This window comes from Streptomyces griseomycini, from assembly GCF_014203535.1.
Lineage (GTDB): Bacteria > Actinomycetota > Actinomycetes > Streptomycetales > Streptomycetaceae > Streptomyces > Streptomyces griseomycini.
In genome coordinates this window covers 57,672-140,055 of sequence record NZ_JACHJI010000016.1, presented here as the reverse complement: position 1 = coordinate 140,055, position 82,384 = coordinate 57,672, and the positions used below count along the sequence as shown (strand labels likewise).

The following is an 82,384-nucleotide window of genomic DNA, read 5'->3' as shown; positions in this document are numbered from 1 at the left end:
ATGTTCGGCCGTGCCAGCCTCGATCTCCTTCGCAAACGCGTTTTGCTCGCACGGTGACACCCTCCGCACCGGATCACAAGATCGTCGACAGAACCAAGATCCGCGACGGTGCGGTCACCGGCCGGCCGACCTGTGCGGCCCTGGCCGTCACCACCGAGGGCCGGCGCGAGATCCTCGAACTGTGGACCGGCGACGGCGGCGGGGTCGTCGAGCACCGGCTGCACGTCCTCGACCTGGACCGAGGAGCGCGGCGTGAACGTCGTGCTCGTGCTGGTCTGCGACGGGCTCGAGGGCCTGCCCGGGGCGGGGGAGACGGTCTGGCCCCGCACCATCGTGCAGACCTGCGTGGTGCACCCGCTGCGGAACTCCTTCCGCCGTGCCGCCCGCCAGGACCGGGACAAGATCGCCCGCCTCCTCGAGCCCGTCTGCACCGCACCGACCGAGGAGGACGCCCCGGAACGGTTCGCCGAGTTCGCCGACGCCTGGGGCCGGAAGCATCCGGCGGTCCTGAAACCGTGGGAGAACGCCTGGGGGAACTCACCCCGTTCCTCCGCTTCGACGCCGGGATCCGCCGGATCGTCTGCACGACGAACGCGATCGAGTCGGTGAACGCGCGGATCCGGCGGGCGGCCAAGGCCCGCGGACACTTTCCCGACGAGCAGGCCGCGTTGAGGTACGCCTGCATGGCGGTCATGCCGCTCGACCCCACCGGCAAGGGCCAGGGCCGCTGGACCATGTGCTGAAGACCGCCTTGAACGCCTTCGACGTCACCTTCGACGGCCGCTTCTCCCGCCGGCCCGCTGCCGTTGCCAGGAGCGCTGGGTGAAGGGCTTCCCGCGGTTTCCTCCTGCGCGGCGGCGGGGTCGTCCCGACTGACGGCACCGGACGAGGTCTTCGCAGCTGTGACCAATGGTTTCGTACGGGCTTGTCGACTCCGCCGGTGGGATCGGTGCCCGGGCCGACGGCGGTGTCGGCCGCAAGGGCTCCACCGGCCGCTTGCCCGGACTCCGGGCGTACGGACGGCGCCCTCCGGCCCGTTGGGGTAGCCCGGCCTCTCACGGGTACGCGTGTCCGGAATCCCGTCGGCGACGAGCGCCTGTACGGACACCTCTTCGAAGCAGTGGGAGATGGAATGAGGCTCCGCGAGTCGGCTTCGGCACTGACCGCCCGGTGTTACGCCGAAGTGCTGGCCGGACGGTACCGTCTGGACGCACTCATCGGCTCGGGCGGTGCCGCCGACGTCCACCGCGGCTTCGACCTGCGTCTGAGGCGACCGGTGGCTGTCAAGGTCTTCCGGCCCGGAGCCGACACCGACATGGAGGAACGTTTCCGGAGCGAAGCGGTCATTCTGGCTAGACTGCAGCACCCCGGGCTGGTCACCGCCTACGACGCCGGACGGCACAACGGCCGCGCCTACCTGGTCATGCAACTGGTCGAAGGCCCCACGCTGAAGGGCCGCATCGCCGGAGGTCCTCTGTCCTCCGAGGAGACGGCCGCACTCGGCACCGATCTCGCCGAGGCCTTGGCCCACGCGCATGAAGCGGGGATCGTCCACCGCGATGTGAAGCCGTCCAACATCATCCTGGACGCATCCGGGCACCCCCACCTGACCGACTTCGGTATCTCCCGACTGCTCGACGCCACCACCCGTACCGCCACCGGCACACTCATCGGCACCGCCGCCTACCTGTCCCCCGAGCAAGTGCTCGGCCGGTCCGTCAGCCTGCCCGCCGACATCTACGCCCTCGGTCTCGTACTCCTCGAGTGCCTCACGGGCAGGCTCGAATACGGCGGAGGCCCCCTCGAGGCCGCGATCGCACGACTCCATCGCCGGCCCGCACTGCCCGACTCCCTGCCGGAGGACTTCGCGACCCTGCTGCGGAACATGACCGCCCTGGACGAGCGGGAACGACCTACGGCACACGAGTGCGCCCGGACACTGACCGCCCTCGCCCGCACGGCGGATTCCGTACCCGTTCCCTCCGCGCCCCGCGCCACGAGCGTCGCGCCGGGTCGGGGACCGGTGCGGGACGCCGAGCCCACGCACCCGAGCCCGTTGCCCGCCGGCAGCGCGACCGGGCCGAAAGCCGCCGCCGCACGGCGCCGCACCCTCATCGCCGGTGGCACTGCCGCGCTCGCTGCCGTGCTGACCACTGTCCTCGCCCTCCCCGACGGTCCCTCAGACCGAGGAAGCGGCGAGAAGGAGACACGGGCTGCCGGCCGCACCTCCGCACCGGCCGACCCGCCGCACACCGCGGCCGAAGGGAATGGCGCGACATCCGTGGCTCCGTCGTCATCCATCCCCGACGCCTTGGCCGAGCCGCCCCGTGACGCCTCCTCGGAGCGAAGCCCTCGATCCGCTCCGGCTGACCCGATCCGGAATCCAGCCGCCGACACCGCCCCCCACGGCACCGAAGCCTCAACGCCCCACTCCCACCCGGACGGTGCTCGGGAAGGCCTGACCACGAACCCCTCCGTTACGGAGAAGGGGAACAGGGCGAAGACCCCCGGCGAACGACCCGGCAGGCCCGAAACGGCTGAGAGGGGCCGGGAAGGAGCGCAGAAGGAGGCGCAGAAGGAAGAAAGGAAGGCGCAGAAGGGCAAGGGAAAGACGGCCGAGTCGGACTGAGGCCCCGCCACTGGGACGGAGGCCCGGCGAACGGGACCGGCCGCTTGGCGGCCGTCCGGGAGGGCCGGGCAGCGGCTGAAGCGTGTCGCACGCCTTGCCGGTGGGCGCCGTCCGGCGGGCTGGGCCGGTGAACGACGGGGGAGCGGTCAGGGGACGAGGCTTGGCGGGGGTGGGGCGGCAGTCGACGAGGCCGTCGACACCGGTGTGCCGTAGGAACCGTAGGACGGAGCCGGTGGGGCCGGCCAGGCACAGTCGGCCGTCGGCCGCGGTGACGGCCCGGTGGGCGGTGACGAGGACGTCGATGCCGCTGGAGTCCATGAAGGCGACGCCGCGCATGTCCGCCACGACGCGCGGGCGGGGGTGCCGGAGGCGTCCGGGGTCTGCCTGGCCGATCACCGGTGTGGTGGTCGATCTCCCCGGCCAGGGTCAGCACACGGATGCCGTCAGCGGTGGCGGCCGCCACGGCAGGAGCCGGGGCGGGTACGGGGTGCGGGGGTGGACGCGATGGATCCGGTGGCCGCGGGCGGGGACGGCACCCTGCCGTACGAGCGGGCCGTACGGGCAACGGTGGCTCCGGACGGCGGCGGCGCGGACGTCGCCCGGCTGTCGCTTCCCCACCCGCGGGCAGGCCGAGTACGGCCTGCCCGTCTCGCAGCGCGCCCCGGACGTGACGCAGCCGGTGGTCGGTGAGCTGGTCACCAACGCCCGCAAGTACGCGTCCGGACCGGCACCGTCGGACCCGCGCCTCGTCGGCGACGCGGTCGAGGTGGCGGTGGGGGACTCCGAACCGGTGCTGCCGGCCGTCAGGGCCGCGGACGTCGGGCGGGTGGGACGGCACGGGCTGGAGATCGTCAGGGCCGTCGCCCAAGACTTCGAGGTACGGCTGGAGCCGGTCGGCAGACGCGGCACCGCCCCCATCGCCCTGACGGACGATCAGGGCCGCCGCATCGCCGGACGGGACCCGTGCAGGCGGAGGGCGGCGAAGGCTCTTGCGAACCGAACCGACCCGGCACGCCCCGTACTGCCTGACCGGGGACTGCTGCCGCAGGCGTGACACCCGTGCGCCTGCGCACCGCGCGGGAGACAGGTCTGCCCCAGGCTCCGCGATGCCCGCTCTCGCTCTTCGCCCGCACCCCGGAAGGCGTCGCCCCCGACCTCGGGGCTGCACGGCAGCGAGCGGCCGGCGAACGGACGCGGCAGCAGGCGTGCGAGCCCCCGTCTCGCCCCTCCCACGCAGGTCACTCGGGCGGGTCGACCCGCGTTCGGAACTGCTGCCAGCAGTGGTGGACGTGCTGTTCAGCCTCTCGCACGGCGCGGGAGGCGGCGTCCGGGAGCGCGGCCGCGGATGATGCGGCCTCGTCGGTGCACGGTGCGGTGTGACCGCGCACCGGGTGTGCTTCACGGGCGACACGCCTCCGGTCGCCCTGGCGGAGGACGACCGCCCGGGCGACCAGGATCGCGGCGATGACTGCTGCAGCGGTCAGCGCGGCAGCCGCATGCTGATCGGACATGACTCGAAGGGTCCTTCGTGGGAGTGCTGGTCGGAAGACGGGAGGGCCGGCCGGTATGCGTGTTCTGCCGGCCCTCCCGCCTCCTCGTGCCCGTCAGCCGGGCGGGTTCGGATCAGGCGGTGCCGCGGACGCGGTCGACGGCCGCTTCGACCCCGGTGAGGGGCGCGCCCCGGAGTGCGACGGCGAGGAGGGCCCCGCGCCAGGAGGGGTCTTCGCCGGTGGTGTTCGGGATGTCCTCGTCGCGGCCGGACGTCCACCACGTCCGTCGGGACAGCGCTTCCGGGGCGGTGCCGCTGACGGCACCGAGCACCGGACCGACCGGCTTGTGGGCGGTCCTCGACGCCCTCACCCGGCTCACCCCTTCCGACGGCGGCAAGCCAGCCACACCACGACCGCCGCGCCCGCTGCCGTCAGCAGCGCCTTGCGGTTGTCACGCGCCAGTTGCGCCCCTCGGGCGGTCTTCTGCCGCACCGGCTCGGGTGCCTTGTCCTGCCACATCCGACCGGCCTGGGCCGCCTTCGCCCGGGCCTGCTCGGCGGCCCGGACGGCCTTGTCCTTGACCGGATCGGGCAGCCTTTCCTGCGTCTGACGAGCCAGGTCGGCGGCCTTCTCCTTCAGCTCTCCGCCCTTGAGCGCGGCTTGCCCCCTCAACTCGCCGGCCTTCGCCGCAGCCTGTTCCCTGACCTCGGCGGCCTTCTCCTGGGCGCGAGCCCTGATGTCGGTCTTCGCCGCGAGCACCTCGACTGTCTTCCCGAGCTCGGTGCGGGTCCGCTCGACCTGCTCGCGCAGTTCCTGAGGGCTGGAGGCGGTGGGCTCGTCGTGGGGCGGCTGGGTCATCGGTGCGCACTCTCCTTGATCTCGGCCACATCGGCCTTCACGTTCTCGACCGTCTGCTCGGGCGTGAGCGGCGAGGCCCGGTCGACCTGCTTCTTCCCACTCATGACCATCACCGCGGCGATCACACCCAGCACCGCTGTGACGATCAGACCAGCTGCCCACACCGGCAGCGCCACCGCCAGTGCGGCGATCACGCTGGCGACCAGTGCCTGCGCCATGAGGAAACCGACGACGCCGGCGCCACCGAACAGGCCACCGCCCTTGCCGTAGCGCTTGCCCTTTTGCTTCATCTCCGCCTGGGCCAGGCGCAGTTCGCCGCGCACCAGCTCGGTCAGCTGTTGCGAGGCCCGCTGCACCAGCTCGCTCACCGGCTCCTGGCCGGAGCGGCCGGTGTCCGGGACGGATCCGGCACGGTGTGACTGCATGCTCGACACGGAGGTCACCTCCCATCTCTCCGAGTTCCCGCAGGACCGGGCCCAGTCATGTGCCCGGTCCTGTCCGATGACGGCACGAGTACCCCGAACAGGCGAGTTCAGGGCGGGTGACGTGACCGAGGGGCCCACTGGCTTCCGCCGATCGCATCCAGCACCCCGCCGTGCCCGGCCTCCCGGGCCGCCGCCTCGACACGGGTGAACAGGTGCTGCTGCAGGGTTACGTCGCCTGTTGCCGAGATGCGGTCCAACGGCGCGGAGCAGGACGCGGGTAGGCCGGGGCGTCGTCCGTGCCGTACCCGGCCGAGTCGCCCGGGCGCCGGGCGCGGGCCCGGCCAGAGGGGCGCGGGGCGTAGGTACAGGTGGGCGCGGAGTGCGCGCACCCGGCGTGCGGGGGCACAGGGCCGTCGCCAGGCGCGTCGCTGTGCCAGCATGCACCTGTGCCGTGGGACAACGACCACACCCAGGAGTGGACACGCCTGGCCACCCGTACGGATCAGGTGGTCGAGGCGGGTCTTCTCTGGCTGCGCACCCAGCGGCTCACGGACTTCCACGCGTACGCCGATGCCGCGATCCCGCTGATCGAGGAAGCCCTGCCCGCCCACCTGGAGCGGTGGGACGAGCGGTCGCCGGGGCCCGGCCCCGCCCCGGCGCCCGTGCCCGTCGTGAAGATCGCGGTGCCGTTGGTGCAGCAGCACCACGTCGCCGCCGACCACCATGCCGTCGCCGGTCAGGTGCGCGAGGCACGGGCGCTGCGGGTGCGTGGCGAGGCGCTGGCCGGGCGTCACCTGTCCGACGTGGAGCGGGCGGAGCACTGGGCGAGCGGGCACGCCGAGCACCTTTTCGCCGAGGGGCACATCGCACGGGCCATGGACCTGCTCGTCCGCGCCGACGGCCTGCTGTGCGCCCGGGGCCGGCGCCTCGCGGCCGTGGGCGTGCGGCTCACGCACGCGAGGCTGCTCAGGGAACTGGGGGACCACGACAAGGCGCTGCTCCTGCTGGAGGGGTTCGAGGAGTGGCTGGGGACACAGCGGCCGGGCGAGGGGAGGGTGCGTCTGGAGGGCGGCCTTGAGCGGCCGGTACGTGACCTTGCGCGGGCCGTGGAGGCGGAGCAGCGGTTCCATTTCTTCCAGCGGCTGCTCGACCTGAAGGCAGGGCTGCTCGGCGACACGTGGCAGTACGCGGAGGCCGAGCGCCTCTACCGCGAACTGCGGCGGGAAACGGGGCCGTTCGCGGATCTCCAGCTCGCCTCGCTGGCCTGGAGGCAGGGGGACGCGGGGACGGCGGGGAAGCTGTTGGACGCCCTCGCGCCGGTCTTCGACGACTCCGGGACCTCCGGGGTTTCCGGGCCCTCCGAGGGACCGGCCGAGCTGCCGCCCGGATATCCCGAGGGCGCCCTCGCCTTCCGCCGCACCGCGTACTGCCTGTTACGTGCCCGCGTCACCGACGACTCCGAGAAGGCCCTGGCGTGGTGCGCCTCCGGCCTCTCCGTGGCCGCCGGCCTGCCGCAGCCGGAGCTGGAATGGAAGCTGCACGCCGAGCGGGCGCGGCTGCTGCGGTCGGCCGAACGGTTCGCGTCGGCGCAGGCGGCGTACGGCGAGGCCGTGCGGATCGTCGACCGGCGCCGCCGCGTCTCCACCGGGCTGCGCTGGGACAACTCGTACCTCGTCGAGCGCTTGCCCGTCCTGCACGAGGCCCTGGACCTCGCCGTCGAACGGCGGGACGCACCCGCCGCGCTCGGGCTCGTCGACATGCTCAAGGCCCGCTCCTTCGCCGCCCGCCTCGCGCTGCTCCCGGTGCCCGGAGCGGACGCGCCCACCGCCGACGAGTGCGAACTGGCCGAGGTGACGGCGGAGCTCAACGCTTTGGAGTACGGCGACGTGAAGGGCGGGCCCGGGCCGGACGCCGCCGCGCGCGCCGCCGGTGCCCGGGAACTGCGCACGCGGCGCAGGCGGCTCGTGGAGCGCATCCGCCGTGACGACCCGCGCTGGCGAGCTGTGACCGAGGGCGCGCCGGTGGACCTGGAGGAGGCGGTGGGGGTGGTGGCGGAGCGCGTGTGGCGCTTTCCCGGCGGTCCCGGCGTTCCTGGCGGGCGCGGTCGGCGGGCCGCGCTGTCCCTGTACCGCAGGCAGGGGCGAGTCGTGGCCGTCGTCGTCAGTCCTGACGGGATCGAGGTCGGCGCCCAGGTGCTGTCCGGCGTGGTGGTGCGGGCCCTCGAGGCGTACGGGAAGGTGCTGCGGAAGAACGCGGGTGCCGACGTCGACCGCACGCCGCTCGACTTCTCCCTCGCCTTCGGAGTGGCCCTCGAGGACCTGGTGCCCCGGCGGCTCGTGGAGGCCGCCCTCGACGCCGACACGCTCCTCGTGGTGCCGCACGCCGACCTGCACGGGTTGCCCTGGCAACTGCTCACCGCCCTGGGCCGGCCGCTCGTCCGGCACACGGCCGTCGGCGTCCTGCCCAACCTGACCAGCCTGCCGGCGCTGGACCGGCCCCCGGCCCGCTCGGTGCGCGCCTCCCTCTTCGGCGTCCCCGACCGGCCGAAGCACCCGGGACTCGGCCCACTGGAAGAAATCGACGGCGAGTTGCGCGACCTGGAGCGCCTGTACGGGAGCGGGCGGCTACTGTCGCGTACCGCCACCGGGGCGCGGGCGGACGTACGGACCTTGCTCGGCCTGCTGGACCGCCAGGGCGGCCCCGGCACCGTCCTGCACCTGTCGTGCCACGCCACCGCGGCCGGTGACGACCCGTACGACGCGAGCCTCCACCTGGCCGACGGCAGATTAGCCGTGGCACAGCTCGCCGTGCGGCGCGTGCGGTACGACGAAGTCGTCCTCTCGGTGTGTTCCGGCGCGCTGCGGCCCGGCGGCACGGTACGGGCCGAGGGCCGGGTCCGGGTCGTCGGCGACGACGCGATCACGCTCGCGCACGTCTTCCAGGAGGCCGGGGCCGCGTTCGTCCTGGGCAGCCCGGCGCCGGTCGGGGACCGGTCCGCCCGCGCCTTCGGCCTCGCCTGGCACCGGCACCGCCTGGGCGGCGCGAGCCCTCTGCGGGCAGCGCGCGCGGCGGCCTGCGACCTGCTCGACGACGGACGTCCGGCACGGCACAACTGGGCCGGGCTGACGGGGTTCGGCTGCCGGTAGGCCCGGCAGCCGGGGAGGGGAGAGAGATGGGGGACACCCGTGATGACGATGGTGTGCAGCGTGTCGTACGGGGGGAAGGGGAAGAGCCGGAGGAGTGGACCGGGTCGGGGGCGCCTGATCAGGACGAGACGACCCGTGGTCACGATCTGTCCAGGTGGTCCGAGGGAGACGAGGAGCTGCAGTCCGAGGGCGATGAGGAGTTGGAACTGCCGGAGCCGTTCTCCTCGCCCCTGTGAGCCGCCGCGTGTCCCCGTGCCGTCCGGGCATGTCTCGTGCTCCTTCCACGGACGTGGCCCGTGCCCGGCACGCTGGTAGGTCTGCTCGCGGTGCTGCTCGCCGCCACCCCCGGCTACCTGTACCTCTTCGGCTACGAACGGCGTACACCGCGAGAGGCGCTCAGCCCCGGGCGTGAGGTAGCCGAGATGGTGGCCGTGGGGGCGTCCAGCACGCTCGCCGCCGCGCTCGGCGTGTTCGCGCTGGCCGAGGTGTGGAGCGCGCTGCTGTCCTTGGAGCAGTTGGTGACGGGGCGGCGCGCGCTCGTCGCGCACCCGTGGGCCGCGCTGGCCACGGGGGCACTGGTGCTCGGACTCAGCGCGGCGCTGTGCGCGGGGCTCGGACACGTCCTGGGAGGCCGCACCGCGTACGCGACGAAGAACCGGGCACGGCCGGGAACGGTGTGGCACGGGGTGCTCACGTCCCCGTGCCACGGGAAGGACGAGCACGGGGCGCGGGTGGAGACGCGGCGGTTCGTCGCCGTGCACCTCCAGGACGGGCTGCGGGTCGAGGGCTACTTCGAACGGGTCTCCCGTGACGCCGACACCGGGATGCGGGACATCGCGCTGAGCAGGCCCATCGCCCTGACGCCGAAGGGCGGTGAGCGGCGGGCCTCGGCGGCGGCGACGGTCATCGTGCCCGGCGCGCTCGTACGGCTGATCGAGACAGGGCCGCCACCGACGGCGGGGCCGGGGTGAGCGGAGGGAAGCGCCGATGCGCAAGTTCATACTTTTCGTGGAGTTCCTCGCGGCGGTCGTCTTCCTGCTGTCACTGCCGAGTACGTGCGCCCCGTCGGGGCCGCCGGCACGGCAGCAGGTGCCGTGCTGCAACGAGGTCACCTGTTGGTGTTGACACTCCGGCCGGACTTCCGCGTCCCCCCGGTCGACGGCCTGGTGGTGGGGACGCAGCGGGGGTTCGGCACGGGTGAGGTCCACGAGGCCGGGTACGTCGCCCTGGGCATCCCTTTTCCGCGCTCCTGCGCGGCCGTCACCGCGAGGAAGGCGTGGGCGGACACGGCGCGTGTGCTGTGCCGGTACCAGCCCACGCAGCGGCGGACCCCGTACTGGTCCAGGCCGCACTCGTTCTTCGCGCTCCGGAAGCACTCCTCGGTCTTCCAGCGGCATCCGGTGACGCGGACCAGGTCGGTGGCGGCGGCGTCCAGCGGGGCGCGGACGACGAGCCGACGTGCTCTTCACCACGGCTCCACGACGGCACCCTCCACGGCCCACAACCCACCCCCCACGGGGTGACGAGACCCATGGGGGTGCCACCGAGGGGTGAGCACGCGGTCCGTCTCCCCGATCTCACGTACTCGGATGGATCTGAGTACGCGTGCGCTGTCCGACGGCGGCGTGCGGCGGGACGCTCGAGGCATGCATCAAGGACTCGTGAAACTGCTTCCCCGGTTGACGTCGACCCTCGTGCCGGCCGTGACGGCGTCGGTGATGTGGGCCGTGTGGCTGGGCTGGGACCAACACCGTGACGTGCACCCCGACGGCTCGTCGACCGGTCCGTACGAGGCGTGGCAGGTGATCGGGCTGGTGTTGACCCTGCTGGCGCCGGTGTGCTGGGCGGTGTTCCGGAACCACGCCGCGGGCGCGGTGGCCGGCACCACGACCGGCCTGACCGCTGCTGCCTTCCTGGACTGGTCGGACGACGGCAGCGGCCTCTTCGTGGTCGGCGTGGGGATGGTCATGATCGGCAGCCTCGCCGTGACCGCCGTTGTTTCCTCCGTGACGACCTTGGTGACACGGCACGGGCGACCGGTCCAGGCGGATTGACCCGAAGCGTCGTCGACGCGGCTGACGGGTGGCCGGCCGCCGAGTGCGGTGCGGCAGCGGCGGTGGTCGTAGGCGTGCGGGAAGTCCGCTCCTGACTGAGTCAGAGGCCGGCGCGGCTCCTTCCGGCCGGGATCCGGCTCATCGGCGTGGACCGGCCCGCCCCCGGCGCCTCCGCCCCGTCCCCCGGCGGGACCCTGGCCGACCGGGCCGCCGACTCGACACCCGGCACCTCGCCCAAGAGCGGGTCCACCGCACGCGCCCGGGGTTCACCGGAGGTGTGAACGGCGGCCGTTCACACTGCGCCGGTGACGCGGAACACCGGCCAGCCGATCTCCGTCCGCCAGTGGGCCGCAACGGGGGTGTCGCGCGGGCCGACGAGGTAGCTCTCGTACACCGGACCGGCCACGGCGAGAGCGTGGTCGGCCACCCACCTGCCGAGCTCGCCGTAGGTCACGTCGATCGTGTCATGGGCACCCGTATGAACCGAGACCGCGAGTTCCGCCTCCGGCAGCTCGGTGCTGCGGACCCGCCCCACGGCCGGTACGGGCGCGGCGATCGGGACGTGCACGAGGACGTTCCCCCGCCCTTGGGTGAACAGCGCGTTGTCGTAGAGCCCGCCGGCAGGCCCCACCGGCTCTCGGACGACCGTGTCGAGCTCGGCCATCGCGCCCGCGTACCAGGCGAGCACGTCCGCGTGGGCGACGGTGGCCTCCACCGCGGCCACGAGCCGTGCGGGCACCTGCCGCAGCTCGACGGCGGCATCGGCCGGCTCCGGACGCAGCAGCCGCTGCAGGGAGGCGACGGCCGCCCGGGTGCGCGCCAGCTGCTCCTCCAGCCGTTGGAGGTGTTCGGCCACGAGCACTGCGCGTGCGGCCGGGTCCTGTGTGAGGAGGATCTGCCGGACGTCCGCGAGCGGCACATCGAGCTCCCGCAGCCTGGAGATCACCTGCGCGGTGGGGATCTGGGCGGCGTCGTAGTACCGGTAGCCGCTCGACGGGTCGACGTGGGCCGGCTCCAGCAGCCCCGCCTCGTGGTAGCGGCGCAGAGTCCGGACGCTCAGGTGGGTCATCTGTGCGAATTCGCCGATCGTCAGCACGCGTCCTACTGTGCACCCTCCCTCAGGGGGAGGGTCAAAGAACTTGCCCCTCCCCCTGAGGGAGGGTGCACGCTCACGTGCATGACCAGCACGGCACCCCCTTCCCCCGATTCCGAGGGGCGTCTCGCCCTCGTCACCGGCGCAGGCAGAGGCACCGGCGCCGCGATCGCGGCACGTCTTCGCGCGGCCGGTGCCACAGTGCTCGCCACGGCGCGCACAGCGCCTGCGGACGCCGCCCCCGGACACTCCTTCGTCGCTGCCGACTTGACGTCGCCCGAGGGCATCGACACGGTCGTCACCGCCGTTCGCGAGCAGTTCGGGACCCTCGACGTCCTCGTGCACACCCTCGGCGGATCCCACTCGCCCGCTGGAGGGTTCGCCGCCCTCACCGAAGAGCACTGGCAGGACGAACTCGCCCTCAACCTGCTGGCTGCGGTCCGCCTGGACCGCGCGCTGCTGCCGGCGATGCGCCGGGCCGGCCACGGCGCCGTCATCCACGTGTCGTCCATCCAGCGTCGGCTGCCGCTCTTCGACGCCACGCTCGGCTACGCTGCCGCCAAGGCGGCGCTGACCACCTACAGCAAGGGGCTCGCCCGTGAGCTGGCCCCTCACGGAGTGCGCGTCAACGTCGTCTCTCCGGGCGCGATCGAGACCGAAGCGGCTACGGCCCTCGTCGCCCGCATCGCCCGATCCCGGGCCATGGACCACGCAGCAGCCTGGAAGCAGGTGCTGGCGGACCTCGGCGGAATACCCCTCGGCCGCCCCGCGCGCCCCGAGGAGGTGGCCGAGCTCGTCGCCTTCCTCGTCTCCGACCGGGCCAGTGCCATCACCGGCGCCGAGTACACGATCGACGGCGGCACCGTCCCCACCATCTAGGCCCGCCCACACCGGCGGCGACCCCACAGTGACGAGGAGAGAGATGGCTGTGCCCCCGCCCGACCCCGGACGCCTGCCAGGTGTCGTCCAGGCCTACCTCGACGCGCATGCCCGGGGCGACGTTCCGGCAGCGGCCGAGTGCTTCACCCCGGCCGCGGTGGTCGTGGACGACGGCAGCACGTACCGCGGCCGCGAGGAAATCCGCGGCTGGCTCAGCCGCTCCTCGGCCGAGTACACCTACACGACCACTCCCACCGCCGCCGTCCGGCGCAGCAGGGAGCACTGGAATGTGACCCAGCGCCTCGAGGGAGACTTCCCCGGCGGCGTCGCTGACCTCAAGTACGGCTTCACGATCGACGACGCGCGCATCACCACACTCGTCATCAGCCCCGCACAGCCGTCTCCCGGGTGACCCGGAGACCCCTCTCGTCCGCCGGCGGGACGCGTCCCGCCGGCGGACGACGGCTGCCCGCTCCCTCTGCCGGGAGTCCGGAGCCGCAGCCCCTGCCGTGATGCCGGCTGTGCGTGGCACACCCCTGCCCCGCCGCCGTCGGACGGTCAGGTGTCTGCCGGCGCTCCAGGTGGTCCGGCATGGGCTCGACGGAGCGTGTGCCGGCGTCCGGCCGCAACGACAGCGCGAGCCGCTCCGCGACGTCCTCGACCAGCACCACGTCCGGGTCGGTCCGGCTCAGGAACCGCCCGCCGATCGCCTGGTCGACCAGGTCCTGCGCGGTGTCGGGTGCGATTCCCCGGCGGCCGAGGAACCACATGAGCACCTGGCGGCGATGCCCGTGCCAGCCGTTGCCGCAGCCAGTACGGTCGGTCACCCGCAGGGTCGGATTCCGGGCGGCGCGCTCCCACGGGGTCCGCTGGTCCCGAGGTCGGCCGGCTCCAGCGGGTGCGACTCGAACCACCCGGTGAGGCTCTCCAGCCATCCGCGCCACTCGCACAGGGCGGCGACGCGGGCGAGCGTCTCCTCCGGGGTGGTGAGCGAGTCCCGCGGGCAGCGCCGGTTCCCCGCCGGCCCTCCGTCGAAGTGCCCTTCGTCGTGGGCCCAGCGCCGGCCCACCGTCCGACGCCCGTAGTGCTGGACAAGGGCGTGCGCCATGGCGTCGGCCCACAGTTCGGCCTCGCCGTGGCTCCAGGCGCTCGTCGCCGGGTCGGCGAAGGGACATCCGGGCGGCGAGGCACACACCTGGCCGGTCCGAGCGAGTGAACCACCTGTACCGCCGACGCGCCGTGGGGTCCACCCCGTCCCAGCTCAGGAAGCGAGGAGCCGGTTCAGTGGTCACCGCGCAGGCGTGCGCCGCTGCCGGTCCGGCTCACCACCCTGCGCAGCTACGACACCGTGACCGGTGCCCTGGAGGCGTCGGCCCTCCGCCCTTGAGACACCCCAACGCCGAAGTCGCCTGATCCGGGACGGCACTTCGGTGCGTGCGGTTTCGCCCCCGAGGCCGGAACCCGGCGCGGAGAGAGGCTCGTGTGAACGATGTGCCCACCGACCCGAGGCGGCGCAGCTCATCGACCCGCTGGTGGCCTCCGAGGGAGGCCGCGTCTCCCGCAGTCTCGGCGCACCCCTCGGGCAGTGGTGCTGCGACGACCTCGTGCGACGGTGAGACGGTGCACCGGGAGGGGGGGCGGGACCGCCCAGCCCTGCCTTCGGTCGGGACCGGGCCGAGTGGCCAAGCCCTGTCGTGTCCGGATCAGGACATGTGCGGTGCGCCGGACAGCAACGGGCGAGGGGAGCGCCTCATTGCTCCGGCTGATCGACTTGTCAGGGGTAGGTGGCACACGAGGAACGCACCGGCAGATGTGCGGTGGCGACATTCGCGTAGGAGCTCTGCAAACCTTTCATCTCAGAAACAGCCATGTGAACGGCCCATATTCTTGACTGTTCCACTATGTCTGAAAACTCTTTCATTCACTTGCGCAAGGCATGCGGAGATCATAAGGATGGCGTTCGTCAGGGCCCTGGCAGACCGTCCCCTCGTCCCATGGAAGGACGTTCCTCATGAACCGCAGCCGTCCGCAAGATCGCCTGCGCCTGGGGCTGGCAGCCGTGTGCGCCCTGCTCCTCGGGTTGCTCGCGGCCCCGCAGGCATCGGCCGTACCGTCCGCACGAGTGGCTGGGAACTCCGTCGTGGCGACGTTCAACGTCACCACGTACACCCAGTGGGGCCAGCAGGTCTACGTCACCGGCGACCGGCCGGAACTCGGCTCGTGGGACCCGGACAAGGCGGTGCCGCTCTCCTCGGCCGCCTACCCGACCTGGTCGGCCACCGTCGTCCTCCCGGCGAACACCCCTGTGGAGTACAAGTACATCATCAAGGGCAACAACGCCCCCGTCGTCTGGGAGAGCGGCCTCAACCGCAGCACGGTCACCCCGCCGACCGGCACCTACATTACTCACGAGAACTTCCGCAACTGATCGTCTGACGACGAGGGGCCGGGCGGTCGGACCGCCCGGCCCCTCGTGGGACACGATGCGGCCGCCCGCGTCCGGCCCTCGCCGGCCGAGACCGCCACCGTCCTGCATCACGAGACCACCGCGCCGGGCAACCGTCCGCCGAGGAGGCGCGCCTTGCTCAGCGCGCCGCCCCGCCCGGCTGCCGATGACACATGCCGACGCCCGGTCCGACCGCGAGCGGCGCACCGACATCAGCGAGAGCGTCGTCCCGTGACCGATGGGCATGCCCCTGAGCCGCCGTCCGGTACCAGCCTGCTGCGGTGCGGGCACAGCGAACCCGCCCGGCTCCTCCACCGGCAGCTTCTCCCCAGGCCCGCACGGCCTCACGCCGGGAATTCACCGCGCTGCCCCGGCCCGGCACCACCGCTGCCCGCCGGGCGCGGAGCCCTTCGCGTCCGGCCTCCACGGCGGTGGCTGTCAGTGCTCCAGCCGCAGTCCGCCGTGATGGTCGTGCAGGGTGTACGGCCCGACGTCCGGTCGGCGGAACCGGAAGAGGCACTTGCCCGGGGACGGACGGTCACCGCACGGTCCGCGCATCCGATGGGACGTTCGGACCGTGCGGGTGACGTCAGACGCCGGACGTGCCGGCCATCTCCGCCAGGACGGTGCGCCAGTCCTCGCCCGGTCGCTCCCGCAGGGACGGAGCCAGCCGATCGGCCCGGTACCGCCAGTGGTGGTCGAGGTCCGGATGCACGTCGTCCGTCTCAAGGACCGCCCCGACGACACCGTCCCCGGTTCCCGCACCGCCGGGGTGCAGCAGCTCGACCAGCCGTGCAGTGAGGTCGTGCCAGGACACATGGCCGCCGACGGCGTTCGCCACCCCGTGCACGGGCGCGTCGAGGCACGAGGTCACGGCCCGCGCCAGGGCGGCCGCGTGCACCCAGGGCGCTCCGTACCAGGCGTGGCCGCGGGCCCCCGGCCCCGGCAGACCGACCGGCCGTCCCTGCCGCACGGCTTGGTAGAGCACACCGGTCGCCCCCCAGCGCAGCTGGTCGCGCAGCCGCTGGTGCGGGCCCCACACCAAAGGGGAGCGTACGGCGCTCGCGCCGCCCCGGCCCCCGGTGCCGGCCGCTTCCAGCAGTATCCGCTCGCAGTCCAGCTTGGCCCGGCCGTACGGGCTCAGCGGCTGCCGTGACGGTGCCCCCTCCGCCACCAGGTCCTCGGCGGGATGCCCGTAGGCGTCGACGCTGCTGACGAAGACGAACGGACCGCGCCGCCAGGCTTCCACCATCGCCCTCATGGCCGCCACGTCCACCTCGGGACGGACGAAGGTGCACGCGGCGTGGATCACCGCGTCGGCGCTCGCGACCGCCGCGCGCAGACCGTCCAGGTCGGCGAGGTCGCCTTCGACGACGTCCACCCCCTCCCCGTCTACCAGGTGCGCGGACTCGGGCCGGGCCAGGGCGAGCACGGGACGTCCCCGCGCGGCCAGTTCCCGCAGGACGAAGGCGCCGACGCCACCGGTCGCGCCGGTGACCAGGACCGTCCCCTCACACACGCCCCGGGAACGCGCCGGGCGGGTGGGCGCGGCCGCTGTGGCCCGCTGCGCGGCCCGTTCCTGCAGCAGGGCGGCCAGAGCCCGGGGTGTACGGGCCTGGAGGATGTCCAGCCCCGTCAGCGGAAGCTTCAGCGCGGCCCGCAGCCGCTCGGCGAGCCGGACCGCGGTCAGCGAGTGGCCGCCGAGGTCGAAGAAGTCGTCGTCGGGCCCCGGCACCGGGCAGTCCAGCAACGCCGCGAACGCCTCCGTCACGGCCTCCCCGAGCGGACCCGCCGGGGCGGGGACGGGCGGCAGGCCCGGCAGCCGCGACGTGTCGGTGGCGCCCCGGGCCGTACGCGGCATGGCGTCCAGCAGGGTCACGGCCACGGGCACCGACTCCGGGGGGAGCGACGCCCGCAGGGCCGACCGCAGGTCGGCGCGCGAAGGGCCCGCGACACCGCGCAGTACGGCGTACGCCAGGAGCGGTCCGCCGTCCGGTTCGACGACGACGGCCTCCGCCACCCGCGGGTGCGCGAGCAGCAGCGTCTCCGCCGGATGCCCGCCCCTGACGGGTGCGTGGTCCCCCCCGGCCGGCCGGCCCGCACCCCGCGCCGGGGTGGGGGACTGGGCGTGGGCCCGGACGGGGAGCCGGGACAGGCGCGCCCCGGGGTCGGAAGCGACCGTGGTGAGGAGTTCGGCGAAGCCGTCGGCCAGCGAGGCGGCCGTCGCCTCGTCCAGCACGGCGCGGCCGTACTGGACGAGTGCGGCGGGACCGCCCGTGTCGAGCAGGCCGAACGACAGGTCGAACTTGGCCTCGCCGACACCGACGTCCACGTGCTCGCCCCGGGTGCCGGGCAGCCGCAGCACCGTGGGCTCCGCCACGACGTCGCTGGTCACCCGGACCAGTGCCGTCCCGTCGGCGGCACGGGCGGCGCCGCCGAGGCGCTCCACGACGAGGTCGAACGGCACGTCACGGTGGCGCTGGGCCTCCAGCAGCGCGTCCCGCACCCGCTCCACCAGGACGGTGAAGGCCGGGTCGCCGGACGTGTCGACGCGCACCGGGAGGGTGTTGACGCACAGGCCGACCAGGCCGCGCATGTCCGCCCCCCTGCGGTGGGTGCTCGCCACACCGATGAGCAGGTCGTCCTCGCCGGTGAAGCGGTGCAGGGCGGCGAAGGCCGCGGCGAGGACCGTGGTGAACAGGGTGGCCCGGCACGACGCGCCGAGCGCCCGCAGGTCCTCCGGCACCCGGGACCCGAGCGGCACGGTACGGACGCCGGCGGACCGGACGCCGACGTCGGCGGGCGGGCGCACGGGGCGGGGCAGCGGGGGCGGCGCGGCCCCCTCGAGGCGGCCGGTCCAGTGGCGCAGCCCCTCCTCGAACCGGTCGGCCGCCGCGTGTTCACGGCGCGCGAAGTCCGCGTAGCGGAGGGGCCGCGTGACCGGTTGCGGATGCGCGGCGCCGGTGGCGCCCGTGGGACGGCCGGCGGCGGTCGCGTAGAGTCCGGCCACCTCCCGGGCGATGATCTCCAGTGAGGCGCCGTCGACCGCGATGTGGTGGAACGTCAGCAGGACCGTGTGGTCCTCCGCGCCGTGCCGCAGCACCAGGACCCGCGGCAGGGGCCCGGCGGACAGGTCGAACGGCCGGTGGGCCTCCTCGACCAGCAGGCCGTGGGCGTGCTCCGGGTCCGTCTCCACGACACGCGCGTCGAGCGTTCGTGGCGCCGGGAGAACCTCCTGGAAGGGTTCCCCGTCCCGCTGCCCGTACCGCGTGCGCAGGATCTCGTGGCGGTGCACGAGGGCGGTCAGCGCGGTCCGCAGCGCGTCGAGGTCCAGTGGACCGCGCAGCCGGGTGGCGAAGGGCACGCTGTAGGAGGCCCCGCCGTGACCGAGCCGGTCCATGAGCCACATGCGGCGCTGGGCGTGGGACAGCGGTGCGGGACCCCGGTGGGCGTCTCCGGGGGCGCCGGCGTCTCCGGAGGACCCACCGGGACGGCTCGCGGCACGTTCGCGGGCCCGGCGCAGCAGTTCCCGCTGAAGGGCCACGGCCGTGGCCCCCGGGGTCTCAGCGGCCATCGCGGTGCTCCTCGGTGCCGGGGCGCAGATCGTCGTGGGCGGCGAGCAGGGCCTGCTCGACCAGGGCGGCCTGGGCGGCCACCGTGGGGGCGGCGAAGAAGTCGGCGAGCGCCATGTCGACACCGAGTTCCTCCCGCAGGTCGTCGGTGACGACCAGGGCGAGCAGCGAGTGCCCGCCCTGGTCGAGGAAGTCGGCGTCGGGCCGGGTGATCCCGCGGCCCAGGGCACGGCTCCATATCCCGGCGACCGCCTGCTCCAGGGGCGTCAGGGGAGCGGCCGGAGCGACCGCTCCCTCCTGCCCGCCGAGGTCGGCGAGGGCGCGGCGGTCGATCTTTCCGGACGGGGTCAGCGGAAGGCTGCCGACGACCGTCACCTCGTCGGGGACGAGGTGGGCGGGCAGGACCGCGGCGAGGCGGTCGCGCAGCGCGCCGGGCGGGGGCACGGGACCGGGCGCCGCCACCACGAACGCGACGAGGCGGGCGTCGTCCGGGCCGGGCCGGTGCACGGTGACGGCCGCGTCGTCCACGTCGGGCTGCCGGCGCAGGACGTGCTCGACCTCCCCCGGTTCGACGCGGAAGCCGCGCACCTTCACCTGGTCGTCGGTCCGCCCGTGGAAGTCCAGGACGCCGTCCGGGCGGACGGAGACGAGGTCGCCGGTGCGGTACAGGCGTCCCAGCTCCGGATGGTCGACGAAGCGCTCGGCGGTCAGGTCGGGACGCCCGGCGTACCCGTGCGCCAATCGGCTGCCGCCGATCCACAGCTCACCTCGCGCACCGTCCGCGACGGGCCTGCCGCCGTCGTCCAGGACGTGTGCGGTCGCACCCGCGATGGGCCGGCCGATCGGCACCGGGCCCTCGCGGTCCGCGCCGCTGACCCGGTGCGCCGTGGCGAACGTGGTGGTCTCCGTGGGTCCGTACCCGTTGACCAGCTCCAGCCACGGGAACGCCTCCAGCACCTGACCGGCGTGCTGTGCGGACAGTGCCTCCCCGCCCACCACGACCGCGCGGAGCACCGCGAACACGCGGGACCGCCGGGCGGCGAGCCGGTGGAAGAGCGCCGTCGTGAGGAACGCGACGGTGACGCCGTGGCGCTCCACGTGCCGGGCCAGGTCCTCGAGCGAGGGCCGGTCGACGGTGCAGACCACCACGGCGGCCCCGTTGGCGAGGGCCCCCCACACCTCGAACGTCGACGCGTCGAAGGTCATGGGGGAGTGGAAGAGCACCCGGTCACGGGCGGTGAGGGTGACGTAGGCGGGCTCGGACACCAGCTCGGCCACGGCCCGGTGCGGCACCGACACGCCCTTGGGACGCCCGGTCGAGCCGGAGGTGAACATGATGAACGCCGCGGCGTCGGGACCGGGTTCGGGCACGGGTGCGAAGGAGTCCGGCAGCGGTGCCTCCTCCGGCAGCGCGAGGACCGGACCGGTGAGGGCCGCCGCTTCGAGGAGCTTGCGCTCGCCGACGGTCAGCGTGGCTCCCGCGTCGGCGGTCATCGCCTCGGAGCGGGGGCGCGGGTGCGCCGGGTCGAGCGGTACGCAGGTGGCGCCGGCCCACCACAGGGCGAGCTGGGCGACGACGGTGCGCGCCGAGCGCGGCATCAGCAGCGCCACGCGGTCGCCCGGCCGGACACCGTGCGCGCGCAGGTGGGCGGCGAGGGCCCGGGCCGAGGAGACGAGCCGGGCGTAGGTGAGGGTGGTGTCACCGTCGACCACGGCGAGGGCGTCCGGCGTTCGTCCGGCGTGCCACGCCACGAGGGCGGGCAGCCCGGAGGCGGGTGCCGGCCTGGGGCCGCCGGAGGCGGCCCGCACGTGTCGGGAGGGCATGGGTCCTTCTCCAAGAGCGGTGTGGGTGCGGGTGGTCATCTCAGGCTCCCGGCCCTCGCGCGGCCCCGCGGCGGCGGTCGACGAGAGCGGCGACGGCGCGCAGGTCCGGCTGGCGCAGGAGTTCCGGCGCACGCAGGCGGACGCCGCTTCGCTGCTCGATGACGGTCAGCAGCCGGGCGGCGACGATCGACGTGCCGCCGATCATCGTGAAGTCGTCGGTCAGCACCGTCGCGGGCCTGGCGAGGAGATCGCGCACGGCGTCCAGGACGACCCGCTCGCCCGGTGTGGCGCCGTCCGGCACGTCGGCGCGGCCACCGGCGTCCGGGGCGGCCGCCTCGCGCGTCAGCCCGGCCCGGTCGACCTTGCCGTTGGCGTCCAGCGGGAAGGCGTCGACGATCCGCACGGCCGAGGGCACGGCCTGTTCGGGAAGCCACGCCCGCGCCCCCGCCAGCAGCGCCTGCCCGGAGGCGGAGGCACCGGGCGCGAGGCGGACGTACGCCACCAGGCGGACGGTGCCGTCGGGGCCGCGGGGTGCGGTGACCACGGCGCCGAGTACGGCCGGGTCCTTCTCCAGCGCGGCCTCGACCTCGGCGGGCTCGATCCGTACACCGCTGATCTTCACCTGGTCGTCGAGACGGCCGAGGAACTCCAGCGTCCCGTCCCGCCGCATCCGTACCCGGTCGCCGGTTCTGTAGAGCCGGTCCACTCCCGGGAGGGCCACACCGGGTGCGGGGACGGTGAAGCGGCGCGCGGTCAGCTCGGGGTCCACGTACCCGAGCGCCAGGCCGCTGCCGCCGATGCGGAGTTCGCCCTCCTCGCCCCGCGCCACGGGGCGGCCGTCGGGGCCGGTGACGACGACCGTCACGCCGGGCACGGGGCCGCCGATCGGCGGCGCCCCGGGACCTTCCGCCCCGGCGTCCGCGGCGCGCATGGCGTACGTGGTGGTGACGACGGTGGCTTCCGCGGGGCCGTAGGCGTTGTGGACGGTCGCGGTCACGTCGGCGCCCGGGCGGCGGCGCATCCGGTCGCCGCCGACGACGAGATGGCGCAGCACCAGGCCGTGCGGCCAGGGCTGCTCCAGCAGCGGCTCGACCATGGGGGTGGCGGCCACCGCCACGGACACGGCGGCCTCGCGCCACCAGGAGGTGAGCGCCCCGGTGTCCCAGCGGACGTCGTCGGGCGCGGGCACGAGCGCCGCGCCCGACGTCAGTCCCGCCCACAGCTCCAGCAGGTGCGGGTCGAACGCGACGCCGATGAGCAGGGACTGCCGGTCACCGGGCGCGAGACCGGTCTCGGCGCGGTACCAGCCGAGCAGGGTGCCGAGGGCCGGCTCGGCGACGACGACGGCCTTGGGACGGCCGGTGGAGCCGGACGTCAGCACCGCGTAGAACGCCTCGTGAGGCGCGCGGAGCGCACCGGGACGGGACGGGGCGAACGCCGCCACCACCGCTCCGGCCGCGTTGGCCCCGCCGTCCGGCAGGACCAGGGGGATGTGCTCGGCCGCCCGGTGCCGGGCGGGGAGCACGGCGGGGGCACCGATCAGGCAGGTGACGTCCAGGTCCTCGGTGACGGCGTCGACGCGCCGTTCGCCGGGGCGGGGCCCCAGCGGCAGGTACACCGCGCCCAGCCTGGCGACCGCCACGGCCGTCACGACGAGCGCGGCGGAACGGTCCAGGCAGACACCGACGAGGTCGCCCGCCCCGACCCGGTCGCGCAGCGCGGCCACGGCCTCGTCGGCGGCGGCGTCGATCTGCCGGTACGTCCAGGTGCGGCCGCCGTCGATCACGGCGGGGGCGTCCGGGGTGCGGCGTGCCCAGTCCTCGAACAGGGCGAGCGTCCCGGCCGTGGCGCCCTCGCGGGGCGCGGGACCGCGCGCGACGCTGAGCGCGTCGTCGCCCGGGGAGGCGGGGGTGGGGACGGCAGGCACCGTCGGCCGGGTGCCGGGGGAGGCGGTCGGGCGGGTCATCAGGACTCCCTGGAGGGGACGGTGGCGGCGGAAGGGGCGGCGGCGAGCGCGCCGGCCTGGTCGGCGAGCACCGGGTGGCGGAAGAACAGCCGCATCGGCGGACGGTGGCCGAGCCGGGGCTCCAGCCAGGCCGCCAGTTGCGCGGCGCGCAGCGAGTGGCCTCCGGCCCGGAAGAAGTCGGTGCGCTCGTCGAAGTCGTCGTGGCCCAGCACCGCGCGCCAGCCGTCGGTGAGCAGCGCGGTCACCGGGTCGGCCGGAACCGTCCCGGTGCGGCCCCCGCCGCCCCGCGGGGCCTCGCCCCGGGAACGCGCCGCACCGCCCGGACCGGGGCCGTCCGTGGTCCGCACCGCACCGCCCGGACCGGCCTCGCCGGCCGTGCCGAGCTCCGCGGCCTCCCGGGCGAGCGCCGTACGGTCCGGCTTGCCGCCGGCCAGCACGGGCATCGTGTCCAGGCGCACCCACCGCTCCGGTACCAGGGCGGCCGGCAGCCGCAGCCCGAGCCGCGCGCGCAGCGCCCGCTCGTCCCACGCGCCGCCCTCGCCGGGGCACTCCACGAAGCCGACCAGCCGGGGCCCGCCGACGGCCTCGCGGTCCAGCACGACGGCACAGGGCCGGCCGCCCAGCGCGGCCGAGGCGGCCGCCTCGATCTCCTCCAGTTCGATCCGGTACCCGCGCAGCTTGACCTGGTTGTCCCGGCGGCCGAGGAAGTAGAGCGACCCGTCCAGACCCCGGTAGCCCAGGTCACCGGTCAGGTAGACCCGCTCACCGCCGAGCGCGTCGAGACGCGTGAACCGGGTGGCCGTGGTCTCCGGGTCGCCCACGTACCCCTCGGCGAGCCCGGCCCCGGCGATCGCCAGCTCACCCACCGCACCGTCCGGCAGGGGACGGCGGTGCTCGTCCAGGACGTGGACGCGTTCGCCGGGCAGCTCGGTCCCGAGCGGGACCTCCGCCCCGTCGGCCGGGGCTTCCGGCGCGATGCGGTGGACGGTGGTGGTGACGGCCGCTTCGGTGACGCCGTAGGCGTTGAGCACCGTCGCGTCGGTGTCCGCCAGGAAGGCGCGCAGCGCCTCGGCCGGAAGGCGTTCGCCGCCGAGCACGAGCAGGCGCGGCGTCCAGCGGCCGTCGCGCAGGACGGGCCGCAGCTCCTCCCGCACGGCGAGGAAGTAGCTGGTGGGCAGGTTGGCCACGGTGACGCGCGCGTCGGCCAGCAGCTCGGCCAGCTCGGTGCCGGTCGGCACCTCGTGCCCGGGGACGACGAGGCACGCCCCCGCGTACAGGGAGGGCAGGATCTCCTCCAGGGCCACGTCGAACACCGGCTGGGCGAACAGCAGGACCCGGTCGTCGCGCCGCAGCCCGAACCGCCCGGCCACCCCGGTCAGATGGTTCTCGAGTGCCGCGCGCCCGACGGCGACGGCCTTGGGGACGCCGGTCGACCCGGAGGTGTGGATGACGTACGCGGCGCCCGGCACCACGGGCGCCGCGTGCGCCTTCGGCAGCTCCGGCGCGTCCACCGCGGCGGTCGGCAGACCGCCGGGCACCGTGACGGGGTGGTCGGCCGAGGTGAGGACGAGGGCCGGGGTCAGACGGCTCAGCAGCAGTTCCAGGCGGGCGGGCGGGTCCGACGGCGACAGCGGGCAGTGGACCGCCCCGGTGCGCAGGCAGGCCAGCAGCACCACGACCGCGTCGGCGCCGCGCGGCAGCACGGACGCCACCGGCTGGCCGGCCCGCACCCCGGCGGCCAGCAGGCGTTCCGCGAGGGCGGTGACCCGGGCGTCGAGGTCGCCGTAGGTCAGGCGGCGGGCGCCGATGAGCAGGGCGGGCGCAGAGGCGTCGTGGGCGGCGACGGGATCGAGCGGGTCCGCGCCCGGGTCCGGGGCGGTGTCGCCCCCGGACCCAGCCTGCCCGTGGGCGGCCGCGGCGGGGGCCCGCCCGTCGGCGGGCCCGGGCGGCGCCAGGTCCGCCAGGGCGGTGCCCGGGGCGTCGAGGTAGGCCCGCAGCAGGTCCAGGAACCGGCCGGCCAGCAGCTCGACCACGTCCTCGCCGAACATGTCGGCGTCGTAGTCCCAGACCAGGGTCATTCCGGCGCCGCCGTGCCGGGGACCGACCCCGCGCCGGTCGTCCGGCAGCAGCACCACGTCCAGGTCGAACCTGGTGGTGCCCGTGTTGAACCCCTCGAACAGCGTGATGTCCAGACCGGGCGCTTCGACCTCGGGCAGTTCGGCGTCGTGGGCGCTGAACATCACGTCGAACAGCGGGTTGTCCGCGCCCGAGGTGTGCAGGCCGAGCGCGTGGGTCAGTTCCTGGACCGGTACGTCCTGGTGCGGCAGCGCGCGGATGAGGACGTCGGTCACCTCGTCCATCGTCTCCTCGGCCGGGGCGGCCGGGTCCAGCCGCAGCGGCAGGGGGATGGTGTTGACGAACATGCCGACGGTCTCCTCGTGCCCGCGGGGCCGGTTGCCCACCGCGGTGCCGACGACCAGGTGCGAGCGGCCGCTGTGGCGCCGCAGCAGTTCGGCGAACAGGCCGAGCAGGGTGGAGAACGGGGTCAGGCCGCGCAGCCGCGCGTGGCCGCGCAGGCGCTCCGCCAGGTCCGCGCCGATCGACTGCCTCAGCTGACCACCGTGGTGGCGGCGCCGGGCACCGGGACGGGAGAGGCCCGGCAGCGGCACGTCGTAGGGAAGTCCGCGCAGTTCGGCGGTCCAGAAGTCCAGCCCGGCGCGGCACGCCCCGGTCTCCCGGCTGCGGGCCCGCTCCTCGACGTGGTCGGCGTAGGAGGGCGCGGGCGGCAGGACGACCGGCTCACCCAGGACGTGGCCCCGGTAGACGGTGAACACGTCGTCGAGCAGGATCGCGAACGAGTGTCCGTCGTGGATCAGGTGGTGCTCCACGTGGATGAGCCGGTGGTGCTCGTCCCCGAGCCGCACCAGCGTCCAGCGCAGCAGCGGCGCCTCGTAGGTGTCGAGCGGGGTCTCCGCCTCGGTGCGCAGCAGTTCCCGGAAGGCTGCCTCCGGGTCGGTGTGCGTGCTCAGGTCGACCGTCCGCAGCCGGGGCGCGCACGCCCGGGCGACCCGCTGGCCGGGTACGGCGCCGGTGACGGCGACCAGTTCCAGGCGGAGGCCCGCGTGCCGGTCGAGCGTGGCGGCGAGGCCGTGGCGGAGGGCGTCCGCGTGGAGCGGCCCCCACAGGTCGAGTGCCGCGGTGAAGTTGTAGGCGCGGCTGCCCGGCTGCACCTGTTCGTGCAGCCAGACGATCTCCTGCGAGGAGGAGAGCGGAAGCATGGGCGATCCCTGGGGTTGTCGGGTCGGGTGAGGGCCGACCGGGCACGGTCGTACCCGGGTGGTGCGGGAGCCGGCCGCGGATCGCGCGGACGGGCCCCGTCGAGAGGGGGAGGCGGAAGGCGGTGCGAGTGGGGGTCAGCCGGCGGCCGGTGCCGTCGGAGTCTTTGCGCGGAGGGCTTCGGTGAGCGCGTCGAAGGCGTCGAGGGCGGTGCGATCGGCCGTCACGGCGCGGTCCCAGACCATGCGCAGGTGCAGTTCGCGCCCGTGGGTGACGGAGACGGCGAACGGTCCGCGTACGGGTCTGCCGTCGACGTGGACCTCCCGGCCCTCGACGCCGGCCAGGCGGAGCGAGGGGCGCTGTGCGACGTCGTCGACGGTCAGCAGCCCGTCGAGACGGCCGGACCAGCCGGACCCGGCCTCCCGGGCAGCGCGCACGACCGCGTCGAAGGGCACGTCGGCCCGGTCCAGGTCCTCCCACCAGGCTTCGGCGGTGGCTTCGGCGCCGGTCGGGTCCGCCCCCGTCACGGCCGGGAAGACCACCGTGTTGAGGAAGCAGCCGAGCACCCCCTCCGCGCCGGGCGGACGGCCGCCCCACGGATAGCCGAGCGGTACCGTGTGGCCCGGACCGTACAGGGCGCGCACGGCGGGGCGGCAGGCGTTCAGCAGGTCGGGGAAGGGCGTCCCGGCGGTGGGCGCGGGCAGCAGCGCCGAAGCCGAACCGGTCGGCAGTGCTCCGGCCGGGGGGAGGCCGTGCCGTGCGGCGGGTGCACGGTCGCGGACGGCCCGCAGCCGTTCGCCCCAGTAGGCCAGTGCCTCGGGCGACTCCGCACGCTCCTCGGCGTCCAGCTGGAGCAGTACGGCCTCGCGGTAGGCGGCCAGTTCGGCGGCGACCTCGCCGGGCGCCGGCGGCTGCGCCCGCGGCCCTTCGGCGTAGGCGGCGCCGAGTTCCCCGACGATCCGGGCCAGCGTCCGCCCGTCGCACGCCGTGTGGTCGAGGACGACCGCGAGCACCTCCGACGGCCCGCCGCCGTACGGGGAGGACGCGTGGTCCCGCTCACCGTCCGGCGTGTCGTCGGTGAGGAACAACCGCATGGGCGGGCCGTCGGGTGCCCACGCGCCCAGCGCCCGGCGCAGAGCCGTGCCGGCGTCCTCACCGGACGCCCGGGGCGCGCGTACGACCGGAACTTCCGGATCCGCCATGCGCAGCACGGGGGTGCCGCGTACCACGGCGGGACGGCCACGGAGCACGGGATGCAGGGAGGCGAGACGTTTCGCCGCGGCGGCGAGGCGCGGCGGATCCACCGTGCCGCGCGGGAAGGCGAAGAACATCGGGACGAGGTCCGGTCGCCCGGTGGGGTCCAGCGCGCGCACCAGTGCGAAGCGGCGCTGGGCTCCGGTCAGGGGCAGCAGGGCGGGGGCCCCGGCACCTGCGGTGAGTCCCCGATGGCGAGCCAGGTACTGGCCCGTGATGCTGGGCACGTGATCCTCTCCGTCGTCGGTCACGGTGTTGTCCGCGGCGTCCCGGAAGGCCGGGTCAGCCGAGTGGTGTCGTCCTGTCGCGCCTGTCGCGCCTGTCGCTCCCGGCCTCGGTCCCGGTGACGGTGGCATCGTCGGTGCCGGTGTCCGGGGCGGTGGGGTGCACGGCATCGGGCCCGGTGGGCAGATCGCGCATCCCGCGCAGCGCGGAGAGCAGCAGCGGCAGCGGTACGGCGAGGAAACCGACCGCGCAGCACAGCAGGGCGGCCCGGGCACCGAAGCCGTCGGCGAGCGCCCCGCCGGCCAGCGCCCCGAGCGGCAGCGTTCCCCACATCAGGAAGCGCAGGGTGGCGTTCATCCGGCCCAGCAGGTGAGGCGGGCACAGGACTTGGCGGAAGCTCACCTGGGCGACGTTGTAGACCACGGCGCCGAAGAAGACGACGCCCGAACCGAGCGCGAACAGAGCGGCACCCCCCATCCGCTCCGACAGTGGCCACAGCAGTGCGAACGGCCCTGTGACCAGGGGGGAGAGCCAGATGATCCGGGCTTGTCCGCACCGGGCGGCGAGCACGCCCGCGGTCGGCGCGCCCACCAGCCCGCCGACGGCCGCGGCGGACAGCACGAGACCGACCGCTCCGGGTTCGAGGCCCAGGACGCGGACCAGGAAAACCGTCTGGGTGGCCATCAGCAGCGCGGTGAAGAAGTTGCCGAGTCCGGTGGCGGCGGCGATCACCCGCAGCAGCGGCCGGCCCAGCACGAAGCGCAGCCCCTCACCGATGTCCGCGCGCAGCGACGTGCCGGGAACGGGTTCGGGACGGGGCTCCGACTGCCTGATCCGCCCCAGGCAGAGCGCGGAGAGGGCGTAGCCGACGGCATCGGCGACGACGGCCAGGTGGGCGCCGAGGAGCTGGACCAGGCCGCCGCCGAGTCCCGGGCCCGTCACCTGCGCGGACGACCGTACGGTCTCCAGCGCCCCGTTGCCCTTGACCAGTTGGTCCCGCGGCAGGAGGTGGGGCAGGAAACTCTGGTGGGCGACGTCGAAGAAGACGGTGGCGGCACCGGTGACGAGTGCGACGGCGTACAGCTGGGCCATCGTCAGGACGCCGGCCACGCCCGCCATGGGGACGCTCCCCATGGCCACGGCCCGTACGACATCCGCCCGGATCATCAACGGCACCTTGCGCATGCGGTCGACCCAGGCCCCGGCGGGCAACCCGATCACCAGGAACGCGGCGGTTTCGGCGGCCGTGAGCAGCCCGACCTGGAAGGCGGACGCGTCGAGTTCGAGCACGGCCACGAGCGGCAGGGCCACCAGGGTGACGTGAGCGCCGAACTGCGCGGCTGCCGCTCCGGCGAGCAGCAGTCTGAAGTCGCGCGTGCGCAGGGGGCCGTTGACCGCGGCACGGGATGTGACGGACATGTGAACGACCTTCGGTGAACGGTCGATCAAGAGTCAAAAGGAGATGGGTGCTTCTGGTCATTTCTTCTGGCATTACCGCTCGGTGTCGGAAAAATTTTCAGCGGATCGCGGTGTCCTCCGGATGAATCGCCGATGGCATGTCAAGTCCGCGACGACGGACGGCTCCGATCCGGCGGGTGGCGGCACCGGCCGGTGCGCGCCCGGCGGCTCGAGTGACCGTCATGTCCGAAAGTGATCACCTGCTTGGGGCGTGCGGTCGGAATTGATCACTCCGCCTGATATGGCGTCGACTGCGCGGACACGGAGCCGCGACCGCATGGGAGGGGCGGAGGACGAACAGGCCGTGGCCGGTGTGGTGGCGGAAGGACGTGTCGGAGCCGACGGAACCGGAGAAGCCGGACCGGGCGGCGGCCGGGGCGGCCCACCGGTCGCCGCGGGCCGGCGGGCGTTCGCCCCCGAGTCCCGCGTGCCGGTCGGCGGGCTCCTCGGCACCCGCTTCTTCGCCTGTGACGACAAGGGCGGCCCGAAGACGGCCGGCCCGCCGCCCTGACGGGCAGGGTGAGGCACACCTGCGACACCCGCGACCGCGTGAGGGAGGTCTCCTCGACCGACGCGACGGTCGTCTGTGACCACGACGGCGGCGCGCTGTCCACGGACAGCCCCCTGGCCCGGCGGGACGACGCGCCGGCGGGCGATCGGCGGGGGCGCGCGGCCGGCCGCGGTCGCCACGCCCCCGCAGGGTCGGCGTCCGCCGTACCGGCGGCCGGGGCGGCGGTCCCGGTCGTGAAGCCGCGTCATGTCCACAGCGCCGCCGGGCGGACGCGGCCATGCCGGCCCCTCGGTCCGGGCCGTGCACCTGCCCGCCCCGGCCGGGACCGCCGGGCAGCTTCTACCAGAGGGCTCGCCACCGGGCGAACCGTACCCGCGACTTCGGCCTGATTTCGTCTGCAATGGAGCGATCCGGTCAACATCGCATGGGTTTCGACCTCCCCGACAACCGGGCATCCGGTCCGTCCCTCTTACGGCGCGGGCACGACAAGGGTCTGTCAGCCCGCCCGCGCGGCGGCTTCCCGGCTCGGCCGACAAGCCGGGCCGCGGACCGCCCGCTTCCTTTCCACAGCATCCGAAGAACGAGGGACCGATGACCAGAACGCGCACCATCCGGCTGCGGCGCCCGTTGCTCGCCGGCACCACGGCCGTCGCAGCCTTGGCCGTGACGGCGGGGCTCGTGGCCGCCACCGCGGAGCCGGCGAAAGCAGCGGCAGGGCCCAAGCTGAGCCTCATCGCCGCGACCACTTCGATCACGCTCACCTCCTGGAAGGAGGAGCCGGGCGTCTACCTCGACCTCGGCACCTACCTCACCGCCGAGGGGACGCCGCTGGAGCTGAAGGTGACCCGGAAGTCCTACAAGGACCCGGTGACCATCACCCAGACCGTGTACGAGGGGGGCAAAGCCAAGGTCAAGGTCCTGCCCAAAGGCACGGTGAAGGACTTCTCCGGACTGCAGGACTTCACGGAGATCACGATCACGGACGAGGCGGGCAAGAAGGTCCTCAGCCGGAGCGAGGACTTCTGCCCGAACAACGCCAGCGGCCGGGTGCGACCCGACGCGCCCGCCACCTCGAAGTATCCGGAGAGCTGCCCCACCAACCCGTTCACCCTCGGTTCGGTATGGGGGGTCGAGAAGGGCTGGGCGGCCAACACCTACGCCGGTTCCTACACCGAGCCGGTCGCGCTGGCGGCCGGCACCTACACCGCCGAGGTCGGGGTCGCCAAGAAGTACCGTGACCTGTTCGGCATCGCCGACAAGCCGGCCACGGTCAAGGTGACCGTGCAGGAGCGGAGCTACGAGGACGAGCAGGACGCCACCGGGCCGGCGTCCCGGTCCTCCGCCTCGGGCGAACACGCCGGTCACGGAGCCGCCCACCGGGCGCCGACCGCGCACACGGGACACGGGCCGGGACACGCCCCGACACCCGCCCAGGCCGCCGCTCCGGTCACGAGCGGCGCGGGCCCCTCGTACAACGTGGGCCACGGGCCGCTGAAGGCGGCGCCACCCGCCCTGCCGTGGGCGCTGAAGAAGCAGCAGGCCGCGCGCTCGATGCGCGTGGGCGACACGGGCGGCCAGACCGACGGCTCGCGCAAGGCGCCGGCGCTTCAGCCGCTGTCGAAGCGGCCCGCCGGCAAGCCCTCCGTCCCGGCCGTCCCCAAGCCCGACCTGCGCTCGCTGCCGGCCTACGGCATCGTCGTCAGCGACGGCGAGAAGGACATCCCCGGCAAGGACTACCTGGCCTTCAGCGCCAACGTGTGGAACGCCGGCCCTGCGCAACTGGTGGTGGACGGCTTCCGGTCGCCCGGCAAGGCCGAGATGGACGCCTACCAGTACTTCTACGACGCCGACGGAAAGCAGGTCGGCTACACCCCGACCGGCACCATGGAATGGGACCCCCGCCCGGGCCACATGCACTGGCACTTCACGGACTTCGCCAGCTACCGGCTGCTGAAGGCGGACAAGAAGGAGGCCGTGCGCAGCGGCAAGGAGGCCTTCTGCCTCGCGAACACCGACGCGATCGACTACACGGTGGAGAACGCCAACTGGCACCCGTTCAACACCGACCTGTCCACCGCCTGCGGCGAGGAGAACTCGATCTCCGTCCGGGAGGTGCTGGACGTCGGCTCCGGTGACACGTACTCACAGGACCTGCCGGGCCAGTCCTTCGACATCACGGATGTGCCCAACGGCACGTACTACATCCAGGTGCTGGCCAACCCGGAGAACCGGCTGAAGGAAACCAGCGTCGACAACAACAGCGCTCTGCGGAAGATCGTGCTCGGTGGCAAGCCGGGCGAACGGACGGTGACCGTACCGGCACACGACCTGGTCAATGCGAACTGACGGGACGCCAGGAAATCACTGACGCGGGTCAGGGGGGGGGCGACGGCCACGTGCGGTGGCCGTCGCCCCCGTGCCGCACGGCTGCGGTTCCGGTCCGTCCGCTGAGGGCGGGCTGCTGCAGCGGCCGGCCAGGCAGGTGCTGGAGTCCGCTTCGAGGGGCGAGGCCACCGACGAAGCCTCCCCCTGATCGTGCACACCTGGTGGGAACGCGTCGGGTCTTCAGGCTGGGCCCGTTCCCGGGCATGTTGGGCGGGTGGACGGACGCACACGAAGTGGACGGAGTCCGGGTGAAGTTGACGTTGTGCGCGGCTGACGCGTCCGCGTCGGTGCCGTGCAGGGACCAGCGGGCCGGAGGGCGGCTGCTGCCGGCGGGGGTTGGTGCCGGACGGCCGCTGCGAGTCGATCCAGGTCGTGGCCGCTCGCCTGCCGGACGGCGGCGAACGGAACCTGCGGCAGTTCGCGAACCGGTCCACCTGCGAGCCGGCCCGGCCCGGCGGGGAAGCGACTACGCGCCGGCCGTCCGCGGACGTGAGTGCCCACCCGTTCGACGTCCAGCCCGTGGCTCCGGACCGCAGGGCCCCTCGGCTGCCGGCCCCGGCCCCGCACCGCCGGCCCGCATCCTCGGGCGGCAGTCCTTGCCGGCGATCTCGGGCGGGGAGCGTCGACCTCCCTCATCCGGTGGCGTGGCTCGCGCGGCGCGTTGCGTTCCCGCTTCGCCGCCGTGCGTGTCCGCCTGGCCGGCAAGACCGTCGGGCGCCCGGTCCGGGCCGCCGCCTCGGCGGGACGGGGCCGGTGGGGCGGCACCCGGGAGTTCCTGTCCGCCGTGTTCCCGGGACCACTGCTTCATCGGGGAGCGTCATGGCCAGGATGGCTCTGGTCCTGCCGGTGATGCTCCTGCTCGTGCCGTCCGGGCCGGACGCCTTCGAGAACTTCTTGCTCCCCCCTCCTCCGGCGTCCCCTCCGGGAAAAACAGCCCTTGCTCGTCTCGGACCGGCACCATGGGCGAACAGCGAGTTCCCCACCGCCCCGGCCGGGAACGGCAGTGCCGACCCGGCGTGCCGATCCGCAGCGCCCGCCACCACGAGGGCTCCACCCGCACCTTCGGGACGGGCTCCAGCGGAACCCTCGGCGTCCGACGGCGGGGAGCCGGGGCCAGGCCCCACGGCAGGCGGACGAGGAACCGGCCACCGTCAGCCCGCGCCTGTACCGGTACGACAACGACTTCCCTGATTGAGTCTCCTGCTGTCAAGGAACTCTGCCGCTGGTTGTCACATTACTTGCTTTTTTGTATATGTATGAGAAGTGTCGGTGGTGGGGCATCCCGGCTGCCGGCGCCGCGCCCTTCGGCTGCGGGCCGGGGCCTCTCCCGCTCATCCGCCGACACCTTTTGGCGCCCGCGGGTCGCGCCGCGCGAGCTCGTTTCCCGAGATCCCGCATCCGGACAGGGGAGGGGAGGATGTGGAGATGGGCGCTCCGGTGCGGTTGCTCCTGCCGCCGCCGACCGGGACCGGCAGCAGCGAGTGGTCCCGGTTCGCCGGTCGGCGCAATCCCCGTCCGGCCCGCCTCGATGCCTGGCAGGGCCGGAACCGGTCCGGCGCGCTCGACGCCCCTGCGGCCGCGACGTGCCGTCCGAGGCCGGCGGTCCCGCGCTGACGCGGAGCCGGTCCGGCCGAACCGTCCGACACCACGATCCGGGAAGGACGAACTGCCGTGACATCCGCTGTCGTGGTCCCCTTGATACTGCTCGTCGTCGCCCTCGCACCCGGCCTGTACGAGGACTGGAAGGCATACCGCCGGCAAACCCGTCTGCCCCTGCCACCGGTCCGAAGCAGTCTGGTCGGGCTGCTCGGCGCCGCGGCGGCCCGGCCGCGACGCCGTTCAACGCGCTGGACCGGCTCCAGCGGTGTGCGGAGCCACCGTTCGGGCGCTCGTCTTCCGCGCGCCGAGCCCGGCGTACGCCGGGACACTCCGCCGGCGCCTGCCCTTCGTTCCCGAGGTGGACAGGCCGCCCCGGTCGCCCGCAACGGCCACGTGGGAGACGCCGCCCCCGTCCTGTGCCCGGACCGGTACGGTCCCCGGCCCGGAGGCCGCAGCACGGCCACCGGCCCCTGACCTGGCCGCGCAACCCGATCGCACGAACTGCGGCGCCAGGGGCAGCGGTGCGTCCGCGGGAGTGAGCGGAGAGGTTCACCCCCACGTGCGCCCGGACCGAAGAGGGGCCACAGTGGGGGGAGGTTTAGACGGTCCCGGTCGTGGGACTTGCCCCCTACCCGAACCGGCGTTTCCGGAGGGTTTCCGGATGACGCATACATCGTTCTCCCGTGAAGCATTCCGAGGGAACACAGGGAAGCCTGCGCAAGAAGGACGTGTTCATGTCCGAGGAAAAGAACGAGACCGGGATGCCTCCGCATGAGGCACTGCCGCTGCCGGACTATGACCATCTACCGTTGAGCAGCCTCCAGCACCGCATCCGCACGCTCGACGAGAAGAGCCTGCGCGAGGTGCTCGCCTACGAGGAAGCGCACGGGAACCGGCTCCCCGTCATGGAGACGCTGCGCCACCGGCTCCGTGAGCTGAGCGAGGGAGCGGAGCCGTCAGGGGGCTCGCCTCTCGATCCTGCTCCCGAGCACGCTCCTCCGGCGGATTCCGGGTCGCCGGTCTCCCCCGTCACATCCGGCCCGCCGATCAATCCTCCCTCCCACGGTGCGCCGGAGAACCCGGCACAGCCCCGCTCCACGGGCTGACACGTGGCCCGGTCGACGGGCCGGCCCGTCCCGGGCCGGCCCCGGCACGGTCCGGTGATCTTCCCCGACCGGCCGCTCCGTGCCTACGGTGCATCGGGCGGGTCGCGCAGGACGGCCGAAGCGATGTCCGACGGCGACCTGCCGGTGCGGAACGCCTCGGCGCGCATCAGAGCCAGCGCGTCCTCGGCCGTGACTCCCTGCCGGGCCACCAGCGTTCCGATGGCACGCGTGGTGTCGAACCAGTGGGCGCGGACGACCTTCTCCGGCTCCCAGGCCGGTGCCTGCGTCCCGGTGAGCAGCATGTCGCGGGTCGTCATGAGAGCGGCCGCAACCGCTTCGGCCACCTGGGACGCCTGGTTCAGGGTCTCGTCGCCGAGAGCGTGGGACCGAAGCGCCAGCAGGTCGATCGTTCCGAGGACGTAGTCGCCGAAGAAGACGGGGAGGGCGTACACGGATTCCAGCTGCGGCAGTTGCTGGCGCACGGTCGCCCCGAACAGCGGCCAGGGTGTCAGTTCGTGACGCAGGTCGTGCACCGCCACTGGTTCACCCGTCCGCGCGGAGGCGATGCAGGGACCTTCCAGCACCGTGAACTGGATCTCTTCCAACCGCAAGGCGGCATCGCTCGACGCGGCGAGCAACTGGCGGGAAGGGGTGTCGGTGAGCAGCGACAACGTGGCGCCGTCCACGCCCAGCCCTTCGGCCACCGCCCCGCACACCCGCTGCGGAAGCTCCTCGGCGGGCGCGTTCGCCGCGGTCTCCGCGACCAGTCGCGCAGCCTTCACGGGGTCGGCCGTCATCCGGCCCTCCGGTGCCCCGGCACCTGCGAGAGGAAGGACTGGTGAGGTGGCTTCGCCGCGTGCTGGTGACGGATCATACGAGCCATGTACCCGGCTCGGCCGGGGAAACGCCGACGGACCCGGTCGGCCCCCGTGCGGTGAACGCCGTGTGCAGCGACGCGGCCGGACCGTGTGGGGTCACGCGGGAACCCGCGGGGGAAGGAGTGTCATGCAGCAGCCCGACGAAGACCCACTGGACTTCGACACCAGTGCTCTCGAGGACTGGGACGAGGGACGCGCGCGGAGGGCGCTCAGCGGCAGACACGCCACGCTGTACCGCAATCACCTGGACATCGCCGCGAAACTGGACCAGTGGGCACTGACCGAAGGCCGACGCACCGACATCGACGCACGCCACAGGGCCGGCTACGTACAGGCGCTCGGCGATGTGGCTGCCTTCTTGAGGCAGACGTACTACCTCCCCGAAGGTCCGGACTGAGTGGCCGGAAGCCAGTACCAGCGGGGTCTGGCGGCCCGCGGTGAGGAGTCGACGCCGGCGCGTCCTGGCTCCGGACGCCGCGCGGCCAGCAGGCGGGCCAGGACGATCCGGCAGCGCAGCGCCCACGCCTGCGGCACGGAACGGCGCCGCACGACCCCGACGGGCTTGCGGAACCGGCGACCGTTCAGTCCGGCGAACAGGTCCCCCCACTGCGGCTCAGCCGCCGGCACCGCAACCCTCACACCGAGATCATCACGTCAGGGTCGGGCCCGGGTGCTGAGCTGGGGTGTTGCCAGGCGGGTGGCCTGGTCGATCTCGGGTGGTCCGGCGAAGGACCGGCCGACGAGGGCGGTCTTGCGGAAGATGCGCCACCAGCCCTCCTGGAGGTTGAGCCGGCAGGCGCCGGGCGAGCGTGAGGAGGGCGCCCTCCCGCGCCGCGCCGCCGGCCGCGCGTCCGGCTCCCGCATGAGCGCGCGCCACCGCGGGGCGGAACAGAGCGGAGCACTGCCCGCGAAGGGCTGAGACGGGCGAGCTGCGGCTGGTGTGCTGCAACGGTGCTCGAGGCGGCCGGTCCGGTGCAGCGCTCGGCCCCCTTCCGGCAGGCCCCGGCGGCATCCGTCCCAGTAGCGGTCACCCGTACCACCGCATCATCCGACCGTCGAATGCCTGTACGCGCATCGGTACGCCGGTGTACGGTCTCGGGCCGAAAGGTCTTGGGAGCGCTCCCATCGCATTGTCTCCGCTTCGGACAAGGAGGAACGCTTTGAAACGCTTTTCAGCCTTACTGGCGACTTGCGCGATGGTTCTGGGACTCACGGCACTGTTCAGCCCCCAAGCGGTGGCCGCCACCGGCTGCAGGGTCGACTACACGGTCACCAGCCAGTGGCAGGGAGGCTTCCAGGCCGGAGTGAAAATCACCAACCTGGGCGACCCCGTCACCGGATGGACGCTCGAGTTCTCCATGCCGGACGCGGGGCAGAAGGTCGTCCAGGGCTGGAACGCCGCATGGTCGCAGTCCTCCGACTCCACGGTCACAGCCGTCGGCGTCGACTGGAACCGCACCCTGGCCACCGGCGCATCCACCGACGTGGGGTTCGTGGGCTCCTTCACGGGCGCCAACCCGAAGCCCACGACGTTCACGCTCAATGGCGTCGCCTGCACGGGCTCCGTCGACGGCGGCGGGGAGGAGTCCCCGCCCGACCCGGGCACCGGCACCCCCGTGAGCATCAACGGACAGCTGCACGTCTGCGGCGTGAACCTGTGCAACCAGCACAACCGCCCCATCCAGTTGCGAGGCATGAGCACGCACGGCATCCAGTGGTTCGGCAGGTGCTACAACAGCGCATCCCTGGACGCGCTGGCCGAGGACTGGAAGTCGGACCTGTTCCGGGTCGCCATGTACGTGCAGGAGGAGGGCTACGAGACCGACCCGGCCGGCTTCACCAGCCGGGTGAACAGCCTGGTCGACATGGCCGAGGCCCGCGGCATGTACGCGGTGATCGACTTCCACACGTTGACGCCGGGCGATCCGAACTACAACCTCGACCGCGCCAAGACGTTCTTCGCGTCCGTCGCCGCCCGCAACGCGAACAAGGAGAACGTCATCTACGAGATCGCCAACGAGCCCAACGGCGTGAGTTGGACGGCTGTCAAGAACTACGCCGAGCAGGTCATCCCGGTGATCCGGGCTGCCGACCCTGACGCCGTCGTCATCGTCGGCACCCGCGGCTGGTCCTCGCTCGGCGTCTCGGACGGATCCGACGAAAGCGAGATCGTCAACAACCCCGTGAACGCGACCAACATCATGTATGCGTTCCACTTCTACGCCGCGAGTCACAAGGACAACTACCGCACCGCGGTGAGTCGGGCGGCCTCACAGCTGCCGCTTTTCGTATCCGAGTTCGGTACGGTGAGCGCCACCGGCGGTGGAGCGGTGGACCGGTCGAGCAGCACCGCCTGGCTGGACCTGCTCGACCGGCTGAAGATCAGCTATGCCAACTGGACCTACTCCGACGCCAATGAGGGCAGCGCGGCGTTCAAGCCCGGGACCTGCAACGGCAGCGATTACAGCAGCAGCGGTGTGCTGACCGAGTCAGGGGCTCTGATCAAGAGCCGGATCAGCACCGCCGACGACTTCCCCACCAGCTGACCCCCGGCGGGGCTCCGGCCCGCCCGGGGCCCCGCCCCGACGATGGAGAGCGCTCCAAGTTCCCCCCGCAACGCCCTGTGCTCCCCGTAGTCCCTCGGATTGGCTTCCTTGGCCGTGAGCCGGGGTCTGTCAGGCGGCCGGTCTGCCCGGCGGTACTCGTTGGCCAGGTCGGCGACGGCTTGCCGGCGCCCGATCCGAACTGCCGGCCAGGGGCCCTTCGGCTCCGTCCTTCCTCCCCGCACCGTGGCGCGCGGTCCGCGTCGGTCCCCGGTGCAGGGGCGGGAGGCGGGGCGGAGTCCTCGCGGCCCATCCGGTGTGATCGGTCAGCACGTCTTGTGGGCGAGCAGCTCCGCCACTGTCGAGAGCGGGTTCCACTCGGGGTCGAGGCCGGTCAGCCGTTCGGCGACCCGGTGCCAGGCCGCAGGGTCGGTGCCGAGTCCGGTGCGCACGAGATCCGTGAGGAGGGCGCGGGCTTCGGCGGCCTTGGGCGGGGCGTCCGTGCGGCGTGCGGCGGCGCCGAGGTAGGCGAGCAGCCGCGCGGCCGGGGTCGCATGGTGGACCAGGTCCGCGGCGTCGAGGAGGCCGGCCGTGAGCAGCCCGTCCAGCTGGGTGGTCGGCGCGCAGTGGAACCGGCCGCCGAGACCGTGCCGGGCCCGCTCCCTGGTGAGCCGCGCGCTGCCGGGTAGGCCGTCGGGGCCCGGTTCGGGGAGCAGTGCCGCATGTCGCAGTCGTACGTCCTCGGGGACGCCGTCCAGGCGGACGATGTCCCGCCAGTAGGGGAGGGGTTCCTGGGCGTGGGCGGCTTCGAGAGCGGCCCAGTCCACGCTTTCGCCCGGCGGGAGGGACTCGACGAGGTGACGTGCGTGCGGGGCGTGCCGGGCGCGCCGCAGCTTCCGGATGAGTCTCTCCGGCGCCAGTTCGCGGTCGAGCCGGGCGCGCAGGACGGCGGCGGGGTCGGCGGACGCCAGGGCCTTCGCGCATACGGTGGTGGCGGAGCGCCCCAGCACGTCCCGCCCCGCGAGCCGCGCCAGCCGGTCGGCACCGCCGTGCTCGAACAGCCGCAGGCAACCTGTCAGTTGGTGCCCGAGGCCAAGCCGCGAGCCCTCTCTCACCAGCAGCTCCTCCACAAGGTCGGGTTCGGCGGAGCACAGCCACATCAAACCGCCGGCCGGTCGTGCGGTGCCCCCGGTGCGCCAGTCGGCCAGCACCCGGGCGCCCAGGGACGGCCGTCCGGTGCCGGGCCGGGACCGGGTCACGATCCGGTGGACGGCGGGCGCGGGGGTCCAGTGCCGCAGCAGGGCGAGGTCGACCTCGGGGTCGTCGAGGTCGACGAGACGCTCCACCGCGCCGCTGCGCTCCATCCAGCGGGACTGGGCGGCCAGGACGCGCAGCGCGTCGTGGTCGCGGTCCGCGAGCAGCCGGTCGAGGACGGCGCGCGGTGTGCGGTCGTGGCGCAGCAGGTACGCGGCGAGCAGCCAGGGCCCGTCGGGGCCCAGCCGCGGCAGTACGGCGTCGACCACCTCGGCGTCGGCGAGGCAGAGCAGGGTGCCCTCCGGCCAGGCCCACAGATGGTCACCGTGCTCCAGGAGCTTGATCGCCTCGTCGGGGGTGCCCGGTCTGGTCCTGCCGATGGACGTTCCCGCGCTCGCCGCCGGGCCCGCACCGGACTGCGCGCGCTCCACCAACTCCGCCCAGGTCAGTCCCTCCGAGGAGGCTTCGGACGCCGTCACGGTCGCGGCCAGGCGGAGCCAGGCATCGGGGTCGGTGCCGAGTTCGGCGCGCAGCCGGCGGGCGAGCGCGGCCCGCCACGCGTCGGCGAACGCGAGCCGCCGCCAGTCGTAGGGCAGGAGGAGCAGGCGCCGGGCGGGCAGCAGGGTGAGCAGCTCGTCGGCGGGCAACACGCCCTGTACGTAGGCGCGTTCGGTGTGCTGCGCGCCGGATCCGTATGTTTCGGGGAGTTGCGCACGCACCTGCGCGAGGCTGGGCGCCTCATGCGCGAAGCCGTTCTTGGACGCGGGGATGCCGTGGGCGGCGCAGGCCGCGGCGAACCAACGGGGGGTGGCGAGGGCGGGCGCGGTCGCCGGTTCGTACTCGGTCAGTGCGCGCAGCACCTCGGGGTCCTTCGGCCGGGGCGCACCGTCCGGGGCGAGGGAGTACAGCAGGTCGAGCGCGGCCAGGGCGTGCGCACGCTCGGGCCGGTGGAGCATCGGCCGGGACGGGGGTGCCGAGGCCGGCGGCTCGGGCTCGGTGATGACCTCGGCGGCAGTCCCGTGCGGGGCCTTGCCCGCCTCGGCGATCAGCTCCGCGACGGTTCCCTCGTGTTCGGGCAGCAGGGCGTCGAGCGCCGTCCAGGCTCGCGTCCGCTCTCCCAGATGCGTCTGCGACAATGCGCGCAGGTCGGCGACTGCCGCCGTGCCCAGCAGATCCCGTTCGGCGAGGCGGACGAGTGCGGCCAGGGCGTGGGCGGCGGGGTGCGCGGTGCCGATCAGCTCGATCGGATCGAGGAGTCCCGCCGCCACCATGCCCTCCGCCCAGACGGCGGCGTTCTCGTCGAGCTTCTCCTGTGCGAGGCGCTGCGCGGGCGAGGTGGTGTTTCCTGCGCGGCGGCCTGCGGCCCGCCACGGCTCGTTGAGGACGCTCAGCCGGAACGCCTGGCGCTGTGCATCGCTCGCCGCCTCGTGGCGGGCCAGTTCCTCACAGGCCTTGGGCATGAACGGGGTCGCGGCATGGGCTGCGGCGAGGGCGTCGAGATCGTGGGCGTATGGCTCGGACAGCAGGTCGCGCAGGGAGCTGGTGCCCCGGGCGGTGGCGAGCAGCGCGGGCAGCCGGGCGGGGTCCTCGTACGGCTCGCCCTGCGCGCGCAGTCGGCGCGGCCCGTCGCCGTCCGGGGCGGCCAGGGCCTCGGTGACCGTGTCCACGACGGCCCGGCTCAGCCAGGCGGCTGCGGCGGGGTCGTCGAGCAGGGTGCGCACGGCGTCCGGGCCGGTCCGCTCCCAGATTCTCAACAGGGCGTACTGCTGGGCGACTTGACGCACGCCCCGCCGCAGTGCCGGAACCACGAGCTGCGGGTCGCCCGAGCCGAGCAGCGGGTCGAGCCAGGTGCGCGGGACCTGGCTGTGCGGCGCCGTCAGCTCGGCGCGCAGCGCGTCGTCGAGCGGAACGGCGTCGAGCCGCTCCACAACGGTGCGGCGCAGGGACTGGGTGGTGCGCGGGTTGCGGTAGACGGCCGCGGCGACCTGGGCGTCGCCGACCGCGACCAGCCGGGCCAGGAACCGGGTGTCGAGCCGGGGGTGGCGGGCCAGGGCTGCCCGGGTGCGGGTGTCCCCGTGGTCGATGACGGCGGCGACGAGGGTGGGCGCCGGCAGCGTCCCGCCGGCCAGCAGTTCTGTCGTCACCCGCTCGGGCAGGGCGGCGAACGCGGCCGCGGCGTGCCGCGGCTCCGTGTGCTCGAGGAGCAGGCCGAGCGTGCGGTGGACGCTGCGGGGCGCGGGCGGACGGAGCGCGTCGCCGGACACCGCAGGCACCGGCGACGCGGCGAGCAGCTCGGGCAGACTGCCACGGTGCCCGGCCAGCGCGTCATGCAGCCCGCACCAGCGGGCCGCGTCCCCACCGAGGTGACGTCCTGCCAGTTCCCTGAGGTACGCGGCGGTGTCGTCGTCGGCTCCACCCGCAGCGGCGACCTTGGCCGCCGCCGAGCGCGCGGGCCGCGCCCGCTCCACCGCCCGCAGCGCGGCACCACCGCACAGGCCCGTGCTCTCCGCGTCCCGACCGGCCCGGACCGTCTCGCGCAGCAGCCGCTCTGCCGCACCCACCTGCGTCTTCGTCACGGTTGCCATGCTAGACACGGCCCCGGCCGTCCCGGTCGGCACCGGCACCGGCCTCGTCCGCCCCGCCGGGTGCGAGCGCGCGTGAGCCTGCTGAAGGAGCACAGCCTGGCGGGCGGTCTTCCGGCGTTTCGGCCGCCGACGCAGCCAGACGCTCCCGGAGGCGGTCGGCAACCCCTCGCCGTGAAGCCCACGATGCCCGGATGCGGGAGTACAAGGAGCCGCCGCGCTGCGCAGCCGAAATCAGCCGCCGCGACGCCACCTCGCAGTGGGCACGAGACGGTCTTTGGATGTCAGACCCGCCTGAGAAGATCACGCCATGCTGCAGGTCTGTCTGAACGGTGCCAGAAGCCGTGCCGAATGCGCCCACCTCCCCGTGACCCCGCAAGAGCTGGCAGCGGCAGCCCGCACGGCCGTCGCCGCCGGCGCCCGGGACATCCACCTTCACCCCAAGAACCCCGACGGCGAGGACACGCTGGACCCCGCCACCGTCGCCGCGGCCCTCACAGCCGTACGGACCGCCGTCCCAGGCACCACTGTCGGCGTCACCACCGGTGCCTGGACAACACCGGACCCCGAAGCGCGAGCCGCCCAGGTCCGAGCCTGGGCTGTGCTGCCGGATCACGCCTCCGTGAACTGGCACGAGGACGGCGCCGCCGAAGTCGCCATCGCCCTGCTGGACCGGGGCGTCGGCATCGAAGCCGGCATCTACTCCGGGACTCCCGCAGCACGGCGCTTCCTCGACTGGTCAGAGTCCCACCGCGTCCTGCGGGTCCTGGCCGAGATCACCGACACCGACCCGCGGACCGCGGTTCATGCCGCGGCCGGTCTACTGGACGAACTCCGTCCGGCCACGACCTCGCCGATCCTCCTGCACGGCGAAGACGAAGCCGCCTGGCCCCTCCTCCGCTTGGCCGCCGCCCATCGGTTGGACACACGGATCGGCCTGGAGGACGTGCTCCATCTGCCCGACGGCACACCGGCCGGGGCGAACGCCGACCTCGTCCACGCGGCACGAGAGATCATCCAGCAGGCGTTCAGGGAGTTCTGATGTCCGACTCCACCATTGGTACTGCGATGGTGTTCGTGCTGGTTGCTGACCAGTTTCAGGGGCTGTGTCCGCGTCGTTTGCAGTGACTGGGGCGGGGGCCTGGTGCTGCCGTCGTCGGCGCCGGTGTGACCAGTGCAGGGTGACCGGTGCAGGATGTGGTCGACGGGTGCGGGCCGGCGGCCGGTGAGGCGGGTGATCAGGCGCCTGGTCCCGGCAGGGCGAGGTGGACGGGCGGGGAGGATCCGTTCCTGCTTTCCCGGTGTCCGGTTCTCGTGCGCGCAGGACGGTCAGGCAGGCGGGGCGCAGCGGTTTCCGTCCGCGTTCAGCGGCATCTCGCCCCACTTTCGGCCCCGCCGCCACCTGATGAGCGCGCACGGCTGCCGAGCCGGGACGGCCATCCGCTTCGCCACCTGGGGCCAGATCACCGGCACCGTCGGCCGACCCGCCACGGCCCGGGCACAAGACCGGACCGCAAGCCCACCCCACCCCAGCACGCCGACAGCCACCGGCCCACCCGACAACGTGACAACGCCGACCAGCCCCGTCTCGGGCGACGGTGGCGGGAGCGGAAGTGACGGGGGCGGAGGGGGCGGGGGGCGACTGACGGGGCCGGGCACGCCGCGGTCAGGAGCCCGGACGCAGTACCCACCCCGTGGCGCTGCGGTCCAGGCCCAGCAGGCCGTCGGGGTACGGGTGGAGGGAGGGGGCCGGGCCGGGGGAGTCCTCGATGTGGAGGCGGTCGGGGACGTCGGTCCGCCACAGCGGGCGGCCCCCGGCGGTGAGGTCGTACGCGTACAGCGTCGCCTGCTCGCCGTCCGGCACCCACGGCAGGACGTAGGCGACGGTGTCGGTGAGCGCCGCCTGGACGTGCGCGGCGGGCAGCGGGATCCGCAGCGGGGCGTCGGCCAGTGCCGGTGTGTCGCCCCAGACCGTGAGGACGCGGTCGGAGCGGTCGCCTGCCCCCACCGCCGCGGCCATGACGCCGTCGGCGGTACGGACGACGTGTTCGAGCTTCTGGCGTGCCCCGTCCGCGGGCGCCGGAACCGGCTGGGTCCGTTCGATGCCGCGCGGGCCGGTGAACGCGAGCCCGCCCCGGTAGTGGACGAGTGCCCGGTCCTCGCCCAGCGGGTGGACCGACTGCACCCGGCCGGGCAGGCCGCCCCGCCAGAGCCGTTCGCCGGTGGCCGTGTCCAGCGCCGTCACGGTGGCGTCCGCCGCCGCCTGGACGAGCAACAGCTCCCCGGCCGGGAACACCGGCTCGGACACGGCCCCGCGGGGGTCTCCCAGACGGGCGCCGGTGTCCGTGCGCCACGCCTCCCGGCCGCCGGCCGCCTCGTACGCGAAGACCTCCGAGCCCAGCCGCCCGTAGACGCGGGTGCCGTCCTGCGCGTAGTCGGTGGTACGGGCACGGACCAGCAGCTCCCCGGTGGCCGTGGAGTGGATCTCCACATGACGGTCCGCCACGGTCGACGAGCCGTTCACCCGCGGCTTCTTCGTGGTGCGCGTGGCGACGAGCACCTTGCCGTCCGGCGACAGCTCCACGTGCTCGGCGAAGTCGTAAGGGCGCCAGGTGCAGCGCAGCAGATCCTCGCCCGCCCCCGACAGCAGCCGGAACTCCGAGCGGCGGTCCTCCCCGTGCCGGCGATGGGCGGCCACCACCAGCGGCCCGCCGTCGCCCGCCGGGGCGGAGAGCGTGACGAGCGCATCCGCGGGACGGAACGCCTCCCCCAGCGGGGTGCGCCAGTGCCGCGCGACGCCGTCGCCCTCCAGCCGGCCGGACACGAGGTCGCCCTCGGGGTCCACCCGGTACACGACCGGCGCCCCGCCATCGGCGGCCGGGAGCACCAGGGACGGCCCGCCGGGCAGCGTCGCGACCGAACGGGGCCGCTCCCGCAGTCCCGGCGCCGCCGGTGCGGGCAGCCCGGCGCGGACGGCGGGTACGTCCACCGCGGCGGCACCGCCGCAGTCGAGTGCCGCCGCGGGCGGTTTCTGAGTCGTACACCCCGTCAGGGCGACCAGCAGACCGGCCGAAGCCGTCGCCGCCCGCCGAAGGCGGCCCCCGCGCACCCGTGCCTCCACGGCATCCCCCGTTTCCACGAAACCCCCCGGCGTCCTTCACGGCATCGCGCGGCCGGCTCGTCCCGACCCGGCCATGGCGGACCCCGCCCTCACAGCATGGCCGAGGACGCCGACGGTGAGCTGGGAGCGGGGGTCCCAGCCGGTTCCCAGGCGATCTCCAGCCACCGGTGGGACGGTCGGTGCGAAGGCGGCCGGTGCCGCACGGGACTGACGCCCCGTCACCCCGCGTGGCGGGCCTCTCCGAGCACCGCCGCCCACGCATCGATCCGACCGGCGGCGGACCGCCGGTCCTCGGGGGGAGTCCTTTTCCATGCGCGTTCAGCGTTCCCTTGTCCTGACGGCGGCCGTACTCGGCCTCGTTCTTCTGAGCGGGTGCCGGACCGACGACGTCGAGGGCGTTCCCGTCGCCCCGTCCGGCTCCGCGTCCGGCGCGGAGCCGACCGCGAGCGCCGAGCCGACCGCCGACGCGGCCGGGCGGCGCGTGGTCGACGCGGCGACGGCGGGCGGCCTGTCCAGGGTGACCGGCGACGGTGCGCCGAGCGATGTGGTCGTCGACCCGGGCGAGATGCGCGACGGCATGAACCTGGTGATGAACAACTACGCGCTCGCGGGCGGGGACCCCGTCCTCGTCGTCGCGGTCGACAACGTGCCGGAGGAGACCACCGAGCGCCGCGAACACCTCTGGCGAGGCATGCTCGAGCACGTCAAGTGGGACTACGGACTGGGTCAGCCCGAGGCCCAGCCGGTCGAGGACGCCGGCCCGCTGGGCGGCTCCGTCGAGTGCATGCTGGCCTCGCTCGCAGAGGACGGCGACGTCATCTGCGGCTGGGCCGACGACACCACCGCCGGCGTGGCCCACTTCCCGAACAGCACGTTGCCCGAGGCCGCCGAACTGTTCGTCGCCATGCGGGCCGACCTGGAGAAGTGAGCCGGCGCTTCCCGGCACCCCCCGCGTGGAACCCGGAAGCCCGCTGAGACAGCGGCGCCGCGCCCCGAGCCTCCCCCTGGGGCTCGAGGTGCGGCGCCGCGTGCCGTGCCCCGAGGGCGCGGGCCGGCTCCGGGAGAACGCTGGGAGACTGCGCCGCAAACGGAGGGTCACCTTCCCGGCAGGTTCCCGGTGATCCCCCGGCCGCGCCTCCCACCGGCCCCCGGGACCGCCACCGGCCGCCGCCGACCCGCGGTTGCCGCCCGCCCCGTCCCCTCGCCCTACGCGGGCCTGGGGGAGGGGGAACCACCCTCACACCTCCGTGCGTGTCCGGATAGCGACGCCGTTTCCGGCGCATACGACTGGTCTGGCACGCTTGCCTGCCATGAGAGGGGGTGGGGCATGTCAGAAGGGCTCCGCATCGGTGTTCTGGGTCCCATGACGGCCACGGTGGACGGACGGGAAGTGGCACTCGGCGGACCGCGGCAGCGTGCGGTGCTCGCCGTGCTGGTGGCCGCGCGGGGCCGACTGGTGACCCAGGAGTCGCTGATCGCCCAGGCCTGGGACGAGCGGCGCCCCCCTTCCCCGGCCACCCTCCACTCGTACGTCGCCGCGCTGCGCAGGGCCCTGGAGCCCGGCCGCGAGGCCGGCCGGACCGCGGGCGTCCTGGTTCGCGAGCACATCGGCTACGCCCTGCGGACCAGCCGGCACGCCCTGGACGCGGAGCGCTTCACCGTGCTGGCGGCGCGCGGCGAGGAACTGCTGCGCGGCGGTGACCCCGAGCGGGCCGCCACCGTGCTGGGCGAGGCCCTGTCCCTGTGGCGGGGACCGGCGTACGCCGAGTTCGAGGGGCACGCCTTCGCCGCGCCCGAGACCGCCCGACTGCACGGCCTGCGCCTGTCCGCCCAGGAGGACCTGTTCGCCGCGGAACTCGCCCGCGGACGGCACGCCGCGGTGATCGGCGACCTGGAGAAGCACACCGCCGAGGAGCCCTTGAGCGAGCGCGGCTGGGAACTGCTCACCCTGGCCCTGTACCGGTCGGGCCGCCAGGCCGACGCGCTGGCGGCCCTGCGCACCGCCCGCCGCATGCTCGCCGAGGAACTGGGCATCGACCCCGGCCCCTCGCTGCGCCGGCTGGAGGCGGCGGTGCTGGCCCAGGACGAGACCGCCGCGCCGCCCGCCCCCGCTCCGGGCGGCGACCTCGCGTACGGCGCCGCGACCGGGGCCCCGCGGGGCCGGAACCTGCCGTTCGCGCTGACCGGACTCGTCGGGCGCGAGGAGGAACGCGAGCGCGTCGCCCTGCTGCTCCAGGAACACCGGCTGGTGACGCTGACCGGCCCGGGCGGCATCGGCAAGACCCGGCTGATGCTGGAGGTGGCGCACGCCCGCACCGACGAGGACGGGCCCTGGCTGGTGGAGCTGGCGGACCTCGAGGAGCCCGATCCGCAGCTGGTGGCCGTGAGTGTCGCGGACGCGCTCGGCATCCGCGACGGGGCGAGCGCGGCCCGCCTGGCGGAGGTGCTGGGCGGGCGCAGGACGCTGCTGGTCCTGGACAACTGCGAGCACCTGCTCCAGGCCGCGGCCGGGACCGTCGCGCAGCTGCTGTCCCGCTGCGGCGGGCTGCGCGTGCTCGTCACCAGCCGCGAGCCGCTGGGCATCACCGGAGAGGCGGTCTACGAGGTGCCGCCGCTGAGCGCGGAGGCGGGCGGCGAGCTCTTCCTCGCCAGGGCCCGCGCCGCCACGCCCGGCTGGGTCCCCCAGGAGAGCGACGCGGAGGTGGCCGAGCGGATCTGCCAGGAGCTGGACGGCCTGCCGCTGGCCATCGAACTGGCCGCCGCGCAGTGCCGCGTGCTGTCGGTCGAGCAGATATCCACGGCCCTGAACGACCGGTTCTCCGTGCTGGTCGGCGGGCCGGGGACCGGACCGGCGCGGCACCGGGCGCTGCGGGCCGCGATGGAGTGGAGCTACCGGATGCTGGAGCGTCCGGAGCGGGAGACGTTCCACCGCCTCAGCGTGTTCGCGGGCTCCTTCGACCTGGACGCCGCCACCGCGATCTGCGGCAGGCCGGTCCTCGCGGAACTGGCCGCCCTGGTCCGCAAGTCGCTGGTCACCGCCGAGACCGGCACCACCCCGCGCCGCTACCGCATGCTGGAGACGCTCAAGGAGTACGGCCGCAAGCAGGCCGAACCCGCCGAACTCGCCGCCGCCCAGGCCGCGCACCGGTCCTGGGTGCTGGCCCGCGCTGCCGCCGCCGCACGCTGGATGGAGGGCCCGCACGCCGCCCGTGCCACCGAGCAGACCACGCGCGACCAGCCGGAGGTCCGGGTGGCGTTCACCTCGGCGCTGCTGGCCCGCGACGGTGCCTACGCGCTCCAGCTCGGCGGCGCGCTGATGCGGTTCTGGTACCGCAGCGGCCATGTCGCCGAGGGCCTGGGCTGGCTGAGCGCCGCCCTCGAACTCACCCCGGAGGGCATGCCGGGCCCGCGGGCGCGCGCTCTGATCGCGACGAGCGCGCTCAACTACCTCAAGGGCGACTTCGCCACGGCCGCGCGGGCCGCCGCGGACGCCGCCCGTCACGCCCGCGACGCGGGCGACACGGTGATCGAGGCCCAGGGCCTGTCGTACCGGGCGCTGTTCGAGGGGATGGGCGGCACGCCGGGCACCGCGCGGCGGGCCGAGGCGGCGGTGGAGCTGGCCCGGATCTCGGGGGAGCCCTGGCTGGAGGCCGAGGCCCTCATGGTGCTCGGGATGCTGCTGCGCATCGACGGGGAGGGCGAGCGCGCCCGCGAGGTGCTGACCCACTCCGTCACCCTGGCCGTCGCGTGCGGGCACCGCTTCGTGCAGGCCTCGTCGTCCTGGCTGGTCATGAAGAGCGACCTCGACCTGGGCCGGGCCGAGCAGGCGCTCACGACGGGCCTCGCGACCCTGCGGGACCTGGAGGAGGACCAGGACGTCACCGGCTGGCTGGTGATCGCCCACACGACCGCCGCCGCCCTGGCGCTGGCCGGGCACGCCGAGGAAGGGGCCGTGCTCCTGGGGGTCGTGGAGGAGCGCGGTGCGCGCGTGGGCTTCTCGCCGATGCTCATGGACCCGGTCGACGGCGCCCGGCAGAGCACCCAGGTCCACGAGGCGCTGGAGCCGCGCGACCTGGCCCGCTGTCTGGACAGGGGAGGACGGATGTCGCCGGCCGAGGTGACCGGGATGCTCACCCGGTCGGCGGCCGGCCGGGGGGAGTACGACGCCGCGGGCGCGGACCGCTGGCCCTGCCGGGACAGCTCCTCGCCCGCCGACCTGTAGCGCTGCGCCGCCGTCGGCCGGCGGCGGCCACACGGTGGCCCGCAGGAACGGGCCGCGGACATGGGGGAAACCAATGGAGTCGATCACGCATCGTCGGGGTGAGGGCGAGGGCGACGGTGAGGGCGGCGCCGGGTCGCCGCCCCTGCCGCACGGCACGGGCACGGCGTTCGCGCACCCGCCGACCCGTCGCGCCTGGGCCCGCTCACGGTCCCTGCACTACGCGCGTCACCTCGGCTGGTACGCGCTGCTGGCGGTGGTCCTGACGCTGTTGCAGGTGACGACCGGCCTCTGGCCGCTGACGCTGGGACTGGCCGTCTCCACGGTGCTCATCGTGGTGCCCGGTCACTGGTGGAACTGCCGCCACGCGTCCGCCAACGCCCGCCGCGCGCGGCTGGTCCTGGAGCACTACCCGTGGCAGCCCTGCGCCGTGGAGGCCCTGCCCGAGCGGGACGGGGCCGCCGAGGGGGACGGGCGGCCCTCCTTCCGACTGACGGACCCGGCGGTCCCCGGGCGGACCTGGCGGCACAGCGTGCCCGGCCCGGGCCGGGAGGGCTCGTCGATCCGGGCGCTGGTCCATCCGCGGGTACTGGTCGCCGCGGTCGGCTCCGCCGGGCCCGTCCCCGCGTGGTTCGCGGGGGACCCGCGCTTCGGGGGTGTGCTGTCTCCCCCCGGCGGGGGACAGCCGGTCCTGCTGCGGGCGCGGGGCGGGCGCGGTCTGAAGGGGGAGGGCCGGCAGGCGCCGCCGGAGCGTGACCTGCTGGCGATCCGTGCCGGTCTGCTTCAGTACCGCGATCTGCCCAAGAGGCACCCGGTGCGCCGGGAGTGGGAGGCGCAAGAGGCGGTCGCCGTCATGCGCGGTACGCCGCAGGCGGCCCCGCCCGGACCTTCGACGCCGCCCACGGCGACGGCACTCCAACGCCGTTCCGGGCTCAGGAACGCGGTGCGTGCCCTCCTCGGCGCGGCGGGCGCCGTGTGCCTGCCGCTGGGGGTGGGGCTGCTGGTCTGGGCGGTGCTCCCGGACAGCGGAGGGGTCGGCATGCGGCTGGTGCTCGCCGGGTCCGCCCTGGTGGCGCTGGCCGTGGCGCTCCTCTGCCTGGTGGGGGCGCACGTCGCGGGCTCCGTGAGCCGGAGGGCGCGGTGGGCCTGGGCCTGGCCCGTGAGCACCGTGCTGTTCACGGTCGGCGTGCTGGTCCTGTGGCTGGGCGGTCTGCTGGATTGACCGCCCCGGGGCCCGGCACCCGCGGATACGGCAGGACGCGCCCGGCGGCCTCGGCCGCGGCCTGCGGCTCCGGACGTTCCCTGGTGACATGCCGAACGGTGACGTCGGGATGGTCCGGAATGCGGCCGGCGGGGTCCGTGGGTGCAGTCGTCTTCCCGGGGCTGCGGATGGGGTCAGGTGCGCAGGTGGGACGCGCCGTTGAGGTCGACGATGGTTCCCGAGGCCCATGCCGCGGCCGGGGACGCGAGGAAATGCACAGTGGCGGCGATCTCTTCCGGGGTGCCGACCCGCCCGAACGGACTCTCCGCGCGCAGGCGCTCGCCTTCCGGTCCGGACAGCTTCGCCGTCTGCCGTTCGGTGGCCACGAATCCGGGCGCGACGGAGGTGACCGCGATGCCGTGCGGGGCCAGCGCCACGGCCAGCGACTGGCCGAGGGCGTGCAGCGCCGCCTTGGTCGCCCCGTAGGCGGGGAAATCCGGTTCACCCCGGAACGCGCCGCGCGAGCCGATGTTCACGATCGCACCGCCGGCGCCCCGGCCGATGAGGTGGCGGGCCGTGGCCCAGCTCAGGTCGGCCGCGCCGAGGAGGTTGACGTCCACCATCCGCCGCCAGACCTGCTGCCAGTGGGCCAAAGAGGTCTGTGCGATCGGATGCCGGGCGTCTTCCGTGGGTGCCACGGCCGCGTTGTTCACCAGTACGTCCACTGTGCCGAGTGCGGCCACCGCCTCGGCCACTGCTCGCTCGGCCGCGCCGGGTTCGCCCAGATCGGCTCGGAGCAGGGTGTGTCCGGTGCCCGGCAGTTGCCGCAGGGTCTGTTCGGCGTCCGCACGGTGGCCGGCGTACTGCACTGCGACGCGGTCACCACCGGCGGCGAAGGCCATCGCGACGGCGCGGCCGATGCCGCGCGATCCGCCGGTGACCAGTACGCCCCTCACCGGGCGAACACCATCGACTCGTCACGGAAGGACTTGAACTCCAGAGCGTTGCCCGCGGGGTCACGGAAGAACATGGTCCACTGCTCACCGGGCTCACCGGGAAAGCGGAGATGCGGCTCGATGTCGAAGCGCACCCCGGCGGTCCGCAGCCGCTCGGTGAACCGGTGGAAGCGCTGTTCGTCCACCAGCAGACCGAAGTGCGGGATCGGCACCGGGTGATCTCCCACCAGGCTGGTGCCGGTTGGCTGCGGTGCGGCCGGCACCAGGTGGGTCACCAGCTGGTGGCCTTCGAGGTTCCAGTCCACCCAGTGGTCGGTGCTGCGCCCCTCGGGCAGGCCCAGTACCTGCCCGTAGAAGCTGCGGGCGGCGACCAGGTCGTCGACCGGGATGGCCAGATGGACAGCGGGTCGGTAAGACATCAGGGTCCACCTCCGGTGGGCTCGGTGACCGCAGCAGCCTGACCGAGGCGATGTCTTGATGTCAACATTAGGACAATGCTCGTAGCGAATCCCGCGAACCGCGGACCCGGGCTGGCGCCGGCGATTGTCCGGATGTCAACATCGGTTGCATGTCATCTGCACTGCCGAGGGCGGCCCGGCGCGGCCTGGCTGACGAAGCCGCCGACCTGGTGCGCGCGGCCATCTTCTCCGGCCACTTCCCGCCCGGCGCCGCACTGCGCGAAGTAGAGCTGGCCGAACGCCTCGGGGTCAGCCGTGGCTCGGTCCGGGAAGGGCTGGCCCGGCTGACGCAGGAGGGACTGGTACGCGGCGGCTGGCACCGCGGTACCACCGTCATCGAGGTGACGGCCGAAGACGTACAGGAGGTGTACGCGCTGCGGGCCGCACTGGACCGTCTGGCCGCAACCACCGCGCGACGGGCCGCGACCGCGGAGCACCTCTCCCGGCTGGATCAGCTGGTGGCCGAGATGGCGACCGAGATCGCCGCGGGCAGCGACGCTCACCGGCTGGTGGCGCTGGACATCGCCTTCCACGACCAGATCTACGCCGCCGCCGGAAACGGCAGGCTCACCACCGCCTGGCGCACGATCCGCTCCCAGTTGCACCTGTTCCACCTGCGACGCGTCGACGCAGCCTACGACCACTACCGCGCGCGCGTGGTCGACGAGCACCGCGAACTCGCCGCTCTCCTGCGCTCCGGCGACAGCCGAACACTGGCCCGCCGGGCCGAAGAGCATGTGGACTCCGCACGACGCAGCCTGCTGGCCGGCCTGCCGGCCTGCGCCGGGACGAAGAGTGCCGAGGCGTCCGGCCACCACTGAGCGTGCCCTGTACGCGCACAACCGCCGGCGCCGGCAGGCACCCCGCGCGCCCGGCCGCCCGCGACGCAGTCGGGGGCACTCCCGGCGACTGGGCTCATGAGCCCGGGCGTGACCGCGGTCCGAAGCTGCTCCGGCGCGCGTCGGCCGACCGGCCCAGTGGCGAAACCGACTTCGCACGGACCGGACCGCGGTTGTCCAGGGTGCGCTGCCCCCAGGTGAAGCGCGCCCCCTTTCGCCCGTGGGGCAGGGCGGTGCGCGGCTTTAGCCTCGAACCCATGGACACAGACAAGGACCTCGCCGCCGAAAACGCGCTGGGAGGTTTCCTCCGTGCACGGCGTGCCCGCCTACGCCCGGAAGACGTGGGCATTCCCGCCTCCGGCCGCCGCAGGGTGCCCGGTCTGCGCCGTGAAGAGGTAGCCGCGCTCGCTGGGGTGAGTTCCGACTACTACACGCGTCTGGAACAGGGCCGCGAACAGCACCCCTCCCAGCAGCTGCTGGAGGCCGTGGCGCGGGCTCTGCGGCTGGACGACGAAGCGGCGGCCCACCTGTGTCGGGTGGCCGGTCCGGCCACCCGCCGGACGCGCCGCGCGCCGCGCGTCGAACGCGTCGCCCCGCACCTGCGGCGGCTGCTCGACACGTGGCGTGACACGCCCGCCCTCGTCCTGAGTCCCGCACTGGACCTCCTGGCCCGCAACCGGCTCGCGAACGCCCTTCACGCCGACTTCGCCGAAGCCGACAACCTGCTGCGTATGACGTTCCTGGACCCGGTCGCGCGCCACTTCCACCGGGACTGGGACCGGGCCGCCCAGGCGACCGTGGCCGCACTGCGGCGGGCAGCCGGCACCGACCCCGACGACCCGCGGCTGAGCGAGGTCGTAGGCGAACTGTCCCTGAAGAGCGACGACTTCCGCATGCTGTGGGCGCGCCACGACGTGCGCACCAAGACGCGGGAGGCCAAGCTCTTCCACCACTCCCAGGTCGGCGACCTGGAATTGCACTACGAGTCCTTCACCGTCAACAGTGCCCGCACCCAGCAGCTCGTCGTCTACCAGGCCGAGCCGGGCACCCCGTCCGCCGACGCCCTCACCCTGCTCGGCTCGCTCAGCGCCGGCCCTGTGCCCGCACGGGACGCGGCGTCGGGCGCCGTCTCCGACTGAGGGAGGACCCGCGGGGTGGTCGAGCAGCGGCAGCCCCTGCCGGACGCGGCCGTCTCGCGATCCGGCGTGCCGTCCCCGAGGCACACGGCCTCCCTCCGGAGCCGGCGGGCCGGTGAGACCGCCGACAGAGGCGCCGAGTGATCAAAACCGCGGTAGGCCGGACTGCGAGTCGTGGAGATCACCACCCGTGCCAGGGCAGGGCACCACCCGCCACGCCGGTGTCGGGACAGCGTTTAGGTTGGAATCATGAGCGACAGCACTCACCTGGGCGATTACCTCAGAGCACGGCGTGAAGCCCTCAAACCGCAGGACGTGGGCCTGCCCGAGTACGGGCGCAGGCGGGTGCCGGGGCTGCGCCGTGAGGAGGTCGCCATGCTCGCGGGTGTGAGCTCCGACTACTACATGCGGCTGGAACAGGGGCGGGAGACCAGCCCGTCGCCCCAGGTGACCGACGCGATCGCCGCCGCCCTCCACCTCGACGACGAGGCACACGACCACCTGCGCAGACTCACCCGGACACCCCAGGAACGCCGCAGCGCTCCAGCCGGTCACGACAGGGTCCATCCCCAGCTCCTGCAGCTGATCGACAGCTGGCGCGACACCCCCGCCTTCATCCTGGGACCGGCCCTGGACATCCTGGCGCACAACGCGCTCGCCGCGGCCCTGCACAGCGGATTCCAGCGGTTCGACAACCTGGCCCGCATGGTCTTCCTGGACCCGGCCGGGCGTACCTTCTACCAGGACCGGGACAAGGCCGCCGGCTCGTGCGCGGCCGAACTGCGCGCGGCCTACGGACACGACCCCGACTCCCCGCGCATCACCGAGGTCGTCGACACGCTCCGCGCGAGGAGCCCCGAGTTCGCCGGACTGTGGGCACGACACGAGGTGAAGGGCAAGACCCAGCAGGCGAAGCGCCTCGTACACCCCGAGGTCGGCGCTCTGGAGATCCAGTTCTCGGCCTTCACCGTCAGCGGTGCCCCGCACCAGCAGCTGGTCGTCTACCAGGCCGAGCCGGCGAGTGCCACCGCGGCTGCCTTCGCCGAACTACGAGCCGGTACCGGTCGAGGGGGCTCCCCACAGATGGGACGGGAGGACCCCGGCCTGAATCTCGGCGCGACCTGACTTCCCCGGGACGCGCCGAGACCAATGACGAGCGCCGGGGACGACGGCCCCGCCACCTGCGCCGGCACACGACGCCGTCCCTCGTCCGGAGCGGCGGGAACGGTGGACGGCTCGCGCGCCGCAGCCGTCCGGGTGCACGAGGACCCCGATGACGTCCGTGCCGGGGAAGTGCTGGTGAAGGTGACCGGCGCCGCGCCGATCGCGGCGCCGGTCACGGCCTTGCTGCGCAGAGCGGCGGTGTGCGGACCGCGGAGCTCGCGGACTGCCCGGTCGAGGAGACCTGGCGGCGGCCGGCTCCGCCGGCGCCCGCAATGAACGGCCTCGGCGGGTGACGGGGACCACCGCGTGGCCCGTCAGCCGCGCGGCGGGAGGCCTCCCTGGCGGACGCGCTCGTCGCCCTCACGGTAGAGCACCAGGTGCTCGTGGAAGAGAACACCGTCACGGATGTCGCCGGTGGCGGTGAAACCGGTGTCATCGATGTAATCGATGTGGTCACCGGTGACGGTGTAGCGGCCGGTGTAGGCGCTCCGGCGCCTTCCGCGGGCCTCGTCGTAGCGGCCGTTCGGCAGCAGTTCCTGGCGGATGAAGCCGTCCGCGGTCACCCACATCCCGACGTACGGGTGCGGATCGCGCGGCGTGTCGTTGCTGGTCATGGCTCCACCCTCGGCCCCGCGGCGGGAAGCGACCAGGCCGCCGTCCCCCCAGGTGCGGGGTTCCTGGGGGCCGTGCACCCACGATCGCGGTCGGGACGGCCGGTGATACGAGGGGCCGGCACCGCCCCGTCGTCCTCCGCACCGACAGCTCCTTTGGCGCCGTCGCGAGGAGCAGGGCCGACCGTGGGTGCGGCACACCTGGGGACACAGCGGCCTGGTTCCGGTTCCGCAGCGCGACGAACCTGGTGGTCGTGCAGCCGCTGCCACCGCCGAGCGGCTGCTTCCCGCCTGTACGGGCGCTCGCTCCGCTCGTCGGGCCGACCGATGACCCGAACTCCCCATGAGGAACACCATGACCATCACTGACACCGACACCGTGAGCTGGAACCGGAAGGCCCTCGACGAGATCGTCTCCGACGACGACGGCCGTCCGGTCCTGTTCACCAACGCCCGGATCGTGACGATGGACCCGCTGATCGGGACCATGACCGGTGCCGACATCCTGTTCGTCGGTTCCCTGATCGTGGGTGTCGGCCCCTCCATCGTCACCGCGGCACAGGACGACAACGCCATCGTCGTCGACTGCACGGGCATGACCGTCGTCCCCGCCGTCGTGGACACCGTCGCCCTGGCCGGCGGACGCGGCCGGCGCTCGGAGTACGTCGCGACGCTCACCCCGGGCAACACCACCGACTTCCTGGTGGTGCCCGACGAACTCGCCGCCGATGTGCCCAGCGCGGTGGCCACCCTCCTGTCCCGCCCGGAGCAGGTCCGCGCGCTGGTCGCAGCCGGCCGGCCCGTCCGGTGGGCGGGTGCCGACGTACCCGGCCGGCCCGCCGCCCCCGAGACGGGCATCCCCGCCGCACCGGACCTGACCGGCAGCCCGCGGCTCGGGGTCTGGATCGACCGGAAGGACTTCCTGCACCAGGAACTCACCGCCGACGGCCGCTACGACGAGACACGGGGCGGTCGCCGTCACGCCTACCAGGGCCGGTTCTGGATCGACGGCGACCGCATCGACTACCTGGACGACCTCGGCTTCTGGGCCTACGGAGAGTTCAAGGGCGACGAACTGCACCACGCGGGCTACGTCATGAAGCTGGGCTGACCTGCGGCCCGCAGCCGCCGTGCGGCGGACACGGCGGCTGACCCCGCGTGGCCCGCAGGCGACCGGCTCCCGACCGTGTCCCCGCACAGTCCTGATCCTGCGTGCGAGGCACCAGGGCGAACGATGCCCTGGTTGCCGTGGTCGGGCCGGCCAAGAGTGGAAACAGAGCAGCGCCGACGCTCCCGGCCCCCCACCTCCAGCCCTCCCCGAATCACGGAAAGCAGATCCACCATGCACACCAACGACACCACCAGCGCGGCCGTCCTCGACCAGCTCCGGCGTCGCCCCGCGGACGAACGGCGCGTCCTGTTCACCGGCGCGACCATCGTCACCATGGACCCCGCCCTCGGTGTCCTGCACGACGCCGACCTGCTCGTCGAGGGCGACACCATCACCGCCGTGGGCCCCGGCCTCGACGCCGGCGACGCCGTGGTCGTCGACGCCACCGGCGCCGTCCTCAGCCCCGGCTTCGTCGACACCCACCGGCACGCCTGGGAGGCCCAGCTGCGCCGGATCATGCCGGACGTCGACGACCTCGGCGCCTACGTCATGTCCACCCTGGCCGGCTACGCCACCGTCTACCGGCCCGAGGACATGTACACCGGCACCAAGCTGGCCGCGCTCACCGCGCTCGACAGCGGCATCACGACCATGCTCGACTTCTCCCACAACTCCCGCACCCCCGAACACTCCGACGCCGCCGTCGAGGCCCTCCGCGACACCCGCATCCGCGGCGTGCACGCCGCCATGGGCCCGCACTTCGGCGACTGGGACAAGCAGTGGCCCGGCGACCTGACCCGCCTCAAGGAGCAGTACTTCAGCAGTGACGACCAGCTGCTGACGCTGCGCCTGGCGACGCTCGCCACCGACGAGATCGCCGGACCGGCGCTCGCCTACGGCCCCGAACTCGCCCGCGTCGCCGAGGACCTGGGCATCGGAGCAAGCGTGGACGCCGTCTTCGGCACGGCCTCCTCCGAGGCGATCCTGCGCTGGGCCGAGGACGGCCTCCTCAGCCCCGACGTCACCCTCATCCACGCCACCGGACTGACCCCCGAGGCATGGAAGGCGATGGGGGAGACCGGCACCACCGTGGCGCTCGCCCCCACCTCCGACGCCCAGATCGGCCTGGAGACCGCGATCCCCGCCGTCGACGAGGCCCTGTCCGCCGGCATCCGCCCCGGCCTGAGCATCGATGTCGAAGTGGCGCTGGTCAGCGACATGTTCACGCAGATGCGGGCGCTGCACGCCATCCAGCGGATGCGCGCCGTCAACGCCGCTTACGGCACCGACCGGGAGCCCCGCCGCATCACCACCCACGACGTCCTGGACTTCGCCACCCTCCAGGGCGCCCGCACCAACGGCCTGGACGCCGTCACCGGCTCGCTCACCCCGGGCAAGAAGGCCGACCTGCTGGTCATCCAGGCCGAGGACCTCAACAACATGCCGCTCAACGACCCGATCGGCACCGTCGTGCTGGGCTCCGACCCCCGCAACATCAGCGCCGTCCTCGTGGACGGCGAGCCCCGCAAGTGGAACGGCCACGTACTCGACGTCGACCTGCCCGCCCTGCGCCGCGAGGTCCACACCTCGCGCGCGTACGTGCTGAACACCCCGGCCGCCTGAACACCCCTCCCAGAGCCCCCGGCCGCCCCTCTCCGGCGGCCGGGGGCACCCCCTGCCCCGACGGTGTCCCGGTCGACCGTGCCGCGCACACGGGGCCGTCACCACGCCCTTCTTCGGGGCCTCCAAGTCCCAGCCCGCCCCAGCCCTCAGGCACACCGCCGGCAGCACGCCCGACCGACCGCCGGGCCGGGCTCCGGCCGTGCCGACCACCGTCCTGCTGACCGCGCTCGGTGTCCTGATGGCCGGCCAGATGCACACCGTCCCGGCACTGCTGCACCCCATGGCCACCGCGCTCGGCACCACACCCCGGCAGGCCACCTGGACGGCGACCGCGTCCGGCTTCGCCTACGCCGCGGGACTCCTCCTCGCCGGTCCGCTCTCCGACCGCTACGGACCACGTGCCGTGATCACCACAGGGCTCGTGGCCGCCGCGACGTCCACCACCGCGGTCAGCGTCGCCCCCGACCCCCCACGGTGATCGTCCTGCGCGGCCTGCCGGGACTGACCGCCGCGGTCTTCGCCCCCTCCGCGCTCTCCTACGTCGCCCAGCACATCGCGCCGCAGCGCCGCAGCACCTCCCTCACCTGCATCACCAGCGGCATGCCCGCCGCCGCCGCCGTCGTGCAGACCGGCGCCCAGGCCGTCGCGGCCGGCATCGGATGGGCGTCGGACGGAGTGGACGCCGATGTCCGGGCAGGCGGAGGCGGTTGCCGAGATGCGGCCGAGGGGACGGTCTTCTGCTCGGCCCCGTTCCCACCGGTCATCGGAGACCAGTCCGCTCTGTGCCGGTGACGACCGGCGCCCGGACGGAACGCCTGACTGGTGTGCGGTCCGCCGCCACCGGGTGTGGACCCGAGGGCCGCCGCCGGCGCTGTCACGTTGTGAAGCGTATGAGTGCCTGGCGGGGTGCCGGGTGTGGTGAGGTCGGTTCTCGGCCCGGCGGGACTGTACGAGGACGTCCAGAACGGTGCCTCGGCACCGGCGGCCCGCCACGGGCACTTCCGTTCTCCGTTGATCTTGATGAGGCCCTCGTCCAGGTGCCGTGCGTTCCCGGGCCGGGCCGCCGGCGGCACAGCGCGCCGGCATGGACCTGCCCGAACCGGGCGCACCAGCGGCGGACTGTCTCACAGGGGACGAGCACGTCCCGCTCGAGCATCAGTTCCTCGGCCTCGCGGAACGACACGGGAAGCGGTGGTACAGCCACACGCGGTGCGCGATGATCCCGACCGGGTGCCGGTGCCCTCGCACGACGGCGACGCGCTGCCCACGGACGCCCCCTCCCCGCCTGACCGACCAGAGGACCATCCCACCCGGTCAGTCAACGTGACAGTGCCTCCACGAGTACCACCACGCCGCTTGACCAGGCCGGATGATTATTCGGCGCCCGCAACGTCTCCCGTGCGGCTGCGCCCCCACGTGACCGACCCGTCGTAGCGAAGGTTGAGTGTCCTCATCGAACCTTGAGTACCATCGGGTCGGCGGCCACGGCCCATGCGCACTCGGCCGAGGCGGTCGCCGCGGGTGTCCTCGTGCTGGACGAGCCGTTCCACGCGGCCGCCGCCGGGAGGAGCGCCGATACGGCCGGGCGGCGCGCAGGCGGTCTGTCGGCCCTGTCGTCAAGTCCGGCGCAGCCGCTGCGTGATGGCCTCCAGCAGCTCATCCAACGCCGCTTCGTGCGTCCGCCCCCGGGGCCGGGCCAGCCCCACCCGGCTCGGTGAGACCCCGCGGACTGGACGGAACACCACGTCCGGGTGGGAGTGGAAACGGGCCGCCGACACCGGGGCCAGCGCCACACAGCCACTCGCCACCGCTCCGAGCCACTCGTCGGGACGGCCGGTGACGGCGCCGACCCGGACCGGGTGCCCGTCCCGCTCCTCCGTCGCCAGCCAGTGCTCCCTCCAGGCTCCGGTCTCGGCTCCGGCCGCGACGAACGGCTCGTCCCACAGCTCCCGGAACTCCACCGTCTCCCTGTTCGCCAGCGGATGCCGGGCCGGTAGCAGCACTCCACGCTCCTCGACGAACAACTGCCGCACCGTCAGCCTCTCCTGACCCGGAAACGGCAACCGCACCACTGCCGCATCCGCCTCACCCCGGGCCAGGCCGGCGCTCGGGTCCGACCAGTCGAACTGTCGCAGTTCCACCCGCCACTCCGGCCGCGCTTGGCGGAACTCGGCGATGACCTCGGGGACGGCACCCACCGCGCCCGCGTCCAGGAAGCCCAGGCGCAGCACCCGCGCCGCCCGGCCGGTCGCCTGTACCGCCTCGTCCCAGCCGTCCAGCAGCGCGGGAACCCGCGAGGCGAACTCACGGCCAGCTTCGGTCAGCGCCATCCCCGATCGCGAACGCGCGAAGAGCCGTACCCCGAGATCCTCCTCCAGGCGCCGGATCTGCTTGGTCAACGCAGGCTGCGAGACGAACAGCCTCTCCGCCGCCCCGGTCAGGCTGCCCTCCTCCGCCACGGCGGCGAAGTACCGGAGCAGGCGCGTGTCCACATCCATGCCACCAGGTTATAGAAGCAGGTATTGGACGGTGCCGAAGGGCATGCGGACCCTGAAGGCATGACCGGTACCCAGCTCGCGCTCCTGATCGTCACCCTGCTCACCGCCGCCGTCAACGTCGGCATGGCCGCCGCCGACCTCGCCGGGGCGCGCTTCGTACTGGCCAACTCGGCGGAGGTGGGTGTGCCCCGATCCTGGCTGCCCCGGCTGGCCGGCCTCAAGCTGGCCGGTGCGGCGGGCCTCCTCCTGGGTCTCTACGACACCGCACTGCGCCCCCTCGGCGCCGCCGCGGCCTGCGGCCTCGTCCTGCTCTACCTGGGCGCGCTCGCCTTCCACCTGCGCGCCCGCGTGCTCTACAACCTCGCGTTTCCCGGTTTCTACTTCGCAACCGCCGTTGCCTCGCTGGCCTTGACCGTGTCCTCCTGACGGCGGCACCACTCAATGCTCGATGAGAACACTCAACCTCCGCGGCGACAGGTCAGTGACCCCTCCCGGTGTCGATGGCTACGAGGACGGGGTGGCCCAGGATTGAGGCGCCGGCCGGGTGAGCAGGCGAGCCGCCGCCGCGCCGGCTCTGCCCACTCCGCTCCGAGCTCCCGCAGTGCCTGCCCAGGAGCAGGGGAGTGCCTGGTGCTGTGGTCCGATTGGTCTACCGGGTCGGCGGTACCGTCCGCGCGTGAATCAGCTCCCCTGCGCTTTGGAGGCCCTCGTCGTGCGCACCGACTTCTCGGCGAAGGGCGCCTGGGACGCGTTGCGGGAGGCGCCGTCCTCGCCAGGCAAGGCTCGTCATCGGCCAGCCGAAGGTCCGCTCGGTCACCCACCGTCTCGGCAGCGGTTCGAGCCCCTTCGCCCGTGGCCGCTGCACCACCTCCACATCGATGCCCAAGCCGGCGCCGCGGTTGAAGAGACCGCTCTGGCAGCCGCCATCCGCCCAGACCTTCGACAGCTGGGATGGGCCGCGGCCAGGTCGTCGAGCAGGAGCTTGCCGCCGGTGGTGTCGTGCACGGACGCTGCGGTGACCAGCACGGCCAGAACCAGGCCGAGAGTGTCGCTGATGACGTGCCGCCCGCGCCCTTCGGTCTTCTTGCCGGCGTCGATGCCCTGACTGGTCTCGGTCACGTTCGCCGAGGCCTTCACGCTCCGCGCGTCGATCACGGCCGCGGTCGGCCGGGCGCCGCGGCGGTGGGGTCGGCGGGTCCTGTCCCGCTGCGGCAGTTGCGTTGTCCGCTCCCTGGCGCGGTTCCAGCGAATCCGCACCCCGCCCTGACTCCCTGTGAGAAAAGCGGTTGCACTGGCCGCCTCCTCGCAGACAGGGTGCGGTGGTGACCGGAACAGAGATCGAACTACCCGTCGTGGACGGGGTCCTGTCCGGTGTGGACTTCGGCGGTCACGGCGAGGGCGTGCTGCTTGTCCACGGCAGCGGACACAACGCTGCGGCCTGGACGGACGTGGCGTCCCACCTGGTGAGCGAGTGCCGTCCGATCGCCCTCGACCTGCGTGGCCATGGGCAGACCCGGCTCGACTCCGCCAGTCCCGAGCAGTACTGGCGAGACATCGACAGCGTCGTCAGCGCGCTGGGCTGGGACCGCCCCGTGCTGGTGGGCCATTCCACCGGCGGGTACGCGGTGACGGCCGCCGCTGCCAGTGGTCTCGTGGAACCGGCCGCTCTCTGCGTCGTGGACGGCGTGGTGCTCGATGACCGCAACGCGTCACTCGCCGAGCATGCCGGTCTGCGGACCGCCGAGGCGGCGGACCGTTTGCGGACGATGTTCCGCTACGGCTGGAAAGCCGACGACGACCAGGTGCACGCCTACGTCGAGCAGTGCGTGCGGGAGGCCGGAGAGGACTGGCTCAACGCCGGAGCACGGCCCGGACTTGTCGAGGAGGTCACGCGGCGCTCCTTCCTGCGCCGCGACCACAGGTGGGTGCGGCGGCCGACCGTCGAGGAGGTCGCGACGGTCACTGCCGTGGACCCCGGGGCAGAAGTATTCCCGGCCGTGGACGTGTACGACCGCCTCACCTGCCCGATGACGATCGTGCTGGCCGAGGACGGCTTCTACGCCTCACGCCGCGACGAGGTGCGCGCCGTCGTCGACGCCGTCCCTGGCCGCCGGCTGATCGACATCAGCTCGAACCACAACGTCCCCATGACCCGGCCCGCCGACCTCGCCGCGATCATTCTCGACCTGGTGCGGGAGCGGGCTGCGGCATCGGCCAGGGACGTCGATTGATCCCCACCCCGCCACCTGTACAAGGAGTTGCTGTGCACCGTTGTGATGCCCCGGTCATCAGGGAGATCCCCCTGGCGGGCAAGGGTGCTGGGCCTTACGGCGTCACGGCCGGACCTGACGGTGCGCTGTGGCTCACCCTCGCGCACAGTGGCCGCATCGCGCGTCTCACCCTCGACGGCGAACTCGACGAGTACCCCTTGGACTCGCCCGAGTGCCGTCCTGCGGTCATCGCCCCTGGGCCCGACGGAGCACTGTGGTTCACCCGGTCCCAGGACCACCGGATCGGCCGCGTCACCGCCGACGGCGAAACGGAGTCCTTCCCCGTACCGACGCCCGACAGCGGACCCTTCGGTATCACGGCCGGTCCAGACGGCGCGGTGTGGTTCACGGAGATGAACGCCGACCGTATCGGCCGCATCACCTGCAAGGGAGAGATCACCGAGTTCGTCCTTCCCCATGCGGGCGCCTGTCCCTCGGCAATCACCGCAGGCCCTGACGGTGCCCTGTGGTTCACCCTCAACCAGGCGAACGCAATCGGCCGCATCACCGTCCACGGGGACATCGTCATACACCCACTCCCCACCCCCGGCGCCGCACCCGTGGGCATCACCAGCGACGGCGCCGCCTTGTGGTTCGTCGAGATCGCAGCGGGCCAGATCGGCAGGATCTCGGTGGATGGCACGATCAAGGAGTTCCCGCTCCCCGACCGCGCGGCCGGACCCCACGCCATCGTCGCGGCCGCCACCGGGGACTGCTGGTTCACCGAATGGGGAGCCAACCGCATCGGCCGCATCACCGGCAGCGGCGAGATCGCCGAGTACAGCCTGCCGTCACCGTCGTCCGAGCCGCACGGCATCACCATGGGCTCCGACGGCGCTCTGTGGGTGGCCCTCGAGACGGGAGGGGTCGCGCGGTTGGAACCGTAGCCCGGGACGGAGAACCACCCGGGCCAGCCGTGTGTCGGTGTCGCGTCACACCAGCCGTTGGCATAGCCCGATCGACGTGCTGTGGCGTAGCTGGTGCGCCTGCCCGTTGACTTTGGTTGGGACCTGCTGTCGCTCAGTTGTCTTGGGCGGTGTGTCTGTTCCGTGAGTGAGTCTCATGGTGCGTGGAAGGCCCGGCGGCGGGTGCTGTGGGGGCTGGGCTGGTTGTTTGCGCTATGCACTGAGTTGAGCGGGGCGTTGTTGGGCGGGATGGCGCCGAGTTCCTCGGGGCCGGTGTGCTTGCCGGTCTGGAGTACGACGTGCCAGCCGGGCAGGTCGCCGAAGGCCGCGATGCACCGGCGGTGGAACGCGGGCCGGCGCGTGTGCGCCGAGCCGAGCGAGATCAGCAGCACGTTGTCCGCGGCTGCCGGGCGGGTCCAGCCGTCCGTGTCCGCTCGGGTGCCGAAGCAGGGGCCGCCGAAGGCCCCCGTGTCGGTGCCGACTCGACCGGCGTGCGGCTGCATCGCCCGTGGGATCAGGGCGAGGGCCCGGGCGGGCGGGCCGGAGGACGCATCCACGTCCGTGGTGGTGCAGGGCACCAGTTCCGCGCCGGCGGACTGGATCCGGTCGGCCACGGACGGGTCGTTGGCGTAGGTGACCCGGTGCCCACGGGCCACCAGCTCACGGATGAGCGCGAGGCTGGGCAGGCCATGACTGACGACGGGGACGCCGACCATCGCGATATGGGCGCGGCGACGGGACGTGGGCGATCCCTCGTTCCTGGCGCGGGACGGGTGCGGGCGGTGGGGCGAGGAGGCGGTGTCAGGGCTGGTCGATCCGCGCGGCGGCCTCCTCCAGGTCGGCGACGGTCCCCGACATGATCGTCCGCACGTGCCTGGTGATGTGCTGCACGGGCCAGTCCCACCACGCCACGGCGAGGAGCCGGGCGATGTCCGCGGAGTCGTAGCGGGTGCGGATGAGCCGGGCGGGGTTACCGCCGACGATGCCGTAGTCGGGGACGTCGCCGGTGACCACGGCGCCGGCGGCGACGATCGCGCCGTGACCGATGCGTACGCCGGGCATGACCGTGGCGCCGTGGCCGAACCACACGTCGTTGCCGACGACCGTGTCGCCCCGGCCGGGCAGGTCGGTGAGCAGGTCGAAGTGCTCCGCCCAGGAGCCGCCCATGGTGGGGAACGGGAAGGTGGAAGGGCCGTCCATGCGGTGGTTGGCGCCGTTCATGATGAACCGGGTGCCCGTCCCCAGCGCGCAGTACTTGCCGATGACGAGCCGCTCGGGACCGTAGTGGTACAGGACGTTGCGCGTCTCGAAGGCGGTCGGGTCCTCCGGATCGTCGTAGTAGGAGAAGTCACCGACCTCGATCAGCGGTGACTTCACCAGCGGCTTGAGCAGGACCACGCGCGGGTGTCCGGGCATCGGGTGGAGCACGGTGGGGTCAGCGGGAACGGGCGGCATCGCGGAGGCGGTTCCTCTCCAGTGGACCTAGAGCGACAACTGTCGCGTTAATATGCTGGCACGGTCCTGCCGCCTTGATCAACCGGATACTGACTGCCGATGACAGACCCACTGGACACGACGTCGGACCGCCGTCCGGGCGGTCGCACCGCCCGCATCCGCGCCCAGGTCCTCGACGCGGTGCGCGCCGAACTCGCTGAACGCGGTCACGAAGGACTCACGGTGGAGGGTGTCGCGACGCGAGCCGGAGTGCACCGCGCCACGGTCTACCGGCGTTGGCGCGATGTCGGCGGCCTGCTCGTCGACGTCATCGCCGCCGCCGGCGAGATCGACTGGCAACCACCGGACACCGGCTCGCTGCGCGGTGATCTGACGGCCCTCAACCAGGAGATCCAGGAGTCCCTGGTCCTGCGACCGTCGTTCGCCGTCGCCCTGATGGCCGCCTCGTTCCACTCCGAACAGGCCGCGCGGGCCCAGACGCAGCTGTGGACGGACCGGTACACCCAGTGCGAGATCCTCGTCGAACGCGCCATCGAGCGCGGTGAGCTCCCCGCACAGCACACGGACGCGCGGAGCCTGCTGATCGCCGCCACGGCGCCGCTCTACCACCAGCTGGTGCTCCTGCGTTCCGATCCGGACCCGCACCTCCCGGAACGGGCCGCGCAGGCGGCAGTCCTGGCGGCTGCCGCGGGCGCCTTCTCCGTCCGTCGGGAAGAGGGGCGTGAGCGAGGGGACGGGCAGTGAACGCAGGCGCAATCGGGAGGACGCCGTCACGTTGACCGACCGGCGGGGGTGATCTTCTGGGTGATCAGCTCGGGAAGGGGCGCCTGTGGGGAGCGCGTCGCTGTCGTACAAGGGCCACCGGTACCCGGTCGAGGCCATCTCCCACCGGGGGTGGCTGTACCACCGCTCACCGCTGTCGCAGGGCCTGGCGCATCCGGCGGAGGCGGTCCAGGGAGCGGCGGCGCATCCACAGGACCCAGGCGCACAGCGCGACCGTGCCGACCGCGAAGAGAAGGGGAAAGACCAGGGACCCGCTGACGGCCCCCAGGACGAACATGCCGACCGCGACGAGGCCCATGGCGCCGAGCCAGTACGGCAGCCACTTGCCCGCCCGCTCCATCTGGCCGAGCTGCTCGGCGACCAGCCGTCGCATGGCCGCCTGCTCCTCGGGGTCCTGCGGCACCTCATGGCGCCGGATCTTCCGGTTCAGATCGGCGAGTTTGCCCGCGTCGGTGCCCACGGCTCGGGCGGCCCGGCGGCGCTGGACGGCCAGGACCGCGACGGCGACCCCGGTGTAGAGAGCGCTCTGGAACACCCAGACAGCCGGGTGCTCGTCCCTGCGGATCAGGGCCGTGGTGCCCAGTCCCAGCAGGAAGACCAGGGTCGCCTGCGCGGCCAGACTGCGGTCGAGTAAGCGCTTGAGCGAGAGCACAGCGCAGACCTCCTCGAAGGGGAGTCGGGACAGCATCGTCGCCTCCCGGATACCCCGCCTTCTCCCGTTCAACGAGGCCGTGCGCAGCCACGCTCACCGGCGGCCGCCGCCGGCGCAAGAGCGCAAGAGGCTGCGCACCGCGCACGGGCTGACGCTGAACGAGGTGGCCCTGCGCCGAAGGTGCGCCGGGCGACCGCGTCCGGCTGGGAGTCGGTGAAGAAGACGACCGAGCCGCGGGACCCGGAGCGTGAGGCATGTGCGCGGCTGCTGAACAGGCTCGCGGAGCTCTACCCCGCGCCTCAGTGCCGGAGGGGGCAGCCGCCCCGGCAGCGCCGGCCACCCTCACCGCTCCGCCCGCCCCGACGGCAGCAGGCCCTGATCAGGAAGAACGGCGACCTGAGATCGGTCGTGAGGAGCCCGTCGGACGCCTCCTCGGTCCGTGCCTCGACCGGGAGGTGGGTGACGTCGGCGGCATTGTCCGTCAGGATGTCGCGCTTCGGCCGTTCCTGCCGGAGCCGCGTCGCGAGCGCCGCTTGGCCGGGTACGTCGCCGGCGTCGATGTCCGCCGCGCCGCCTGACGGGGGCTGCCCGGGCGGACCAGGACACCGAGTCGGCGTACCGAAGTGCCGACCTCAGCTCGTCATCGATCGGAGCGGCTCGTTACCTCACTTCGGCACGTATGGCTGGACGGGTCCGGGGGCGCGTTGCCCGGTCAAGGTGGGACGGGCAGGTGGGGGAGCGGGCCGCGGACGGTGCCGGTCATCTCCTGTCGGCGCATGCCTCCGCCTCCGCCAGGTACCGCGCCACCGGCCCCAGCGTCAGCATCCCGCTCGCGCCGCCCGCGTGTTCGGTGCGGGCGGCGCGCAGGGCCGCTGCTGCGCGGGCGGCGACCGGGCGCTCGCCGAGGCGGGCGGCGGCGTGGGCGGTCAGGCACCAGAGTGCCTCCTGCATGTGATCAAGGGGTGGTTCGGGCGTCATGGCCAGGGCTGTACGGGCCTCTTCGTCCCGGTTGCGGGCGAGCAGCACCAAGGGGTGCGTCCAAGGGCGGTACGGGCCCCAGTCGAGGGCGGGATCGGTGGGTGCGGGACGGTCGTGCAGGAGACGCAGGCCCAGGAGGGCGAGGGCGAACAGGCCCCGGTGCAGCCCCGGCATGCCCGCTGTCTCGGCGAGGGCGTCTTCGGCGGCGCGGTACTGCGCCGCGGCCGTGGCGGCGGTCGGCCCGCCCAGTTCGGTACTGCGGGCGGCCGTGGCCCGGGCCCGGAACCAGCCGGTGAGGACGGGGACGAGCAGGGCCTCGGTGCTGACGGCGAGCTGCTCGGCTGCCTCGGCGTGTGCGGTCGCGGCATCGAGGTCGCCGAGGGCGGAGGCGGACTGCAGGCGGATGAGCCGGCCGAGCACGACGAAGTCCGGCAGCTCGTGCCGGGTGGCCAGATCGAGGATCTCGGAGCCGATCACGTCCCGCGCCGTCGCGAGCCCGGGCCGGGTGAAGGACTGGAGGAAGACGCCGTTGAGGGCGAACACCAGCAGGGCGGGATCGTCCAGCTCCCGGGCCAGCGCCTCGGCCTCACGCGCCGCCTGCCCGGCGCGCCTCCGTTCGACGGCGGACAGATCGGCGCTGCGGCTCTCGACCGCGACGGTGGCCAGCAGGCGGGCGCGGAGTTCGGCGGGGCCGTCGGTGCCGAGCGCGGTGAGCGTACGCTCGGCCGCCGCGACGACGGCGCGGGACTGACCGGGATCGTCGGCCCGGCTCCAGAGGGCGGGCACGTCGTAGGCGCCGATGACGCGGGCGGTCAGGGCGATGTCTCCGGTGCGCTCCGCCGCCTGGACGGCGGCGAGGCGGTCGCGCCGCGAGTGGATGAGGGCGTCACCACCCGCCAGGGCCAGGGTGCGCGCCAGTTCCACGGTGGTGCGCGGTCCGAGTCGTACGCCTGCGGTCCAGACGGTGCGTGGGGGCTGGAGCGTCGTGGCTCCGCGGAGAATGTCCGTCTCCAGGCGCCGGAGGCCGGCACCCAGGTCGAGCCCGAGCTGGTCCGCGAGCATCGTGCGGGCACGGCGCAGGGTGGCCAGTGCGTCCGCCTGACGGCCCGCCCGGTGCAGTGCGCGGGCCAGCAGCCCCCAGGCCGGTTCACGCCAGGGGTGTTCGGTGACGTGGGCGCCCAGTTCGGCGACCAGCTCGGCTCCTGAACCGGAGTCGAGGAGGAGGCGGGCGCGCAGTTCCACCCCCTCCAGCCTCAGCTCCTCCAGCCGGGTCCGTTCGCGCTGGGCCCACGCGGAGCCGGCCACGTCGGCATAGGCGGGGCCGCGCCAGGCCGCCAGGGCCGCGTCGAGGTCGGTCAGCGCATCGGGTGCACGCCGGGCGCGGACCAGAGCGTCCTCGAACCGGTGGACGTCCACGGTGTCGCGCGGCAGGCGCAGCGCGTAGCCGGGGCCTTCCGTGACGAGGACGCGCGGCGGGGTGCGGGGTGGCCGGCCGGGTTCGACGGCGCGGCGCAGCGCGGCGACGAACGTACGCAACGCACCCACGGCGCGCACCGGCGGCTCGGCCCACAGGTCGTCCACGAGGGTGTCGGTGGCGACCATCCGTCCCCCGGCGGCGACAAGCCGGGCGAGTACCTCACGGTGGCGGGGACCGCCCAGGTCGACGGGGGTGCCGTCGTCGTGGAGGGCCCGCACGGCACCGAGTACGTCGATTCGCATGCCCCCCATCTTCCGTGCCTCGGGTCCGCGGCGTCGAAGCGTACTGATCGGCTGCTGATCGCCGTCACCCATGCTGCTCCCGTCAGTCCCCGGACCAAGGCTTTCGCCGGTCCTCCGATCCCAGGAAAGGGCCTCTCATGACTCTCGCCATCCCCGGCTTCGACCGTGTCCGTCTGCCCGGCGCCGACGGAGTGGAGCTGGCTGCCGCCGTCGGCGGCGGCGGCAGCCCGGTCGTGCTGCTGCACGGCTTCCCCCAGACCCATCTGATGTGGCGGCACGTCGCCGAGCGGCTCGCCGGCGAGCACACGGTGATCTGTCCCGACCTGCGCGGCTACGGTGCCAGCGACAAGCCGGCGGCCACCGGCCCCGAGGTGTACTCCAAGCGCACCATGGCCGCCGATGTCGTCGCCCTGGCGGCGGCGCTCGGCCATGAGCGCTTCGCCCTGGTCGGCCACGACCGGGGCGCCCTGGTCGCCTTCCGGGCGGGACTGGACCATCCCGAGGCCCTCACACACCTGGGCATCCTTGACGTCGTGCCGACCCTGGACATGTGGAACGTCCTGCACGGTGTCCCGGCGGCGGTCGGCTACCACCTGTTCCTCATGGCGCAGCCGCCGGGGCTGCCGGAGACGATGATCGCCAACAGCGCCGACGCCTACTTCGGCTCCTTCCTCGACGCCTGGGCCGGGGACCCGGCCGCCATGCCGGAACCGGTCCGGTCCGCATACCTGCGGGCGAGCGCCGCGGCCGTGCCGTCGATCGTCGCGGACTACCGGGCCTCGGCGGGCATCGACATGACACACGACCAGGCGGACCAGGACGCCGGTTCCCAGCTGGCCATGCCCGTGACGGTCGTCCAGCAGGACTGGGGCGCGCGACTGGGCTACGACGCCGCCGCGGTCTGGCACGCGTGGGCGCCGGACCTGGACCACCGGCTGACCGGCGCGGGGCACTTCATGGCCGAGGAGGCGCCCGACGAGATCACGGAGGCGATCCGCGACCTGCTGCTGCGCTGAGCCCTCCCGCCGGGCCACGGGAGGCGGCGGGCGAGCCCCGCGTTCCCGGCGCCGGACCGGCCCCGCGATCCGGTGGCCGATGAACCGCCCGCCTCCCTACGGTCGTGGCCGCTGTCCGGGAAGACGCGGCACCGCTCACCGGGGCGTGGGCAGCGCCCACGGGCCTGCGGCCGTGTCCCTCCGGCGGGCTGGGCCGGGGGCCGGGGACGGCAACGGGTTCCGGGCAGACCGATCGTCACGGTGACGACACGGACCGGACGGGCGTGGCGGGGAGGGCAGCTGATGAGCGTCGTGGAGCCGACCGTCCCGCCCCGCGCGGTCAGGCCATTTCGACGTAGCGGTGGACCCGGTCGAAGCGGCGGGCCGCCACGTCCCGGCGGCGGACCACCCAGTGGGCCACGCCGGAGTCCAGTTCCGTGACATCGTCGCCGCACCTCCAGGTGGCCAGGAGAGCCCAGTCGTCGGCGCCCTCTCCGCGGGCCGTACCCTCCTGCTCGGAGGGGCCGGCCTCCTCCGGATCGCGGGCGTGGTGGACGGGGTCGTTCTGGGGCGAGACCGGGTGGCCGCCGATCTGCAAGGCCCAGGAAGGGCGGTAGCCGCCCACCTGTGCCCATGCGTCGCCGAGTTCGTCGGCGAGTTCGAACTGCTCGTCCTCGGGGAAGTCGCCCCACCTGTCGAGGGCGAAGCTCTCCGGCATCTGCGCGCTCGGCTGGTGCCAGACCGTGCGGAGCTCACGCGGCCGGTACGGCTCGCGCCAGCCGTGTGCGAGGGGGCTCGAGGTTGTCGGGATCCCGGCGGGGACGTGCAGCACCGCGTCGGACACCTGTCCTCCGGTGCCGTGCACATCGGTGCCGGAGAAGAGGAGCAGGTGGCCGTCGGCGGGGAGCGGGAGGCCGGTGACGCCCGGCGGGAGAGCCGCGAGGTCGACGGAGGCCACGAAGGGATCGGACGGCCTCGGCACGCCCTGCGGCAGCATGGGGTCGCCGCCGACCCGGGCCACGAGGGGACCGTTACCGCCCTCCGCCAAGTACACCGCCGGACGGGCGACACGTATCCATTCCTCCACCTCCTCCGACGGCAGGCCCCGGGATGCCGCCTCGGTCCGGAAGCGGTTCACTCTGTCCGTGCTCGCGTCGGCCACCGGGCCACCCTAATGGGCTCGTGGGGGGCAGTGGCAGGACCGAACTCGTTGGAAGACGAAGCGGTCTGGCGCTGCTGACCTCGGAAGCGTGATGTCGGCAGGGGCTGACGACGTGTGATCGGCGCGGTGTGCCGGTTGTGTGAGACATCCGCAAGGCGGTGGGCTGACGCCTGCACGCTCAGGCGTTTCGCGAGCGGATCCGGCTGGAGGCCGCCGAGCGATTCGCTGCCGGTGCCTCCCACCCGCACGCTGACCACCCGCCTGGTCCTGCTGCGGGCCGGGCTCCTTGACGAGGCGGACAAAGCCCATGCGGTTCTCCACTTCCGGCCGGCCGACCCTTACCCCGTACGTCACAGCTCCGGCGCCGCTGCCGCTTCGGGCACCGCGCCGGTGCGCGGACTGCTGCGACTGGATCGCCTGGTTCAGCCGTGGACGGTGGCGAGCCAGTCGGTCAGCAGGCGGTTGACCTCGTCGGGGCGTTCCTGCTGGATCCAGTGGCCGCAGCCGTCCAGGAGGTGGGAGGCGGACAGGGCGGGGAGGGTGGTGGGGTAGGCGTCGATGGCGTCGGACATCCAGGTGGTGGAGGCGTCCAGGGCGCCGCCGACGAACAAGGCGGGCCGTGTGATCGGGGCTCCGCGGTGGGGGGCGAGGTCTTCCCAGTCGCGGTCCACGTTGCGGTAGCGGTTGAGGGCGCCGGTCAGGCCGGTGCGCTCGAACTCCCCGGCGTAGACGTCGAGGTCGTCCTCGCTCAACCAGGCCGGGAGCGGGCCGGCGGGGAAACGGTCACGCAGCCGGCCGCCGCGGGCGACGAAGTGCGGGTCGGGCTCGCCCTCGGCCGGCATGGTGTCGGCGGACAGGGCCGCGTAGAAGCCCGCGAGCCAGCCCCGGACGTCGGGCTCGATCTCCGCCTCGGCGCGGCCGGGCTCCTGGAAGTAGGAGACGTAGAACTCCTGCTCGGGGCCGCCGATCTGGCCGAAGACGTCGGTGGGGCGGGGGCCGCCGGGCGGCGCGTACGGGACGCTCAGCAGGCCGACGGCGCGGAAGACCTCGGGGTGGAGCAGGGCGGAGGCGGCGGCGATGTTGGAGCCCCAGTCGTGGCCGACGACCACCGCGCTTTCCTCGCCGAGGGAGCGCACGACGGCGACGTTGTCCTCCACCAGGTCGAGCATCCGGTAGGCGTCGGTCGCGGCGGGCTTGGAGGAGCGGCCGTAGCCGCGTACGTCGATCGCCACTGCCCGGTACCCGGCCGCGGCGAGGGCCGGGAGCTGGTGGCGCCAGGAGTACCAGGACTCGGGGAAGCCGTGCACGAGCAGGATCAGCGGGCCGGTGCCCTGCTCGACCAGGTGCAGGCGCCCGGCAGGGGCCTCGACGGTGCGGTGGCGGGGTGCGGCGGCCGGCTCGGACTGCACGGGCTTCTCCTCGGTTCGCGGCGGAGGCGACGACCCATCGATCATGCGGCGCGGCACACGCCCGACGCGATCAGCCTTGCCGTCCTGGCAAACTCGCAGGGCAGAGTGGCGGAGCGGCACGGCAAGAAGGGGAGGGAAAGGTGGCGGTCGACGACGTGGACGGCACACTGGCCGCGATGGGGCCCCGGTCGCGGGCCGCGCGCGAGCACCACGGCGCGACGCTCGCCGGTGTCAGCTGCGCGACCGGCATCTCGACCAGCACGCTGTCCCGGATCGGGACCGGCCGGCGCAAGCCCACCCTGGAGGTGCTGCTGCAGCTGTCGAAAGAGTACGGCGTCTCCCTGGACGAACTGGCCGGCACGGCGCCCGCCCCCGCGGCCGAGCCGCGTGCTACGGCGCCGCTGAGCTTCGGCGACGACAAGGCGGTGCTGCCGTTGACCCGGTACGTCGGCGGCCTGCACGCCCACAAGCACGTCCTGCCCGCCCTCGGGGCCCCGCCCATGCGGCCCCGTCAGGTCTCCCACGACGGCTACGAGTGGCTGTGCGTCCTGTACGGGCGGCTGTGGCTCGCGCTCGGCGACCAAGACCTCATCCTGGCCTCCGGGGACGTCGCCGAGTTCGACACCCGCACCCCGCACGGGGTGGCGAACACCGGCCCCGGTGGTCCGGTCGAGTACCTGGTCATGTTCGGACCGCAGGGCGAGCGCCTACGGCCGCGCACCCCTCCAGCCGCTGCTCGCGGGACCGGTGGCAGAAAGGCTGCGGGGTGAGCAGCTGCGACAGGCTGCGTGCCTCGTCGGTGACAACCACGCTGCTTCGTTCGGTCCCATTCGCCATGTCATCCGGCTCTGCCGGTGACAGCTGCTGAGCTTCGGCTCACTGAGACTGATTCCCGACCGTCGTTGTCAAGCAGTCGGAGTGTGGTGCGGGAGGGCGGGGCCGCGGTCAGGGACGTGCGCCGTGGGATCCTCTGTGCCGATGCCGAGAGCGGCTCGGGCCGCCGCCAGGCGCTCCCTGGATTCGGCTATCCACCCCTCGCCCATGGCGAGCGGCGCGGAGACGACGATCTGGGTGCTGGTCCCGTCGTGGACTTCGACCACGCAGGGGCCTTCGGCGAGGAATCGGAGGTAGGCGGTGCGGCCTGATGGGGGCCAGTCAGCGGTGAACGGCTCATCGAGGTCGGCCTCCTGTTCGGCTTCCTCGATGGCGTCCGGAAGCCGACCCCGGTCTGAGAGGTCCTCGGAGTCGAACCCGAGGTGGACAGTTCCGTCGACGAAACCGCTCGTGACGACAGCCTCCGCGCCGTAGTACCGAACGCCCGGGCTCTCGAAAGTGGGCTCAGTCGAACGCAGACAAACGCTGACGCTCCGCCCCGGGTCGGCCAGCCGGATCAGTTCCATCGCGTAGGGCTGTGTGTTCGCGTCCATGGGCGCGAACCCACGGCAGTCGCTCGGGAGCGACCTCGACGGGCGTCGTTTCCGCGTCCCGCTGGCAGGCACGTGACTGTCATGCATTGGCTGGCCCGGTTGAGGCGGCGGTACCGTCCGTCGGCGCGGGTCGCGGATGAGTGCCCACAGGACGTCGAGGCGGCGACGAGCGAGCGCGGGGATCGCCTGTTCGTGGCTCTTGCCCTCAGCCCTCTCGCGGTCGCAGAAGGTCTTTGAGGTGGAGCAGAAGCGGGCGGCGATCCGGGCGGAGAGGTGGAACACGCGCAGAAGTCGGCGATGGGGGCGGTGCGGCCGACGCATGTTGCCGCTGATCCGGCCTGAATCCCTCGGGACCGGCGCGAGACCGGCGACCCCTGCGAGCCGGCCCGCGCTCCCGGAGGCGTCCATGTCCCCTCCGGTGCAGGCGATGAACTCCGCCCCCGGCAACGGGCCCGTTCCGGGCATGCTGACGACCACTTCCGCATCGCTGTTCACGGAAGCGGGACGCGATCTGCGGGTCGATGCCGGTGATCTCCTCGTCGGAGCGCTCCAGCAGCCGGGCCCGCAGTCGGCTGACGGCCCGAGTGCGGTCGGCTGCCAGATCGTGGCGGCGAGCAGTCAGGATCTTCAGGTCCACCGCGATCTCGGCTGCGGCATCGCTTGGCGTCCGGCAGCCTTCCGGAGCTGTGTGACCGGGGTCCTTCCCCGGATCCGCGCGGTACCGCCGACGGTGCCCGTACATGTCACACTTCTGGTCGTCTGACAGCGGCCAGCTCGATTTCCCCACGCGAGGCCGTCCTTGGTGCCGCTCTCCGTAAGCGATCCCGCTGAGCTCACGCGGTCTGGTCTAGTCGACGTCGACGTCGCCCATGACTTCGAGGAGGCGGGAGAGGACTCGGAGGCAGGCGTCGATCTCGGTTCCGGTGAGGTCACCGCTGGCCCGACGCAGCACTGCGCGTTCTCGGTCGATGACGGCGGTGACGGCGGTCTGGCCCTGTTCGGTCAGTCGGATGAGGGATGACCTCTTGTGGGCTGGGTTGGGAACGGACTGGACCAGACCTCGTGCGGCTGCGTCGTTGACCATGCGCTGGAGGAACTGGCGGCTGAGCGCCTGCGCCCGACCCATCTGAGGGACGGTCATGGGCCCATGCTTGTGAAGCAAGGTGAGCACGGCCCGCACCCCCACGGACAGCCCTTCGGCGGACAAGTCCTGCTCCACCTTGCGCTGGGTACGTCGGTACAACGGCCCCACCAGGTCGAACACCTCGGTGAGCCGGTCCGTCAACTCTTCGGACACCAGACCGGAATCTGTTTTGTTCATGCCGCCATGATGACACCTAGGTTGTCATTCTCGTCCAATGATGACACCTTGGTTGTCATGAGTGATCTGTTCTGGCTCGACACCGGCATCGGCCAACCCCTCGTCCTGCTGCACGGCGGCTTCCTGGACCACCGCATGTGGGACGACCAAGTACCCGCCCTCGCCGAGCGGCACCGCGTCATCGCGCCCGACGCCCGCGGCCACGGCCGGTCGGCCAACGCCACCGAACCGTTCCGGCACACCGACGACCTCGCCGCGCTGCTGAGGCGCTTAGACATCGGCCCCGCGGTCCTGGTAGGCGTCTCCATGGGAGGAAGCATCGCGGTCGACACCGCACTGGAACATCCGGAACTGGTCAGTGCCGTGGTCGTCAGCGGCGCCGGGACCAGTGAGCCGAACTTCACCGACCCCTGGACCGTCCGAACCTGGACCACCTGGCAAACAGCGATGGCCGCCGGCGATGTGGACGCCGCTGTCGAGGCGTTCATGCTCTTCGCCGCGGGCCCGCACCGCACCCTCGACGATCTCGCTCCCCAGGTCGTCGGCCGCCTGCGCGAGATGACCCGCAGCACCCTGTCCAAGCACACCACCGACGAGCCCGACCTGCGCGTCCCTGTCCGCGACACCTGGAACCGTGTCACCAAGATCGACGTGCCGGTGCTGGCCATCAACGGCACCCTCGACTCACCCGACCACATCGGCATGGCCGAACACCTCACCCGTACCGTCCCCGGTGGCGCCGCGATCTCGATCGATGGGACCGCCCACTATCCCAACATGGAACGCCCGGAAGCCTTCACCAAGGCCCTCGAGGACTTCCTGCGCACCTTGTGACCACACGGCCGACTCCTCGGCCCGCGATCACCAACTCACCAACGGCGGCCGGCCAGCTCTCCACTGACCGGCCGCCGGCGGGGACTCCCGACCGGCCACCGTCAGTCGCATCTGAGCCCGTCTCGCCGGCAGGTGCGGTCCCCAAGGTTCAAAGACGGGTTCTGAAGGGCCCGGGGGAGAGGGGAAGGTCCCGCGCGCCCGGCAGCGGGACCCCTACTCCTCACCAGCGGGGTGCTGCTGCCCGGCCATACGCGGCGCGCTGCAAACCGGCGACCGGCCCGGCCGGTGCCACCGCGCCGGGCGAGGAACTCAGGCCTGCGCCGGCACCTTCTCGGTGTTCTCGGTCTCCTCGGCACCGGCCGTCCCGGTGGCCGGGGACGCCTGTGCGGCCGTGTCGTCCGCGGCGGGCGCGGACCCGGCCACGGTGTACAGCACGGCGTTCTTCCGCTTCGTCCGCTCGATGCGGCCCTTGGCGACCAGCCGCTCCAGGGTGTTGCGCACGGTGTTGATGTCACGGGCCCGCTCGGGATGCTCCCGTTCCAGGTCGCCGGCGGCCTCGCCCGCGGTGCGCGGCTGCCCGGCGTGCCGGCCCAGGACGGCCAGCAGCAGCTCACCCAGGGCCGGTTCACCGGCCCCGGCCGTCGTCTTCTTCGCCGCGGGGGCCTGCTTCGCGGCCGTCTTCCTGACCGTGGTCTTCTTGGCAGCCGTCTTCTTGGCCGTGGTCTTCTTCGCGCGTGTCCTGGCCGGCTCGTCCTGCCGCTGCTTCGGTACCGCCGCGGAGGCCCCGACCCCGGCCGCTTCGGACGGCTCGGTCGCTTCGGTCGCTTCGGAGGGTTTGGACGTGCTGTTCCGCGGCTGCGCCGGCTCGTCCTCGAGCACCTGGGTGCCGACGCCGCCCTCGGCCGGGGCGGACACCGTCTCCAGCGCCTTCACCAGCCAGGCCTCGTCCGCACCGAGCTGCTCAAGACGCCTGCGCAGACGGGCCTGTTCCTCCCGGATGTCCGCGAGGTGCTTGGCGAACTGCTCCGCGTACTGCTCCTGCAGGCTCTGGGTGGTGGGCTCTTCCGGATCGGTGGCCACGCGGCACGCTCCTCCACATGAGGGGGTTGTTGCTGCCGGATGCTACCCACACAAACGGGACCGTCACCGCCGTCCTGGGCGGACACCACCCCTGAGCACAGCCGTACACCACCTGCCGCACCTTCAGGCACCGGCTCCCCGGAAGGGACACCGGCCACGAAAATCACCCCGGCCGTCTCCCGCCCCCGGCCCGCCGGGATCCGACGCGCACGTCAGTCGTCGGTGCTCAGCCCGCTGGCGCGGGCAATGCCGTCCAGCTCCTCGTCGACGGCCTGCCGCTCGCCGGCCCAGCGGTGAAAACTCTCGCGGATCCCCCGGAGCCGCGCCGGGTCCTTGGCAGCGGAGGCCTCCACGATGGCGAAGCCCGGCCTGCCGTCGGGGCCGGGCATCTCCACCACCTGGTGGTCCATGCGGCCGGTCAGGAGAATCGCCAGGACCGTCGCGTACTCCCGCCGCATCTCAGGTGTGAAGGCCGACCGCTCCCCGACCGGGCCGGCCTGATGTCCCTCGGCTATCAGATGCGCTGTCTCCCGCACGGCCCGGGCCAGGACGTCGTACTGCCCGGGGTCCATGCGCGCCCTGAGGATTTCCATGTAGAGGGAGACGTTGTCGATCCCACCGTGCTCCGGGTCGGAGTCGTTCGCGTCGTCCATTCCGACAGCCTCGCCCGGTACAGGGCGGGTGTCCAGACCGAACAAGAGCCGTCTGCCACGCGCATCAGATCCGCAGCCCCGCGGATTACCGCCAAACCGCGCAGGCCTGGAACCCTTCCCCACCGTGAGGGCCGCGCTCTCCATTGCCCGCGCGGCCATCCGCGGCGACGGCGACACGGCCAGAACCAGTGTCCGGCTCGCCCAAACCCGCACCAAGCGCCGCACCGGCCGGCTCTCCGGCGAACGCCCACCCCTGGTCGCGGCTCCGCTCGACGGGAAGGCCGGACGACCGAGGACGCCGTGCCGGCACGGCACCCGTTCGACGGACCGCCCGTGGGCCTGCCGCTCCACCGGACGGGACGAGGCTTTGCACCGGCTGCTGCCGGCCGGGCGGTGGAGAACGAGGCCACCGTGGACCGCCGGAAGGGGCCTCACGCGAGGAGCACGACGGCAGGGCCGACCGCTGGTCGCCGGCTTTGATTTTTTTCAGCTGGGACGGCCCCTCATGGCCCCGGGCCAGGGAGCGTTCCTCCCGGCCCGTCCCCGCACCCCTGTCCCACCGGGCCCAGTCCCCACTTCTGCGACCAGTTGGGCACCAGGCAGTGAACCCTCTCCCACTCGGGGAGGGAGCCGATCAGTAAATACGTAGCGTGTCGTTGTCGGCGTCGGGATACTGCCGCGGTGACCCGTGCTGCACCGCCTCAACCGCTTCGACCTCGCGCCTTGACGCCCGGAGACCTCGTCGTCATCGCGTCGCTGTCTGGGCCGCTCGACGTCGGACACGCGCCCGGACTTGAGCAGGCGGTGGCCGTGCTCGAGCGGATGGGATTCCGCGTGCGTCTCGCGCCGCTCCTCGAAACAGGGCGGCACCACTGGTGGAGCGCGGCTCAGCCGGCGGACATCGCCGAGGAGCTCAACGCTCTTCTGCGTGATCCCGAGGTGCGCGCGATCATCGCGCATGACGGTGGCCACACGGTGCTCGGTTACCTCGACCTGATCGACGTCGAGGCGATCACAGCCGACCCCAAGCCGATCCTCGGCTACAGCGACCTCTCGCTGCTGCATCTGGTGCTCTACGCGCGCACGGGCCTGGTCGGATTCCACGCCGATCTGGCCACCTCCGGACTCGGCGGGCACTGGCAGGCCGCGCCCGCGGCGCGCCAAGCGGAGCTCGAGGAGCTCTACTCGACGCTGCTGACCGGCCCTGAGGCGATCGGTGCGCTGCCGACCACCTCGTCGTGGGAGTGCTGGCGTGCCGGTCGCACCGAAGGCCGGCTGATCGGCGGGCTGACCAATCGCATCGTGCTGGCGCAGGCGACCCGTCACGCCCTACCGCTCGAACGGTTCGACGGCGCAGTGCTTTTCTGGGAGGAGATGGGCGGCCACGCATCGCATGTGTGGAGCTACCTACAGGTACTGCGGCACAGCGGCATCCTCGACCGAATCTCCGGCATGGTCGTGGGAGTTCCGCACGAGATCGACGGACTCGGAGGGTCTGACGCGTCCCCGACCCTGCCCGAGATCGTCCTCGACGTCCTCGGTGACCGTGACATCCCGGTCCTGGGCAACGTCGAGTTCGGACATGCCGGTCCGAATCTGCCGATGCCGGTCGGCATCCGCGTCGCCCTCGATGCGCAGCAGCGGACGTTGTCGCTTCTCGAACCGGCGGTACGGCCCGCTCATGGCGACGGACCGGTCGGTTGAGCAACGCGGATCAGTCAGCCCTGTCCAATCTGGCCGAATACCTCGTCCATACAGGTGGGAGCGGGTTGTGGGGTGCTGGCCGTGGCCGGTCGAGTCGCCGCTGTCGCGTGAGGGCGGTGGGCGCGGCGTGGTGACCGGTCGTGCTGCTGAGACTGGCGTACCCGGGTGTGACGAACGCGTTCGCGATGCTGCTACCGCTACCGACGGGCGGCCGTGAGAAAGACATCGAGATCTTGACCCTGCGCCGGAAGCCGGCATCGAACCGGCGCCCGAGCGGGCCGCGAGCACCTGGGCGGGCTTCCTACGCTCCCAGGCTGATGCGCTCCTGGCGTGCGGCTTCTCCGAGGCCGTCACCCTGTCCGGGGTCCGTTTGTACGTGTTCGCCGCGCTCGAGCACGCGAACCGCCGGATCCTGGGCGCGACCGCGCATCCGACCGCGTCCTGGTGGTCCGGGCGGCGAAGAACTTGTGCCGATCCCGCGGCCCCGCACCCGGACCGTCCCGGCCGCACCGATCACCAGGTCGAGGTGGGTGGATACCGGAGCGAACTGGATGATGCGACCGCCGCGTTGACGGCCCGTATCGATGTGGTGAGGACCGGTGCGGTGCTGCCGCCGAGCCGCCGGCGGCCGCCGCCCCCTGTCCCCGGATGGCTCTCCTCGCCCACCCGGCTCGAGGGTCGGGCGCGGCACAGATGTGTCAGGCGTCCGTTCGGCCGCCGTCGCGTCCGGCGTGACAGTTGTCGCACACCCCGGTCAGTTCGATTGTGTGGTCCACGTCGTGGAATCCGGTGACGCGCGCCACCTCGACCGCCCACCGCTCGACTTCCTCGGAGTCCACGGCGAGGCTGAGGCCACAGCGCCGGCACAGAAGGTAGTGCCGGTGGCCGTCGGCGGGCCGGGAACGGTAGAGGCGTTCACCGTCGCTGTCGCGCACCATGTCCACCTGGCCCGACGCCTCCAGCAGGTGGAGCGTGCGGTAGACGGTGGTCAGGCCGACCACGACACCGTCCGCCGTGAGCGCCGCGTGCAGGGTCTGGGCGGAGGCGAAGCCGTCGCAGGCGGTCAACGCCTGCAGAACCGCGGCCCGTTGCGGGGTGGGTCGCCACTCGCCGAGGGTCGTTCCGTGCATGTGTGTGCCTCCGTAGCGGTGGGGACGGCCGAATGCGCTCGACCGCCCCGGGCCCGGTTACACGGCCGCTGTCAGGGACGAGGTTCCATGTTCGTCTTCGTGCGCGCAGACTTCTCCGGTTTCCCAGCCGGGGAAGGGGTCGGTCGTGGGTGTCGGTTCTCCCACGGCCACGAGGCAGCCGACCAGAGCGGCGCGAAGACGATCGGCCTGCAGGCCGATACCGATGAAGACCAGTTCCTGGGCGTGTGGTGCGTCGGCCTCGCGGATCCCGGAGGGTTCGAAACGGGCGACGGAACCGGCCTGGGACCACAAGCCGGTCACGCCGTTTCGGCCGGCGAGGGTGAAGAAGCCCTTGGACCGCAGGACCCGGCCGTACGCGCCGCCGTCCATGTCCCGGGTGACGAAGTCCCAGAGCCGTGCCGGATGGAAGGGCGCCGCCGACCGGAAGACGAGGGAGGAGATGCCGTACTCCTCGGTCTCCGGGACGTGGTCGCCGTTGAGTTCCCGGACCCAGCCCGGTGCCTGCTGGGCGCGTTCCAGGTCGAAGCGTCCGGTTGCCAGGATGTCGCGGGCGTCGATGCGGCCGTGCACCGAGTCGATCAACCGGGCCCTCGGGTTCAACCGCGCGAGCACCCCGCGCAACCGGTCGGCGTCCACGTCGTCGACCATATCCAGCTTGTTGAGCACCAGCACGTCGGCGAACTCCACTTGGTCGACCAGCAGGTCGCTCACCGTGCGCTCGTCGTCCTCGTAGGGAGCCAGTCCCCGCTCGGTGAGGTCGTCCCCGGTGTCCAGTTCGGTGAGGAAGTTGGCGGCGTCCACGACGGTGACCATGGTGTCCAGCCGGGCCACGTCCCCCAGCACGGCGCCGTCGTCGCGGGCGAAGGCGAAGGTGGCGGCGACCGGCATCGGCTCGGAGATGCCGCTGGACTCGATGAGCAGGTAGTCGAAGCGGCCGTCCCGGGCGAGCCGGTCGACCTCCTCCAGCAGGTCGTCCCGCAGGGTGCAGCAGATGCAGCCGTTGGTCATCTCCACCAGCCGCTCCTCGGTGCGGGAGAGCGCCGCCTCGCCTCCGCGCACGAGGGCGGCGTCGATGTTGACCTCGCTCATGTCGTTGACGATCACCGCGACGCGCAGGCCCTCGCGGTTGGTGAGGACGTGGTTGAGGAGCGTGGTCTTGCCGGCGCCGAGGAAGCCCGACAGTACGGTGACGGGGAGGCGCTGCGAGGGCATGGGCGTCAGTCCTCCGGGCGCAGCAGGCCGCGCCGGTAGGCGGGGACGAGGTGTTGGGGCACCCGGTGGGTCACGCCGTCCACCGTGACCGGCACCAGGTTCGGCGTGCTCGCCTTCCACTGGGCGCGTCGGTGGCGGGTGTTGCTGCGGGACATCTTGCGCTTGGGAACGGCCATGGTGGTTCCTCTCGGTCAGGGCGGGAGATGGCCTCGGTCGGCTCGGAGATCGTCAACCACGACATCGCGCCGGGGAGGCACCAACAGTATACGACAACGATTTTCATA

Annotated in this window: 67 protein-coding genes and 11 pseudogenes; 38 read left to right on the top strand and 40 right to left on the bottom strand. The window is 73.2% G+C overall.

Annotation, left to right across the window (positions count from 1 at the left end):
- Window positions 1-95: 95 nt before the first annotated feature.
- Both FHS37_RS32445 and FHS37_RS32440 read left to right on the top strand, forming a co-directional pair.
- Window positions 96-826, top strand: a pseudogene (locus tag FHS37_RS32445) (IS256 family transposase); the annotation flags it as partial.
- Window positions 827-1,132: 306 nt separating this feature from the next.
- Window positions 1,133-2,629, top strand: a complete 1,497-nt coding sequence (locus FHS37_RS32440; protein ID WP_184827826.1) for a protein kinase domain-containing protein — start codon at window positions 1,133-1,135, stop codon at window positions 2,627-2,629.
- A 228-nt stretch (window positions 2,630-2,857) separates the two neighbouring features.
- Here FHS37_RS32440 and FHS37_RS40170 read toward each other — a convergent pair.
- Window positions 2,858-2,947, bottom strand: a pseudogene (locus FHS37_RS40170) (anti-anti-sigma factor); the annotation flags it as partial.
- Window positions 2,948-3,296: 349 nt separating this feature from the next.
- Here FHS37_RS40170 and FHS37_RS41210 point away from each other — a divergent pair.
- Window positions 3,297-3,683 carry an ATP-binding protein gene (locus FHS37_RS41210; RefSeq protein ID WP_375372332.1) on the top strand — a complete coding sequence of 129 codons (387 nt, stop codon included), beginning with the start codon at window positions 3,297-3,299 and terminating at the stop codon, window positions 3,681-3,683.
- Between the two features lie 184 nt (window positions 3,684-3,867).
- On the opposite strand, the gene FHS37_RS32425 is transcribed toward FHS37_RS41210, so the two are convergent.
- The 4 genes from FHS37_RS32425 to FHS37_RS32410 form a co-directional block, all read right to left on the bottom strand.
- Window positions 3,868-4,140 carry a hypothetical protein gene (locus FHS37_RS32425; RefSeq protein WP_184827824.1) on the bottom strand — a complete coding sequence of 91 codons (273 nt, stop codon included), beginning with the start codon at window positions 4,138-4,140 and terminating at the stop codon, window positions 3,868-3,870.
- A gap of 112 nt (window positions 4,141-4,252) precedes the next feature.
- Window positions 4,253-4,489 (bottom strand): DUF4235 domain-containing protein, encoded by a 237-nt coding sequence (locus FHS37_RS32420; protein ID WP_184827822.1) that lies wholly within the window; start codon window positions 4,487-4,489, stop codon window positions 4,253-4,255.
- A 5-nt stretch (window positions 4,490-4,494) separates the two neighbouring features.
- Window positions 4,495-4,977 (bottom strand): DUF3618 domain-containing protein, encoded by a 483-nt coding sequence (locus tag FHS37_RS32415; protein WP_184827820.1) that lies wholly within the window; start codon window positions 4,975-4,977, stop codon window positions 4,495-4,497.
- Window positions 4,974-5,402, bottom strand: coding sequence for a phage holin family protein (locus tag FHS37_RS32410; protein ID WP_184827843.1), 429 nt, complete (start codon window positions 5,400-5,402; stop codon window positions 4,974-4,976). The genes FHS37_RS32415 and FHS37_RS32410 overlap by 4 nt, the downstream gene beginning before the upstream one ends.
- Window positions 5,403-5,848: 446 nt before the next feature.
- Between FHS37_RS32410 and FHS37_RS40910 the strand changes: the two genes are divergently transcribed.
- Window positions 5,849-8,548 carry a CHAT domain-containing protein gene (locus tag FHS37_RS40910; protein ID WP_184827818.1) on the top strand — a complete coding sequence of 900 codons (2,700 nt, stop codon included), beginning with the start codon at window positions 5,849-5,851 and terminating at the stop codon, window positions 8,546-8,548.
- Between the two features lie 296 nt (window positions 8,549-8,844).
- Window positions 8,845-9,519 carry a DUF6338 family protein gene (locus tag FHS37_RS32400; RefSeq protein ID WP_184827816.1) on the top strand — a complete coding sequence of 225 codons (675 nt, stop codon included), beginning with the start codon at window positions 8,845-8,847 and terminating at the stop codon, window positions 9,517-9,519.
- Window positions 9,520-9,656: 137 nt separating this feature from the next.
- On the opposite strand, the pseudogene FHS37_RS41360 reads toward FHS37_RS32400, so the two are convergent.
- A pseudogene (locus FHS37_RS41360) lies at window positions 9,657-9,989 on the bottom strand (hypothetical protein); the annotation flags it as partial.
- Between the two features lie 205 nt (window positions 9,990-10,194).
- Here FHS37_RS41360 and FHS37_RS32390 point away from each other — a divergent pair.
- Window positions 10,195-10,602: a hypothetical protein gene (locus FHS37_RS32390; protein WP_184827812.1), complete on the top strand. Its 408-nt coding sequence runs from the start codon at window positions 10,195-10,197 to the stop codon at window positions 10,600-10,602.
- On the opposite strand, the pseudogene FHS37_RS41200 reads toward FHS37_RS32390, so the two are convergent.
- Both FHS37_RS41200 and FHS37_RS32385 read right to left on the bottom strand, forming a co-directional pair.
- A pseudogene (locus tag FHS37_RS41200) lies at window positions 10,599-10,703 on the bottom strand (IS481 family transposase); the annotation flags it as partial. The gene FHS37_RS32390 and the pseudogene FHS37_RS41200 sit on opposite strands and share 4 nt — an antisense overlap.
- A 191-nt stretch (window positions 10,704-10,894) precedes the next feature.
- Window positions 10,895-11,698 (bottom strand): MerR family transcriptional regulator, encoded by an 804-nt coding sequence (locus tag FHS37_RS32385; RefSeq protein WP_184827810.1) that lies wholly within the window; start codon window positions 11,696-11,698, stop codon window positions 10,895-10,897.
- An 81-nt stretch (window positions 11,699-11,779) separates the two neighbouring features.
- On the opposite strand from FHS37_RS32385, the gene FHS37_RS32380 reads away from it, so the two are divergent.
- Both FHS37_RS32380 and FHS37_RS32375 read left to right on the top strand, forming a co-directional pair.
- The gene (locus FHS37_RS32380) at window positions 11,780-12,574 is read left to right on the top strand and encodes an SDR family oxidoreductase (RefSeq protein WP_184827808.1); all 795 of its coding nucleotides are present in this window, start codon (window positions 11,780-11,782) and stop codon (window positions 12,572-12,574) included.
- A 43-nt stretch (window positions 12,575-12,617) separates the two neighbouring features.
- Window positions 12,618-12,986, top strand: coding sequence for a nuclear transport factor 2 family protein (locus FHS37_RS32375; RefSeq protein WP_184827806.1), 369 nt, complete (start codon window positions 12,618-12,620; stop codon window positions 12,984-12,986).
- On the opposite strand, the gene FHS37_RS32370 is transcribed toward FHS37_RS32375, so the two are convergent.
- Together FHS37_RS32370 and FHS37_RS32365 are read right to left on the bottom strand one after the other, a co-directional pair.
- Window positions 12,958-13,401 (bottom strand): hypothetical protein, encoded by a 444-nt coding sequence (locus FHS37_RS32370; RefSeq protein ID WP_184827804.1) that lies wholly within the window; start codon window positions 13,399-13,401, stop codon window positions 12,958-12,960. The two genes, FHS37_RS32375 and FHS37_RS32370, sit on opposite strands and share 29 nt — an antisense overlap.
- On the bottom strand, window positions 13,398-13,769 hold the full coding sequence (locus tag FHS37_RS32365) for a hypothetical protein (RefSeq protein ID WP_184827802.1): 372 nt from the start codon (window positions 13,767-13,769) through the stop codon (window positions 13,398-13,400). Before FHS37_RS32365 ends, FHS37_RS32370 begins: the two co-directional genes overlap by 4 nt.
- A gap of 816 nt (window positions 13,770-14,585) precedes the next feature.
- Between FHS37_RS32365 and FHS37_RS32360 the strand changes: the two genes are divergently transcribed.
- On the top strand, window positions 14,586-15,002 hold the full coding sequence (locus FHS37_RS32360) for a carbohydrate-binding module family 20 domain-containing protein (RefSeq protein WP_184827800.1): 417 nt from the start codon (window positions 14,586-14,588) through the stop codon (window positions 15,000-15,002).
- Window positions 15,003-15,609: 607 nt separating this feature from the next.
- Here the strand turns inward: FHS37_RS32360 and FHS37_RS32355 are convergent.
- From FHS37_RS32355 to FHS37_RS32330, 6 genes are all read right to left on the bottom strand, one after another.
- On the bottom strand, window positions 15,610-18,594 hold the full coding sequence (locus tag FHS37_RS32355) for a condensation domain-containing protein (protein ID WP_184827798.1): 2,985 nt from the start codon (window positions 18,592-18,594) through the stop codon (window positions 15,610-15,612).
- Window positions 18,584-20,416: a non-ribosomal peptide synthetase gene (locus tag FHS37_RS32350; protein ID WP_184827797.1), complete on the bottom strand. Its 1,833-nt coding sequence runs from the start codon at window positions 20,414-20,416 to the stop codon at window positions 18,584-18,586. The genes FHS37_RS32355 and FHS37_RS32350 overlap by 11 nt, the downstream gene beginning before the upstream one ends.
- Before the next feature lie 40 nt (window positions 20,417-20,456).
- A complete protein-coding gene (locus FHS37_RS32345) occupies window positions 20,457-22,382 on the bottom strand; it encodes a non-ribosomal peptide synthetase (RefSeq protein WP_184827795.1) in 1,926 nt (641 codons plus the stop codon).
- Window positions 22,382-25,660 (bottom strand): non-ribosomal peptide synthetase, encoded by a 3,279-nt coding sequence (locus FHS37_RS32340; protein WP_184827793.1) that lies wholly within the window; start codon window positions 25,658-25,660, stop codon window positions 22,382-22,384. Before FHS37_RS32340 ends, FHS37_RS32345 begins: the two co-directional genes overlap by 1 nt.
- A 135-nt stretch (window positions 25,661-25,795) precedes the next feature.
- Complete coding sequence (locus FHS37_RS32335) at window positions 25,796-27,139, bottom strand: amino acid adenylation domain-containing protein (protein WP_184827791.1); 1,344 nt, start codon at window positions 27,137-27,139, stop codon at window positions 25,796-25,798.
- A gap of 55 nt (window positions 27,140-27,194) precedes the next feature.
- Window positions 27,195-28,556, bottom strand: coding sequence for an MFS transporter (locus tag FHS37_RS32330; RefSeq protein WP_184827789.1), 1,362 nt, complete (start codon window positions 28,554-28,556; stop codon window positions 27,195-27,197).
- 316 nt (window positions 28,557-28,872) lie between these two features.
- On the opposite strand from FHS37_RS32330, the gene FHS37_RS32325 reads away from it, so the two are divergent.
- From FHS37_RS32325 to FHS37_RS32315, 3 genes are all read left to right on the top strand, one after another.
- Window positions 28,873-29,106 carry a hypothetical protein gene (locus FHS37_RS32325; protein WP_184827787.1) on the top strand — a complete coding sequence of 78 codons (234 nt, stop codon included), beginning with the start codon at window positions 28,873-28,875 and terminating at the stop codon, window positions 29,104-29,106.
- Between the two features lie 591 nt (window positions 29,107-29,697).
- Window positions 29,698-31,452 carry a lysyl oxidase family protein gene (locus tag FHS37_RS32320; RefSeq protein ID WP_184827785.1) on the top strand — a complete coding sequence of 585 codons (1,755 nt, stop codon included), beginning with the start codon at window positions 29,698-29,700 and terminating at the stop codon, window positions 31,450-31,452.
- A 2,321-nt stretch (window positions 31,453-33,773) separates the two neighbouring features.
- Window positions 33,774-34,196, top strand: coding sequence for a DUF8129 domain-containing protein (locus tag FHS37_RS32315; protein ID WP_229890140.1), 423 nt, complete (start codon window positions 33,774-33,776; stop codon window positions 34,194-34,196).
- An 83-nt stretch (window positions 34,197-34,279) separates the two neighbouring features.
- Here the strand turns inward: FHS37_RS32315 and FHS37_RS32310 are convergent, their stop codons facing one another.
- Window positions 34,280-34,993, bottom strand: a complete 714-nt coding sequence (locus FHS37_RS32310; RefSeq protein ID WP_184827783.1) for a GAF and ANTAR domain-containing protein — start codon at window positions 34,991-34,993, stop codon at window positions 34,280-34,282.
- 208 nt (window positions 34,994-35,201) lie between these two features.
- Between FHS37_RS32310 and FHS37_RS32305 the strand changes: the two genes are divergently transcribed.
- Window positions 35,202-35,471 carry a hypothetical protein gene (locus tag FHS37_RS32305; RefSeq protein WP_184827781.1) on the top strand — a complete coding sequence of 90 codons (270 nt, stop codon included), beginning with the start codon at window positions 35,202-35,204 and terminating at the stop codon, window positions 35,469-35,471.
- A gap of 257 nt (window positions 35,472-35,728) precedes the next feature.
- Here FHS37_RS32305 and FHS37_RS32300 read toward each other — a convergent pair whose 3' ends face one another.
- Window positions 35,729-35,938 carry a hypothetical protein gene (locus tag FHS37_RS32300; protein ID WP_229890139.1) on the bottom strand — a complete coding sequence of 70 codons (210 nt, stop codon included), beginning with the start codon at window positions 35,936-35,938 and terminating at the stop codon, window positions 35,729-35,731.
- Window positions 35,939-36,234: 296 nt separating this feature from the next.
- Here FHS37_RS32300 and FHS37_RS32295 point away from each other — a divergent pair, with 296 nt between their 5' ends.
- Window positions 36,235-37,620 (top strand): cellulase family glycosylhydrolase, encoded by a 1,386-nt coding sequence (locus FHS37_RS32295; RefSeq protein WP_184827779.1) that lies wholly within the window; start codon window positions 36,235-36,237, stop codon window positions 37,618-37,620.
- A gap of 323 nt (window positions 37,621-37,943) precedes the next feature.
- On the opposite strand, the gene FHS37_RS32290 is transcribed toward FHS37_RS32295, so the two are convergent.
- On the bottom strand, window positions 37,944-41,447 hold the full coding sequence (locus tag FHS37_RS32290) for a hypothetical protein (protein WP_184827777.1): 3,504 nt from the start codon (window positions 41,445-41,447) through the stop codon (window positions 37,944-37,946).
- 316 nt (window positions 41,448-41,763) lie between these two features.
- On the opposite strand from FHS37_RS32290, the gene FHS37_RS32285 reads away from it, so the two are divergent.
- Window positions 41,764-42,495, top strand: coding sequence for a 3-keto-5-aminohexanoate cleavage protein (locus FHS37_RS32285; protein ID WP_184827775.1), 732 nt, complete (start codon window positions 41,764-41,766; stop codon window positions 42,493-42,495).
- 294 nt (window positions 42,496-42,789) lie between these two features.
- Window positions 42,790-42,939: pseudogene (locus FHS37_RS41355) on the top strand (IS6 family transposase); the annotation flags it as partial.
- 180 nt (window positions 42,940-43,119) lie between these two features.
- On the opposite strand, the gene FHS37_RS40905 reads toward FHS37_RS41355, so the two are convergent.
- Window positions 43,120-44,442, bottom strand: a complete 1,323-nt coding sequence (locus FHS37_RS40905; RefSeq protein WP_184827772.1) for an outer membrane protein assembly factor BamB family protein — start codon at window positions 44,440-44,442, stop codon at window positions 43,120-43,122.
- Between the two features lie 442 nt (window positions 44,443-44,884).
- Here FHS37_RS40905 and FHS37_RS32275 point away from each other — a divergent pair, with 442 nt between their 5' ends.
- The 3 genes from FHS37_RS32275 to FHS37_RS32265 all read left to right on the top strand — a co-directional run bounded on the left by FHS37_RS32275 (window position 44,885) and on the right by FHS37_RS32265 (window position 50,015).
- Entirely contained in the window at window positions 44,885-45,502 is a 618-nt protein-coding gene (locus FHS37_RS32275; protein ID WP_184827770.1) for a hypothetical protein, read from the top strand.
- 435 nt (window positions 45,503-45,937) lie between these two features.
- The gene (locus tag FHS37_RS32270; protein ID WP_184827768.1) at window positions 45,938-48,796 is read left to right on the top strand and encodes an ATP-binding protein; all 2,859 of its coding nucleotides are present in this window, start codon (window positions 45,938-45,940) and stop codon (window positions 48,794-48,796) included.
- 73 nt (window positions 48,797-48,869) lie between these two features.
- The gene (locus tag FHS37_RS32265) at window positions 48,870-50,015 is read left to right on the top strand and encodes a hypothetical protein (protein WP_184827766.1); all 1,146 of its coding nucleotides are present in this window, start codon (window positions 48,870-48,872) and stop codon (window positions 50,013-50,015) included.
- 173 nt (window positions 50,016-50,188) lie between these two features.
- On the opposite strand, the gene FHS37_RS32260 is transcribed toward FHS37_RS32265, so the two are convergent.
- Together FHS37_RS32260 and FHS37_RS32255 are read right to left on the bottom strand one after the other, a co-directional pair.
- Window positions 50,189-50,950 (bottom strand): SDR family NAD(P)-dependent oxidoreductase, encoded by a 762-nt coding sequence (locus FHS37_RS32260; RefSeq protein WP_184827765.1) that lies wholly within the window; start codon window positions 50,948-50,950, stop codon window positions 50,189-50,191.
- Entirely contained in the window at window positions 50,947-51,369 is a 423-nt protein-coding gene (locus FHS37_RS32255; RefSeq protein ID WP_184827763.1) for a VOC family protein, read from the bottom strand. The genes FHS37_RS32260 and FHS37_RS32255 overlap by 4 nt, the downstream gene beginning before the upstream one ends.
- 149 nt (window positions 51,370-51,518) lie before the next feature.
- Here FHS37_RS32255 and FHS37_RS32250 point away from each other — a divergent pair, with 149 nt between their 5' ends.
- The 3 genes from FHS37_RS32250 to FHS37_RS32240 all read left to right on the top strand — a co-directional run bounded on the left by FHS37_RS32250 (window position 51,519) and on the right by FHS37_RS32240 (window position 54,508).
- Window positions 51,519-52,229 (top strand): GntR family transcriptional regulator, encoded by a 711-nt coding sequence (locus FHS37_RS32250; protein WP_184827761.1) that lies wholly within the window; start codon window positions 51,519-51,521, stop codon window positions 52,227-52,229.
- A gap of 275 nt (window positions 52,230-52,504) precedes the next feature.
- Window positions 52,505-53,386 carry a helix-turn-helix transcriptional regulator gene (locus tag FHS37_RS32245; RefSeq protein WP_184827759.1) on the top strand — a complete coding sequence of 294 codons (882 nt, stop codon included), beginning with the start codon at window positions 52,505-52,507 and terminating at the stop codon, window positions 53,384-53,386.
- A gap of 246 nt (window positions 53,387-53,632) precedes the next feature.
- Complete coding sequence (locus tag FHS37_RS32240; RefSeq protein WP_184827757.1) at window positions 53,633-54,508, top strand: helix-turn-helix transcriptional regulator; 876 nt, start codon at window positions 53,633-53,635, stop codon at window positions 54,506-54,508.
- Window positions 54,509-54,861: 353 nt separating this feature from the next.
- Here FHS37_RS32240 and FHS37_RS32235 read toward each other — a convergent pair whose 3' ends face one another.
- On the bottom strand, window positions 54,862-55,161 hold the full coding sequence (locus FHS37_RS32235; protein WP_184827755.1) for an Atu4866 domain-containing protein: 300 nt from the start codon (window positions 55,159-55,161) through the stop codon (window positions 54,862-54,864).
- Window positions 55,162-55,513: 352 nt separating this feature from the next.
- Here FHS37_RS32235 and FHS37_RS32230 point away from each other — a divergent pair, with 352 nt between their 5' ends.
- From FHS37_RS32230 to FHS37_RS40140, 4 genes are all read left to right on the top strand, one after another.
- Window positions 55,514-56,269, top strand: coding sequence for an Atu4866 domain-containing protein (locus FHS37_RS32230; protein WP_184827753.1), 756 nt, complete (start codon window positions 55,514-55,516; stop codon window positions 56,267-56,269).
- A 231-nt stretch (window positions 56,270-56,500) separates the two neighbouring features.
- A complete protein-coding gene (locus tag FHS37_RS32225) occupies window positions 56,501-57,892 on the top strand; it encodes an amidohydrolase family protein (RefSeq protein WP_184827751.1) in 1,392 nt (463 codons plus the stop codon).
- Window positions 57,893-58,091: 199 nt separating this feature from the next.
- A complete protein-coding gene (locus FHS37_RS40145; protein WP_229890138.1) occupies window positions 58,092-58,370 on the top strand; it encodes an MFS transporter in 279 nt (92 codons plus the stop codon).
- Entirely contained in the window at window positions 58,367-58,684 is a 318-nt protein-coding gene (locus tag FHS37_RS40140) for a hypothetical protein (RefSeq protein WP_229890145.1), read from the top strand. Before FHS37_RS40145 ends, FHS37_RS40140 begins: the two co-directional genes overlap by 4 nt.
- Before the next feature lie 144 nt (window positions 58,685-58,828).
- Here FHS37_RS40140 and FHS37_RS41350 read toward each other — a convergent pair.
- Window positions 58,829-59,197: pseudogene (locus tag FHS37_RS41350) on the bottom strand (transposase family protein); the annotation flags it as partial.
- 311 nt (window positions 59,198-59,508) lie between these two features.
- Entirely contained in the window at window positions 59,509-60,390 is an 882-nt protein-coding gene (locus FHS37_RS32215) for a LysR family transcriptional regulator (protein WP_184827749.1), read from the bottom strand.
- A 60-nt stretch (window positions 60,391-60,450) separates the two neighbouring features.
- Here FHS37_RS32215 and FHS37_RS32210 point away from each other — a divergent pair, with 60 nt between their 5' ends.
- Entirely contained in the window at window positions 60,451-60,816 is a 366-nt protein-coding gene (locus FHS37_RS32210; RefSeq protein ID WP_184827747.1) for a DoxX family protein, read from the top strand.
- 387 nt (window positions 60,817-61,203) lie between these two features.
- Here the strand turns inward: FHS37_RS32210 and FHS37_RS41195 are convergent, their stop codons facing one another.
- On the bottom strand, window positions 61,204-61,545 hold the full coding sequence (locus tag FHS37_RS41195) for a transposase (RefSeq protein WP_221500597.1): 342 nt from the start codon (window positions 61,543-61,545) through the stop codon (window positions 61,204-61,206).
- Between the two features lie 167 nt (window positions 61,546-61,712).
- On the opposite strand from FHS37_RS41195, the gene FHS37_RS32200 reads away from it, so the two are divergent.
- Together FHS37_RS32200 and FHS37_RS32195 are read left to right on the top strand one after the other, a co-directional pair.
- Complete coding sequence (locus FHS37_RS32200; RefSeq protein WP_184827745.1) at window positions 61,713-62,621, top strand: alpha/beta fold hydrolase; 909 nt, start codon at window positions 61,713-61,715, stop codon at window positions 62,619-62,621.
- Window positions 62,622-62,653: 32 nt separating this feature from the next.
- The gene (locus FHS37_RS32195) at window positions 62,654-63,547 is read left to right on the top strand and encodes a Vgb family protein (RefSeq protein ID WP_184827743.1); all 894 of its coding nucleotides are present in this window, start codon (window positions 62,654-62,656) and stop codon (window positions 63,545-63,547) included.
- A gap of 257 nt (window positions 63,548-63,804) precedes the next feature.
- Here FHS37_RS32195 and FHS37_RS32190 read toward each other — a convergent pair.
- Together FHS37_RS32190 and FHS37_RS32185 are read right to left on the bottom strand one after the other, a co-directional pair.
- Window positions 63,805-64,281 (bottom strand): annotated as a pseudogene (locus tag FHS37_RS32190) (glycosyltransferase); the annotation flags it as partial.
- Window positions 64,282-64,366: 85 nt separating this feature from the next.
- Window positions 64,367-65,020, bottom strand: a complete 654-nt coding sequence (locus tag FHS37_RS32185) for a CatB-related O-acetyltransferase (protein ID WP_184827741.1) — start codon at window positions 65,018-65,020, stop codon at window positions 64,367-64,369.
- Between the two features lie 99 nt (window positions 65,021-65,119).
- Here FHS37_RS32185 and FHS37_RS32180 point away from each other — a divergent pair, with 99 nt between their 5' ends.
- Window positions 65,120-65,764, top strand: a complete 645-nt coding sequence (locus tag FHS37_RS32180; RefSeq protein ID WP_184827739.1) for a TetR/AcrR family transcriptional regulator — start codon at window positions 65,120-65,122, stop codon at window positions 65,762-65,764.
- A gap of 85 nt (window positions 65,765-65,849) precedes the next feature.
- A pseudogene (locus FHS37_RS40125) lies at window positions 65,850-65,942 on the top strand (IS6 family transposase); the annotation flags it as partial.
- Here FHS37_RS40125 and FHS37_RS32175 read toward each other — a convergent pair.
- Entirely contained in the window at window positions 65,931-66,455 is a 525-nt protein-coding gene (locus FHS37_RS32175) for a hypothetical protein (RefSeq protein ID WP_184827840.1), read from the bottom strand. The pseudogene FHS37_RS40125 and the gene FHS37_RS32175 overlap by 12 nt on opposite strands.
- Before the next feature lie 79 nt (window positions 66,456-66,534).
- Here FHS37_RS32175 and FHS37_RS40120 point away from each other — a divergent pair.
- Window positions 66,535-66,856 (top strand): annotated as a pseudogene (locus FHS37_RS40120) (telomere-associated protein Tap); the annotation flags it as partial.
- Between the two features lie 358 nt (window positions 66,857-67,214).
- Here FHS37_RS40120 and FHS37_RS32170 read toward each other — a convergent pair.
- Window positions 67,215-69,152, bottom strand: coding sequence for an AfsR/SARP family transcriptional regulator (locus tag FHS37_RS32170; protein WP_184827737.1), 1,938 nt, complete (start codon window positions 69,150-69,152; stop codon window positions 67,215-67,217).
- Between the two features lie 137 nt (window positions 69,153-69,289).
- On the opposite strand from FHS37_RS32170, the gene FHS37_RS32165 reads away from it, so the two are divergent.
- Window positions 69,290-70,168 (top strand): alpha/beta fold hydrolase, encoded by an 879-nt coding sequence (locus FHS37_RS32165; protein ID WP_184827735.1) that lies wholly within the window; start codon window positions 69,290-69,292, stop codon window positions 70,166-70,168.
- A gap of 319 nt (window positions 70,169-70,487) precedes the next feature.
- On the opposite strand, the gene FHS37_RS32160 is transcribed toward FHS37_RS32165, so the two are convergent.
- Together FHS37_RS32160 and FHS37_RS32155 are read right to left on the bottom strand one after the other, a co-directional pair.
- Window positions 70,488-71,309 carry a DUF1963 domain-containing protein gene (locus FHS37_RS32160; RefSeq protein WP_184827733.1) on the bottom strand — a complete coding sequence of 274 codons (822 nt, stop codon included), beginning with the start codon at window positions 71,307-71,309 and terminating at the stop codon, window positions 70,488-70,490.
- 422 nt (window positions 71,310-71,731) lie between these two features.
- A complete protein-coding gene (locus FHS37_RS32155) occupies window positions 71,732-72,718 on the bottom strand; it encodes an alpha/beta fold hydrolase (protein ID WP_184827731.1) in 987 nt (328 codons plus the stop codon).
- Between the two features lie 140 nt (window positions 72,719-72,858).
- On the opposite strand from FHS37_RS32155, the gene FHS37_RS32150 reads away from it, so the two are divergent.
- Entirely contained in the window at window positions 72,859-73,488 is a 630-nt protein-coding gene (locus FHS37_RS32150) for a helix-turn-helix domain-containing protein (RefSeq protein WP_184827729.1), read from the top strand.
- A 135-nt stretch (window positions 73,489-73,623) separates the two neighbouring features.
- On the opposite strand, the gene FHS37_RS41190 is transcribed toward FHS37_RS32150, so the two are convergent.
- Together FHS37_RS41190 and FHS37_RS41185 are read right to left on the bottom strand one after the other, a co-directional pair.
- Entirely contained in the window at window positions 73,624-74,427 is an 804-nt protein-coding gene (locus FHS37_RS41190) for a DUF5959 family protein (protein WP_375372333.1), read from the bottom strand.
- A gap of 3 nt (window positions 74,428-74,430) precedes the next feature.
- Window positions 74,431-74,610 (bottom strand): annotated as a pseudogene (locus tag FHS37_RS41185) (transposase); the annotation flags it as partial.
- Here FHS37_RS41185 and FHS37_RS41180 point away from each other — a divergent pair.
- Entirely contained in the window at window positions 74,609-74,908 is a 300-nt protein-coding gene (locus FHS37_RS41180) for a hypothetical protein (protein WP_184827725.1), read from the top strand. The pseudogene FHS37_RS41185 and the gene FHS37_RS41180 overlap by 2 nt on opposite strands.
- An 84-nt stretch (window positions 74,909-74,992) precedes the next feature.
- On the opposite strand, the gene FHS37_RS32135 is transcribed toward FHS37_RS41180, so the two are convergent.
- Complete coding sequence (locus tag FHS37_RS32135) at window positions 74,993-75,466, bottom strand: MarR family winged helix-turn-helix transcriptional regulator (protein ID WP_184827723.1); 474 nt, start codon at window positions 75,464-75,466, stop codon at window positions 74,993-74,995.
- A gap of 57 nt (window positions 75,467-75,523) precedes the next feature.
- Between FHS37_RS32135 and FHS37_RS32130 the strand changes: the two genes are divergently transcribed.
- Window positions 75,524-76,300 (top strand): alpha/beta fold hydrolase, encoded by a 777-nt coding sequence (locus FHS37_RS32130; RefSeq protein ID WP_184827721.1) that lies wholly within the window; start codon window positions 75,524-75,526, stop codon window positions 76,298-76,300.
- 309 nt (window positions 76,301-76,609) lie between these two features.
- On the opposite strand, the gene FHS37_RS32125 is transcribed toward FHS37_RS32130, so the two are convergent.
- Window positions 76,610-77,380: a hypothetical protein gene (locus FHS37_RS32125; protein WP_184827719.1), complete on the bottom strand. Its 771-nt coding sequence runs from the start codon at window positions 77,378-77,380 to the stop codon at window positions 76,610-76,612.
- 212 nt (window positions 77,381-77,592) lie between these two features.
- On the bottom strand, window positions 77,593-78,033 hold the full coding sequence (locus FHS37_RS32120; protein WP_184827717.1) for a hypothetical protein: 441 nt from the start codon (window positions 78,031-78,033) through the stop codon (window positions 77,593-77,595).
- A 723-nt stretch (window positions 78,034-78,756) separates the two neighbouring features.
- Between FHS37_RS32120 and FHS37_RS32115 the strand changes: the two genes are divergently transcribed.
- Together FHS37_RS32115 and FHS37_RS40105 are read left to right on the top strand one after the other, a co-directional pair.
- Window positions 78,757-79,737 carry a S66 peptidase family protein gene (locus FHS37_RS32115; RefSeq protein WP_221500592.1) on the top strand — a complete coding sequence of 327 codons (981 nt, stop codon included), beginning with the start codon at window positions 78,757-78,759 and terminating at the stop codon, window positions 79,735-79,737.
- A 247-nt stretch (window positions 79,738-79,984) separates the two neighbouring features.
- A pseudogene (locus tag FHS37_RS40105) lies at window positions 79,985-80,205 on the top strand (integrase core domain-containing protein); the annotation flags it as partial.
- A gap of 230 nt (window positions 80,206-80,435) precedes the next feature.
- Here FHS37_RS40105 and FHS37_RS32110 read toward each other — a convergent pair.
- Genes FHS37_RS32110 through rpmF form a run of 3 tightly spaced genes read right to left on the bottom strand, consistent with a single transcriptional unit; the run spans window position 80,436 to window position 82,276 of the window.
- Window positions 80,436-80,867: a Fur family transcriptional regulator gene (locus tag FHS37_RS32110; RefSeq protein WP_184827713.1), complete on the bottom strand. Its 432-nt coding sequence runs from the start codon at window positions 80,865-80,867 to the stop codon at window positions 80,436-80,438.
- A 57-nt stretch (window positions 80,868-80,924) separates the two neighbouring features.
- Complete coding sequence (locus FHS37_RS32105; protein ID WP_184827711.1) at window positions 80,925-82,100, bottom strand: GTP-binding protein; 1,176 nt, start codon at window positions 82,098-82,100, stop codon at window positions 80,925-80,927.
- A gap of 5 nt (window positions 82,101-82,105) precedes the next feature.
- Window positions 82,106-82,276, bottom strand: a complete 171-nt coding sequence (rpmF, locus tag FHS37_RS32100; protein ID WP_030871982.1) for a 50S ribosomal protein L32 — start codon at window positions 82,274-82,276, stop codon at window positions 82,106-82,108.
- Between the last annotated feature and the right edge of the window lie 108 nt (window positions 82,277-82,384).

Excerpts from the sequence above, each read along its gene's own strand:
- FHS37_RS32440 (WP_184827826.1), top strand. The coding sequence starts at position 1,133 with ATGAGGCTCCGCGAGTCGGCTTCGGCACTGACCGCCCGGTGTTACGCC.
- FHS37_RS32425 (WP_184827824.1), bottom strand. The coding sequence starts at position 4,140 with ATGTCCGATCAGCATGCGGCTGCCGCGCTGACCGCTGCAGCAGTCATC.
- FHS37_RS32415 (WP_184827820.1), bottom strand. The coding sequence starts at position 4,977 with ATGACCCAGCCGCCCCACGACGAGCCCACCGCCTCCAGCCCTCAGGAA.
- FHS37_RS32410 (WP_184827843.1), bottom strand. The coding sequence starts at position 5,402 with ATGCAGTCACACCGTGCCGGATCCGTCCCGGACACCGGCCGCTCCGGC.
- FHS37_RS32390 (WP_184827812.1), top strand. The coding sequence starts at position 10,195 with ATGCATCAAGGACTCGTGAAACTGCTTCCCCGGTTGACGTCGACCCTC.
- FHS37_RS32380 (WP_184827808.1), top strand. The coding sequence starts at position 11,780 with ATGACCAGCACGGCACCCCCTTCCCCCGATTCCGAGGGGCGTCTCGCC.
- FHS37_RS32375 (WP_184827806.1), top strand. The coding sequence starts at position 12,618 with ATGGCTGTGCCCCCGCCCGACCCCGGACGCCTGCCAGGTGTCGTCCAG.
- FHS37_RS32360 (WP_184827800.1), top strand. The coding sequence starts at position 14,586 with ATGAACCGCAGCCGTCCGCAAGATCGCCTGCGCCTGGGGCTGGCAGCC.
- FHS37_RS32355 (WP_184827798.1), bottom strand. The coding sequence starts at position 18,594 with ATGGCCGCTGAGACCCCGGGGGCCACGGCCGTGGCCCTTCAGCGGGAA.
- FHS37_RS32350 (WP_184827797.1), bottom strand. The coding sequence starts at position 20,416 with ATGCCCTCCCGACACGTGCGGGCCGCCTCCGGCGGCCCCAGGCCGGCA.
- FHS37_RS32345 (WP_184827795.1), bottom strand. The coding sequence starts at position 22,382 with ATGACCCGCCCGACCGCCTCCCCCGGCACCCGGCCGACGGTGCCTGCC.
- FHS37_RS32340 (WP_184827793.1), bottom strand. The coding sequence starts at position 25,660 with ATGCTTCCGCTCTCCTCCTCGCAGGAGATCGTCTGGCTGCACGAACAG.
- FHS37_RS32330 (WP_184827789.1), bottom strand. The coding sequence starts at position 28,556 with ATGTCCGTCACATCCCGTGCCGCGGTCAACGGCCCCCTGCGCACGCGC.
- FHS37_RS32325 (WP_184827787.1), top strand. The coding sequence starts at position 28,873 with ATGGGAGGGGCGGAGGACGAACAGGCCGTGGCCGGTGTGGTGGCGGAA.
- FHS37_RS32320 (WP_184827785.1), top strand. The coding sequence starts at position 29,698 with ATGACCAGAACGCGCACCATCCGGCTGCGGCGCCCGTTGCTCGCCGGC.
- FHS37_RS32310 (WP_184827783.1), bottom strand. The coding sequence starts at position 34,993 with ATGACGGCCGACCCCGTGAAGGCTGCGCGACTGGTCGCGGAGACCGCG.
- FHS37_RS32305 (WP_184827781.1), top strand. The coding sequence starts at position 35,202 with ATGCAGCAGCCCGACGAAGACCCACTGGACTTCGACACCAGTGCTCTC.
- FHS37_RS32300 (WP_229890139.1), bottom strand. The coding sequence starts at position 35,938 with ATGCGGGAGCCGGACGCGCGGCCGGCGGCGCGGCGCGGGAGGGCGCCC.
- FHS37_RS32285 (WP_184827775.1), top strand. The coding sequence starts at position 41,764 with ATGCTGCAGGTCTGTCTGAACGGTGCCAGAAGCCGTGCCGAATGCGCC.
- FHS37_RS32275 (WP_184827770.1), top strand. The coding sequence starts at position 44,885 with ATGCGCGTTCAGCGTTCCCTTGTCCTGACGGCGGCCGTACTCGGCCTC.
- FHS37_RS32270 (WP_184827768.1), top strand. The coding sequence starts at position 45,938 with ATGACGGCCACGGTGGACGGACGGGAAGTGGCACTCGGCGGACCGCGG.
- FHS37_RS32265 (WP_184827766.1), top strand. The coding sequence starts at position 48,870 with ATGGAGTCGATCACGCATCGTCGGGGTGAGGGCGAGGGCGACGGTGAG.
- FHS37_RS32255 (WP_184827763.1), bottom strand. The coding sequence starts at position 51,369 with ATGTCTTACCGACCCGCTGTCCATCTGGCCATCCCGGTCGACGACCTG.
- FHS37_RS32250 (WP_184827761.1), top strand. The coding sequence starts at position 51,519 with ATGTCATCTGCACTGCCGAGGGCGGCCCGGCGCGGCCTGGCTGACGAA.
- FHS37_RS32245 (WP_184827759.1), top strand. The coding sequence starts at position 52,505 with ATGGACACAGACAAGGACCTCGCCGCCGAAAACGCGCTGGGAGGTTTC.
- FHS37_RS32240 (WP_184827757.1), top strand. The coding sequence starts at position 53,633 with ATGAGCGACAGCACTCACCTGGGCGATTACCTCAGAGCACGGCGTGAA.
- FHS37_RS32235 (WP_184827755.1), bottom strand. The coding sequence starts at position 55,161 with ATGACCAGCAACGACACGCCGCGCGATCCGCACCCGTACGTCGGGATG.
- FHS37_RS32230 (WP_184827753.1), top strand. The coding sequence starts at position 55,514 with ATGACCATCACTGACACCGACACCGTGAGCTGGAACCGGAAGGCCCTC.
- FHS37_RS32225 (WP_184827751.1), top strand. The coding sequence starts at position 56,501 with ATGCACACCAACGACACCACCAGCGCGGCCGTCCTCGACCAGCTCCGG.
- FHS37_RS32215 (WP_184827749.1), bottom strand. The coding sequence starts at position 60,390 with ATGGATGTGGACACGCGCCTGCTCCGGTACTTCGCCGCCGTGGCGGAG.
- FHS37_RS32210 (WP_184827747.1), top strand. The coding sequence starts at position 60,451 with ATGACCGGTACCCAGCTCGCGCTCCTGATCGTCACCCTGCTCACCGCC.
- FHS37_RS32185 (WP_184827741.1), bottom strand. The coding sequence starts at position 65,020 with ATGCCGCCCGTTCCCGCTGACCCCACCGTGCTCCACCCGATGCCCGGA.
- FHS37_RS32180 (WP_184827739.1), top strand. The coding sequence starts at position 65,120 with ATGACAGACCCACTGGACACGACGTCGGACCGCCGTCCGGGCGGTCGC.
- FHS37_RS32170 (WP_184827737.1), bottom strand. The coding sequence starts at position 69,152 with ATGCGAATCGACGTACTCGGTGCCGTGCGGGCCCTCCACGACGACGGC.
- FHS37_RS32165 (WP_184827735.1), top strand. The coding sequence starts at position 69,290 with ATGACTCTCGCCATCCCCGGCTTCGACCGTGTCCGTCTGCCCGGCGCC.
- FHS37_RS41180 (WP_184827725.1), top strand. The coding sequence starts at position 74,609 with ATGCTGACGACCACTTCCGCATCGCTGTTCACGGAAGCGGGACGCGAT.
- FHS37_RS32135 (WP_184827723.1), bottom strand. The coding sequence starts at position 75,466 with ATGAACAAAACAGATTCCGGTCTGGTGTCCGAAGAGTTGACGGACCGG.
- FHS37_RS32130 (WP_184827721.1), top strand. The coding sequence starts at position 75,524 with ATGAGTGATCTGTTCTGGCTCGACACCGGCATCGGCCAACCCCTCGTC.
- FHS37_RS32120 (WP_184827717.1), bottom strand. The coding sequence starts at position 78,033 with ATGGACGACGCGAACGACTCCGACCCGGAGCACGGTGGGATCGACAAC.
- FHS37_RS32110 (WP_184827713.1), bottom strand. The coding sequence starts at position 80,867 with ATGCACGGAACGACCCTCGGCGAGTGGCGACCCACCCCGCAACGGGCC.
- FHS37_RS32105 (WP_184827711.1), bottom strand. The coding sequence starts at position 82,100 with ATGCCCTCGCAGCGCCTCCCCGTCACCGTACTGTCGGGCTTCCTCGGC.
- rpmF (WP_030871982.1), bottom strand. The coding sequence starts at position 82,276 with ATGGCCGTTCCCAAGCGCAAGATGTCCCGCAGCAACACCCGCCACCGA.